This is a genomic window from Flexivirga caeni (assembly GCF_003724155.1).
Classification (GTDB): Bacteria; Actinomycetota; Actinomycetes; order Actinomycetales; family Dermatophilaceae; genus Flexivirga; species Flexivirga caeni.
Genome location: NZ_RJJQ01000012.1, coordinates 115,343 through 196,781, shown reverse-complemented (window position 1 = coordinate 196,781; position 81,439 = coordinate 115,343). Strand labels below are relative to the sequence as shown.

The 81,439-nt window shown below is 67.0% G+C and carries 74 protein-coding genes (1 of these 74 only partly in view); 46 read left to right on the top strand and 28 right to left on the bottom strand.

Features of this window, described 5'->3' with window-relative positions; translation table 11 throughout:
* Nucleotides 1-388 precede the first annotated feature (388 nt).
* On the top strand, nucleotides 389-550 hold the full coding sequence (locus tag EFY87_RS20340) for a hypothetical protein (protein ID WP_158607632.1): 162 nt from the start codon (nucleotides 389-391) through the stop codon (nucleotides 548-550).
* A 254-nt stretch (nucleotides 551-804) separates the two neighbouring features.
* On the opposite strand, the gene EFY87_RS13025 is transcribed toward EFY87_RS20340, so the two are convergent.
* Complete coding sequence (locus EFY87_RS13025) at nucleotides 805-2,358, bottom strand: hypothetical protein (protein ID WP_148043327.1); 1,554 nt, start codon at nucleotides 2,356-2,358, stop codon at nucleotides 805-807.
* 862 nt (nucleotides 2,359-3,220) lie between these two features.
* Between EFY87_RS13025 and EFY87_RS13020 the strand changes: the two genes are divergently transcribed.
* From EFY87_RS13020 to EFY87_RS20030, 10 genes are all read left to right on the top strand, one after another.
* Nucleotides 3,221-3,724 (top strand): holo-ACP synthase, encoded by a 504-nt coding sequence (locus EFY87_RS13020; RefSeq protein WP_123271907.1) that lies wholly within the window; start codon nucleotides 3,221-3,223, stop codon nucleotides 3,722-3,724.
* Between the two features lie 138 nt (nucleotides 3,725-3,862).
* Entirely contained in the window at nucleotides 3,863-4,117 is a 255-nt protein-coding gene (locus EFY87_RS13015; RefSeq protein ID WP_123271929.1) for an acyl carrier protein, read from the top strand.
* Nucleotides 4,118-4,130: 13 nt separating this feature from the next.
* A complete protein-coding gene (locus tag EFY87_RS13010) occupies nucleotides 4,131-5,309 on the top strand; it encodes an acyl-CoA dehydrogenase family protein (RefSeq protein ID WP_220093622.1) in 1,179 nt (392 codons plus the stop codon).
* Nucleotides 5,310-5,330: 21 nt separating this feature from the next.
* Nucleotides 5,331-6,248 (top strand): amino acid--[acyl-carrier-protein] ligase, encoded by a 918-nt coding sequence (locus EFY87_RS13005; protein ID WP_220093621.1) that lies wholly within the window; start codon nucleotides 5,331-5,333, stop codon nucleotides 6,246-6,248.
* Nucleotides 6,245-7,225, top strand: coding sequence for a DUF1839 family protein (locus EFY87_RS13000; RefSeq protein ID WP_123271905.1), 981 nt, complete (start codon nucleotides 6,245-6,247; stop codon nucleotides 7,223-7,225). The genes EFY87_RS13005 and EFY87_RS13000 overlap by 4 nt, the downstream gene beginning before the upstream one ends.
* Nucleotides 7,222-9,750, top strand: coding sequence for a glycosyl hydrolase 2 galactose-binding domain-containing protein (locus EFY87_RS12995; protein WP_123271904.1), 2,529 nt, complete (start codon nucleotides 7,222-7,224; stop codon nucleotides 9,748-9,750). Before EFY87_RS13000 ends, EFY87_RS12995 begins: the two co-directional genes overlap by 4 nt.
* Nucleotides 9,729-11,465 carry a WecB/TagA/CpsF family glycosyltransferase gene (locus EFY87_RS12990; RefSeq protein WP_123271903.1) on the top strand — a complete coding sequence of 579 codons (1,737 nt, stop codon included), beginning with the start codon at nucleotides 9,729-9,731 and terminating at the stop codon, nucleotides 11,463-11,465. Before EFY87_RS12995 ends, EFY87_RS12990 begins: the two co-directional genes overlap by 22 nt.
* Nucleotides 11,462-12,292 (top strand): glycosyltransferase family 2 protein, encoded by an 831-nt coding sequence (locus EFY87_RS12985; RefSeq protein WP_123271902.1) that lies wholly within the window; start codon nucleotides 11,462-11,464, stop codon nucleotides 12,290-12,292. Before EFY87_RS12990 ends, EFY87_RS12985 begins: the two co-directional genes overlap by 4 nt.
* A gap of 23 nt (nucleotides 12,293-12,315) precedes the next feature.
* The gene (locus tag EFY87_RS12980; protein ID WP_123271901.1) at nucleotides 12,316-13,665 is read left to right on the top strand and encodes a hypothetical protein; all 1,350 of its coding nucleotides are present in this window, start codon (nucleotides 12,316-12,318) and stop codon (nucleotides 13,663-13,665) included.
* Between the two features lie 462 nt (nucleotides 13,666-14,127).
* Entirely contained in the window at nucleotides 14,128-15,096 is a 969-nt protein-coding gene (locus tag EFY87_RS20030; RefSeq protein ID WP_148043326.1) for a rhamnosyltransferase WsaF family glycosyltransferase, read from the top strand.
* Nucleotides 15,097-15,108: 12 nt separating this feature from the next.
* Here EFY87_RS20030 and EFY87_RS12970 read toward each other — a convergent pair whose 3' ends face one another.
* The 4 genes from EFY87_RS12970 to EFY87_RS12955 form a co-directional block, all read right to left on the bottom strand.
* Complete coding sequence (locus tag EFY87_RS12970) at nucleotides 15,109-16,602, bottom strand: lipopolysaccharide biosynthesis protein (protein ID WP_123271899.1); 1,494 nt, start codon at nucleotides 16,600-16,602, stop codon at nucleotides 15,109-15,111.
* A 65-nt stretch (nucleotides 16,603-16,667) separates the two neighbouring features.
* Entirely contained in the window at nucleotides 16,668-18,254 is a 1,587-nt protein-coding gene (locus EFY87_RS12965) for an alpha/beta fold hydrolase (protein WP_148043325.1), read from the bottom strand.
* A 119-nt stretch (nucleotides 18,255-18,373) separates the two neighbouring features.
* Nucleotides 18,374-19,708, bottom strand: coding sequence for an O-antigen ligase family protein (locus EFY87_RS12960; RefSeq protein ID WP_123271897.1), 1,335 nt, complete (start codon nucleotides 19,706-19,708; stop codon nucleotides 18,374-18,376).
* Nucleotides 19,709-19,710: 2 nt separating this feature from the next.
* Nucleotides 19,711-20,283, bottom strand: coding sequence for a hypothetical protein (locus tag EFY87_RS12955; protein WP_158607630.1), 573 nt, complete (start codon nucleotides 20,281-20,283; stop codon nucleotides 19,711-19,713).
* Between the two features lie 386 nt (nucleotides 20,284-20,669).
* Here EFY87_RS12955 and EFY87_RS12950 point away from each other — a divergent pair, with 386 nt between their 5' ends.
* From EFY87_RS12950 to EFY87_RS12935, 4 genes are all read left to right on the top strand, one after another.
* Nucleotides 20,670-21,341, top strand: a complete 672-nt coding sequence (locus EFY87_RS12950) for a hypothetical protein (RefSeq protein ID WP_123271895.1) — start codon at nucleotides 20,670-20,672, stop codon at nucleotides 21,339-21,341.
* Nucleotides 21,341-22,228, top strand: coding sequence for a glycosyltransferase (locus EFY87_RS12945; RefSeq protein ID WP_245988628.1), 888 nt, complete (start codon nucleotides 21,341-21,343; stop codon nucleotides 22,226-22,228). The genes EFY87_RS12950 and EFY87_RS12945 overlap by 1 nt, the downstream gene beginning before the upstream one ends.
* Nucleotides 22,229-22,328: 100 nt before the next feature.
* Complete coding sequence (locus EFY87_RS12940) at nucleotides 22,329-23,318, top strand: endonuclease/exonuclease/phosphatase family protein (protein WP_158607629.1); 990 nt, start codon at nucleotides 22,329-22,331, stop codon at nucleotides 23,316-23,318.
* A gap of 54 nt (nucleotides 23,319-23,372) precedes the next feature.
* Complete coding sequence (locus tag EFY87_RS12935) at nucleotides 23,373-24,023, top strand: flavin reductase family protein (RefSeq protein ID WP_245988627.1); 651 nt, start codon at nucleotides 23,373-23,375, stop codon at nucleotides 24,021-24,023.
* 38 nt (nucleotides 24,024-24,061) lie between these two features.
* Here the strand turns inward: EFY87_RS12935 and EFY87_RS12930 are convergent, their stop codons facing one another.
* On the bottom strand, nucleotides 24,062-25,585 hold the full coding sequence (locus EFY87_RS12930) for a sugar transferase (protein WP_245988625.1): 1,524 nt from the start codon (nucleotides 25,583-25,585) through the stop codon (nucleotides 24,062-24,064).
* 280 nt (nucleotides 25,586-25,865) lie between these two features.
* On the opposite strand from EFY87_RS12930, the gene rfbA reads away from it, so the two are divergent.
* Both rfbA and EFY87_RS12920 read left to right on the top strand, forming a co-directional pair.
* Entirely contained in the window at nucleotides 25,866-26,738 is an 873-nt protein-coding gene (gene rfbA, locus EFY87_RS12925) for a glucose-1-phosphate thymidylyltransferase RfbA (protein WP_123271924.1), read from the top strand.
* A complete protein-coding gene (locus EFY87_RS12920; RefSeq protein WP_123271893.1) occupies nucleotides 26,738-27,331 on the top strand; it encodes a dTDP-4-dehydrorhamnose 3,5-epimerase family protein in 594 nt (197 codons plus the stop codon). Before rfbA ends, EFY87_RS12920 begins: the two co-directional genes overlap by 1 nt.
* Nucleotides 27,332-27,469: 138 nt before the next feature.
* Here the strand turns inward: EFY87_RS12920 and EFY87_RS12915 are convergent, their stop codons facing one another.
* Nucleotides 27,470-28,330 (bottom strand): class I SAM-dependent methyltransferase, encoded by an 861-nt coding sequence (locus tag EFY87_RS12915; RefSeq protein ID WP_123271892.1) that lies wholly within the window; start codon nucleotides 28,328-28,330, stop codon nucleotides 27,470-27,472.
* The gene (locus tag EFY87_RS12910; protein ID WP_158607628.1) at nucleotides 28,317-29,519 is read right to left on the bottom strand and encodes an alpha/beta hydrolase; all 1,203 of its coding nucleotides are present in this window, start codon (nucleotides 29,517-29,519) and stop codon (nucleotides 28,317-28,319) included. The genes EFY87_RS12915 and EFY87_RS12910 overlap by 14 nt, the downstream gene beginning before the upstream one ends.
* Before the next feature lie 516 nt (nucleotides 29,520-30,035).
* On the opposite strand from EFY87_RS12910, the gene EFY87_RS12905 reads away from it, so the two are divergent.
* Nucleotides 30,036-30,350 (top strand): S24 family peptidase, encoded by a 315-nt coding sequence (locus EFY87_RS12905; protein WP_220093618.1) that lies wholly within the window; start codon nucleotides 30,036-30,038, stop codon nucleotides 30,348-30,350.
* Nucleotides 30,351-30,515: 165 nt separating this feature from the next.
* Here the strand turns inward: EFY87_RS12905 and EFY87_RS12900 are convergent, their stop codons facing one another.
* Genes EFY87_RS12900 through EFY87_RS12890 form a run of 3 tightly spaced genes read right to left on the bottom strand, consistent with a single transcriptional unit; the run spans nucleotide 30,516 to nucleotide 33,270 of the window.
* Nucleotides 30,516-30,767 carry a type II toxin-antitoxin system VapC family toxin gene (locus EFY87_RS12900; protein ID WP_123271890.1) on the bottom strand — a complete coding sequence of 84 codons (252 nt, stop codon included), beginning with the start codon at nucleotides 30,765-30,767 and terminating at the stop codon, nucleotides 30,516-30,518.
* Complete coding sequence (locus tag EFY87_RS12895) at nucleotides 30,764-30,982, bottom strand: antitoxin (protein WP_123271889.1); 219 nt, start codon at nucleotides 30,980-30,982, stop codon at nucleotides 30,764-30,766. The genes EFY87_RS12900 and EFY87_RS12895 overlap by 4 nt, the downstream gene beginning before the upstream one ends.
* A gap of 32 nt (nucleotides 30,983-31,014) precedes the next feature.
* A complete protein-coding gene (locus EFY87_RS12890) occupies nucleotides 31,015-33,270 on the bottom strand; it encodes an acyltransferase family protein (RefSeq protein WP_158607627.1) in 2,256 nt (751 codons plus the stop codon).
* A 325-nt stretch (nucleotides 33,271-33,595) separates the two neighbouring features.
* Between EFY87_RS12890 and sodN the strand changes: the two genes are divergently transcribed.
* The 3 genes from sodN to mctP all read left to right on the top strand — a co-directional run bounded on the left by sodN (nucleotide 33,596) and on the right by mctP (nucleotide 36,308).
* Nucleotides 33,596-34,000: a superoxide dismutase, Ni gene (gene sodN / locus EFY87_RS12885; RefSeq protein ID WP_123271887.1), complete on the top strand. Its 405-nt coding sequence runs from the start codon at nucleotides 33,596-33,598 to the stop codon at nucleotides 33,998-34,000.
* A 305-nt stretch (nucleotides 34,001-34,305) separates the two neighbouring features.
* Complete coding sequence (locus EFY87_RS12880; RefSeq protein ID WP_123271886.1) at nucleotides 34,306-34,584, top strand: DUF3311 domain-containing protein; 279 nt, start codon at nucleotides 34,306-34,308, stop codon at nucleotides 34,582-34,584.
* Nucleotides 34,581-36,308: a monocarboxylate uptake permease MctP gene (gene mctP / locus EFY87_RS12875; protein ID WP_425459362.1), complete on the top strand. Its 1,728-nt coding sequence runs from the start codon at nucleotides 34,581-34,583 to the stop codon at nucleotides 36,306-36,308. Before EFY87_RS12880 ends, mctP begins: the two co-directional genes overlap by 4 nt.
* A gap of 58 nt (nucleotides 36,309-36,366) precedes the next feature.
* Here mctP and EFY87_RS12870 read toward each other — a convergent pair whose 3' ends face one another.
* Together EFY87_RS12870 and EFY87_RS21175 are read right to left on the bottom strand one after the other, a co-directional pair.
* Entirely contained in the window at nucleotides 36,367-37,686 is a 1,320-nt protein-coding gene (locus EFY87_RS12870; protein WP_123271884.1) for an HD-GYP domain-containing protein, read from the bottom strand.
* Nucleotides 37,687-37,721: 35 nt separating this feature from the next.
* Nucleotides 37,722-38,552, bottom strand: coding sequence for an HD-GYP domain-containing protein (locus EFY87_RS21175; protein WP_158607626.1), 831 nt, complete (start codon nucleotides 38,550-38,552; stop codon nucleotides 37,722-37,724).
* Between the two features lie 223 nt (nucleotides 38,553-38,775).
* Between EFY87_RS21175 and EFY87_RS20330 the strand changes: the two genes are divergently transcribed.
* Nucleotides 38,776-39,087, top strand: a complete 312-nt coding sequence (locus EFY87_RS20330) for a hypothetical protein (RefSeq protein WP_158607625.1) — start codon at nucleotides 38,776-38,778, stop codon at nucleotides 39,085-39,087.
* A 457-nt stretch (nucleotides 39,088-39,544) separates the two neighbouring features.
* Nucleotides 39,545-39,619 carry a 50S ribosomal protein bL37 gene (locus EFY87_RS21355; RefSeq protein ID WP_370670776.1) on the top strand — a complete coding sequence of 25 codons (75 nt, stop codon included), beginning with the start codon at nucleotides 39,545-39,547 and terminating at the stop codon, nucleotides 39,617-39,619.
* A 171-nt stretch (nucleotides 39,620-39,790) separates the two neighbouring features.
* Here EFY87_RS21355 and rsrA read toward each other — a convergent pair whose 3' ends face one another.
* Together rsrA and EFY87_RS12855 are read right to left on the bottom strand one after the other, a co-directional pair.
* The gene (gene rsrA / locus EFY87_RS12860) at nucleotides 39,791-40,051 is read right to left on the bottom strand and encodes a mycothiol system anti-sigma-R factor (protein WP_123271882.1); all 261 of its coding nucleotides are present in this window, start codon (nucleotides 40,049-40,051) and stop codon (nucleotides 39,791-39,793) included.
* Nucleotides 40,051-40,695 (bottom strand): sigma-70 family RNA polymerase sigma factor, encoded by a 645-nt coding sequence (locus EFY87_RS12855; protein ID WP_123271881.1) that lies wholly within the window; start codon nucleotides 40,693-40,695, stop codon nucleotides 40,051-40,053. Before EFY87_RS12855 ends, rsrA begins: the two co-directional genes overlap by 1 nt.
* A 376-nt stretch (nucleotides 40,696-41,071) precedes the next feature.
* Here EFY87_RS12855 and EFY87_RS12850 point away from each other — a divergent pair, with 376 nt between their 5' ends.
* A complete protein-coding gene (locus EFY87_RS12850) occupies nucleotides 41,072-41,254 on the top strand; it encodes a hypothetical protein (protein ID WP_148043324.1) in 183 nt (60 codons plus the stop codon).
* A gap of 12 nt (nucleotides 41,255-41,266) precedes the next feature.
* Here the strand turns inward: EFY87_RS12850 and fgd are convergent, their stop codons facing one another.
* From fgd to EFY87_RS12835, 3 genes are read right to left on the bottom strand one after another with little or no spacing between them, the layout of a single operon-like run.
* A complete protein-coding gene (fgd, locus tag EFY87_RS12845) occupies nucleotides 41,267-42,271 on the bottom strand; it encodes a glucose-6-phosphate dehydrogenase (coenzyme-F420) (RefSeq protein WP_123271879.1) in 1,005 nt (334 codons plus the stop codon).
* Nucleotides 42,272-42,281: 10 nt separating this feature from the next.
* Entirely contained in the window at nucleotides 42,282-42,923 is a 642-nt protein-coding gene (locus EFY87_RS12840) for an alpha/beta hydrolase family protein (RefSeq protein WP_123271878.1), read from the bottom strand.
* On the bottom strand, nucleotides 42,923-43,765 hold the full coding sequence (locus EFY87_RS12835) for an SOS response-associated peptidase (protein WP_123271877.1): 843 nt from the start codon (nucleotides 43,763-43,765) through the stop codon (nucleotides 42,923-42,925). The genes EFY87_RS12840 and EFY87_RS12835 overlap by 1 nt, the downstream gene beginning before the upstream one ends.
* 130 nt (nucleotides 43,766-43,895) lie before the next feature.
* Here EFY87_RS12835 and EFY87_RS12830 point away from each other — a divergent pair, with 130 nt between their 5' ends.
* From EFY87_RS12830 to gabT, 9 genes are all read left to right on the top strand, one after another.
* Entirely contained in the window at nucleotides 43,896-44,879 is a 984-nt protein-coding gene (locus tag EFY87_RS12830) for an ABC transporter substrate-binding protein (RefSeq protein WP_123271876.1), read from the top strand.
* A 55-nt stretch (nucleotides 44,880-44,934) separates the two neighbouring features.
* On the top strand, nucleotides 44,935-46,242 hold the full coding sequence (aroA, locus tag EFY87_RS12825) for a 3-phosphoshikimate 1-carboxyvinyltransferase (RefSeq protein ID WP_123271875.1): 1,308 nt from the start codon (nucleotides 44,935-44,937) through the stop codon (nucleotides 46,240-46,242).
* Nucleotides 46,243-46,365: 123 nt separating this feature from the next.
* Nucleotides 46,366-47,277 carry a ribosome small subunit-dependent GTPase A gene (rsgA, locus tag EFY87_RS12820; RefSeq protein ID WP_342769123.1) on the top strand — a complete coding sequence of 304 codons (912 nt, stop codon included), beginning with the start codon at nucleotides 46,366-46,368 and terminating at the stop codon, nucleotides 47,275-47,277.
* Between the two features lie 6 nt (nucleotides 47,278-47,283).
* Entirely contained in the window at nucleotides 47,284-49,023 is a 1,740-nt protein-coding gene (locus EFY87_RS12815) for an FUSC family protein (RefSeq protein WP_123271873.1), read from the top strand.
* Between the two features lie 50 nt (nucleotides 49,024-49,073).
* On the top strand, nucleotides 49,074-50,303 hold the full coding sequence (locus EFY87_RS12810; protein WP_123271872.1) for an inorganic phosphate transporter: 1,230 nt from the start codon (nucleotides 49,074-49,076) through the stop codon (nucleotides 50,301-50,303).
* Between the two features lie 31 nt (nucleotides 50,304-50,334).
* Nucleotides 50,335-50,613, top strand: coding sequence for a hypothetical protein (locus EFY87_RS12805; RefSeq protein WP_123271871.1), 279 nt, complete (start codon nucleotides 50,335-50,337; stop codon nucleotides 50,611-50,613).
* Complete coding sequence (locus EFY87_RS20680) at nucleotides 50,613-51,245, top strand: DUF3349 domain-containing protein (protein ID WP_220093617.1); 633 nt, start codon at nucleotides 50,613-50,615, stop codon at nucleotides 51,243-51,245. Before EFY87_RS12805 ends, EFY87_RS20680 begins: the two co-directional genes overlap by 1 nt.
* A gap of 230 nt (nucleotides 51,246-51,475) precedes the next feature.
* Nucleotides 51,476-52,276: an inositol monophosphatase family protein gene (locus tag EFY87_RS12795; RefSeq protein WP_123271869.1), complete on the top strand. Its 801-nt coding sequence runs from the start codon at nucleotides 51,476-51,478 to the stop codon at nucleotides 52,274-52,276.
* Between the two features lie 179 nt (nucleotides 52,277-52,455).
* On the top strand, nucleotides 52,456-53,796 hold the full coding sequence (gabT, locus tag EFY87_RS12790; RefSeq protein ID WP_123271868.1) for a 4-aminobutyrate--2-oxoglutarate transaminase: 1,341 nt from the start codon (nucleotides 52,456-52,458) through the stop codon (nucleotides 53,794-53,796).
* Nucleotides 53,797-53,830: 34 nt separating this feature from the next.
* Here the strand turns inward: gabT and EFY87_RS12785 are convergent, their stop codons facing one another.
* The 3 genes from EFY87_RS12785 to EFY87_RS12775 form a co-directional block, all read right to left on the bottom strand.
* Nucleotides 53,831-55,099 (bottom strand): MFS transporter, encoded by a 1,269-nt coding sequence (locus EFY87_RS12785; RefSeq protein ID WP_123271867.1) that lies wholly within the window; start codon nucleotides 55,097-55,099, stop codon nucleotides 53,831-53,833.
* Nucleotides 55,100-55,163: 64 nt separating this feature from the next.
* Nucleotides 55,164-55,787: an ArsR/SmtB family transcription factor gene (locus EFY87_RS12780; protein WP_123271866.1), complete on the bottom strand. Its 624-nt coding sequence runs from the start codon at nucleotides 55,785-55,787 to the stop codon at nucleotides 55,164-55,166.
* 53 nt (nucleotides 55,788-55,840) lie between these two features.
* Nucleotides 55,841-56,257: a MarR family winged helix-turn-helix transcriptional regulator gene (locus tag EFY87_RS12775; RefSeq protein ID WP_123271865.1), complete on the bottom strand. Its 417-nt coding sequence runs from the start codon at nucleotides 56,255-56,257 to the stop codon at nucleotides 55,841-55,843.
* Nucleotides 56,258-56,359: 102 nt separating this feature from the next.
* On the opposite strand from EFY87_RS12775, the gene EFY87_RS12770 reads away from it, so the two are divergent.
* Nucleotides 56,360-58,204: a chloride channel protein gene (locus EFY87_RS12770; RefSeq protein WP_220093616.1), complete on the top strand. Its 1,845-nt coding sequence runs from the start codon at nucleotides 56,360-56,362 to the stop codon at nucleotides 58,202-58,204.
* Nucleotides 58,205-58,330: 126 nt separating this feature from the next.
* Here EFY87_RS12770 and EFY87_RS12765 read toward each other — a convergent pair whose 3' ends face one another.
* From EFY87_RS12765 to EFY87_RS12755, 3 genes are read right to left on the bottom strand one after another with little or no spacing between them, the layout of a single operon-like run.
* Nucleotides 58,331-59,677, bottom strand: a complete 1,347-nt coding sequence (locus EFY87_RS12765; RefSeq protein ID WP_123271863.1) for a M16 family metallopeptidase — start codon at nucleotides 59,675-59,677, stop codon at nucleotides 58,331-58,333.
* Complete coding sequence (locus tag EFY87_RS12760) at nucleotides 59,677-60,951, bottom strand: M16 family metallopeptidase (protein WP_123271862.1); 1,275 nt, start codon at nucleotides 60,949-60,951, stop codon at nucleotides 59,677-59,679. The genes EFY87_RS12765 and EFY87_RS12760 overlap by 1 nt, the downstream gene beginning before the upstream one ends.
* A 49-nt stretch (nucleotides 60,952-61,000) precedes the next feature.
* A complete protein-coding gene (locus tag EFY87_RS12755; RefSeq protein WP_123271861.1) occupies nucleotides 61,001-62,473 on the bottom strand; it encodes an NAD(P)/FAD-dependent oxidoreductase in 1,473 nt (490 codons plus the stop codon).
* 205 nt (nucleotides 62,474-62,678) lie between these two features.
* Here EFY87_RS12755 and EFY87_RS12750 point away from each other — a divergent pair, with 205 nt between their 5' ends.
* The 5 genes from EFY87_RS12750 (at nucleotide 62,679) to EFY87_RS12730 (ending at nucleotide 70,740) form a co-directional block, all read left to right on the top strand.
* Nucleotides 62,679-63,593, top strand: a complete 915-nt coding sequence (locus EFY87_RS12750; protein WP_148043323.1) for an FHA domain-containing protein — start codon at nucleotides 62,679-62,681, stop codon at nucleotides 63,591-63,593.
* Between the two features lie 82 nt (nucleotides 63,594-63,675).
* Entirely contained in the window at nucleotides 63,676-66,258 is a 2,583-nt protein-coding gene (locus EFY87_RS12745) for an FHA domain-containing protein (RefSeq protein ID WP_123271859.1), read from the top strand.
* 52 nt (nucleotides 66,259-66,310) lie between these two features.
* Nucleotides 66,311-67,144, top strand: a complete 834-nt coding sequence (locus EFY87_RS12740; RefSeq protein ID WP_123271858.1) for an LURP-one-related family protein — start codon at nucleotides 66,311-66,313, stop codon at nucleotides 67,142-67,144.
* Nucleotides 67,145-67,385: 241 nt separating this feature from the next.
* Nucleotides 67,386-69,440, top strand: coding sequence for an iron uptake transporter permease EfeU (efeU, locus tag EFY87_RS12735; RefSeq protein ID WP_123271857.1), 2,055 nt, complete (start codon nucleotides 67,386-67,388; stop codon nucleotides 69,438-69,440).
* Between the two features lie 106 nt (nucleotides 69,441-69,546).
* Nucleotides 69,547-70,740, top strand: coding sequence for a Dyp-type peroxidase (locus tag EFY87_RS12730; protein ID WP_245988624.1), 1,194 nt, complete (start codon nucleotides 69,547-69,549; stop codon nucleotides 70,738-70,740).
* Nucleotides 70,741-71,113: 373 nt separating this feature from the next.
* On the opposite strand, the gene EFY87_RS12725 is transcribed toward EFY87_RS12730, so the two are convergent.
* Genes EFY87_RS12725 through smpB form a run of 4 tightly spaced genes read right to left on the bottom strand, consistent with a single transcriptional unit; the run spans nucleotide 71,114 to nucleotide 74,550 of the window.
* A complete protein-coding gene (locus tag EFY87_RS12725) occupies nucleotides 71,114-71,926 on the bottom strand; it encodes an ABC transporter permease (RefSeq protein ID WP_123271855.1) in 813 nt (270 codons plus the stop codon).
* A complete protein-coding gene (locus EFY87_RS12720; protein ID WP_123271854.1) occupies nucleotides 71,923-72,909 on the bottom strand; it encodes an ABC transporter ATP-binding protein in 987 nt (328 codons plus the stop codon). Before EFY87_RS12720 ends, EFY87_RS12725 begins: the two co-directional genes overlap by 4 nt.
* On the bottom strand, nucleotides 72,887-74,020 hold the full coding sequence (locus tag EFY87_RS12715) for a LolA family protein (protein ID WP_148043322.1): 1,134 nt from the start codon (nucleotides 74,018-74,020) through the stop codon (nucleotides 72,887-72,889). Before EFY87_RS12715 ends, EFY87_RS12720 begins: the two co-directional genes overlap by 23 nt.
* 23 nt (nucleotides 74,021-74,043) lie before the next feature.
* Nucleotides 74,044-74,550, bottom strand: a complete 507-nt coding sequence (gene smpB, locus EFY87_RS12710) for an SsrA-binding protein SmpB (protein ID WP_123271852.1) — start codon at nucleotides 74,548-74,550, stop codon at nucleotides 74,044-74,046.
* A gap of 192 nt (nucleotides 74,551-74,742) precedes the next feature.
* On the opposite strand from smpB, the gene EFY87_RS12705 reads away from it, so the two are divergent.
* The 7 genes from EFY87_RS12705 to EFY87_RS12675 form a co-directional block, all read left to right on the top strand.
* Complete coding sequence (locus EFY87_RS12705) at nucleotides 74,743-76,167, top strand: MFS transporter (protein ID WP_220093615.1); 1,425 nt, start codon at nucleotides 74,743-74,745, stop codon at nucleotides 76,165-76,167.
* Nucleotides 76,164-76,583 carry a universal stress protein gene (locus tag EFY87_RS12700; protein WP_123271850.1) on the top strand — a complete coding sequence of 140 codons (420 nt, stop codon included), beginning with the start codon at nucleotides 76,164-76,166 and terminating at the stop codon, nucleotides 76,581-76,583. The genes EFY87_RS12705 and EFY87_RS12700 overlap by 4 nt, the downstream gene beginning before the upstream one ends.
* Before the next feature lie 316 nt (nucleotides 76,584-76,899).
* The gene (locus tag EFY87_RS20930; protein ID WP_245988623.1) at nucleotides 76,900-77,436 is read left to right on the top strand and encodes an IS110 family transposase; all 537 of its coding nucleotides are present in this window, start codon (nucleotides 76,900-76,902) and stop codon (nucleotides 77,434-77,436) included.
* The gene (locus EFY87_RS12690) at nucleotides 77,366-79,684 is read left to right on the top strand and encodes a sensor histidine kinase (RefSeq protein ID WP_148043321.1); all 2,319 of its coding nucleotides are present in this window, start codon (nucleotides 77,366-77,368) and stop codon (nucleotides 79,682-79,684) included. Before EFY87_RS20930 ends, EFY87_RS12690 begins: the two co-directional genes overlap by 71 nt.
* 9 nt (nucleotides 79,685-79,693) lie before the next feature.
* Nucleotides 79,694-80,341, top strand: coding sequence for a helix-turn-helix domain-containing protein (locus tag EFY87_RS12685; protein WP_123271848.1), 648 nt, complete (start codon nucleotides 79,694-79,696; stop codon nucleotides 80,339-80,341).
* A 74-nt stretch (nucleotides 80,342-80,415) separates the two neighbouring features.
* Nucleotides 80,416-80,706 carry a transcription antitermination protein NusB gene (gene nusB, locus EFY87_RS12680; protein WP_158607624.1) on the top strand — a complete coding sequence of 97 codons (291 nt, stop codon included), beginning with the start codon at nucleotides 80,416-80,418 and terminating at the stop codon, nucleotides 80,704-80,706.
* A 186-nt stretch (nucleotides 80,707-80,892) separates the two neighbouring features.
* Nucleotides 80,893-81,439: the 5' portion of a winged helix-turn-helix domain-containing protein gene (locus EFY87_RS12675; protein ID WP_123271846.1), read on the top strand. The gene runs 443 nt beyond the window's last position; 547 of the gene's 990 nt are visible here — the first part of the coding sequence; the start codon lies at nucleotides 80,893-80,895; its stop codon lies off the right edge, out of view.

Genomic DNA, 81,439 nt, shown 5'->3' with positions numbered 1-81,439 from the left:
GCACCTGCTTCCAGGAACTGTTGCGACCACGTATTCTCATCACCGACAGGGTGCCTTCCCGCTCGGATACCTCGAACTCTCGACAAGCTCGATTCTCCTTGCAGGACAGGCACTCTCGTCACATCACACGCCGACGAGCCCCAACAAACCCGCCGCTACCCGCGGATCTGGGTCAGAAGCGGATCGGAGCCGCACAAGGCGAGGGAGCGACAGGAATTGGGCAGCATCCATGGATGCCTGCCATGAAGAGGGAGAGCAAATGCCACGCCGCCGCAGAGGGAAAGTCCAGCTGATCTGCGTCCGCGACGGGGTTGTCAAATATTGGCCCGCACAATCACTACGGGCATGTCAGGAAATTGTTGCCGAGTGGGCCTATACGGAAATGCGCATGTCGCTCGCAGAGTCATCGCTTCTCGCCATGTCGGTCGTGCCGGGGGTGCACGTGTGGCGAGAGGGCATAGTATGGCTTGTCGGCTGCCCGGGCAGTTCTTCGCTCGCTGCTGAAGCGGAGAAGTGGCGCGACGAGCAACTGCGCCAAACCAGTGACTGACGTGTGACCTGTGCAGCTGCCGCGTGATGCGCCAACGTGGGCGCACGCGGCATTGGCGACGTTCCGGCACTTGCCAACTGCCGTAGCTGTCTCAGACTGACCGAGATCTCCATGCTCCAGCGCGCTCAGCAGGTGTTCATGGCCCATCGGGCCGTCGGCTGCGCATCAGCGGCCGCCGTCCGAACTCCGCGCGCAACGCCCTCTCGCCGGAGGCGCGGACTGTTTCGTCGAGAACGTCGTGACAGGGACGCTCGTCAGCCTGCCACCGTGTGCAGCACATCGGCACCAACCTCCTGCGAAAAGTCCGTGACGGCCGGCCCCATCCGGCGCCACCACTGCGCCGTCCGCTGCAGCTCACTGCCAGCAAGCTCCGCATCGACCGCGAACACTCTCAGTGCCGGGTGGTCGCTCATGCCAGCGGCATAGACGACGTCCCGCGACTGTTCCGGGTTGCCAACCATCGCCACCAGGTCGACCGTCATCGGCACGCCGCCGCAACGGGTCAGCGCGACCAGCAGCGACGCACGGTGCTGCGGCACCGTCGCGAGCATCCCGACGAGATCATGACGTTGCTCCCGGCCCGCCACATAGGTCAGCAGATGAGCAGCAGACTCGCGGACGTAGGGCTCGGCGCTACTGGCCAGCATCCGCACGGCGGCGTTCGCCAGAGCATTCCGATAAGGACTGGCTGCCAGCAACAGCGACGAGTGATGCCGTCGTTCGACGAAGTCCGGCGACAACGCCTCGCGCAGCAACCGGTCCACCATCGGATCGTCCAGACCGGACACGTGCAACGCCGCGGACCGATATGCGCTCAGGCCGGCCGGGCTCTGCACCCGGGCGCCGGAGACCACCGGAGCCGGGTAGCAACCGAGCCGAGCGACCACTTGCTGGGTCAAATCCGCCGAAAGCCGCTGCGCCACCATGAATGCCGGGCGACCGCGGTCGAGGCCCTCGGCAGCTGCATTCAGCACGCCCCGGGAGATCCCGGGGACCCTCTCGATCGGCAGGGTGCCCCGGCAGATCTGGCTGAGCAAACCGTGCGCCGCACCCCACTGCACCTCGCCCGTGGACCGCTCGAAACGATCGATCAGCCAGTCGAGCACAGCCGTGTCCGGGCTGCTCCCCAGCAGGGCGATGACCTTGGTCACGGACTGTGCACCCGGCTCGGCGACCGCCTCCTCGATGATGTCCAGGACAATGCGGCTGATGCCGGGTTCACCCAGCAGAAGACCGAGAGCATGAGCACGCATCGTGTAGGCATCGTTCACCGAGCGCAGGGTCTCGGCGACCAGCTGCCCCAACCAGCTGCGCACGACCGACGGTGGCAGGACCAGTCCGCTCGGCTGACTAAGCACTTCCGCCATCCGGACCCAGTCCGCGCCACGCATCGAGCCCCCTGCGACGCGTGCCTCCCACCCCGCCAACGACTCGACCAGCATGGCGCGCGACATCCCTTCCGGACTGGTCTCCGATGCGAGGCCGGATCCGAACATGCGATCGACTCCGGCGCAGACGCCGAGCAACTGCCCCTCGGGCAGGCCGAGCGCGAGCTCGTAGGCACACACGACCGAGGCAGGCACTGGCTCCGCACCGGTCTCGTAGCGACACAGGGTGCTCGCCCCGATGACGCATCCGTGCGAGACCAGCTTGTGGACGAAGCCCACCGCCGGCCCCGGAGCCATCGCGAGCCGACTGAGCCGCAACAACCAGGCGACTCGGCGACGCGCGTCGACATGCCGTCCACGCAACGGAGTGGCGTCACGCGGTATGGCAACCGGCCTCCCCCGACCTGGCACCCAATTCATCGTTGCCTTCTCCCTACATACGGATGGGTGATTTCACGAAATGTTTCGACGCCCTCTGCCGGGGCGCTGCCGGCGGGCCCGCGGACCAGGACTTCCACCGGTCCGGTCTGCCCCAGCTCGAGCAGCCGCCGGTCGAGCAACTCCTGAGCGAGACGGCGTCCGAAAGGCGCACCCACACCGCGCGCACGCAGCACACCGACCGTGCGTGCTGGCTGCGAGGCCCGAAGGAATCTCCGAGGCAACCCGTCGCTGACTGTTGGCATGCATCCCCGCCTGTCGTCTCCCACGTCCCACGAAAGGATCAGCCTGCGCCCCCCAAGGACTCTGGGCGGACAGGTAGACATCGTCACGTTGCACCAGTGCAACGCCACGGACGCGCTGGCCCGGACCGGAGATAGCTAGGCCCGGGACGCACTCCCGAATCTCGGGAGCCCGATGACGAAAGTAGCCCTTGACTGTTCACAGATCAAGTCTTTAACAAAAATTTACAGTTTCTTGGTGTTGCCCTTGCCTCTCAACCCACCCCAGGCATGCCACGACTGCAGCGCCGTGACCTGGGAGCCGAAGCAGTGATCGGACCCGGGCCTCGACGCGAGTCCGAGCGCGGACACGGGGGCGCGGGTGATTTATTGCAGCACGGGCCAGCATTTGCAATAACTCTTGCGGTCGGCGTGGCCAAGCTCAAAATCCGCGCATCGGCGCGGTTTCCGCCCCGATGCCACCGAGCAGGGCATGCACCGTCAACCAGGACACGCGTGCAGGATGCCCAGCAGTTCCTTGCCAAGGCATTACCTCTGCCTTACCGTTCCTTTACCTTCGGGATACCGGCCGCACCGGTGGAATCACCGTGCAGTGAGCAAAGTTGGAGAGTGCACTCTTGATAGCGGGAACAGTCCCACCACCCGGTTCGTCCGACCTCGACTCGGCGGCCAGCATATTGCGGTTCAGACTGCGAGTCGGCACTGATGTGCAAACCGTCGACGTCATCGAAGCATCCATACTGCGGCACGGTCGACGCTATCTCGACAGGGTCTTCACCGCGCAAGAGGTGCGGGCCTGTGGTGGATACGACGCCGAGCCTCACCTGCTCGCACCCGGTCTTGCCGCACGTTTCAGCGCGAAGGAAGCCCTGCTGAAGGCACTGCGACCGACCACCATCATGCCCGAGTGGCGCGACGTCGAGCTGGTGAGCATGCCGGGCGGATGGCTTGAGTTGAGTCTCAGCGGCGCCGCCAAGGCGGTCGCCGAAGAACACAACCTGACCGATCTCCAGGTGTCCGTCTCCCATGACGGTCCGGTGGCGGTGGCGACGGTTGTCGGGATCGAGCGTCCGTCACCGGAGCGCCTCGAAGGACGGAAGGAGTAGAGCACCACACGGCTGGCTGCCACAGCGCGTGTTTCGCCGGATTCCGACTCGGTGAAGTTGCAGCACACCGCGCGATCCATCTCAACGCACACCGCGCGCAACTCAGCACGAAAATTCGACCTCAGGGAGGACCTGACCATGGAAGAACGGATCAAGACAGTGTTGGCGACGTACGGGCGGCTGCCCGACCCGGTGGAAAGCCTCGGGCGCGGTGACGATCTATACCGAGCGGGCCTGACCTCGCACGCAAGTGTCAACGTCATGCTCGGACTGGAGGACGAGTTCGACATCGAGTTCCCGGACTCGCTGCTGCGCAAGAGCACCTTCGAGTCCATCGGTTCGATCGAGGACGCCGTGCGCTCACTCACCGCTTCGTCACCGTTGTCGGCCTGATCGCAGACCGGCGATGAGCACACTGGAGGCCGTCCTGGCGGACGGTATGACGAACGACATGCCGTCGCAACTCGCGGCGCACATCGCGACGACCGTTGCCGCGCCCGCGGCCGAGTCCGTCGATCAGGATTCCCGTTTCCCGACCGAAGCGATTGCGGCCATCCGCGACGCCGGCATGCTCGGAGCCCTGGTTCCGACCGAGGACGGGGGGCTGGGCTGGGCTATCGAGGAGGTCGCCCGCTCGGTCACCGAGCTGGCCAAGGGATGCTCCTCGGCCGCCATGGTCTATGCGATGCACCAGATCCAGGTGGCCTGCCTGGTCCGGCACGGAACGGGCGGCTCGTTGCGCGAGTTCACCCGCAGGGTCGCCCGGGAAGGTCTGCTGCTGGCGTCTGCCACGACGGAGGCCGGCATCGGTGGCAACGTGCGCAACAGCAGTTGCGCGGTCGAACTGGACGGCGATCGGTTCTGCCTGACCAAGCAGGCGCCGGTGATTTCCTACGGTCAGCACGCCGACGCCGTGCTAGCCACGGCGCGCCGCACACCGAGCAGCCCGCCAAACGATCAGGTACTGGTCCTGTGCCGCGGTGAAAACCTCGATCTGGAGCCTACGTCGGAGTGGGATGCGCTCGGGTTCCGAGGCACGTGCAGTCGCGGGTTTCTCCTGCGGGCCGGTGGCGCCGTCGACGACATACTTCCTACTTCGTATGGCGACATCTCCTCGCAGACGATGCTCCCGGTCTCACACATCCTGTGGTCGTCCCTGTGGTTCGGCATCGCAAGCGCCGCCGCCGACAAAGCGCGACGTTTTGTGCAGGCAGCGGCTCGTAAGAACCCCGAGGTCACCCCGCCGAGCGCCATGCGCCTCGCCGAGCTGACCAACGTGTTGCAGCAGTTCCAGGATCTGGTCCTTGCCGCACAAGAACGCTATACGGAAATGTGGCACGACCACGGACAGACCACCTCGATCAGCTTCGCGATCGCGATGAACTCGCTGAAGGTTTCTGCCTCGACCCTGGTCGTCGATGTCGTGCAACGGGCCATGTTGATCTGCGGGATGGCCGGCTATGCCAACCGCAGCCCGTTCACTCTGGGCCGCTTGCTGCGCGACGCCTACGGCGCACAGCTGATGGTCAACAACGACCGGATCAACACCAACAATGCTCAACTACTGCTTGTTTCCAGGGGATGAATCATGACCATTACCAGCACAATGACAGATGACCGAGTCGCGGCGCAGGAGGAGTTCCGCAACGAGTTGGTCGATGCCCGCATCCTGGTCAGGACATCCGTGGACGGCCTCTACCAGCGGTCTGCGACCTTCGAGTCCATCGTCCGCGGCATCGAGCGGCTGGTCGGGATCGCCGGAAACGGCGGCTACGAGCCGCTGCTGTTCTTCCCGCCGGTGCTGCCCCGCGAGGAGTTCATCCGCAGCGACTACCTGCGGTCGTTCCCGGACCTGACCGGATCGATCGACACCTTCGTGGGCAACGATCGTGATCACGTAAACTTGCTGCGAGCGCTCGAGAATGGCGAGGACTGGACCCGTTTCCTCGCCCCCGCCGAGGTCATGCTCTGCTCGGCGGCCTGCCACCCGCTCTATGCGAGTCTCACCGGTACCTTGCCCGAGGGCGGGCGGCGAGTTGAGTTGCAGGGCTTCTGCTTCCGGCACGAGCCGAGCGTCGACCCTGCCCGCATGCAGATGTTCCGGCAGCACGAGTTCGTCGCTGTCGGCACACCCGGCGAATGCATAGCGCACCGCGACAAGTGGCTGGATACCGCCCTGTCGCTGCTACGCGGGCTGGGACTCCCGGTCCGCAAGGTGGTGGCCAACGACCCGTTCTTCGGCCGCGCCGGACGGATCCTCGCGGCGAACCAGCGCGACACCGCACTGAAGTTCGAGATCGTCTGTCCGATCACGTCCACGGAGTCGCCGACGGCCATCGCCTCCGGCAACTACCACCTGGACCACTTCGGCGGGCCGTTCAACATCCTCGCTTCCGACGGTCACATCGCCCACTCAGCCTGCATCGGCTTCGGCCTAGAACGGATCACTTTGGCATTGCTGAAGACTCACGGGATTGATCCCCGGGCTTGGCCGGACGACGTCCGATCTCAGCTGGGCCAATGACCACCAGGGTGCTGGCGATCGCCGGCGACGACTATCGCGCACATCCGCTGCACTCGACCGGGCGGATCTGGACCGAGACCAACTGCTACGCGGACGTATGGCTGGAAGTGCTGCACAGCCTCGGTCTGGACCCGATGGTCGCGGGCGCGTTTGCGGTGAGCGCGGATTTCGAGGGAGATCAATGGACCTTCTTCAAGTATCCCGAGGCGGACCTGCGGCGTGCCTACGGCATCGACGTGCACGAGATGAATCCGTGGCGTGGGGTACTGCAGCACGTTGTGGAGCAACTCGAGCTCGGCCGGCTGATGACCGTGGAGGCGGACTCCTTCTATCTGCCGGACACGCGCGGCGTCTCCTACCAGCTCGAACACGTCAAGTCGACGATCGTGCCCAACGAGGTAGACGTGAATGGCCGGCGCCTCGGTTACTTCCACAACGCCGGCTACTTCGAGCTCAGTGGTGGCGACTTCGACGGTGTCTTCCGGCTCGGCGATCACGCCGAGCCGGGGGCGCTGCCGCCATACACCGAGATCATCCGGCTGGAGTCGATGCACCGGCTCCCCGATGACGCTGCTCTCGACGTGGCTCGCACGCTGCTCGCCGAACATGTCACTCGGCGCCCTGGCGCCAACCCGGTGATCAGGATGGCGAATCGGATGGCACCCGACGTGGATTGGCTGCGGAACCAGCCGCCGCAGATGTTCCACCTGTGGGCATTTGGCACGGTGCGCCAGTGCGGCGCCTGCGCCGAGCTCGCTGGGGCGTTCCTCATCTGGTTCGCCGACCACAGCAGTAATCCGCTGGCCAAGGAGGCAGCCCAGCACTGGATGAACCTGGCCGAGCACGCCAAGTCGCTGCAGTTCTCCGTCGCGCGCGCGGCCCGCGGACGGCAGATCGACCTGGAGCCGCTCACCGCGCAGATGGCTGCGGAGTGGGACAGTGCGCAGGACCTGACCGGAAAGCTGGTCGGGTCATGACCGCGAACGACGTGCTCGCCGGGGTCACCTGGCAGTGCGCGGCAGCCGTGGTCGGCTCGACCAGCGAGCCGGAGACCGGCTGGGTGGCGGCACCGGTGCCCGGCACGGCGGCCTCGGCACTGCGCGCTGCCGGCGATCCGGGTGCGTCGAGCCGCGACTACGATGCCGAAGACTGGTGGTGGCGTTGCGAATTCGCGGTCGACGCGAGTGGCCGGCACACCCTCGTGCTGAGCGGGGTTGCGACGTCATACGAAGTGTTGCTGGACGGCGCCCCGATCCTCGATGACTGCAACATGTTCGTCTCGCACGAGGTCTCACTCGAGCTGGCCGCGGGCAACCACACGCTCCTCGTCCACTGCCGCTCGCTACAGCAGATCCTCGCCCGGCGTCGGCCACGACCCCGCTGGAAGAGTCCCGACCTGGTGCATCAGAACCTCCGCTGGATCCGCACTTCGCTGCTCGGCCACCAGATCGGTGGTGTGCAATCACCCGCTCCTGTCGGACCGTGGCGGCCGATCTCGCTGCGACCGGCCACCGTTTCGCATATCCGGATACGGCACCTGACCACTGCGTGCGTCCCGGACGGCTCGGGCACGGTGCAGCTGACTGTCGAGCTGCCCGGCGCCGAGCCATCGGCCATCGTGCAGGCCGAGGTCGGTGGCACCTCGGTGACCCTCGACGTCGTCGAGCAGGCAGGCGTGGTCGTAGCGTCCGGGCGGCTTGTGGTGCGGGACATCGCACGCTGGTGGCCGCACACGCACGGCACGCAGCCATTATATGACGTGGTGGTGACCGTCGGCGTCACCCGCGTCCGCGTCGGCCGGGTCGGCTTCCGGACGATCTCGGTGGACCGCACCGACGGCGCATTCACGTTGTCCGTCAACGAGATTCCCATCTTCGCCCGCGGTGTCTGCTGGTCGCCGACGGATCCGATGTCGCTGCAGGAGGACAACCTGCGCGAGCAACTGGAGACGTTGCGCGACGGAAACCACAACATCGTGCGGGTCACCGGCACCGGGGTCTACCCCGACACCGAATTCCTCGACCTGTGCGACGAGCTCGGTCTGCTGGTCTGGCAGGACTGCATGTTCGCGTTCTTCGACGCACCCGACGACGTGGACTTCGACGCGACGCTGCGCGAGGAGCTGGTTCAGCTGCTCCGCGGATTCGGCGGCCGGCCCTGCCTGGCTGTCGTGTGTGGCAGCAGCGACGCGGAGGAACAGGCCGCATACCTCGGCCTGCCTCCGGAGGCGTGGGCGGCTCCGGTCGCGTGCGCACTGATCCCCCGACTGGTCGAGGAGCTCGTGCCCGGCACGCCATACGTGCGCAGTTCGCCGGGCGAGAGCCCGCTGCCGAGCATGGTCAGCTCGGGCCCGTCCCACTACTACGGTGTGGGCGCCTACCTGCAACCGACGACGGATGCCCGACGCGCCGGAGTCCGGTTCGCCTCGGAGTGTCTCTGTATGGCGTGCCCGGCCGAGCCCGAGGACAGCCTCGACGGAGTGATCGCACTGCGACGGCTCGGGCATCATCCCGAGTGGAAAGCGTTGATCCACCGGGATGCTCAGTCCTCCTGGGATCTGGAGGACATCCGCGACTGGTACACCAGGCACCTCTTCGGCCTGGACCCGATCGAACTGCGCCGGACCGACGGGCTGCGCGCCTCGGCGGTGGCCCGCGCGACCGTCGCCACCGTCTTCGACGACGTGCTGTCCGAGTGGCGCCGCCCCTGCTCGCCCTGCGCAGGAGCCATCGTCTTCGAGGGCCATGACGTCGGCTTCGGTGGCGGCATCGGCATCGTCGGCGGCCACGGACGGCCCAAGGCGCCGTGGTACGTCATGCGGCGGCTGATGCAGCCGATCGCGGTGATGATCACCAACGAAGGCGTCAATGGCCTCGGTGTGCACATCGCGAACGATGGTCCGCAGTCCTGGGCCGGACGGGCCCGGGTCGACCTGGTGAGCGAGGGCGAGCGCATCGGCGAGTCCTTGGAGTTTCCGGTGGACGTCCCGGCGCCCGGTGTCACCGTCGACCTGATGACCGCGCTCGGTGGCTTCCGCGACATCAGCTACATCCATCGCTTCGGTCCCCCGGCCTACGACGTGGTGGCCGTCACCCTGGTGGCCGACGACGGCACCGAAGTCTCCCAGGCCAGCTTCCTCGCCGGTCCGCGACTGCGGCCGGCGGATCCGCACCTGGGCCTCGAGGCGATCGCGCGGCAGATCGAGTCGGACAGCTGGGTGCTCGACGTCTCCACCAACCGTTTCGCGCAATGGGTGCAGGTCGAAGTCGACGGGTGGCAGCCGGAGGACAGCTGGTTTCACCTGCTGCCCGGCGCGACCCGGTCCCTGCGCCTACGCCCCCGACCGGACGTCTTGCCCGGTCCACCCCGGGGAGAGATCACGGCGCTCAACGCGATGCACCCGACCAGGGTCGCAGTGGTGCCCTACTCCCCCGCCGCGGTCCCCACACGTGACCAGCACCAGGAAGAAGGCGAACTCGTATGCCGATCGACACACGTATAAGTCTGGGCGGCTGCCCGGTGGATCTGTGCGACGAACAGTCCACGCTGGCGGAAGTGCACCGTTCCCTGTCGGATCCTGCTGAGCCCTGCCTGGCGATTGCCTCGGCAAATCTGGATCACCTCTACCACTTCGGACCGCACGGAGCGTCCCGCGACAAGCTTCCGCAGGACCGCGACCGGTTGCGGTGGCGCACTCTGCTCGACGGGGCACCGCTGGTGCACCGGGTGCGCCGGTCGACCGGCACCGAGTTTCCGCGGCTGACCGGAGCCGACCTCATCGTGCCGATGCTGCGTGTGGCGGAGTCCGTGGGCGCCCGGGTCGGCTTCCTCGGTGGCAGTTCCGACATGCACAAGGCACTCGGCCCACGCCTCAGCAAGCAGTTCCCGGCCTTGCAGGTCGCCGGGATGTGGGCGCCGGAGCGTGCCGAGATCTTCGACGACGCGGCCAACCAGCAGATCATCGACGAGTTGCGGGCTTCGGGGGTCGACGTGCTTGTCGTGGGCCTGGGCAAGCCGCGTCAGGAGCTGTGGATCCAGAAGTATGGCGAGGCGTCCGGCGCGCGCGTCATCGTTGCCTTCGGTGCGGCGGCCGACTTCCTGGCCGGTCAGGTGCCGCGCGCACCACAGTGGGCGCAGGACCACAGCCTGGAATGGGCGTACCGGTTGATGCGCGAACCGCGCCGGCTCGCCAAGCGCTACCTTCTCCAGGGTCCGGTCGCACTGGCAGACCTCGTGCTGACCCCGGTGGAGGCTGCGGACACGCTGCCCGCCCCTCGCGTTGCCCGGGCCCGGGTGCAGCATGTCGCGGTGCTGACCGTGACCTACAACAGCCGTGAAACCATTGACGCGTTCCTGGACTCGGTGCGCGGCCAGCGTTCGGACGACCTGCAGGTGACGATCGTCGTCGCGGACAACGGCTCGACCGACGGGTGTGCCGAATACCTGCGGCTGCAGCCCGACGTAACCCTCGTGAGCGGGCATGGCAACGTCGGATACGCGGGCGGGATCAACCGTGCGCGTGCTCTGGTGCCGGACGACGCGGATGCTGTTGCGATCCTGAACCCCGATCTCACGCTTGCGCCTGGGTGTCTCGATGCGCTGGCCGCCGGGCTGACCGACCCGTTCGTCGGAGTCACCGTCCCGCAGATCCGCGACTCCGACGGCCAGTTGTTCCACTCGTTGCGCCGGGACGCCACTCTCACCACGGCGTTGGGTGACGCGGTCCTCGGCGGGCACCTGCCCAGGCGTCCGCGCGGGCTGTCGGACATCCTGCTCAACGACGCCGACTACGCCGAGCGGCGGGATGTCGACTGGGCCAGTGGCGCTGCCTGGATGATGGCTCGCGACTGTGAGGCGTCGGTCGGGGATTGGCACGAGGACTACTTCATGTATTCCGAGGAAGCACACACCGCACGGCAGGTCCGACGTGCGGGTTACAGCCTCCGTTACCTTCCGCAGGCACAGGTGACGCACGTGGGCGGTGCCAGTGGCCAGTCCACCCAGCTCGAAGCACTGATGTCGATCAACCGCGAGCGTGACTTCGCCAAGGATCACTCCACACTCGCATCCGGTTGCTACCGTGCCGTCAATCTTCTGCACCATGCGCTGCGGTCCTACCAGCCGAGCGAGCGCAAGGTGCTGATGACCTTGGTCTCGCGCGACCAGCGCGCCCGCGTGGTCGATTCCGTGACAGCCGGCACGGGCCGGAGCCAATGACGTCAACCGGCAGCATCATCATCCCGGCGCACGACGAAGAGCGTGTGCTAGGCCGATTGCTCACTCTGCTCACTGCAGGACGCGACGCGACTGCGCTGCACATCGTGGTCGTGGCCAACGGGTGCACGGACAAGACCGCGGACGTCGCTCGTAGTTTCACCGGGGTGCGGGTGATTGAGCTGGCCCAAGGCGGTAAGGCAGGCGCGCTCAACGCGGGTGACCTGATCGCCGACGTCTTCCCGCGACTGTATGTCGATGCCGATGTCGAGCTCGGCACCGATGCCGCGATCGCGACCATCCAGTGTTTGGGGCAACCGGGGGTCCTGGCTGCCCGGCCGCCGTTGCGCTATTCGACCGACCAGTGTGCCCCTGCCGTGCAGCGCTTTTACCGGGCGCGTTCGCGCACGACTTCACTCATGTCCGCCCTGTGGGGCGCCGGGATCTATGGCGTCTCACAGACTGGGCGCACTCGCTGGGAATCCTTCCCGGCCGACCGGGCCGATGACCTGTTCATCGACGAGCTCTTCGATCCGGATGATGTCCGCATCGTGGAGACCGACCCGGTGCTCGTGCACGTTCCACGCACGACGAGTGCTCTCCGGCACACTTTGCAGCGGGTCTATCGGGCCGCCGCCGAGCCTGGCGAGGCCCTGCCAGAATCCCGGAATGGTGCGGCGTCGTCGCTGATCGACCTGGTTCGGGCCAATCGTGAGCCGAGCCAGTGGGCCGACCTGGCGACCTACGTGGCGATCGCCGCGTCCGCTCGCTCGCGTCGACGTCGTGGGAACGGTCCGTTACCGTGGGAGCGCGACGACACCAGCCGCTAACTCCTGAAAGGGCGCCGTTCCCTATGACTTCATCTCGTCGGCGATACTCCTTCATCTTCGGCATCGCATGCGCCGTCACGCTGGCCACCACCGCCGCGGCCGCCACTACGGTCAGCAGCCACAGATCACACGATGCGATCCGACGGGCGGGCGCCCTGACGGCACTACACGGCACAGTCCCCGGGATCAACACGTTGAACCTGCCACGAGTGCCATGGGCCGGTGGCAGCGCCTACTACCGCAAGTTCTCCGCACCGAGGAATTTCGGCTGGACATCTCCGAAGTTCTTCCCGATCGGCATCTGGTGGGATGTTGCCTCCAACTCCACCGAAATCAAGTACGATAAGTCGCTGGGGATCAACACCTACGTCATCACCAATCCGGCGATGTCCTACAAACTCTTCGACAAGAATCACGTGAGTTATATCGGCACCCGGCTCAATGGCCAACCCCGCAATGACCCAGCATGGGTCGGCGACTTCCTGGGCGACGAGATCGACGGAACCTCCAGCAGCCCCGCGCAGGGTGAAGCCAAACTGCAAGCGGCGGTCAATGCACTGCCGGACCACCACAAGATTCGCTACGCCAATTTCACCGGAATGGTGGTCTCATGGCTGAGGGGCAATCCCACCTGGGCGGCTGCAGCCAAAAAATATGTCAACGATTACACTGATGTGGTCTCGATGGACGCCTACTGGTTTTCGACGAAACAGTGTCTGAGCAGAAACCCAGAGGGTGGCGGCTTCATGATCCCGTGGAAGCCCAACCAGTGCCGGACGCCGCAAAACTATGGCCGCAATGTGGCGCAAATGATCAGGCAGGACGCGACTGATCACAAGCGTCAGCCGGTGTGGGGTTTCATTGAGGATGCCGAGGGACAGCCGGGAATCTCGCCGATGACGCCTGCGGAGCAGAAGGCTGCCGTGATCAGTATGCTGATCAACGGCGCCAGCGGCATCATATGGTTCAACAACACGTTTGGCGGCGCTTGCCCGACAAGCGGTGGTGTCGTGCGCACCGTCGAATACGACCCCTCCTACCCGTGCGCCCGAAACATCAAGGCGATGGGCCAGATCAACCGCCTTATCGGGTCACTTGCACCCGTCCTCAATTCGCAGTCCTACAGGTGGACGTTCGGACCTGGACTGGAGACAATGCTGAAGACCTATAATCATTCGGCATATATCTTCGCGATGCCGACGGATGACGGCGCGAAGCCGCTTGGCACCCGCTCCTTCAAGCTTCCCGCACAACTGCGCGGCAGGACAATCACCGTGCTCGGAGAAAACCGCAAGATCATCCCTCTCGCAAATGGGACCTTCACCGACAAATTCTCAGCACTGACGACGTATCACATTTATAAGATTTCATGACCGGCCCGCCCTGAGCGGATATTTTCGATGTCACTTGAATTTCATCGTGCCCGATCGTTCAGGAGCGCGCTCGTCCGGGACCAGCAGGACGGTGCCAGCACGCTGGGCTCACCATGTGCGCACAGTCACATGGATGCGGGACAAGAGTAAGGACCCAGGAAGTTGCAACGGAGCTTTGTCGAAATCGTCGCGCGAACCCGGCAGGCACGGCGCCTATTGGAGAAGGAGGGTCTGTCCGGGCTCGCATGGCGGGGTCGGCGGCGACTGTCGGCAAAGCTCACCCCACTGGGCTCCGTCGGCCTTGAGGTCACCGACGAGTCATTCGCGAGTGCAGCAGAGTGCGCTGCCACTGGCTGGAGATTTCCCGACGCGTTGCCCTGGGACGGGCAAGAGCCTCTCCGCATCGCGTGGGTCTGTTACCCGCCAACGCCGGGCTCTGGCGGTCACACCACGCTCTTCCGGATGGTGCAGGCTGCGATCGACGCGGGCCATGCCTGCACCGTGTATTTGCTCGACCATCACGAAGGTGAGCTATCTCGCCATATCGCGAAAATTCGCCTTGGATGGCCTTCCTTGAAGGTGACGATCCGCGATTTTCGGGACGGCATCGAGGACTCACACGCCATCATTGCCAGTAGCTGGCAGAGCGCCTGGGCAATACTCGGGCAAGGTTCCAGGGGGGTCCGATGCTATTTGGTGCAAGATTTCGAGCCATCTTTCTATCCTGCCGGAAGCGAATACGCGCTTGCTGAGGCGACCTACAGGTTCGGATTCAAAGGGATCACCGCTGGACCGTGGATCGCGTCCATACTACGCAACAACTATGGAATGACTGCAACATCCTTCGACTTCGGTTGCGACCTTGCCCACTACCAGGCTTTTGCACATGCTGCTGACCGCTCAGGGATCTGCTATTACTGTCGGCCGAGCACCCCTAGAAGAATGCACGAACTTTCGATGGCCGCGATCCAACTCTTTCACGCCGAGGAGCCGTCTATTCCGATTCACTTCTACGGAGAATTGGTTCCAGATCCTGGATTTCCCATCATCCAGCATGGAATGCTCGACCCTGCGGGCCTCAATGAACTATACAACTCCTGTGTCGCCGGGCTGGTTCTCTCTGCGACAAACGTCTCGTTGGTCCCGTATGAGATGCTCGCGTCCGGCTGCATCCCCGTGGTGAATGATGCCGACCATAATCGCATGGTGCTGGCCAATGAATTTGTCGAATACGCAGGTCAGACCCCCCATGAATTAGTCATGGCATTAAGGGGATTAGTCGGCCGGAGTGATGATGCTAAGCAGGCAATGATCGGGTCTGCCTCGGCAAGCGTTGCTACGAAGTCCTGGGCTAGCGTGGGACACCAAGTAGTCGACTGCATCGAGAATTTGGTCCGCGAAGCGTCAGTCGATCAAGTCGCTGGTGCGTAGCAGTAAAGTCCGTCACGAGCGGGTGTATCGGTCCCGGATCGTCGAGGCCTGCGCACGCAGCCAGCGCCAGCACACCAGCACATACACCACGACACCGGCCGCGCCACCGACAAACAAAGTCAGCAATGCTCCAGACAGTACGCGTGACACCCCCTCAGCCGCCAGGAATGCGGCGGCGGCACCCACCGTCGGCGCCAGCAGTAGACGGGAGAACCACCCAGCTGAGATACCAGACCTGCGCCGAACAGCAAACAGCAGGGCCGGACCGACGACGAGCAGCGCGACGGTCACGTGCGCGAGTCCCGCTCCCCTGATCCCGCCAAGCTCCACCCCACCGATCATGACCGGGACGAGCGCTCCAAGCCAGACAATCTGGACCCACAGGACACTGGCTGTGTGCCCGAGCGCCACCAGCAAGTCAGTGAGAACCAGCTGGACCACCCGCACTGCGGTCAGGACCGACAAGATGGTCAGCACGGGTGCGGCCGACAACCATCGAGCGCCGTAGACCACGTGAATCAGATCAGGTGACAGGGCAGCGAGAACGGCACAGATCGGGAAGGCCAGGCCGACTGCCGTCGATACCGCTGCTGACACATGCTCTCGGAGCTGGCCAAGATCCTGCTGGGCTCGTGCGAAGGTCGTGACCGTGATGGTTGCGAGGACGGAGGTGAAGATGCCGAGCGGCCAGGCCGCGACCGTGTACGCCAGGTTGTAGTGGCCGAGCGAGTTGGCTCCGAGCACGCGCGCGATCACTATTGAGTCGACATCCCCGATCGCAACGGTCAAGACGCCCGCACCAGCAAGTGGCAATCCGAAGCGAAACAGGCGAGCCGCCTCAGTCCGATTAAAGCCATAGCCGTAGCGCTCGCGATTGACCAGATTCAGCACGATCGCGGACGCAGCCATCCCGAGGCATCGCGACCAGGCGAGTGCCATGGCACCGTCACCGTGGAGAGCCAGTAAGACCAGTGAGCCGGACGAGACGATGAAGTTTGACAGGTCCGACATGAATCGCTGACGCTGCCGGTAGTCTCTGGTTAAGATCTGCGCCGGAACCGACCCTAGCGCCGCGAGCACCAGGGTTAGCGAGAGCACCTGAAGCGCGGGGGTAGCCGACGGTTCGTTCAACAGGCTGGCCAGCGGATGTGCGCACAGCGCCAGAATCCCCGCCATTACCACTGCGAAGCCTAGGTTGATGGTGTTGACAGTCGGTGCGATCAGGCGGGTCCGATGGACCTCGCGGACCAGCGCTTGGGTGACCCCCATATCGCTGAGCGTGAGCATGACACTGTAAATGGTCAGCGCGACCGCAAATACGCCGAACTGGCTCGGAGCCACTATCCGCGCTGCCAGGACACCGGTCAAGAATTGGCTCGCGCGTAGAACGATGGCACTAATCGTGGTCCAGCGAACCCCTTGAGCGACTCCCGAGGTATCGGCGTCGATGACCGCGTCCTCGGGACCAATGACCGGCTCATGCCCGGGCGGGATCGCTGCACTCATGAACAAATTTCTCCGGACGTTGATGCGCCATGCCCCGGTGAAAACCCAGGATCGGCCGATACTGCTTACTCCGGGCCCTGGAGGATCATCCGGATAATCCTGCGGAGGGCCGACTGTCGCCCCGCCTCATTGAACAGGGAATGGTCCAGCCAAGGATCCACGACTACCTCAAGGTCGATTCCGGCGCGCCTCATCCGGCGCTCTGCGCATGCTCCGCGTTGCCCCAGCCACGAGCGCTCGTCTCGCCCGGACAGGAGCACCCGTATGCGAGTGCCGCACGCTCCGACCCGACGAAGCAGCGGCTCGGGTGCGTTCGCCTTGTTCCGGCGAGCGAGCACCAGCCAGACCATATACGGGGCGCGCTCCTTGAGTAGTTGCTTAACCCCACTCGCCTCCAACTCTTTGGGAGTACCCGAATCGGCGACATTCTCCTGGCGCGAAATCCATGCCGGCAGGCTCGTCAGATTGTTGAACCAGACCACCTGATTGACCAGGACGAGCAACGGCGTTCGACGCCGTTGAGCTAGGTGTGCCGCCACCCAGGCGCCGACGCACAATCCGACAAGGCATGGCCCGCGCCCGAAACGCTGCACCAGCCAATCGAATCCCGCCTCGGCGTCATCAATGTGGGAAGCCAAATGTCCCTCTGGTGGTTCCTTGACCGTCACGTACGTGACGGATTCGCCATGGCTGGTCAGGTCCAGGCGTAGAGTCGCGACACCGCTCGGCGCGAGTTGCCGGGCCAACGTCATCCATAATCCGCCAGGACCGTCGTCCGGTTCCAAACCTCCGGGAAAGGTCATCGCGGTGCGCTCGACCGGCACGTTGGACGTGGTGAGGACGCCGTACTTACCGTCGATCTCGACAATCGCCTCGGTCACCGGACGTGAGACCCCGTCGACGTCGAGATGAGCGACCACGGCCTCGTCAACCGGCAAAAAATCGGCAAGCGGATGGCTGACCGCGCGGTCGAGACTGTCCCGAATCAACTCGATCGTTGCCCACGGAGTCTGCGCCAGCGCCGGCGACTGGTCGATGAAGTTCTCCTGCCCGCTGACTTCGATCACCTCGACGTTGGCCGGGCGCATACCGGAGCCCGCGCGGCGGGCACCTGGGCGCACCAACACTTGAGTCCGCACGCTCGTATCGGGATACAGTGGTGCATACCGCAACTCGGCCAGCTCGCCAGCCTCGGCGGCCCCAAAAAGGCGACCCGGAGTCTGAAACCCTCCAGCTGGCGGATCAATGACTTTGAGCGGGTCTGTGCTTTCGGTGGTCAGGCGATACATGGTCGATGCACCCCGCAACCACTGCCTGCCACTGGCAGGCGGGTCCCAGAGGATCTGACGGTCGACGCCGCCGGCGCGGGAGCGTGTCCATGCCTCGGTGACCAATGCGCCGAGCCGCAGTCCGACAATGTCCACGGGTGCGTCCGGCGACAACCCGTGTGCGAAGTCGGCGACGGCGTCGAGAGCCGCGAAAAGCTCCTGGACCAGCTTGCCACCCGGCTCCCGATCTCCACTGCCGGCCTCCCCCGGCCATCCGAAGCGGACGACTGCATGACCTGCGTCGGCGAGGGCGAAGGCCAGGATCTGCAGAGTTCGCGTCGCGACCACGTGTTCTCTCGCCAGGCTATTTGCGATGACCACCACGCTGGTGGCAGTACCGCTCGCAGGCAGATATACATGCGCCAGCAACGGAGTGCTTCCCCCCGTTATCCATGTGTGACGGACTGCTGCCATTCCCGGACTATCGCACAGCGTGTGCGCAGTCATGAACCCGACTCCCCCCGACTTCCATGCCAGCCGTCGGCAAGTCGTGGAGCCGATGATCTCGCGGCAAGGCGAACTGCCGCTCCGCTCAAGCCGATTGCCAGATAGAGACATCCGGCCGACTGAGGAAACGAAAACCCGTCAAAGAAGGCCAAGGACAGACCGCCGGAGACAACCGAGGCAACCAGCGCCTTCGCGAGCATTGCGTCCTCCTGATCGGCGAACATCCGGGAGGCGCGGTAGGCTGATCGCGCACCACAGTACAGCAGGCACAACAAGGCCGCCAGACCAACCAGCCCCGTCTCGATGGCGAACGTCAGGTAGAGGTTGTCCAGGATCCAGTATTGAGGTAGGAAGGTGCCGTAGCCCCGGCCCAGCAGCACGTGATGCCCAATAAATCGGAACGCGACTCCATAGCTGTTGGTCCTCGATTCCACGCTTGTGTTGCCCGAGAGATCCGTGAACAAGCCCCTGACGGTTCCAACCAGACCTGGCACGGCAACCCAGCCAATCGCAATGAGGATGATTCCCCCGATTGCGGCGTTCCGGCGGGCTGTGCGTGGCCACGAGGGCACCACGATCAGCAGACTCAACGCGCCACAGATGAGAGCAGTACGCGACAATGTGACCCCGACCACGCAGACCATCACGGTGAGCTGGATCCATCGCCACGTCTTGCGTTTCGTCGCGGTGATCGCGAGATTGGCGCTGAGCGGGATGAGCATCCCGATCACCGCGCCGTATTCGATCGGGTGGGTAGACGTCCCTGAAGGCCGCAGGAAGGCCCCCCGAGTGATCGCCTGGGCTGCGGAGGAGACCGATAGACCAGGCACACTGATCTTGTCCACCAGCAGCTGGCCCGTGGCGAATTGGAGCAAGCCCAGAATGCCGACCAGTGAACCACCCAAAGCCATCCGCTCGAGCAGTCGTCGCCAGTCCGAGACCGAGTCGATGCCATCACACGCTGTGAGGATCAGCCCGCACATCGCCAGGATCTTCAACATGCCGCTGTCGGCCGGGCTGATTTCAGGACCGGGCAGCGGAAGCGTCATGGCATGTGCGTAGACCAGCAGCATCACCAAAAGGAAGGCGAGGGTGATACGCCGCAACCAGGTGCCGGCGGCACGACGACTGCGGTGAGCCTGGTCCCAGACCCACCAGGCGAAGAGCACCGTTGAGAGTAGGGTGGCCGGGGCACCCATGGAGCCTAGGGAACCGATAATCAGGCGCGCGGGTAGCACCATCAGGAAGGCAAAGTACGCGGACAGCACCGATGACGCAGGCAGCGTGGAATGACGCGCGGGAGCGACGTCGGTTTCCGCCGTGCTGGCCATACTCAGGGTTGGGTGTCGGACGCAGCATCCGAACTGTCGGATTGACCGGAACGGCTCGTGCGGTGGGTGGCCGAATCAACGATGGCGATGACGATCAGCAACACGACCAGGATGCCGACGCCCCCGATCCCTGCATCTTGGATCGCCTTCTTCTTCACCGGCTTCGCCTTATCATCGGCTGAGATCACCATGGAGGTGATCCGTGAGCTAGCCTCAACCGAGAGATTGCCCTGAACCGCGGTCAGAGTGCCCGGCACTTGAGCATCCGCAGCCTTCAGGCCGGCGAGCGCTTGTGTTGAGCTCTTGGCGGTTACCGTGATGTCGATCAACGGCGCACTCGAGACCGCGTCTGCGGCAGCCTCGAATTGGGCACTCGGCGCGGCCTTTTGGACGGCCTGGCTCACCTCGCTGGAGCCGAGGGCACCGACCAGGACATCTCGAGCCTGGGTCAGACTGCCGAGGTAGAGCAGTGGATTGGCTGGCGCGTACTGCGCACCAGACTTCTGCTGAGAGGTGACGGTGCTGTCCGGCGGAATGAGTGTGACGATCGATGACGCCGAGTAGTTGGGTCCCACGACGACGTACAGCCCGCCCCCGCAAATCACCGCAACCACGGCGGCGAAACATGAGATCAGCCAGCGCCGTCGGATGGTCGCCATGAAATCCCGAAGGTTCACGGTCCTCTTCGCCCCCCCTGCTTAGCCCTCGATCGAAACGTCGCCACAGTGTGTCATATGATTCTTTTCGCCGGTCACGGGACTGCGGCAGGTGGCCGTTGCACCCGTAGCACCAGTGAGCATGCGTCAGGGCGTGCGGCGGTCGTCTCAGCTGATCACGCCTGGAACGCCGCGACGTTCAAGGGGAGAGGACAACACGCAGCGTGGTCCTACAGGAGATTCTTGGTCGGGTTCGCCGGCAGTGGCTGGCCGCGCTGATTGGCCTCGCGTTGACGGTGGCAGGTATGGGCTACGTGCTCAAGGAAAGTGTGACGGTTTATTGGGGCGCCTTCAGCGCGACACTGGTCACGCCCGCCGCCGTGTACGAGCAAGCCACGGCAGACAGCCGGAAGAGCGGCGACGAATCATCCTCGTCCTCAGGTAGCGACCGCTCGGGTGGCACGTCCACGAGCAACGGACTGGCTGCGGGCAGCGCGGACCCAATTGCAACCGCGGCCGCTCTGGCCATTCTCGCGAATCGCGGGCAACCCGTCGTCCGTGCTGCCTCACCGGACGCGACTCTCTACGGTGACGGCGAGACGTCAGCGGTCCAGGCGCAGGTTCGCAACGTGGGCGGGCAATGGGTAACTTCGGTACCAGCTCCGATCATTGACGTTCAAGTTGTAGAGCCGACCGCAGCCCGTGCTCAGGCCGACCTGAAGGCCGAGATGGCCAAGCTCAATGCTTCCTTGACCGAACTGCAGGACCGCTTCCGGGTCCGACCGTCGAACCGGATGACACTCACATTTGCACCAAGCGCGCCCACTGCCGAGATCCAGTTGCCGTACAAGACCAGAGCGCTCGCAGCGAGTGCCCTGGCCGGCCTGATGGGAACCGTGACATTGGTCTACTGGGTCGACGTATGGCGGCGAGGTCCACGGAAGACGGATAGACACGGGCAGGCAGTGGCAGCGTGATGTCGTCCCCGAAGCTCGGTATCGCTTGCGTGCTGCTGACCCGATTCAACTTGCCCAGCAAAGGCGCGGAGAGCGTGATCCGTGCCAGCAACGGCTGGCTGGAAGAACGGATCAAACTCTTCGAGCGTTACACAGTGCCCAGCGTCCGGACACAGGTTGATCCCGCCGACGCCTGGCTTGTATATCTCGATCCAGAAAGCCCGCGGTGGCTGCTGGACATCATGAGCCGCTACGCCCAGGAAGGCCTGCTCACCCCGATCCTGCGGGAGCAGGTGTTCGCAGATCCCGAGGTTCTTCGTGACGCTCAGCAAGCGATCGGCGCGACGTTCGAGTCAATGCTGACTGCCAACCTGGATAACGACGACGCGCTGGCACCTGACTTCATCTCACGTTTGCGGGACGCGGCCAAGACACCTGGCCGCCGTGCCATTTATGTGGCAAATGGCTTGATCGTTTCCAACGGCCGGGTCCATCTACGACACGATCCGGTCAATGCATTCTGCGCCGTGCGAGAACCGATCGAGGGCTCTGTCACGTGCTGGGCGGACTGGCACAATCGCCTGGGCGAGCACATGCCTGTGCAGCTGTTGGCCGGGCGTCCGGGCTGGGTGCAGGTGGTGCACGGCCGCAATGTGAGCAATAGGGTGCGTGGACAACTGGTCGACCCGGCGTCGTATCGCGAGGAACTCCGAGCGCTCGACGAACGATTCGTGACACCGAGCCGGACCGAACTCTTCACCGACAGGATTCTGAGCCGCCCGCTGCGGGAGGCACGCGACGCTGCGCGTGGGGGTGTGCGAGCCGCCATAGTCCGAGCGGCGGGCAAGGACGGTCTCGACCGGCTGAAGGCGGCCCGTCAGATGGTCTCGAGTCGGACCAAAGCGTGACGAGCCGCGCCTGATATCCCGGGCTGAACCGCACGGTAGCGTCTTCGGATGGTGGAATCGCAGGATGGTGAAGCCGCAGACGAGACGTAGGCCGGCAACCATGGCACGTGCACTCGCGTGGGTGGTGGTCGCCTGCTGCGGCCTGGTCGCCTTTGCGCTGACTCCCCTGCATTGGATCGACGTCTCGTCACCCCGACTGGTGGAGCTGGCCACCTTCACCCCATGGGGTACCCCCTTTGCATTCGTGGCGGTGGTCGCCTGCCTCGCCCTCCTCGTCACGCACCGAAGCCGACGACGCGAGGCGATCGCCTTCGGCACGGCGAGTGCACTGCTGCTCGCTCTTCACGTCTGGTGGCTCGCACCACTATATGTCGGGCCACGTCCCGGGACCGCCGGGAAACCACTGGTGATTCTCAGCCAGAACTTCGAGTATGGCGACCCCGCGCGGCTGACCGAGCTGGTGCGCGCCGAGCACGTCGACGTGCTCGTGCTGACGGATGTCACCAACTCACGAGTGAAGGAGCTCGAGGCGGCCGGCGTAGCCCTGACTCTGCCGAATTCCGCTGGTGCCGCGACCAATCAGATAATGCCGTCCGTCGTCTTCAGTCGCTTCCCGATCGAGGAGGTGCGCGACGGGCCGCACTCGTCACGGGCAGATCTCATCCGACTGCGCACCCCGTCGCTCGGCATCATCAACCTCATCGCCGTCCACCCGCAGCCGCCATACACCAGCCAGTGGCGCACGGACTACCGCGCGCTCACCGCATACCTTCGTCACGCCGTACCGCAACCGAAGCTACAGGCGACGATCATCGCGGGCGACTTCAATGCGACTACCGACAATGTGCCGTTCCGCGGCATACTCCAGCTGGGCTTCGCTGATGCACTTATCCAGACCCGCGGTGGATTCCATCCCACCTGGCCGGACTCGTCGGCACGGCGCTACTTCGGCGTCCCAGTCCCACGAGTGGTGACGATTGACCACATACTGGTCTCCACGCAATTGGCCGTTTCGCGACTCAGCACCGTGCACATCCCCGGCTCCGACCACAGCGGCATCCTCGCTGACGTCGCGCGACGAGCGAAGTGATCGCCCTGGCACAACCCACCTTTCGGCTGGGAATAGCATGCACTGGTGACCTCGATGAGCCGACGGACGGTGACGGAGGGCTGGCCGTCCGAGCCGTCCCCCTCCGACGACTATGCCGAGGACGCTGCCGCCGACTATGTCGATGCCGCGACGGTGGCCCTTCGCCTCGCATCGACCGAGGTCGACCTCACCGATGCTCCGCCGCCGCGACAGGGCGAGCGCATCACCCCTGCGTCGTTGCGCGACGCCATGGGATGCCTCGCCACCGGTGTCTGCGTCATCACCACGGTCGCCGGCGATGACGACCTTGCCATGACGGCAAACTCAGTGACGTCGGTCTCCCTCCAGCCGCCCCTGATCCTGGTGTGTGTCGCGAAGACCGCCCGCTTCCACGATGCGTTGCTTGAGTCCGGACGCTGGGGCGTCAGCATTCTCGACGCCGAATCCCACGAGCTGTCAACACAATTCGCGACTCCGGGGCGCGACCACGCGGGACAGCTGGAGCGGGTGCAGTTCAGCCGGGGCCCCGCGACCGGAGTTGCTTTGCTCACCAGCTCGGTCGCCCAGCTCGAATGCGCCACGACCGCCGTGCATCCTGCAGGCGACCACGACGTCATCATCGGCGAAGTAAAATACCTCTCACAGGCCGGGGCCGGCAGGCATCCCCTGCTGTTCCACCGCGGGCGTTACCGCTGGCTCCTCTGACCGAGCAGACGCCAGGTGAGACCAAACGGGCCTCAGGATCAGTAGGCCCCTGTTCCGTGTGTGACGGCACGCGCTGTCCGCCACAAGATCTGCAGATCGAGAAACATCGACCAGTTGTCGACGTACCGCAGGTCTAGGCGAATGGACTCGTCCCACGGCAGATCGCTGCGACCGCTGACCTGCCAGAGTCCGGTCAGCCCGGGTTTCACTCGAAGGCGACGAACCGCATCGGAGCCGTATTCGTCGACCTCGGAGCGCAGCGGCGGACGTGGCCCCACGATCGACATGTCGCCGCGGACCACGTTGATCAATTGCGGCAACTCGTCGAGCGAGTACCGTCGGAGCACACGGCCGACTGGGGTCACCCGCGGGTCGTCGCGACGCTTGAAAAGGACGCCGTTTCCATCGTCTGCACTTTCCCTCACGTCGGCAAGCCGAGCCTCGGCATCCGGCACCATCGAGCGGAACTTGAGCATGGTGAAGTCCCGGCCGTCGATGCCCACCCGCGACTGACGGAAGAGGACCGCGCCACCATCCCGGAGCTTGATGAGCAGCGCCACGACCAGGAACACCGGCGAGAGCAGCAGCAACAGAATGCTTGCGACAACCCGGTCGAAGACCGTTTTCGTGACGGCCTTCATTCCCCGAAGCGCCGGGCGTTCAATGTGCAGCAGGGACAGATTTGCGGCCGGCCGGACCGACATCCGTGGCCCGGTCACCTCCACGACACCGGGCGACACGATCAGCTCGATGCCCAGGTCATCCAGCTCCCATGACAGCCGGCGCAACTCGATGCCGTCCAGGCCCGACGGGCTGGCCACGACGACGACGTCGGCGTCGTATCGGCTGGCAACACCGACCGCGTCCCGCACGGAGCCAGCGCACGGGACCCCATCTGCGTCGTCCGGAGCGTCGGTGCAGGTTGCGACCGGCATCAGACCGTGGACGGCTTCGCGACGGAGATCCATGATCAGCCCGCTCACCGCATAGCCCTTGCCGACGACAACCGCACGGTGGCAGGCAATTCCACGCCACCTGACATGGTGCAGTCGCTTGCGCACCAGAAACCGAGCGCCCAGTGAGGCGCACAACAGGGTCGGGAAGTAGACCAGTACGAAGAAGCGAGACAAGTATGGCCGGTCGACGTAGATCGCATAGGACACGAAAGTCGACGCCGCAAGCAGCCTGACTGATGCCGCCACGAGTGCCCGGTATTCCTCCGTGCCAACGCCGAGGTAGCGACGTTCATAACCGTGGCACGCTCCGATAGCCCCCACCCAGACGAGCGGGCTGAGGATGAGAATCGCGACGTACGGCGCGGGCAACGGATCGCGGTGCGGAATCGCTCCGGAGACCACCACAGCGACGAATCCACACAGCGCCGCACACATTGCATCGGTGCTCACGGCGGCGAGGAGGTATTGCCGGGTCCAGCTTCCGGTGCGTGCCCGGGTGGGCATCCCGGCGCCGGCTGCTCTCGGATCGACCGGCCGCCACTGGTCGCTCGATGCATCGACATCGACGAGAGCGGGCACGAGACCCGCATCAACGTTGCCGGCCATGAATCTCCCACCCTCAGGTTGACACCCATCTTGCAGACCGCACCTTCAAGGTTTGGTCAAGTTCCCCAGGAGCATTCCACGAACGTGCCATGTCTACGTCATCTGCTGCTATCATGCTGAGCCCCGCGCAAAATGTCGCGATTGGGTCGGATATGTGCGCAAGGTGTGGTTTAATTCCCAACTTGCCCACGTACGGATCTGGCGAAGGTAGGGCGGTCGCCGGCAAGCTGTTTGACGCCGGATGCGACTCGCCCGCGATCAGTCCACTAGTGTCAGCCGGGTGAAGGGGATCATTCTGGCCGGCGGGTCGGGCACGCGCCTGCACCCGATCACGCGCGGCATCAGCAAACAGCTCATGCCGGTCTACGACAAGCCGATGATCTACTACCCGCTGTCGACGCTGCTCATGTCGGGCATCCGCGAGGTGCTGATCATCACCACCCCGCACGACGCCGAGCAGTTCCACCGGCTGCTGGGCGACGGGAGCCAGTGGGGGGTCAGCATCGACTACGCGGTGCAGCCGTCACCCGACGGTCTCGCGCAGGCATTCGTGATCGGTGCCGACTTCATCGGCCAGGACACTGTCGCGCTGGTCCTCGGCGACAACATCTTCTACGGCACCGGGCTCGGCACCGACCTGCGCCGGCTCACCGGCGATCTGACCGGCGGGCACGTCTTCGCCTATCACGTGACCAACCCCTCGGCATACGGCGTGGTGGAGTTCGACGGCACCGGACGCGTCGTCTCCATCGAGGAGAAACCCGCCCAGCCGAAGTCGCGGTATGCCGTGCCCGGCCTCTACTTCTACGACAACGACGTCATTCAGATCGCCCGCGACCTCACCCCGAGCGCACGCGGCGAACTGGAGATCACCGGCGTCAACGACGCCTACCTGGAGCGTGGCGACCTCACGGTCACCGTCCTGCCCCGCGGCACCGCGTGGTTCGACACCGGCACCTTCGAGGGGCTGATGGGCGCCGCGCAGTTCGTCCAGGTCATCGAGGAGCGGCAGGGCTTCAAGATCGGCTGCGTCGAAGAGATCGTCTGGCGCGCCGGCTGGCTCGATGACGCCGGGCTCGAAGAGCACGCCGTCGCCCTCGCCAAAAGCGGGTATGGCGGCTACTTGCACCGACTGCTGGAGGAGTCCCGCTGATGGAGATCGAAACCCTGCCCATCGAAGGCGCCTGGGTCATCACGCCGCGCCAGTTCCCCGACGACCGAGGGGTCTTCATGGAGGGCTTCCGCGGCGACACCCTGGCCGGGCACATCGGGCACCGGCTGGACGTCATCCAGACCAACGTCTCGGTGTCGATCAAGGGTGCGGTGCGCGGCATCCACTACGCCGACGTGCCGCCCAGCCAGGCGAAATACGTCACCGCCGTGGCCGGGTCGTTCGTCGACTACATCGTCGACATCCGGGTCGGGTCACCGACCTTCGGCCAGTGGACCAGCGTTGACCTCGACACCGACACCCGGCGCGCCGTCTACCTCTCCGAGGGACTGGGGCACTGCCTCGTCGCCCGGGAGGACGGCACCGCGGTCTACCTGTGCTCGGCCACCTACAACCCCGGCCACGAGCACGGCATCAATCCCCTCGACCCGGACATCGCCCTGACCTTCCCCGACGGTCTCGAGCCGGTCTTGTCTCCGAAAGACACTGCGGCGCCGACACTTTCGGCTGCGCTCAAGGCGGGGTTGCTCCCGTCATACGACGCCTGCCGGAAGTTCGCTTCCAGCCTGCGCTGACGTACGACAGGCCTCCAGGACAGCCGGTCTGTACGCCCCCGTCCCGTGGACCACGGCACGGGGGTGCGCCAGAGAATCTACAGGTCGAGTGTGATCGACCTGTCGTCGACGTACCGCCCAGCACCCGCCCGACCGGTGTCATGCGGGGATCGTCGCGACTCGTGCGACCACGTGGAAATACAGAGCGTTGGTCGACGCGCCCACCAGCGGATGTGCGTCGTCACACTGATAGATCTTCTCCAAGACGAAGCCCCTCTCCGCAAGTTCTCGCCGCGCCCCGGAGAGAGTGATGAAATGGACTAGCAGGGAGAACTCGTGCGCAGCGAAAGGGCCAATCGCCCATTCGCCATGGTCCTGGGTTCTACTGCGAAGCCGGCGCCAGTTACGCACGGCCCGTATCCAAGGGAGGTCATCATCATCGCTCGCCTGCTGTTGTTCGATGCTCGTGGAGCGTGGCCTCAGCGATCCGGGCACCCATGGCGTGTCAGGCGCGTCTGCAGGGGTTGCTCCGAAGAACGCACCATCCCGGTTGAGTGTCGAGAAAGCAAACACCCCTCCCGGTCGGAGGACTCGATGAACGGAGTTGAGAACCTCTTGCCTATCCTCGTGGCCAACAGCATCAATGCCGTTCGCGCTGAACATCACGAGCTCGATTGAGTCGTCAGGAACGGTGGACAGGGTTCGCGCATCGTCATGACGAACGTCCACGTCCGGATAGCGATCTGCGCACAACTGGACCATCTCCGCGGTATAGTCAAGCGCGATATAATCCCTCGTCATCAGCCGGATCAGCGGCACAGTCCGACCTGCACCAACACCGATATCCAAAATTGAGCGGCCACGGAACTCGTCAGACAAATCGAGCAGCATCGCGAGCTCGCCACGGTCCGCCCATCCCTCGGTCACGAACTCAAGAACGGTGCGTGCCCAGGTTGCTCGGTTCAGGCCGTCCTGACTGCTTTCAGCAGATGCGGGCGCTGACACTTCATCCCCTTCCATCCGGTTGCTGAACCTTCGTCCGCCGGAGTGCGGAAGTGATCGCGCTGATCATTTGTGAGCGTAGCCAGACCCGATGCATGCCGTGGTCGATCCCCGGCACCTCCCCGACAATGACCCTCCCACTGCTGATAGCTGCAGCGAGCCGCCGACCCAGCCGGTCACGCAAATACTCCAGCCCGTCGTCGCCTTCGCTAAAGATGAGCGAGATTTTCGAGCCCCCAGCGGCAAGATCATCCAGCCACTGCGCTGCCGGCGGTCGATCCCCAGCGGCGTCTTGCATATCCCAGACGCCGCGCGCCGCAGCCGACTTGATACGTGCGATCTCCGGCTCACGACGTTGCCGGGTGGTGGACATCAGTGCTTCGACCGGATCGCCGGGCTGCCAATACATCTGCGGGTTCAGCGCGACGACACCGTCCAGCGCGCCGGACCGAGCGGCCTCGAGTGCGATCCAAGCACCGGCGCAGAGACCCCCGACGGAAATCGTCCGCCAACCGTCTGCACGCAAAGCCCGCACGAGGCGGGCGACGTCGCCGACGGCGTGCTGGTCGTATGGCCGTCCAGGCGGTGTCTCGTTGTCGGGGCTGTCACCCCAGCCGCGCAGGTCTACCCGCAACACACCGAACCCGCTTGGTGCCACCTGTCGTGCGTAATCGACCCATGCGCGTCCTGGGCCGGTGTGCGGATCGGATCCACTATTCAGCAACACGAGAAGGTCTTCAGGCTCTTTGTCTACCGGACTCGTGAGCACGGCGGTCAGCTCGTCGGGGCCAACGGTGCAGAAGGACTCGCGCACTTCACCGGGCTCCGCCGGGATGGTTGCGTCGGTCACGACATAGTGCCGTGTCGACGACGCTGCCTGTGGCACCAGCCCACGCAGAATCGGCCCTGCCAGAGCCTCCACAAGAGCAGGCGCCACCACAGCCTCCTCTGCCGGCCTATCCAGCACGTCGGTCAACTGCCGGCACACCACGGACTCGACCTCTGCCGGGGATTCTGCCGAAAATCTGTAACCGAACGGCGCACTAGCTTCGCGGTCGACGACCGCTACTCGGATCGTGGGCGCGGGCAACTGCGTCAGATCCACCATTCCGAAGGACTCCAGGGTCCGGCTGGTGAAGAGGGTCCCAGCCATTGAGATGTCGTCAGTGTTCGGCACCACTTGCGAAAGCATCCGCTGCTCCCGCACGAATCTTCTGCCGGAGACCACCGGCGCAACCGCGACCACCAAGTCGAGACCCACCTCCTCTGCCACGCCCAGCAACACCGACGCTGTGAACTCGCAACCGACTCCACCAATCGTTGTGTCGCCCTGCCTGCGCAAGAAGTCGTACGCCGCTCGGAGTGCTTCCGCCACATCCTCAGCGCCAGCGAATTGCCCATTCATGCCTGGGCTGTCGCCAGTGCCGTACGGGTCGATCCGCAAAACCCGAACTCCATTGCTCGCCAAGCACTCTGCGAGCAGCCGCCACAACCGGAAGGTTGCCGAGTGTCGGTATCCGACCGGCGGAATGATCACCACTCCTCGCCCATCCGGCTGCGACGGACCAGTCAGTCGACCAGCCAGAGGGACTTCGCGACCATCCACGGGTACCCACAGGCTCACAGACTGCATACAGAAGAGGTTACTGGGGACAGCTCCGCGTGACCCGATATTTTCGGGGGACGCCGCGAGGTGATTGATATCGGTGTACGGTCCCGGCCTGTGAGGGTCGGAGTGGTGGTGGTGCGGGGCCGGTCGATGGAGCCGACGTATGTCGACGGAGACCGGCTGCTCGTGCTCTACGGCGTGCACCCGCGAGTGGGACGGGCTCACGTCATACGACTTCCCGATGGCCCGGACGGGCCGAGACCCGTTGCGATCAAACGGATTACGCGTGCAGAGGGTGACGGCTGGTGGGCTGAGCGCGACAACCCTGCCGAAGGCGTCGACTCCTGGCTGGTGGGCGCCATACCCACGGCCGACGTGCTGGGCGTCGTGCTGACTCGGCTCCGGCGCGCGCGTCGTCGGACGCGCTGAGGTCAGGGCAGGACTGCGCGGCCGAGGCTGCGAGCGCTCGCGGCGAGCCGTTCGTCGAAGGTGAGAATCGGCGTGCCGTCCGACGGCGTCCCGGCCGCCAGGATGACGGCACAGTCCGGGGTCGGCAGCCGGGTCGACGCGCGAAGCAGAGCTCCAGGGGGTCCGTCATCCGTCCGGCCCGCCGGATGCCCATCTGCACCATGCTCGCCCAGACCCGCTCCCCAGCCCGGCGGTCGGCCAGGCTGGGCCGGCAAGCACCTCTGCGACGGTGATCTCGTGCATGACGAACGGCTCGCCCTCGAACCGCCCCAGCAGTTTCACCGCCCTGGCGTGCTGCGCGTTCGTGGCATCGAGGAAACCGATGACGACGTTCGCGTCGAGGAAACCGATGACGACGTTCGCGTCGAGGACGATCATTCGTCCCATTCCGCGTCGAGCACGTCGAGAACACCGTCCGGGAACAACCCGGTGGCACTGCCGGCGACCGACGCCAGCGGAATCGACGTGCGGGCCACGTCCTCGTGGATCAGCCGCCGGAGGTATTCGGTCTGCGACACACCCGCCCGAGCTGCCTTCGCGGCAATGAGGAGGTCGTCCTCCTCGGGAACCGCACGTACCAGCCGATCAGCCATGCAGCCATACAGTGATATCGATCGAGCCGTGGTTAGGGGGCGATCACCTTGGCTGCGGTGAGCAGGTAGCGCAAGTCGGGGCCGAGTTGCTGCTCGTAGGCATAGGTGATGTGCAGGTAGTCGATCTTGATCTCGGTCGCGCGCCCGCCGAGGGTGGTGACCATCGGGCAGGATCCGTCGACGCAATACCACCGGGTCAGGTCGAGGAAGGTGACGCCGCGCACCTTCGCCTCGGCGTCGCGGGCCAGTTTCCAGAACGGTGGGATGCCGACGACGCACTGGCTCGGCGCACCGCCGGGCCGGTAGCAGTCGGCGGGCCCGACGCCCGAGATGGACGGGGTGACGATCACGATGTGCTTGACGTACGGGCGGATGGTGTCGACGAAACGCTGGTCGGCCGCCTGCCACTCGGCCGCAGCCCGCGCACCCTGCGACCCGTCCTTGAGCTTGAGGATCCAGGTGTACGTCTCCACCATGATCAGCACCTGCGGCCGCGCCTGCTTCACGTAGCGGATCACGGCCTCGCGGTGGTTCACGCACGGGATCGCCCAAGCATCCTCGCCGAAATTCGCGTTCACTCCGTTGACCGCGCACGCAAGCTTGATCAGCCCGCGCACCTTGTAGGTCGAGCCGAGCCCGGCGACCGCTGCGCCGAGCAGATTGTCGCCCATCGAGTCGCCGTAGACGTCGATCTCCGGGCCGTGCGGATTGCCGAACGTGCAGGCGTGCGGATCGGCGACGTCGGTCGCCGCGCAGCCGGCGGAGCCGGGCATACCGGCCGAAAGCGCTTGCTGGTCAGCAGGATTCGGCGTCACCCCGGACCAGCTTGCCAGCTGCAGACCGCCGCGCAGGCCCGCCTGGATGGCGCGGCCAAGCGGCCCGAGGGCGGGCTGCGGGGTCGGGCCCTGCCGTGTCGGTGAAGCGGTTGGTGGGCGCAGCGTCGCCGTCGGTATGACGGGAGGGGTGCTCGGGGGCGGAGGTGCGACCGCATCGCCCGGCAGCGCGCCGGACAGGTGGCGTGGAGCGGCAAACGTGGCGGGACGCGCCCACCCGAGCGTGCAGACCGAGCCGAGCAAGAGCGCTGTCGCCATACCCGCGCCGGCCAGGGCACGGCGGTGAACGGCCCACCACACACGCCACCCAGTGCGTCCAGCCGGCCAATCGATGATCGGTCGCTCGAGCAGGAAGTGACTGACGACCGCGAGCACGACGGCACCCGCCGTGACGACCAGCCGGGTCCGGAACGCGCCGGGCACCAGAAACACGTCGCACGAGACAAGCAGCGGGTAATGCCACAGATAGAGCCCGTAAGAGATGTCCCCGATGCCGGTCATCAGCCGGTTGCTCAGCAGTGGCTGCCGCGCAGGCGCGGCAATGCCCGCCGCGATGACCAGAGCACTGCCGACGACCGGCAGGATCGCGCCGGGCACCGGCATCCCGGTGCCGCTGGAAACCACGCCGAACGACGCGACGATCACCGCCAGTCCGGCCCAGGACACGACGGCGCGCGGGACCGCTCTCAACCGGAACCAGCTGGTGGGCAGGCAGGCAAGCAGCGCACCGGCACCGAGCTCCCACGCGCGGGTCAGCGTCGAGTAGTAGGCGGTCGTCGCGTTCGTGTCGCCTTGCCGGGCCGCCCAGCACCACGAGACGACGACCACGATCGCGGCGGCAACAGCCACCGCGGGCCGGCCCGCCGTGTGGACCGATCGGGTGCGGCGATGGCGGGATCGGGCCTCGCGGGCGGTCCGGGTGGCGGGACGTGCACGGCATACCTGCAGAACGCCCAGGACCAGCAGCGGCCAGACCAGATAGAACTGCTCCTCGACGGCGAGCGACCAGTAGTGCTCCACCGGCGACGGCGCGGCGCCGAGATGGAAGTAGTCATTGTCCAGGGCCGCAAAGTGCCAGTTGGCGAGGAAGATCGCCGCCCACCTGGTGTCGCTGCGCACCTGAGCGGCCAGCACCGGGCCGTCCTGCAGCCTGCTGACCACCAGCACCGCGACCAGCACGAGCAGGGCAAGCGGCAGGATGCGGCGGGCCCGGCGCAGGTAGAACCAGCCCAGCACGGCGGCCGGTGACTGGTGACGACGACGCAGCAGCAGCGAGGTGATCAGGTAGCCGGAGATGACGAAGAAGACGTCGACCCCGAGGAAGCCGCCACGCGGCCACTGCCACACGTGCGCGCCGATGACGGCCGCCACCGCGAGCGCGCGCAAGCCCTGGATGTCGGCCCTGCGGCGGGCCGTGCCGCGGGACCCCCTCCCCCTCGATCCGCCGGCCTGCATGACTGCCAGTTTCCGGAGGGCGCCGCCGGGCTGCGCGTACTTCACGGATTCGCGAAGTTGCCGCGCCGGCGCACCGGAGTCAATATCGCAGCACCGCAGCCGCGCCCACCTGCGACCGCCTCGCAAGTCGGTGGGCGGCTTCGATCGGCCGGGCCCACCCGAGTAGGTTCGTGACAAGGAGTGGAAGCCAGGTCGCGGCAGGCACCGTGCGGTTTGCAGCAGATGTCTCGCGGGTATGCCGTCGGCGTGGATTCAGTTGACCTCAAGCGTGCTTGAGGTGACAGGCTCCCGTCATACGTCCGATGCAACCGACGGAAGGACAATCATGCTTCGCCGAATCTTCGCCCGCACCATCGAGGTCCGTGCCCACTGCGACCTGCCCTGTGGTGTCTACGACCCGGCCCAGGCCCGCATCGAGGCCGAGTCGGTCAAGGCGATCTGCCAGAAGGTCGCCGACAAGCCCGACGACATCGACTTCAAGATCCGTGCAGCGATCATCAAGGAGCAGCGCTCCGAGCTGGTCAAGCACCACCTGTGGGTGCTGTGGACCGACTACTTCAAGCCGCCGCACTTCGAGAAGTACCCGCAGCTGCACACCCTCGTCAACGAAGCCACCAAGCTGGCCGGCGCCGGTGGCACCAAGGCCTCGTGGGAGGTCTCGACCGCGGACGAGCTGCTCGCCAAGATCGACGAGATCGCCAAGATCTTCTGGGAGACCAAGCAGGCCTGAGCTCCTCGCTGCACCTCGAAAGGCGCCGGACCCCCTTGGGGCCCGGCGCTTTTCGTTGTGCACAGCGCGGCGCCGCGCGCTCTGCTTCTGATCGAGAGGCCCCCATCCGGATTGAGAGGACCCCATCCGCGCGCCGATTTTGGGGTCCGCTCGTGCGGTTTGGGGTCCTCTCGATCACCGAGGTATGACGGCACCCGCTCACCCGGCCACGAACCGGGGGCGCGGAGCGCAAAATCGCACCAGCGGCGGCCGTACGGCGATAACGTCTTCGTGTAACTCCCGTCACACACGCGCGAGGTATTCGGATGACTCAACATCGACAACCAGATATGGCCCCACCGGCGGATCGTCGCCTACTCGTGATCGCCGGGATCGTGCTCGCGATCCCGATGCTGGCGCTCGTGCCGGTCGGCTGGTATTCGAAGTATTCGCCGCGTCTCAACGGCTTCACCTTCTTCATCTGGTATCAGATGGCGCTGGTCGTCCTGTGCGCGATCTGCACGTCGATCGCCTACGTGCTGGTCAAGAAGGCACGCCCGCACGTGCCGTTCCAGCCGGCCAACGACTCCAAGGAGGGAGCATGAGTATGCCGAGCCTCCTGCACACCGCGGCAAACCCGTCGCACCCCGATAGTGGGGTGCGTGGCGTCGCTCTGACCGTCCTCATCGTCGTATTCGTAGCCGTCGCCGTCCTGGGCTTCCTGGCTTCCCGGTGGCGCAAGGCCGACTCGCTCGAATCGCTCGACGAGTGGGGCCTGGGTGGCCGCAGCTTCGGGACCTGGATCACCTGGTTCCTGCTGGGTGGAGACCTCTACACGGCATACACGTTCGTGGCCGTGCCGGCGGCGATGTTCGCGGCCGGTGCCGCCGCCGGATTCTTCGCGGTGCCCTACACGATCATCGTCTACCCGATGATCTTCTTCTTCATGTCGCGGCTCTGGTCGGTCAGTCACCGCCACGGATATGTCACCGCCGGCGACTTCATCCGTGGCCGCTACGGCTCGCGCGAACTGTCGCTCGCGATGTCCATCACCGGTTTCGTGGCGACGTTGCCCTACATTGCGTTGCAACTGGTGGGCATTCAGGCTGTGCTCGAAGTCGCCGGCGTCGGCGGCAAGGGAAACTGGTTCGCCAACGACGCACCGCTCTTCGTGGCGTTCGTCGTCCTCGCGGCATACACCTACACCAGCGGGCTGCGTGCGCCGGCGATCATCGCGTTCGTCAAGGACATCCTGATCTACCTGGTGATCATCGTCGCCGTCATCTACCTGCCGAGCAAGGTCGGCGGGTGGGACCACATCTTCAACGCCGCGCACGCCAAGACTGAGGTGGCTCCCAAGGTGACGAAACCCCCGAGTGCGCCCTTCGCCGACCTGGTCGGCCCGAAGGCCCAATGGGCATACGTCACACTGGCGTTCGGCTCCGCGATGGCGCTGTTCATGTACCCCCACTCGATCACCGCGGTCCTGTCGTCCAAGAGCCGCAACACGATCCGCAAGAACGCGTCGATCCTGCCGGCATACTCCTTCGTGCTCGCGCTGCTCGCGCTGCTCGGCTGGGTCGCGATCGCGGCCGGCACCAAGCCGATCGGACTCGACGGCAAACCCAACCCGCAACTGGTCGTGCCACAGCTCTTCGCCGACCAGTTCCCGGGGTGGTTCGCGGGAATCGCGTTCGCAGCCATAGCGATCGGCGCGCTCGTGCCCGCGGCGATCATGTCGATCGCGGCGGCGAACACCTTCACCCGCAACATCTACAAGGAGTGGATCCGCCCGAACGCGTCGGTGCAGGAGGAGGCAAAGGTCTCCAAGCTCGCCTCGCTCGTCGTGAAGATCTTCGCGCTGATCTTCGTGCTCAGCATGGACAAGCAGAACGCCATCAATCTGCAACTCCTCGGCGGCATCTGGATCCTGCAGACGTTCCCGGCGATCGTCATCGGGCTCTACACCCGCTGGCTGCACAAGTGGGCGCTGCTGATCGGCTGGGCTGTCGCGATGATCTACGGCACCTGGAAGGCGTATGGCGTCGCCAGTCCCGCAACCCACCACTTCGGCGGGTCGAACGCGAACATCCCGGTCATCGGCCACCTGGGCTACATCGGCTTCACCGCCGTGGTCCTGAACGCCGTGATCTCCGTGGTGCTGACGCTCATCCTGCGCGCGCTCAAGGTGCCGGCCGGGAAGGATGAGACCGTCGTCGCCGACTACTTCGTGGAGTCCGATGACCCGCGGGTCGACCGCCACTACGACCCGACGGACCTCGACACCGGCGAGCCCGGCGCGAGCAAGGCACAGCCCGGTCCCGCCTGACGCGGCCGGGCTCCACCGAGTGACGGCTTCCTCACCGAACGACGGCGTCATAAGACCGTCATTCGGCGAGGGAGCCGTCACTCGCGGTATGGGGGCGCGCCTGGGCATCGCGTTGAGGAGGTACGGCGGGGGGCTGCGCACCGGGCGCAGTGATCTTGATCAGCAGATCCAGCACCATCGGGTCATATTCGTAGCCGATGCCCAGCGTGAGCCTCTCGATCGCCCCGCCCCGCAGTGCCGAGTTTCCCCGGGTCAAGTCCTCGAAGGCGTTGCAGACCTTGATGATCCGTGCGCTCATCGGTATCGCCTCGCCGTGCTCCTGCACTTCCCGGAACTGCACGACCTGCGCCTCGATGATGTCGGCCACTCCATTGAGCACCTCGGTGCGCCGTACGATCCTCGCACCCTCGTCGGCGATGCCCCGCTGGTCGACGGGTGCGATGTCGATCGTCGCGCCCCCGGGAATCGGGGATATCAAGGACACCTGCCCGATATCGTGCAATCGCGCTGCGTCCTCGAGCTCGTCGAGATCCCGGTCGGTCATGTGCAGTTCAGCGCCGATCCGCCGGCATAACGCGGCTACGCGTGTGGAGTGGCCGGCCGGGGTGTAACCTGCGATGTCGGTCAGCTGTGCGAGCGCCGCGATCGTCTGCCGCCGGGTGTCGACCACCGCAGCCTGCTGCTGCAGCGCGAAACGTAGCAACACCAACGGCGCCGACATCAACGGTATGGCAAGCACACCCAGCACGGACATCCCGAGGGCGATCGCGATAGCCGTCGAGACGACCGCAGCGTTTACCGCGGCCTGAATCCGGGCGACCTCGGCGAACTCGGCACGAAACGACCGGCCGCCACGGTGCACGTGAACCGACACGACGATCATCAGCGCACCCGCGACCACGCCCGCCACAGCCATCGCGGTCGCGGAGCACCATCGCTCCCGGCCCCAGTGACCGTACATGTCCATGGCGGACACCCCGGCGAAGAACGGCACATCGCGGTAGAGCACCGCAGCAACGGCGACGGCGAGTAACGACCCAGTCCGCGTCAGCGGGGCCGTTCGATCGCCGAAGAATCGTCGGCACAGGAACACGCCCACGCCTCGCCCGAGGGCCACGGTGATGAGCACCTGCCACGTCGAGTCGGGTACCCGTCCGGCAGCGGCCACGGGCTGCGGGCCGGCAAAGGCCAGGCCGAGCCCGATCGCAGTCGCCACCGCTGCGCTCACCCGGCCACCGAGCAGAGACAGCCGCAGTAACGACGCGAGAGCTATGGCGAACACGGAACAGCCGAGCACCAGGGGCGTCGAATCGCGGGGGAACCCCTCTTGCAGGCCGGCGGCACCCACGAAGACCACGCCGAGGGCCGCCAAGCTCACAGCGACCGGTATCAGACCGCCGAATCGAGGACGGCTCACAGGAGGAGGCCGTCTTCCGCGGCGAGCAGGTCGGAAACCTCGGGGAGGTCGTGGTCCAGCAAGCCGCCTTCCGGGATCCCCGAGCTCGCGAACTCGTCCGCCAGGCCGTCATCGAGGACGGCGACAGACTCCGCCGACCCCGCGACATGCTCGAGCGCCGTGACGCAGTCGGGGTCGAACTGCACGCAGGAACGCTGCCGCACCGCCTCCACAGCGGCATCGACCCCGACGCGGGGTACCAGCGCGCAGAAGGCGTCGGCGACCGCGAGCACCCGCGCCAGCTGCGGGATACGCGGCCCGGCCAGGCCGTCCGGGTAGCCGCGGCCGTCCCAGCGCTCATGATGATGCCGGATGGCGGTGATCGAGTGGCCGAGGAACCCGATCGAGCGCAGCATCTCCACCCCGCGCGCCGGGTGCTGGCGGATCCGGTCGAGGTCGGCCCGCCGCACGTCGGGGTCCGCGGCCCGGCTATCGACCGGCGCCACCATGCCGACGTCGTGTAGCAGGGCCGCGAAGTGCAGCGCGTCCGCCTCGGTCGGCGACAGGCGCAGCTCGTTGCCGACCAGCTCGCTGATCTTGGCCACCCGCTCACTGCGACCGCGCATCACCGGGTCGCGGGCCTCGACGGCCGCCATCATGCTGGCGACCGTCCGCTCGTGCGCGACCGACTCGGCGTGCTGCTGGGCGTAGGACCACTGGGCGAGCAGCAATGGCGCCAGCATCACCAGCACGGTTGCCGGCCCGAGGCCAGCCGCATCCCAGAGCACCGCGAAGAGGAAGCCAATCACGCCATAGCCGAGGTAGGTACGGCTGACCTGACGGACCATTCGACGCCATGTCAGAAGTAGCGGTGCCCCCCCAGTGACTGCGATCATCACGCTCACACAGCCTGTGTTAGAGAGCAGCATCGCCGTGGTCGCAACTGCGAGCGGCAACCCCTGATGCCACAGGAGACCAAAGGGTGACGCCGCTCCACTCATCCAGACACGGCCGCCCAGACCGAGGTACACGAGACCGCCCAGCGTGCCTACCAGCCCTACCGTCGCCACATTGAAGATGCGCGCCACTGCAGGATCTCGGTGGGTCGGACGTAGTTCGGAAACCATCCCGACGATTGCCGACCCGATCGGGCCGGTCAGCGGGATGGACGCGCCGAGCAGAATCGAGGTCAATGAGACGCTGGCGCTCCCAGATGCCAGCGCCGTCGACCGGATCGTGGTAGCCAACATCGCCAGCAGAGCTAGGATCACCACCGCGGATACCGAGAAATGCCGAGCCGGAGTGACGGCGAACGCGCCAAGGCAGCCGACGACGAGCACCCCGACGACACTGAGGGTCACAACCCAGGACCGCGACATGTGATTTCCCCTGCAGACGAATGTTATGCCCCCGGTGGACTCACCGGGGGCATAACATTGCGTGCGAGTGATTCAGGGCCTCCACGCGACACACTGCGTCGTGACAATGCCGCCCGACAAAAACGATGCGAACAAAGCCTGCAGAGCTGTCTGATCCATGACAAGATCCTTTCCAGAGGATGTAATGAGAGGTATTCCAGGGGCAAGACGCAAGTTCAAATTTTTCGAAGTTCCCACCGAAGTGCCCTTCGAACGAGTATTATTTTGCCACGAGTTGACCCTTCTTGGCCACCTCTCTACTGCTTTGCGCCCAAATTTTGCCAAATCTTGAAGTATTTTACTGTTTCTTTGCCTTGACTTGTCATCCCTTTACTAAAGTCGGGTCCCAGGCAACCGGTGTGAGACACTGATCGTGGCCGCGAAACGCGGCTCATCAGCATCCGACACGCATAGGAGCCAGCATGAGCAAGCGCGCACGCAAGCGCCGCAGCCGCAAGGGCAAGGCCGCTAACCACGGAAAGAAGCCCAACGCCTGATCAGCTACCCGCAGGCGAAACCGGCCCGGCCACTCACGGGAACGTGAGTGGCCGGGCCGGTTCATCTGTGCGTGGCGATGCGGAACCCCCTGACGCTCAAGACCGCCGGTGACGCCGCTGCTGCACCGTCACCGGCCGTTCCGGCCGTGAACCGCTGCGGCCCGGCCGGGATCAGCCTTCGCTGGGCCGGAACTCGGTGACGCGCACCGTCATGATGCGCTGCATGATCTGCACGCGCAGGGTGTCCGGGGCCTGCTCACACGCGCAGGACCGTTGCACGAGCGCCTTCAGCAGCTTGTCCAGCTGGTATTCGTCAAGGCACGGCGGGCACTCGTCCAGATGCGCCTGCAGCTTCGTGCGGGCGGCCTCGTCGAGCTCGCCATCCAGCAGTTCGTAGATCCGCGACAGGTAGTCGCCGCATTCGGCGCCCATCAGGACGACGCCCCTTCCTTGATGAAGCCTCGCTCCACGGCATAGTCGGTGAGCAGCTCACGCAGCTGACGCCGGCCGCGATGCAACCGCGACATCACCGTGCCGATCGGCGTATCCATGATCTCGGCGATCTCCTTGTAGGAGAAGCCTTCGACGTCCGCCAGGTAGACGGCCATCCGGAAGTCCTCGGGCACTTCCTGCAAGGCGCGCTTCACGTCGCTGTCCGGTAGGTGGTCGAGTGCCTCGGTCTCCGCCGAGCGCAGCCCGCGCGAGGTGTGCGCCTCGGCCCGGGCGAGCTGGTAGTCCTCGATGTCGGCGGCGTCCGACTGCTGCGGTTGGCGCTGCTTCTTGCGGTAGGAGTTGATGTAGCTGTTGGTCAGGATCCGGTAGAGCCACGCCTTCAGGTTCGTGCCCGGCTTGTACTGATGGAAGGCGGAGAACGCCTTCGCGAACGTCTCCTGCACCAGGTCCTCGGCGTCGGCGGGGTTGCGGGTCGTGCGCAGCGCCGCGCTGTAGAGCTGGTCCAGGTAGGGCATGGCGTCGCGCTCGAAGCGGGCCAGCCGGTCGGCCTCCGACTCGGCGGCAACGTCGAGGTCGGGGTCTTCTGCCGACACCGGCTGCACATCACTGTTCTGGGTCGTCATCGACGACAAGCCTAGACCTCCTCCTCGCGACGCGGCACCGACGATCGCCGACCCACCTGCGGACCTCGTCTGCTCCGACAACGTCAACGGCGCGTACAACAAACTGCACTCCTCACTGGACCTTGCAAACCCGACTGCAGCGTGCAACGACGACCGGCCGCTCGGCATTCCCGTGGGCGCCGCACACCTCCCGGGCCGGAAGGTAAAGCGCTGCTAAAGGACCGCAAAAGCGTTGGCATAGCTACGATTCCTGCAATCGGCGACCGGGACACCCGTCCAGCCCGCGTCGGGACGCCAACATCGTTGCGATGGCGGGGAACTTGCAAGTTTCGTGAACCGATTGACGCACCCCGGAATCGCCGGTACGTTGCCGACCGTGGCAATTTTCCTGACGGTCGTCGTGGCGGCATACGTCATCTCGATCGCCTTTGTGTGCGTGCTCTTTTCCCGCACGCTGCTGCGTGAGCGGTCCACTCAGGCAGTCGACACCGTGGCGCTCGCGCCGACGCACCCCGAGCCGTCGGACACCGAACTCAGCGCCGTCGGCAAAACCGCCTGAGGCGGAGCGCCGTCAGAACTCCGCGCGCAGCGCGGGCAGCACGTCCTGGCTGAACTGAGTCAGGAAACGGCGCTGGTCGCCGCCCGGGGCGTGCACTACCAGGTGGGTGAAGCCCAGGTCGACATACGGCCGCACACCGTCGATGACCGTCTGCGCGTCGGAGGCGACGATCCAGCGTGACGCGATCTGCTCGATCGGCAGCGCGTCGGCGGCATGCTCCATCTCGATCGGGTCGTCGATGCTGTGCTTCTGCTCCGGGGTGAGCGCCAGCGGCGCCCAGAAACGCGTGTTCTCCAGCGCTTGCTGCGGGTCGCGGTCGTAGGAGATCTTGACCTCCAGCAACTGCTCGACCGCTCCGGGCGTGCGCTTGCCGAGCTCCTCGCCCTCGCGCATCGCCGGGACCAGCTTGTCGGCATACAGATCCATGCCCTTGCCGGACGTGACGATCATGCCGTCGCCCATCCGGCCGGCATACTTCGCGACGGTCGGGCCGCCGGCAGCGACGTAGACCGGGATCGGCCGGTCGGGACGGTCGTAGATGGTCGCCTCGACCGTGCGGTAGTAGTCGCCGTCGAACGTGACGCGCTCCGTGGTCCACAGCTGCCGCATCAGCCGCACCGCCTCCCGCAGCCGCGCGAAGCGCTCCTTGAAATCCGGCCAGCCCTGCTGCCCGACCGCGATCTCGTTGAGCGCCTCCCCCGTGCCGACGCCCAGGATGACCCGGTCCGGGTAGAGGCAGCCGAGAGTCGCGAACGTCTGCGCGAGCACCGCCGGGTTGTAGCGGAAAGTCGGCGTGAGCACCGACGTGCCGAGCACGATGCGTTCGGTGCGCGCACCGGCTGCAGCCAGCCAGGTGAGCGCGTGCGGTGCGTGGCCGCCGTCGTGCCGCCACGGCTGGAAGTGGTCGGAGGCGAACGCGCTGTCCAGCCCGGCCCGCTCGGCCTCCACCGCGAGATCCACCAGCTCGCGCGGCGCGAACTGCTCTGCGGACGCTTTGTACCCGATCCGGATGCTCATGGTCCTTAACTTACGCGGGCAACCCCCCGAGCCACTTGCGGGCGGCCACCAGCACCTGCGCCGCGCCGCGCGCGAGACTGTGATCGCCGGGCACTGCGGTCACAGTGGGCACCGGGCCGAGCGCGGCGCGGACCTCCTCCGGTCCGCCGAACAGGTCCCTCTCCCCCTGTATGACGGCCAGAGGCAGCCCGGCGTCGAGCGCCAGCTGCGCCTCGGATGCCCGTGATCGCTCCGGGTTGCCCGGCGGATGCAGCGGGAAGGACAGTGCGAGCACCGCGTCAGCAGCAACCTCGGCCGAGGTCCGGCACGCGACCCTCGCGCCCGCGGACCGGCCACCGACCACCAGCGGCCGAGGCAGTGCCCAGCGCCCTCGCATCAGCGTCGCAAGCAGCGGAATCCAGGCCGCATCAAGGGTTTTCGGTGGTGTTGCGACCTTCTTGCCGGCCACTCGCCACGGCTGCTCGACCCGCACGTAGGTCCATCCGTCGGCCACGAGTGCTCGCAGCGCAACCAGGTCCGCCGCGTCGATCCCGCCGCCGGCTCCGTGGCTGACGACCACACTGCCGCGGGTCGTCGCGCCGGACGGCCGCTCGACATGCACACGCGCCGGTCCGGGCGGAGTGTCGATGAGCCGGATCCGCTCGCCGACCATCAGTAGACCTCGCCAGTCATCGGGTCGACCACACCCGCCAGCTCCGCGCGCGGGGCGGGCTCCAGCAACCCCGGACCATTGGCGCGGCTCGAGCCGACTGCCCGGCCGACCGGCCACGCCTCGAACCGGCCCGGCTCGGCGGGCTCCAGCAGCGCACGGACCTCGTCCGGGTCGGTCAGCGACGGGTCGAGCCAGTCGTGCCAGTGGTCCCGATCGAGCACCACCGGCTGCCGGTCGTGAATGCGGTCGAGCCCCGGCTCGGCCACCGTCGTCACGATGGCGAAGCTGACCACCCAGGCGGCCGGGTCGTCCACAGCGGCCGAGCGATCCTTCCAGAACTCGTACACCCCTGCGAATGCTGCAGTTTCACCGTCAGCGCGGTGGATGAAGAACGGCTGCTTGCGCGGCTTCGGGGTCCGCCCGGACCCGGACGCGGCACTGTCCACCGGACTCACCTGCCACTCGTACCAGCCGTCGGCGGGCACCAGGCACCGGCGGCTGACGGCCGCCTTGGCGTAGGCGCCCTTCTCCAGCAGCGTCTCGGCGCGCGCATTGATCATCGAGAAGCCGACCTTGGTGTCCTTCGCCCAGCTCGGCACCAGGCCCCAGGTCAGCAGCCGCAACTGCCGGACCGGGCCGGCGTCCGGTGCGTCGCGCGACCGTCGGGTGAGCACGACCGGCGCCTGCTTGGACGGCGCCATGTTCCAGTCGGGCGCCCCCGCGGGCGGGTCCTGCGGATTCTTCAGCACCGAACGGCCCGGCTCGTCGCTGCCGTCCTGCTCGATCGCGAAGTCCTCGATGAGGTCGTCGGGCGAGAAACTCGCGGCATATCGGCCACACATTTGCTCAGCGTATGACGCCCCGGTCGGAGGTCCGCACGGCGAGACGGCGAGCGGCACGTCGCCCGCATCGCGCGATCCATGAGTAAGGTTTGGCTAACCTAAACTTCGTGCCACGAAAGGCTCCCTCCAGATGAAGGTCACCCCTGCACGTCGCGCCGTCCTGTTCGCCACCGTCGTCACGCTGCCGCTCGCCGCGTGCGGGTCCGGCAGTTCGGGCGGCGCCGCGAAAGGCTCACCGTCCGGAGCTGGAACGTCCGCCAGCACCGCCACAGGCACGTCCGGCGCCGCGTTCCCGCGCACGGTCAAGACGTCGTACGGGTCGGTGCGCATCCCCTCGGCGCCACGCCGGATCGTCGTGCTCGGCGCGCAGTCGGCAGAGGCCGTCCTCGCTCTCGGCGGAAAGCCGGTGGCGATCGACACCGGGGGCTCGGCATACACCCCGTGGCTGCAGGACAAGGTCGGTGACGCCGCCCACCAGACACTGAGCGACAGCAAGTCGGTCAAGGTCGAAGCCATCGCGGCCGACCGGCCGGACCTCATCGTCGTGGCCAACTGGATCATGCAGCTGCCCGGTGTCGCGAGCCGGTTGCGCGCGCTGGCCCCGACCGTCGACGTGCCCGAGAACAGCGTCAACCCCGACTGGGACAAGGTCATCGAGTCGACCGCCGACGCACTCGGGAAACCGGCCGCCGGCACTGCACTGGTTTCCTCGCTGAAGAGCCGGATGGCGAGCGCCGGCAAGGGAATTGCGCCGAACACGACCTACAACTGGGTGCGCTTCGACGCCCAGGGATGGGGCATGGGCAACGGGTCGCTGCTGGACTCCTTCGGCCTCAAACCGGCGCATAGCCAGAACAACTCCAACACTGAAGTGCTGTCGGCCGAACGCACGAATGAGCTCACCGGCGACGCGCTCTTCGTGTGGGCGTACGGCAAGACCGCAGCCGATGTCCGCGCGGCACCGGGTGCCGCGCAACTGCCGTCGGTGAAGAAGGGCACGCTGCAGATCGTCGACCTGAACTTCGCGCTCGCCCTGAACTCTCCCGGTGCCTACGGCATCCCGTGGCTGATCGACCAGATCCGCCCGACGCTGGCGAAACTGAAGTCTCAGTAGCCTGCCTGGCGGACGACGCCCGGCAGCGGCCGACTTCTCGGTAATCTTGGCGCCGATGAGTTCCGAACCTCCGCATCCGACCCACACCGCCACGCTCGCGACGGGTGACTGGCTCGCGCCGGTCGCCGGGCACCCGGTGCACGCCGTGGTGCCGGTGCCCGGCAGCAAGTCGCTGACCAACCGCTTCCTGGTGCTCGCGGCGCTCGCACAGGGCAGCTCCCGGCTGTCCCGGCCGCTGCGCTCCCGGGACAGCACGCTGATGTGCGAGGCGCTGCAGGCGCTCGGCACCGGCATCGAGAGCCGCAGCGACGACACCGAGTGGCTGATCGAACCGCAGCCGCTGCACGGGCCGGCCGCCATCGACTGCGGCCTGGCCGGCACCGTCATGCGCTTCCTGCCCCCGGTCGCCGCCCTCGCCGACGGGACGATCCGCTTCGACGGCGACGAGGCCGCGCGGCGACGACCACTCGGTCCCGTGCTGGAGGCGCTGAGCTCGCTCGGCGTCAGCGTGCGCGGCACCGGCCTGCCCTTCGAACTCACTAGTTCGGGAAGGGTTTCCGGCGGCACCGTGCACATCGACGCGTCCGGGTCGTCGCAGTTCGTGAGCGCGCTGCTGCTCGCCGGGGCGCGGTATGACGACGGCATCACGGTCGTGCACGAAGGCAAGCCGGTGCCGTCCCTCCCCCACATCGCGATGACCGTCGAGGTGCTGCGCGACGCAGGGGTGCTGGTCGACGACAGCGAAGCCAACCGGTGGCGGGTCGAGCCCTCCCAGATCCACGCGCTCGACGTCGAGGTCGAGCCGGACCTGTCGAACGCGTTCCCGTTTCTTGCCGCCGCGCTGCTGACCGGTGGCGAGGTGACCGTGCCCGGCTGGCCGCATTTCACCACCCAGGCCGGCGACCACGCTCGCGACATCCTGCAACAGTTCGGCGCCGATGTCGCCCTGGGCCGCGACGGCCTCACCGTCCGCGGCACCGGACGGGTCGAGGCGATCGACATCGACCTGCACGAGGCGAGCGAGCTGTCACCCGTGGTCGCCGCCATCGCGGCCTTCGCCGACGGCCCGAGTCACCTGCGCGGCATCGGCCACATCCGCTTTCACGAGACGGACCGGCTCGCGGCCCTGGCCACCGAGCTGACTGCGCTCGGGACAGAGGTCGCCGAGACCGAGGACGGCCTCGCCATACGACCAAAACCGTTGCATGGCAATGTTTTCCAGACGTATGGCGACCACCGGATGGTGATGGCGGGCGCGGTGCTCGGCCTGCGCGTGCCCGATCTTGTCGTGCATGACGCCGGCACGGTCGCCAAGACGATGCCGGACTTCACGGCGCGCTGGGCCCACATGATCGGGGACTGAAAAATTACCCCGCCCTTCAGCCGCGACTACGACGAGTCCGACGTCCGGGTGCGCCCGAGCCGCCGCGGGAGCCGGCCGCGCACCAAGGACCGGCCCGCTCACGACGACGCCCGCATCGGTCAGGTGACGACCGTCGACCGCGGGCGCTGGACCTGCCTGGTCGACGGCCACGAGGTCGTCGCCATGCGCGCCCGCGAACTCGGCCGCACCAGCACCGTCGTCGGCGATCGCGTCGCGCTGGTCGGCGACACCTCGGGCGCACCCGGCACGCTCGCCCGGATCGTGCGGGTCGAGCCCCGCACCAGTGTGCTGCGCCGTACGGCCGACGACACCGACCCCTACGAACGCGTCGTCGTCGCCAACGCCGACCAACTCGCGATCGTCACCGCCCTCGCCGACCCCGAACCTCGGGCACGCATGGTCGACCGGTGCCTGGTCGCCGCATACGACGCCGGTATGACGCCCCTGCTCGTCCTAACCAAGGCAGATCTCGCCGACCCGGCGGAGTTCCTCGCGAACTACGCAGGACTCGACATCGCACACATCGTCACGCGCCGGACGCCGGGCGGCATCGACGGGTTGGACGAACTGCATGCCGCCCTGCACGACCGGATGACCGTGCTCGTCGGGCATTCCGGTGTCGGCAAGTCCACCCTCGTCAACGCCCTCGTGCCCGGCGTCGACCGCGCCACCGGGCACGTCAACGCGGTCACCGGGCGCGGGCGGCACACCTCGACGTCGGCGATCGCCCTGGCACTGCCGGGCGGCGGCTGGGTCATCGACACACCCGGCGTGCGCTCCTTCGGACTCGCGCACATCGACCCCGACCACATCATCGACGCCTTCCCCGACCTGGCCGAGGGCACCGCGGACTGCCCGCGCGGCTGCTCCCACGACGAGCCGGAATGCGCGCTCGACGCGTGGGTCGCGGGCGGTCACGCCGGGCCGTCGGGCACGGTCCGGCTCGCCTCGCTGCGACGCCTGCTGCGCAACCGCGGCGGCAGCGACGACACCGAGCCGCGAGAGCCGGAGTAGGCCGGGATGCGCCTCGCAGCCGAGACCATCAACCGGCAGCTGCTCGCCTTCGCGGAGATCAAGCCGGCACCCGGGCGGTGGAAGTTCGCACTGCACGTCCTGGCGATCGTGATCGTTGCCATCACCCTGGTCGGCGTGCTGCTCGGCCCGAGCATGGCGCTGATCGGCATCATCGGTGCGTTCATCGGCTTCATAGCGCAGTCCCGGCCCATCCGGTCCCGCATCGTCATCCTCGCCGGGCTCGACATCACCTACATCGTCTGCGTCGCCGTCGGCGCACTCGTCGGCAGCAACCCGGTGCTGCTGACGCTGGTGCTGACCCTGATCGCCCTGGCGACCGTGCTCGGCTACAACAGCCTGGTTGGGGAACCGCCAGGGGCGATGTTCCTCATCATCGGACCGGCCATTGCGTCATACCTGCCGACTGTGGGGGTGCCGGCCGGCAAGGTCATCCTCGTCGGCGCGATCAGCAGCATCAGCGCATCGGCCACCTCACTCCTGCTGCAGGCCGTGACGCAGCACCGGCACGCCGAGCAGGACGCGCTGGACGCCGCCGAGACCGCAGTGCGTGCCTACCTCGACGCGGACCGGAGAATCACACCTCGCCACCAGCTGGCGCGGCTGCGCGACCAGGCGTACGGCGGCGTCTTCGCGGCGTCCATGATCCTGGAGGACGCCGTGGGGCGCGAGCCGCGGCGGCGCGAGTGGCGCCGGATGAACGCCGAACTGCGGCGCATGCACCTCGCGCTCGTGCAGCAGGTCGTCACGGTGCACCTGCCCGGTCGCGAGGTCGTCGTCAGCGGGGTCGATCAGCGGCGCTACCTGGGACGGCCCGATGCGTCATACCTGCTGCGGTGGGGGCTGTCGCGCTCCTCGCTGCCATGGCTGGCGGCCCGGCGGATGGCCGCGGCCGTGCTGCTGGCGTGCGTCGTGTCCTACGGCTTGCACGTCGGCCACCCCTACTGGGCGACGATGACGACCGCGCTGGTCATGTCGGTCACCGCCGACCGGCTTGCACTGACCCACCGGGCGTTGCACCGCGTCGTCGGGACCATCGTCGGCATCGGGCTGTTCTTCGCGATCCACGCCACGCACCCGACGGGACTGGTGGTGCTGCTGATCGCGCTCGTGCTGATCTTCTTCATCCAGCTGCTCTCGGTCCGCAACTACGCGCTGTCGGTGCTGTTCGTGACGCCCATGGCGCTGCTGATCAGCACCGCCGGCAGCCCCTACCGCCCGGTCGGCACGATCGCCGGCGAGCGCCTGCTGGAGACGGTGATCGGCGCGGCGTGTTCCGTTCTGGTGATCTGGCTGGCCGGCCGACGGGCGCCAATTGCGTTGGTACGACGTCAGTTCCGCAGGTCGCTGCGCTGCCTCGAACGCCTGCTGCTGCTCATCGCCGACGGCCAGCAGGGCACCGAGCAGGGGTATGCCGCCCGCCGTGATCTCGCCTTCGAACAGTTGCAGTGCAGCCGCATCCTGCAGCTGGCGCAGACCGATCTGCCCAAGGACCTGGCCGACTGGGACCTGCTGGAGACGTCGCTGAACGAGGCGTCATACGTCGTGCTCGCGGCGTGCTGGACCGCGGACCCGCCGCACGCGATCGACGCCGAGCAGATGGCCGGCATCCTGGCCCGGATGATCGCCGCGCTGCCGCCGGTCGGGACCCAGGCGGTCGACGCCCGGCTCATCGCCGGTGGCCTGCAGCGGATGCTGGCAGCCGGAAAGAACCTGAACAGTTCTTGAACTATCGCCGACTTGCCAGGAGCGGGTCCCCGGCCGTCATACTCATCAGCGTGAGCGCCGAACTCTTCATTTTGATCCTCCTGGTGATCACTGCCGTGGGATTCGACTTCACCAACGGGTTCCACGACACCGGCAACGCCATGGCGACCTCGATCGCCACGGGCGCTCTGAAGCCCAAGACCGCTGTCGCACTTTCGGCGATCCTGAACCTTGTCGGCGGCTTCCTCTCGGTCGAGGTCGCGGTCACGGTCACGACTTCGGTGCTGAAGATCCAGCAGAAGACCGGCGGGCTGGTCTCCGGCATCGATGCCGAGAAGGCAATGTTCATTATCTTCGCGGGGCTCATCGGCGGCATTCTGTGGAACCTGCTGACCTGGCTGTTCGGGCTGCCCAGCAGTTCGTCGCATGCGCTCTTCGGCGGCCTGATCGGCGCCGGCCTGGCAGCCATCGGGACCAGCGGCATCAACTGGGACGGCCTGGTCGTCAAGGTGATCATCCCGGCCGTGCTGTCGCCGTTCATCGCCGGCGCCGTCGCATCCCTCGGCACTTGGGGCATTTACGCGCTCACCAAGAAACAGAGCGAGAGCCGCAAGAAGAAGGACGGATTCCGCTGGGGTCAGGTGGCGACCGCGTCGCTTGTCTCGCTTGCCCATGGCACCGGCGATGCCCAGAAGACGATGGGCGTGATCGCCCTCGCGCTGATCGCGCACGGCAGCCTCACCGACGCACAGATCGAGGCACACGGCCTGCCGGTCTGGATCATCGTCCTGTGCGCGGGCGCCATCGCGCTCGGCACCTACATCGGCGGCTGGCGGGTGATCCGCACCCTCGGCAAGGGTCTGGTCGAGATCGAGGCACCGCAGGGTATGGCGGCGCAGGCGTCGGCGGCAGCGATCATCCTGACCTCCAGCAACCTGGGTATGGCGCTGTCCACCACCCACGTGACCACCGGATCGATCATCGGCAGCGGCGTCGGCAAGCCCGGCGCAGCCGTCCGCTGGTCGGTCGCCGGGCGGATGGCGACCGGCTGGATCGTCACCCTGCCGTGCGCGGCGATCGGCGGTGCAGTGACCTACTTCATCGGCCACCTCATCGGCGGCGCGGCCGGAGCCGTCGTGATCTTCCTGATCCTGGTCGCGCTCTCGGCATACATCTACTACCGCGCGCAGCAGCAGAAGGTCGGCGCCGACAACGTCAACGCCGACTGGGACGAGAGCTCCAACAGCGTCGTCCCTGCAGCGGCCCACGCCGGTTCGGCAACGAAGGAGCCGGTCGCCTGACGGCGGCCGCAGCGAAGGGGAGCTGAAGACAATGAACATCGACTGGTCGAGTATCGGCGACGGCACCGTGAAGGTGATCGTGGCTGGCCTGATCTTCGGCGCAGGGCTGCCGCTGCTCTATACGGCGGGCATCCGGCTCTGGGACACCGGCGACTCGGAGAGCCCTGACGGCACCGTCACTGCGGGCCAGCACGCGTCGCGCCTGCTCGCCTACGCGATCTTCGCGATCGTCGTGGCGGCAGTGATCATCGGCGTGCTCTACATCACCCAGAAGAGCATCGACCACTACCTCGGGATCAAGCTGTTCTGATGACTATGGCCACCAATCTGATGACGTCCGCCGTCGACTGGCTGCGGAAGGGCTACCCCGAAGGCATCCCGCCGAAGGACTTCCCGCCGCTGCTGGCGCTACTGCAACGCTCGCTCAGCCCGCAGGAGGCGCAGGCTGTCTGCGCGCAGCTCATCTCCAGCAATCCCGACGGCGACATTGCCCGGGAGGCGGTCGCCCACGCGGTCAAGCAGATCAAGGAAGCGCCACCGACCGACGACGAGATCAACGAGATCGCCGGGCGGCTCGCGGCGGTCGGCTGGCCGCTGGCCGGATCCGACGTCGACGAGGACGCCGAGGACGAGAGCCCCGAGCGCGTCGGCGTCTTCCAGCGCATCCTGGACTGGCTGCGTGCCGGCTACCCCGAGGGTGTCCCGCCGACCGACTTCGTGCCGCTCTTCGCGCTGCTACAGCGCCGGCTGACCAAGAAGGAGATCAAGCAGGTCGCCAAGGAGTTGATCGCCTCCAATCACGTGCCCGGAGAGCCCAAGACGCCGATCTCGGAAGAGGAGGCTCAGGAGCTCATGCAACACATCGCCGGCGTCGTGCCGATCGACGCCGACATCGACCGGGTGCGCGAGCGCCTCGCCAAGAAGGGCTGGCCGCTGGTCTGAGCGGTGGGGAGCGTGCGGTTCTCGCAACCGTTGCCACTTCCGTACGCAAACCCGGCAACTCCGCGCGCCCTACCAGCAACCGTTGTCACTTCCGCGCACACCCGTCCCGAAAGCTCGACCGTCGCGACTTCGGGACACCCTCAGCGCGGTTTCGCGTCCCGGACTCTCGACCGTCGCGACTTCGGGACACTCCGGGGTGGCATACCGGCACCGGCCGCTAGATTCGGGTCATGCCGACGTATGACGACGACCTGCGCCTCGCGCATGTGCTGGCCGATGCCGTGGAGCCGACGAGCACGTCACGCTTCCGGGCCGGCGACCTGCAGGTGAGCACGAAGCCGGACCTCACCCCGGTGACCGATGCCGACCTGGCCGTCGAGGACATCATCCGTGCGCAACTGAAGCGGGCGCGACCCCGCGACTCTGTGCAGGGTGAGGAGCACGGCACCGACGGCAGTGGTCCCCGCCGCTGGATCGTCGACCCGATCGACGGCACCAAGAACTTCGTGCGCGGCGTGCCGGTGTGGGCAACGCTCATCGCGCTCGTCGATGACGGCGTGCCGGTCGTCGGGCTGGTCGCGGCACCGGCGCTGGGCCGCCGATGGTGGGCCGGCGTGGGCACCGGCGCGTGGAGCGGTCGATCCCTGTCGGGCGCGAAACGCATTGCGGTGTCGGGTGTTTCCAAGATCTCCGACGCGTCGATGTCGGCTGCGGGGTGGCGCACCTGGGCAGAGCTCGGCAAGCGGGACGCAATCGTGGAGCTGATGGACGAGGTATGGCGGGTCCGCAGTTACGGCGACTTCTGGGCGCACATGCTGGTTGCCGAGGGCGCCATCGACATCGCGCCCGAGCCCGAGCTGGCGGTCCACGACATGGCCGCGCTCGTTCCGATCGTGACCGAGGCAGGCGGACGCTTCACCGGACTCGACGGCAGGGACGGTCCGTGGAGCGGTAACGCCCTGTCCAGCAACGCGCTGCTGCACGACGAGGTGCTCGCGCGCCTCGGCATACCGACCCCCTCGGCCGACTGACGCAATCCCCGCCGAGTGACGCAAGTGCACCTGCGTCACTTGGTGTTTGCTGCGTCACTCGGGGGCGATGGCGGTCCCCGAGACCGGCCTCGCCACACTCTTTCGATTTCGAAGGTCGGCTCGTGGCAGACTGAGAGCACGCCGCACCGGCGATCAGCGTTCGCAAGGCAGGAGCCCTCATGACAGTCACCGCATCCGACGTCGTCCAGCGCCGGGAGTTGAAGACCCCCATCCCCGGTCCGCGCTCGCAGGCGCTCGCCGAGCGGCGCGCGTCGGTCGTCGCGGCCGGCGTCTCGTCCACCATGCCCGTGTATGCCGCCCGCGCCCACGGCGGCGTGATCGAGGACGTGGACGGCAACACGCTGATCGACCTAGGCTCCGGCATCGCGGTCACGACGGTCGGCAGCTCCGACCCGCGCGTGGTCGAGCACGTCCAGCAGCAGGTCGCGGACATCACGCACACCTGCTTCATGATCAGTCCCTACGAGGGGTACGTCGCGGTCGCCGAGAAGCTCGCCGAGCTCACCCCCGGCGACCACGCCAAGAAGTCCGCGCTCTTCAACTCGGGCGCGGAAGCCGTCGAGAATGCCGTCAAGATCGCCCGCTACGCCACGGGGCGGCAGGCCGTCGTTGCGGTCGACCACGCCTACCACGGGCGCACCAACCTCACGATGGCGCTGACCGCGAAGGCGATGCCCTACAAGAAGGGCTTCGGCCCGTTCGCGTCCGACGTCTACCGCGTGCCCACGTCATACCCCTTCCGGGACCCAGCGGGTATGACGGGCGAGGAAGCCGCTCAGCGCGCAATCACCATGGCAGAGAAGGCCGTTGGCGCCGATCAGATCGCCGCGTTCATCGTCGAACCGATCCAGGGAGAGGGCGGCTTCATTGTGCCGGCGCCGGGCTTCCTGCGCACGATCGCCGACTGGTGCACCGCGAACGGCATCGTGTTCGTCGCGGACGAAGTGCAGAGCGGATTCGCCCGCACCGGCGAATGGTTCGCGGTCGACCACGAGGGCGTCGTGCCTGACCTGGTCACCACGGCCAAGGGCATCGCGGGCGGCCTGCCGCTGTCGGCGGTCACCGGCCGCGCGGAGATCATGGACGCGGTGCACGCCGGCGGCCTCGGCGGCACGTATGGCGGCAACCCGGTCGCGTGCGCCGCGGCGCTCGGCGCGATCGAGACCATGGAGCAGGACGGTCTGCTCGGCCGGGCCAAGCACATCGAAGAGATCGCGACCGCGAAGCTGCGCGAGATTTCCGCGAAAACCCCTGCCATTGGCGATGTTCGGGGCCGCGGCGGCATGCTTGCCATCGAGATCGTCAAGCCCGGCACCACCGAGCCGGATGCCGCGCTCACCGGCGCGGTCGCGAAGCGGTGCCACGAGCAGGGCGTCGTCATCCTCACCTGTGGCACGTTCGGCAACGTCATCCGGCTGCTCCCGCCGCTGGTGATCAGCGACGACCTGCTGCTCGAAGGCCTCGGCGTCCTCGCCGACGCGTTCGCCGAACTCGCCTGACGCGGGCCCAATTGCTTGGAGTATGCCCAGCGCGCTAGGCCGCGCGCTGGGCATACTGCTGCCCGGGCGTGCGGTCACTCGCGGGGTGCTTGTCGAATTCGCGGAAGCTCTTGCGCACCAACGGCATCAGAGTGACCAGGAAGTAGGCGATGCCGACCGCGATGGTCGAGGTGCGCAGCCCGGAGGAGGCGACCAGCACACCGCCGAGCAGGCCGCCGAAGGGGATCAGCGCCCAGCACAACGAGCTGTTCAACGCACTCACCCGGCCGACCAGAGCGGCTGGAATGCGTTCGAAGACAACGGCACCCAGGATCGGGTTGCAGAAGCCGGACAGAAACCCGACGACCACGAGCACCACGCCCATCAACCAGACCGGCGCGTCGAACGCGAACACCGCGAAGCGGGGCAGGCCGGCGGCGAGGAAGCCCACGACATACACGGGCAGCCGGGGCAGTCGCTCGCCCAGGGCCGCCGCGATCAGCGCACCAGCGATCGACGGGCCGGACAGTGCCGCCAGGACGAGTCCGACCGCACCGGCTCCCCTGCCGGTGTCGTGCGCCCACACCGGCAGCAGCACCGCCGTCCACGCCTGGTCGAGCAGGTTGGTCATCCCGACCATCGTGGTGATGCCGACCAGCACTGCGTCGGAACGCAGGAAGCGCCAGCCCTCCCGCAGCCGGAGTCCGTATGACGTCTCCGGCTCCGCAGGCGAAGCCGGCTCAACCCGCGAGATGCCTTGCGGCACAGCCACTCCGATGCACACAGCCGCCATCAGGAACGTCGCGGCGTTGACCAGCAGTGCCTGTGGCGCACCCAGCACGGCAACGACTGCCCCGGCGAGCGCCGCACCGATGGTGCCGCCGAGCCGCTCGATCGCTCCGCACACGCCGGTGACCCGCTCGAGCGGCAGGCCGGCGGCGTCGGCGACCCCGGGAACGAGGGTCTGCTTCGCACCGTCGGACGGGCCGCGCACCAAACCCATCAGCACAGCGATCGGGAACAGCACCGCCAGGTGCAGAGCGTCCAGCCAGTGCAGCACCGGGATCAGGCCGACGATCAGCACACTCGTTGAATCAGCAGCAACCGCAACACGTTTCGCACCGACGCGGTCGACGAGCGGGCCACCGAGGGCCTTGGCGACGACATACGGGAGCATTTCGGCGAAGCCGACGATGCCGGTCCAGGTGGCCGATCCGGTCGTGGTCAGCACCAACCACGGTATGGCGATCTGCGCCAGCCTTGTGCCGGTGATCGAGAACGCCTCGGCGACTGCCAGGCCCACGAACGGCCTGCGCTCGGTCATGGCAATCCCTCCTTCGTCGGGGTCGCCATTCACCCTGTGCCCTTTAGTCGGTCGCTGCGCTCGCTCATGATTCGGCGTCCCCATCGTGTAAGTGGGTAAGCGCGCCCGGCCGCGGGAAGGTGTGGAACTGGAATACGACCGGTGCCGCACCGGCCGGGGCACTCTCCGGATCGCGTGCGGTTTCGGCGATCTCGGCGAGCACCGCGTAGACGGCATCCTTCACCCGCGTGACCTGCTCCGGCGTCAGATAGACGTTGTAGTCGCTCGCACCCACGAGATCCGCCCATTCGCGCGGTAGTTCGGGCACCTCCGCGGCTGCTTGCTCGATCTGCAGGGCGGCCTGGTGGGCGACAACCGCGTGATAGGCACCCAGCACGGCACGTTCCTCAGCGCCGTCGATCTCGGCCGGATCGGTGAGGGTCGACTCGTGTGCCGCTTTCCACCACCTGTCGCGCTTGTTGCCACGCTCCGAATCTTCAACGATGAGACCGCAGTCCGCGAGCTGACGCAGGTGATAACTGGTCGCACCGGAGTTGAGGCCTAGCTGCGCAGCCAGTGACGAGGCCGTCGCCGGCCCCTCCGTGCGCAGCTTGCCCAGCATGGTCAGGCGCACCTGGTGGCTCAGCGCCTTGAGCTGATCCAGGTCCGGGCGGACCCGGCCGACGGCACGCCGCTGTTCTTTCGCCATACGACAAAAGTACACTGCAAAGATCTATTTGCAAATACCTCTTTGCGAATACCCTAGGTGCGCAACGCGTCGAACAACTCCTCCACCACCGTCGCCAGCCGGGCGAGTTCCTCCAGGTGCTCGGCGGACAGCTCGTTGAGCCGCTTGCGCCCCTCACTGGTCAGCGCGAGCCGGACCACCCGCTGATCCGCGCCGTCCCGGATCCGCTCGACCAGCCCGAGTTCCTGCGTGCGATTGACGAGTTCCACAGCGGTGTTGTGCCGCACCAGCAAGTATTCGGCGACCTCGCCGATGGTCGGTCCCTCGGCGCCGCCGTGCCCTCGTATGGCGAGCAGCAGCTGGTGCTGGCTGGCGGTCAGTCCACGGGCCGCCGCCTGCTCCGCGCTCCAGCGCTCGAACTGGCGCAGCCGCGTGCGCAGGCGCAGCAGGCGCGCGTAATCCGCGTCGGTGACACGCTGATGACCCGCCACGGCGAGAGTCCCTCCTGTTGCACTGCTCCCATCCTATATTGTGTCGTACTACGATTTAGTCGTATTACGACATATTCGCGAGCTACAACGGGTGAATCTCCTGTGCCTACAACCAAACTGGTCGCGCCACACGAACTACCGCGCGACGTCCACCACCTCGGGGACTTCCGCGCGACACCGCGCCTGCTGCTCATCGCCGCGCTCGCGGTCCCGGTCGGTGCAGTCGCTGCCCTCGTCGCCTGGGCGTTGCTGCGGCTCATCGGGATCATCACCAACGCTGTCTTCTACCAGCGCTTCGACACCAGACTTGTCGCACCGGACGGCGGGCACGCCCCGTGGTATGTCGTGCTGCTCGCGCCGGTTCTCGGCGGCCTCGTCATCGGTGTCATGGCGCGTTACGGCTCCGAGAAGATCCGCGGGCACGGCATGCCCGAGGCGATCGAGGCGATCCTGCTCGGCGGGGGCAAGGTGCAGCCGCGCGTCGCCGTGCTGAAGCCGGTGTCGTCGGCGATCGCGATCGGCACCGGCGGGCCGTTCGGTGCCGAAGGCCCGATCATCATGACCGGCGGCGCGATCGGATCGCTCTTCGCGCAGTTCCTGCGCCTGACCGCGGACGAACGCAAGACCTTGCTGGTCGCCGGCTCCGCGGCCGGAATGGCCGCGACCTTCAACACTCCGTTCGCAGCGGTGATGCTGGCTGTCGAGCTGCTGCTCTTCGAATGGCGACCGCGCAGCTATGTGCCGGTGGCCACCGCGGTGTGCGTCGCCACCGTCATACGCCACCCGATGCTCGGCGACGGCGTGCTCTTCCCGGTGCACGGCGCCCTGCACGTGACACCGGCGGCCGACCTGCTGTGCGTCGTGACCGGCGTCGTCGCCGCGCTCCTCGCCATCGTCGCCACCATGCTGGTCTATGCCGCCGAGGACGGCTTCCGGCGGCTGCCGGTGCACTGGATGTGGTGGCCGGCGATCGGCGGCATCATCATCGGCATCGGCGGCCTGGTCGTGCCGCAAGCGCTGGGTGTCGGCTACAACATCATCGGCGCCGAGCTGGACGGCACCATTTCGCTCGGCCTGGTCGTCGGCATCCTGATCGTCAAGACGCTGATCTGGTCGCTGTCCCTCGGGTCCGGGACCTCCGGCGGGATCCTCGCGCCGATGTTCATGATCGGTGGCGCACTCGGCGCCCTGGAGGCGCACATCTTCCCCAGTGTCGGCCCCGGCTTCTGGGCGCTGGTCGCGCTGGCCGGCGTGCTCGGTGGCGTCATGCGCTCGCCGTTCACCGGAGTCATCTTCGCGCTGGAGCTGACCGGCCGGTTCGACGCGGTCCTGCCGATGCTGATCGGTGCGTCGACCGCATTCGCGATCTCCGCCCTCCTACTGAAGCGCTCGGTGCTCACCGAGAAGATCGCCCGGCGCGGTTATCACCTGACGCGCGAGTATGACGTCGACCCGCTGGAGATCTACTTCGTCGGCGAGGTGATGTCGCGTGACATCCTCACCTACCGGAGCGACCTACCGGTGTCCCGCGCTCTGGAGCTCATCTCCGGAACCGAGCCGGACCGGGTCGAGTCGCGCCGGCAGATGCTCTACCCGGTCGTCGAGGACACCGACCGGCTGGTCGGCGTCATCACCCGCACCCGGCTGGAGACCACCGTCCACGAGAGAGAGGGCGACCGGCTGGTGCGGGAGTTGTGCATCACCACACCCGTCGTCACCCATGCCGATCAGACGTTGCGCGAGACCGCGAACGCCATGGCCACCCACGCCATCGACAGGATGCCCGTCGTCGACCGCGCGGATTCATCCCGGCTGATCGGACTGGTGTCGCTCACCATGCTGCTCGAAGGCCGGGTCCGGGACGTGCGCGAAGAACGCGCGCTGGAGCGGGTGCTGCACTTGCGGGTGCGGGCCCGGGTGCGGGAGCCCCACTCACCCGCCGAGTGACGGCGAGTCCGCCGAGCGACGGCGCAATCTCACCGTCGCTCGGCGAGGAAGCCGTCATTCGCGGGGATGGGCCCGCGGGGATGGGCCGGGCGCCGCCGGAGCGCGGCGGCTACCCCACCACCTCGACTACTCCACCACCTCGACGTCGCCGATGCCCAGCGCGCGGATCCCGTCCGCGTGCGCCTCGGCGTCGCCCACGAGCACGATGGCGCGCGGCTCGCCGGCCCACCGTGCCCAGGCTGCGTCCAGGTCGTGCGGGGTGAGCGTCGCCAGTTGCTCAAGGTATGACGAAACGAAATCCGTTCCCAGGTCTACGGACTCAAGCAGCGATGCCTCGTCGGCGACCGAGTCCGCCGTCGCATAGCGGGCCGGCGCGGTCTTGCCGATGTAGTCGGTCGCAGCCTGCGTCTCCTCGGCCGTGAAACCGTCACGCACCGCGTCGAGGATCTCCACCGTGAGCCGGGTCGCCTCGACCGTGACGTCGCCGCGCACCGACCCCGACACGACGAAGATGCCACCGACGTCACGCGGCCGGTAGCCGGCCCGGATGCCGTATGTATAACCCTTCTCCTCGCGCAGCACCGCGTCGAGCCGGGCGTTCGGCGAGCCGCCAACCGCGAAACCGACTGCGGGGTATGGCGCCCAGCCCCCCTCCACCCGGCGGTCCGGCCCGAAGAAGCCGAGCTGCAGCTCGGTCTGCACCGCGCCCGGCCGGTGCACGAAACGCACGCGCGTGGGCTCGTCGGCGACGATCGCAACAGGCGAATCATCCTGCGGCGCAACACCTTCCACGGACCAGGAGCCGAGTGTCGACTCCAGGTCGCGCAGCGCCTGCGCCTCGTCGAGCTCGCCTGCGACGACGACTGTGGCGCCCTCCGGTCGCACCCACCGGGAGTGGAACGCGGCGCAGTCCTCCGGCGTGATCCGGGCGACCGTCTCGGCGGTGCCGGCAGCCGCGCGAGCAGCGCGGGACCGGTCGTCGTAGAAAGTCGCGGCCCACTCCAGCGAGGCGCGCGTGTCCGGCGACGCCGACTCGTGCTCGATCTCGGCGAGCCGCTGCCGGACGTGCCGCAACACCTCCGCCTCCGGGAAGGCCGGCTCCTGGAGACACTCGGTCATCAGCGCCCATCCTTGAGCGGATTTGCTTGCCGTTGCTTCGGTTTCGAGAGTGAGGCCGCGCGCGCCATACCCTGCGCCATACGCGATGCCGCTCAGCTCGAAGAGCTCGGCCATCTCGTCGGCCGTGTGGCTGCCCGTGCCCTCGTCCATCGTGCGCGCGACCATCGTGGCGACTCCCTCGATCTCGCGGGGTTCGACCGCGAGCGGTGCCGGCACGAGCAGGCGCGTGGAGGTGATGTGCTGTCCGGGCAGGTTGTAGAGGAGCACGCGGATGCCGTTGCCGAGGCGGTGCTCGCGCGGCACCGGGAACGACCATGGCGCTGCCGGAGTCACCTGCGGACGTTGCTGCACCATCACTGTGCCTCCTTGCGGTAGACCACGACGGCCGCCGACTGCGGGTCGAGATGCGCGGCCGCAGCGTCCGCAATGTCGTCGGCCGTCACCGCCGCGACCTCGTCGAGATAGGTGTTGAGGTGTTCGGGGTCGTCATACAGCAAGGTGCTGCCACTGATCTCGTCGGCGCGCTCCCCCGGCTGGGCCAGGCTCTGCAGCCACCAGCGCTCGACATCCGCTGTGACTGCTCCCATTTCGCTCGATGTCGGCGGCTCCGTGGCGAGGCGGCGCAGCTCCTCGCCGATCGCCTCCTCGACGCGCTCGACCGCCACGCCATCGGCAACGTCCGCGATGAACGCCCCCATCGACGTGCCTGCCACCCGGCCTCCGGCGTTGCGCGAGACATGCGTCACCAGCTGATCGCGCCGCACCAGCCGCCGGTAGAGACGCGAAGTGGCGAGCCCGGCCAGCACGTCGAAGCTCAGATCGGCGCGCACGAAGTCCGGCGTGCCCCCTGCGGGCAGCCGGAAACCCAGATAGAGCCGGTTCGCGGGCACCGCGTCCGCCCGCTCGAACCGGCCGGGCTCCGTCAGGGGTGGCAGCGGCGGCGGAAGCTCGGCGCGCAGCGGCTCATCCGGATTGGTCAGTTCGCCGAAATATTTTGCGGCAAGGCCGAATCCGGCCTCACCGTCGATGTCGCCGACAAGCGTCAGCACGGTGTTGTCGGGCCGGTAATGACGGCTGTAGAACTCGCGCACATCGGACAGCGACGCGGCGTCCAGATCGTCCATCGAGCCGATCGTCGTGTGGTGGTAGGGGTGGCCGTCCGGGAAGACGAGCGCGGTGAGCTCGGCATATGCCGTGCCGTAGGGCACGTTGTCGTAGCGCTGCCGCTTCTCCTCTTTCACCACGTCGCGCTGGTTGTCGAGGTTGTCCTGGGTGAGAGCGGGCAGCAGCCGGCCGTGCCGGTCCGCTTCCAGCCAGAGCGCCAGCTCGAGCGCCCCCGTCGGCACCACCTCGAAGTAGTTGGTGCGATCGACCCAGGTGGTCGCGTTCAGCTGTGCGCCCTGGGCGAGCAGCGCCGCGAAGTGCTCACCCTCCGCGACGTGCTCCGACCCCTGGAACATCAGGTGCTCGAAGAGATGGGCCAGTCCGGTGCGCCCGGGCTGCTCGTGGCGGGAGCCGACGCCCACCCAGAGATTGACTGCGACGGTCGGCACCGCGTGGTCGGCGGAGACGACGACGCGCAGTCCGTTGTCGAGGCGACGGGTCGCGATCGGGTAGTGGGGCCGCATGGCCGCTCACCCTACGACGCGAGTGGCGCAGCCGCTGCGCGGGATTCCCTCACGACCTGTCGTCCGCCGCCGGCGCAGCGTCTCCCCCGTGGTCCGGCACCTCGGAGCGTCCGGTGCCCAGTAAGACCCTGGGCGGGTACGACGAGCCGAGTCTCTCCAGCGCGCCGCGCGCGAAGATCTGCTGCTGTGTCGCCGTACGTTCGCCCCGCGAACTCCCGAGGAAGGACACCGCCCAGTGGAAGAACGTGGTGACCTGACTCTTGAATCCGATGATGTACCAAAGGTGTACGGCCAGCCACATGACCCAGGCCGGGAAGCCGGACACGCGCAGCTTCCCGACACTGGCCACGGCGCTGAACCGTGAGATGGTGGCCATCGAGCCCTTGTCGACGTAACGGAACCTCGGCCCGGCCGGCTCTCCCTTCAGCTGCCGCATGATCTGTTCGGCGGCATACTTCCCGCCCTGTATGGCGACCTGCGCCACCCCCGGGAGGTTGTCCAACGAGATCATGTCGCCGACGACATACACCTCGGGATGGCCGGGCAGGGTCAGGTCGGGGTTGACCTTGATCCGGCCGGAGCGGTCGAGCTCGGCCCCGGTCTGCTCGCTCAGCGTCGCGCCGAGACTGCTCGCCTGGACCCCGGCGGCCCACACCTTCGTGAGCGCCGGCACGCGCTCGGTCGTGCCGTCGGAGCGGCGGTATTCGACGCCCTGAGCGTCGACGCCGACGACCATCGCTCCGAGGCGCACGTCGACGCCCATCTTCTGCAGCCGCTGCTGCGCCTTCGTGCCCAGGTGCGAGCCGAAGCTGGCCAGCACCTGGTCGGCGCCGTCGAGCAGGATGATGCGGGCGTCCTCGGACGCGATGTGGCGGAAGTCGCGCGGCAAGGTGCGGGCGGACAGTTCCGCGATCTGGCCGGCCATCTCGACACCGGTCGGTCCGGCGCCCACCACGACGAAGGTCATCAGCGCGGGCACGTCCTTGCTGCGGCCGGAAGCGGCTGCCAACTCGGCAAGTTCGAAAGCGCCGAAGATGCGGGCGCGCAACTCCAGTGCGTCGTCGATGCTCTTCATGCCGGGCGCGAACTCACCGAATTCGTCGTGCCCGAAGTAGGACTGTCCCGCCCCGGCCGCGACGATCAGCGAGTCGTAGCCGTAGGTCGTCTCGACGCCGAGCGTCGTCGAGGTGACGGTCCGCGCCGTCAGGTCGATCTCGGTGACCGTGCCGAACGCGACTTCGACGTTCTGCTGCTTGGCCAGCACTTCGCGGGTGGCCGGCGCGATCAGCCCTTCGGACAGGATGCCGGTAGCAACCTGGTAGAGCAGCGGCTGGAACAGGTGATAGGCGGTCGACGAAATCAGCGTCACGTCGACGTCCGCTCCGTCGAACGTGCGCGCGGCGAAGAGACCGCCGAAGCCGGACCCGATGATGACCACCCGTGGTCGTCCGGTCTGCCCGTGATCACGGGCGGGTGGCTGCGCGACTGCGGGCGGCGTGCTGGTCGTGATGGGCTGGCTCATCGGGACCTTCTTCCGGTCGACGGGTTCGACGGCGCTGCGTCCAGGCTAGTCAGCGCCACCGGCCTCGGCGTACGCAACCTTCGACCGTCGAGGGTTACGTCGCGTATGACGCCCCGCGCCATACGCGAGCCTTCGACCGTCGAGGGATACGCCGGGCGCAGGTTAGGCTGATGACCGGCGTGTGTCGATTCCGTTGGAGGCCCTGATGAGCTACCCCCAAGACCCCTCGCAGAACCAGCAGCAGTGGGGTCGGCCGGCATACCCCGGGCAGCAGGGCCAGGGGTATGACGCAGGATCCCCGCAATCCGCGCCGGCAGGCGAGCCGCAGCAGTGGAACCAGCAGCAGTGGGGCGCGCCCGCGCAGGCCGGCGGCTCGTGGAATGACGGCCCGGCTGCGCCGCAGCAACCTGCCGCCCCGCAGCAGCCCGCACCGGCGCGTCCGCAACCCGCCGCCCCGGCCCAGATCGATTGGCAGTCCGGACCACCGCAGCCGTCCCAGGCGCCCTGGCGCGGCCCAGACCCGTGGGCCCAGCCGGCGCACCCGGCACCATCGAGTGAACAGTGGGTCGCCGCCGGCACCGCACAGACGGCCCAGGAAGTCGCCGAGCAGTGGCGTTCGGCCCAGCCCGCCACCCCGGTCGCCGAACCTCAGTCGGCACCTGTCGACGAACCGCGGCATACCGCCCCCGCGCCCGAGCCTGAGGCGAACCCCGTCATGGACCTGCAGCCGCCGGCCCCGCAGCCGCAGGCCCCCGAACCCAGCCAGCAGCAGTGGCCCTCCTACGACGCGCCGGCGCAGCACGCGCCAGTGAACGAAGCCGCGACGGTCACGACGCCGGCGGTCGCCGAGCCGCCCGCCGGACAGCAGGACGAGCCCGAGGCGCTGACCATCGGCCGCGGCCGCGACAACTCGATCGTGCTGGACGACATGCTGGTCTCGCGCCAGCACGTGCGGATCACCGCCGACCCGGCCGGGCTGGTGTTGGAAGATCTGGGCAGCCGCAATGGAACCTATGTCAACGGGCGACGCGTCGAACGCACGCATCTGTCGGAGGGCGACCGCATCGGCGTCGGCGCGGCCACCTTCGAAGTCCGCGACGGCTGGCTGCTCAACGTCTGAACCGCCCGCCTTCGCTAAGGTGCGCAACGGGAAGGGCCAGCACTGACGCTGCGCCGCATCGAAACAGCAAGGGGCAGCAGCCATCGCTACCAACTTCGCCGTCAACGTCTCGTGCGAGGGGCGCGCGATTCCGCTCGAATCCGGCCGCACCATCGTGGTCGGGCGCGGACTCGACTGTGACCTGGTGATCACCGACGCCCTCGCGTCCCGCCGGCACGCCGAGCTGCGCCTGGACGGCACCCAGCTCACCATCACCGACCTGGGCAGCTCGAACGGCACCTTCCTGGACGGGAGCCGGATCAGCGCGCCCATGGCCGTCGGCCCGGGCAGCAGCGTGCGAATCGGCGGCGCGGCCGGTCCGCAGTTGCGCTTCGAGGCAGCACCGCGCGGCGCGGCGGTCCGCACACCACCGGTCACCGGTGGTCAGCGCCAGCTGCCCGGCTCGGCCGGTGCCGCGGCATCCCTCCCGGCCCACGCGGGCGCAGCCCCGTCACAGGCAAGTGCTGCTCGTATGCCGACCGCCCCGACGACGCAGCGGCCGCCCGTCCGCAAGCAGCGGGTGGCGCTGCCGAGCACTCCCAGCAACACCGGCGTGGTGTTCGACCGCTTCCAGTTGCCCAGCGGACCGATCGAGCAACGCGCACCCGTCTCGGCGTCCGGCCACGCCACGGTGACCGGCTCCGTGCCGCAAGTGATGCCGGTCGAGCCCGCTCCCAGCGGTGGGCGTGGCGGTGCGATCACCATCGGCCGGGGCCTGGAGAACCAGATCGTCCTGGACGACCTGCTCGCATCGCGGCAGCACGCCCGGCTGGTTCCGTCGCACGGCGGATTCGACGTGCAGGACCTCGGCAGCCGCAACGGCACCTACGTCAACGGTCAACGGGTCAACGCCGGGCACCTCGGCGAAGGAGACCTGCTCGCCGTCGGCCACTCGCGCTTCACGGTGCGCCAGGGCCAGCTCGTCGCGAGCGTCGACGAAGGCGACGTCAACTTCGTCGCGAACCACCTGACCTTCACGCTGCCGGACGGCAAGAAGCTGCTGGACGACGTGTCGTTCGCACTCGAAGGCTCGAGCCTGCTGGCGATCATCGGGCCCTCGGGCGCGGGCAAGTCGACCATGCTCAAGGCATTGATCGGCTCGCAGCCGGCCACCGAGGGCGAGGTCTACTACGACGGCCGAGACCTCTACCAGAACTTCCAGGACCTGCGGCACCGCATCGGCGTCGTCCCGCAGGACGACGTCGTCCACCGGCAGCTGACCGTCCAGCAGGCACTGCGCTTCGCGGCCGAGCTGCGTTTCCCCGACGACTTGCCCGCCGAGCTGCGCAACCAGCGGGTCGACGAGGTGATGGCCGAGCTCGGTCTCACCGAGCACGCGCAGACCCGGGTCGACAAGCTGTCCGGCGGCCAGCGCAAACGCACCTCGGTCGCGCTGGAGTTGCTGACCCAGCCGTCACTGCTCTTCCTGGACGAGCCGACGTCCGGCCTCGACCCAGGCCTGGACAAGCAGGTCATGCAGACCCTGCGCCAGCTGGCCGACGGAGGACGCACGGTCGGCGTGATCACGCACAGCGTCGCCAACCTCAACGTGTGCGACAAGGTGCTGCTGCTCGCGCCGGGCGGCAAGGTCGCCTATTTCGGGCCGCCGAACGAGCTGCTCTCCTTCTTCGGCGCGGACGACTTCGCCGACGTGTTCACCTCGGTGAGCACCGACCCGAACGGCGCGCAGCAGCGCTTCAAGGACTCCCCGCTGGAGTCCGAACAGGTCGAAGGCCCGCTGAGCGCGCCGCGCCGGGAGCCGCCGCCGCTGGAGAAGCCGCCGCGGCAGCAGAGCATCCCGTCCCAGTTGTCGACGCTGGCGCGGCGACACGTGCGCGTCATACTCGCCGACCGTGGGTATTCGATCTTCATGCTCGTGCTGCCCATCGCGCTCGCGCTCGTCGCGATGCTGGTGCCCGGCAGCTACGGCCTGAAACAACAGCCGCCGATCGGGCGCGACCCCGGCGATGTGCACTACCACACCACCGAACCGTTGCAGTTGCTGGTCTTCCTGATCATCGGGGCGGTCTTCATGGGCACTGCGGCGACGATCCGCGAACTGGTCGGCGAACGCGCGATCTACAACCGCGAGCGCGCGGTCGGTCTCTCGCCACAGGCCTACCTGGCGGGCAAGCTGACCATCTTCGGGGTGCTCACCCTGCTGCAGTCCATTCTGATGGTGGCGCTGGTCAGCATCCGCAAACCGATGCCGGACAGCGCAATTCTGCTGGGCTCCCCGATGGTGGAGATCATTCTGATGTGCTGGCTTACCGCGTTTGCCGCGGCGTCACTCGGGTTGCTGCTCTCGAGTGTGGTGAAGACCTCCGAGCAGGCCATGCCGGCCCTGGTCATCTCGATCATGGCGCAGCTGGCGCTGTGTGGCGGGCTCTTCCCGGTCAACGGCCGGGTCGGCCTGGAGCAGCTGTCCTGGCTGACGCCCGCCCGATGGGGTTTCGCCGGCACCGCAGCAACGACGGACGTCACCAAGATCCTTGCCTCCCAGACGGATTCGCTGTGGAAGCATTCGGCCGGCGTGTTCGTCCTGGAGATCGTGATGCTCCTGGTGCTGACTGCTGTGTATGCCGTGTTCACCCAGTGGCGGCTGACCCGCAAGGCGACCGACTGACTCCGTCCGCACCACCCCGTCCCCGCTTCACCCCGTCACCCGAGGAAGCACCATGACCGCACAGCCCCCGAACTCCACGCCACCCGGCTGGTATGCCGACCCGCGCGACAACCGCATGGTCCGCTGGTGGGACGGCACCCAGTGGACCGATCACCAGCAGCCGGCCCAGCAACCCGCCCAACCGAATCAGCCCGCACAGCAAGTGCATTCGCCGGGTTTCGCGCAGGGGTATGGCGACCAGACGTTCGGCGGCCACGCCACCGGGCAGGTCGGCGGGACGGTCAGCGACGGCAGCCGCAACGTCTTCACCGAAGGTGTCATCATCGTCAGCCAGAAGCGCAAGCTGATCGAGCTGACCAACGAATACTTCGTCTACGGTCAGGACGGCGCGCAGATCGGTGCGGTGGCCGAGATCGGTCAGAGCACCGCGCGCAAGGCGTTGCGCTTCGTGAGCAACCTCGACCAGTTCCTCACCCATCGCCTGGAGGTTCGCGACACCACCGGCCACCCGCTGCTGGTGCTCACCCGGCCTGGGAAGGTCTTCAAGTCGACGGTCATCGTGTCCGCTCCGAATGGGTCCGAGATCGGCCGGCTGGTGCAGCAGAACGTCTTCGGCAAGATCCGCTTCGGGCTGCAGGCCGGTGGCAAGGACGTCGGCACCCTCAACGCCGAGAACTGGCGCGCCTGGAACTTCGCCCTGCTCGACGCGCAGGGCGCCGAGGTCGGCCGGATCACCAAGACCTGGGAGGGCCTGCTCACGACGATGTTCACGACGGCCGACAATTACGTCGTGCACATCCGGCCGGACCTCCCGGACCCGTTGCGGTCCCTCGCAGTGGCGGCCGCGCTGACCGTGGACACCGCGCTGAAACAGGACTCCAACTGACGAACTCCGCGGTATGCCGGCACGCTCCCCGACATACCGCCTCCTACCGTGAATGACGGCTTCTTCGCCGAGAGACGGCGAGATCACACCGTCGCTCGCCGAGGAAGCCGTCACTCACCGGGCGGGCAACACCCGGTGAGTGACGTGGCCCACGTTGATTCAGCGGTTTTACAGGTAACTTACAGCAGATTCACACCGCAGTTGGTCAGGCGCAGGGTTAGGTTCGGTTTACCTTAGTTTAGTGAACTGGGCAGACGCCATACCCAACCTGTTGATCGGTCTCCGGGAGGGGCTTGAGGCCGGACTCGTCGTCAGCATCCTACTCGCCGCGGTGCAGAAGGCACCTGCGGCGGCCGACGGTACGACCGTACGCACGCGGCCGGTGTGGCTGGGCGTGCTGGGCGCCGTCTGCACGGCGATCTGCTTCGCCGCAGTGCTGACCTACTCGACCGAAGTGCTGTCCAGCAGCGCGCAGGAGGCGGTCGGCGGCCTGCTCAGCGTCCTCGCGGTGGTGCTCATCACCTCGATGATCTTCTGGATGAAGCGCACCGCGCGCACCCTGTCCGGGAAGCTGAAGGGCGAGGTCAGCCGAGCCCTCGCGATCGGCGCCGGCGCCCTCACTCTGACGGCCTTCCTCGCCGTCGGCCGCGAGGGTCTGGAGACCACACTCTTCATCTGGACCGCGGCGAAGGCGTCCGGCTCGACCGTCGCCCCGCTACTCGGCGCCCTCGTCGGACTGGCGATCGCCGTGCTGTTGTGCTGGCTGCTCTGTCGCCGGGCAGTGAAGATCAACCTCGGAGTCTTCTTCAACCGCACCGCGATTGCGCTCATCGTCATCGCCGCGGGCGTCCTCGCCTACGGGCTCGGCGACCTGCAGGACGCGGGCTGGCTGCCCGGCGCCCGGTGGATCGCCTTCGACCTGTCTGCGCACATCGACCCGACCAGCTGGTGGGTGACGCTGATCAGTGGTGTCACCGAACTGACCCCGCGAATGACGGTCCTGCAGGTCGTCTGCTGGGTGGTCTACCTCGCCGTCGTCCTGCCCGCCTTCCTGCTCTTCACCGGGACGGCCGCCGCGCCCGCCGACGACGCGAGCGAGGAACCCGGCCGGTGGGAGCGCCTGGTCGGAACCCATGTCTGGTCCGTGGCGACCGCGTTGATCGTGACGCCCATCGTGGTCGCGGCGGCCGTCATCGCGGTGATCCCCCGCGCCGCCGCCAGCACCACGACCTCCGTCCGTGTCGACAAGACACACTGCGGAGCGGACTGGACGTCCGGCCACTCCGGGACGCAGACCTTCCAGGTCACCAACTCCACCAGCCACGCCGGCGAGATCAACCTGGACAACTCCTCGGGAGCCGTGGTCGCCGAGATCGAGACTCTCGGCCCCGCCACCACCGCCGCGATGAGTGCGAGCCTGACGCCGGGCACCTACCAGTTCGTGTGCCTGATGGCCGGCGGCGCCCTGCGCGGCCCGCAGGTGCAGGTCACCGGGAAATCGAGCGAGTCGGCCACCCTTGCCTTCAAACCGGTCACGCTCGCGGACATCACCGCGCCAAACAAGGAGTACCAGGTGTATGCCGCGGGCGTGCTCCGGCAGCTGCGCACCGACGCCGGCACCCTGCGATCGGACTTGGCGGCCGGGAACACCGCCGCCGCGAAGCGTGCCTGGCTCACAGCGCAACTGGACTGGGAGCGGGTCGGGGCGTCATACGACAGCTTCGGCGACGAAGGCCTTGCCGTGGATGGGCTGCCGGACGGATACGTGCACGGCGTGAACGACCCCCAGTTCACCGGCCTGCACCGCATCGAATACTGGCTCTACCACGGCGCGTCACCGAAATCACTGGTGCCTGTGGCTGATCGGCTGCTCACGGACATCGGCACCGTGCAGCACAAGCTGACCACGGACGACGAGGCGGGCAATCCCACCAACCTGCCGCTGCGCGTGCACGAGATCATCGAGGACGCGCTGCGTGATCACCTTTCGGGGCTCGACGACCCGGGCGCGCACGCGGCATACGCGATGACCTACGCCGACACCCAGGTCGACGAGGTGGTGCTGACCGAGGTCGCGCCGCTGGTGCAGGAGCGCGACCCGGGGCTCGTGAGCACGGCCCGCAGCGAGCTGGCCACCTTGCAGCACGCGCTCGACGCCGCCAAGGTGAACGGCCACTGGGCGAGCCTGACAGGCACGCCCCTGGCCAAACGGCAGGCCGTGAATGGCGCGATCGGGCAGCTGCTGGAGACGCTGTCCGTCGAGCCGAACCTGCTCGAGGTTCCACCGGCGCATTGACCGAAACACGCTCCGCAACAACATTATTCGACGAGCACGACCAGATGGGACAGAGAGAGCAATGGCTGTTAGCAGGCGCGGGTTCTTAAGCGGGGGCGCGGCAGGTGTGGCGGGGACTGCCCTCGCTGGCGGACTCCTGATCGGCGGCTCGCGTGCCGATGCCCGGGCGGCCGGCACGCAGGGCCCGAAGACGCACGCGACCTATCCGTTCCACGGCGAGCACCAGTCGGGGATCCTGACGCCGGGACCGAGCGACAAGCAGGACTTCACCGGCGTCGTGGCGTATGACGTCGTCAGCGGCACTTCGCGCGCGGGGCTCCAGGACCTGCTCAAGACGCTGACCACGCGCGGCCGCATGCTGACGGCCGGGGGTGCTTTTCCGGACCTCGGACCGAGTCAAACCCCTGCGGACAGTGACGTCCTGGGACCGAACGTGCCTGCCGACGGGCTGACCGTAGCGGTTGGCTTCGGCGCGACGCTCTTCGACGACCGCTTCGGCCTCGCTGGCCGGAAGCCGTTGAAACTGAAGGAGATGCCGCCCTTCCCCAATGACTCGCTCGACCCGGCGTGGTTGCACGGCGACCTGCTCGTGCAGTTCTGCGCGAACCACCCCGACGCGGTGCATCACGCGATGCGGGACGTGGCCCGCCATACCCGTGGGGCGATCCAGCCACGCTGGAAGATCGAGGGCTACAGCTCGCCCCCGAGGCCGAGCGGGACCAGCCGGAACCTGTTGGGGTTCAAGGACGGCACCGCGAACCCAACCGGTTCGCTCGCGCCGGACCTGGTGTGGGTCTACGACCCGAAAGAGCCGGCGTGGGCACAAGGCGGCACCTACCAGGTGGTGCGGCTGATCCGGATGCTGGTGGAATTCTGGGACCGGGTGTCGATCAACGAGCAGGAAACGATGTTCGGCCGGCGCCGCGACTCCGGCGCCCCACTGGACGGGACCTCCGAGTTCGACGCTCCCAACTACAAGAAGGACCCCGACGGCAATGTGATCCCACTGAATTCGCACATCCGGCTGGCCAACCCCCGGACGCACGCCACCGCCGACCAGCGGATGATCCGGCGCTCATACAACTACGACCTCGGCATCGACCTCAACGGCAACATGCAGGCCGGGCACATCTTCATCGCCTACCAGCAGGACCTGGAGCGGCAGTTCGAAACCGTGCAGCGTCGGCTGATCAACGAGCCCCTGATCGACTACGTGCAGCCGTTCGGCGGCGGCTACTTCTTCGTCCCGCCCGCCGCCCGCGACGCTTCCGACCACCTCGGGAGTGGGTTGTTCGTCTGAGGGTGGTCGCGCGTGGGGCCGCGGCGCCCAGAACTGCGACGGCTGTCCCGAGTGGTCAGTCACTCGCGAGTTCGCCCGGTCGTACTCGCAAGTAACTGACCACTCGGGTCTCAAATTTATGACGCGGGCAGCTAGGGCGGGCAGTTGCGGACCCGAAAGCCCGGTTCGCGTGCACAAGTGGCAACGGTCGCCGGTTGAACACGCGGATCCGCGCTGAGAGTGTCCCCAAGGCGCGACGGTCGCGAGTCCGGGACGCAAATCCGGAGTGAGAGTGTCCCCAAAGCGCGACGGTCGCGAGTCCGGGACAGGAACGGCGCCGATTCCCGTCCCCAGCCTCCGACGGTCGAGGTCTACGTATGACGCGGCGGTGCGCTCAGGTGGTGATGTCCTTGCCGTCGAAGCGGGCCCAGGCGGCGAGGAGGCACACCACGGCATACCCGAGGTCGACCGACAGCCCGCGCCATACCCCGCCCCAGTCGGCGGGGTCACGCATCAGGTCGGCGAAGGCGGCCCAATGGTCGACAAGCAGCCAGGGATGCAGCCAGCCGAGTTGCGGCACCGCGTCGAGCACCCACATGGCCGCGGTCAGCACCATCGTCGCGACGGTCGCGGCGATCGGCTGCGTGGTGAGCGTCGACACGAAGAGCCCGAGCGCCGCGAGGGAGCTCATGCCGAGCGCGACATACACCGTGCTCACGAACAGCCGCAGCAACCCGGCGCCGAGGGAGATCTGAGTGCCGGACAGGGTGGTCAGCGATCCGGTGCCGAAAATCGCCATACCGACGAGAGCGCCGACGACCGCGACAGTGAAGACGGCCACGAACGCACCGAAGACCAGCCCGAAGTACTTCACCGCCAGCACCCGGCTGCGGCCGGCCGGCACGGTGAGCAGGTAGCGCAGCGTGCCGGTGTGCGCCTCCCCCGCGATCGCGTCACCGCTGACCATCGAGATCGCCAGCGGCAGGAAGAGTGTCAACTGCAACGTCAGTGCCGCGAACGCGACGAAGACGCCGTTGCCGACGATGTCGTCGATGAAGCTCGGCGGACCGCCACCGCGCGGGTTGGACTCGGTGAGACGTACAGCGATCGCGAGCAGGATCGGCACCGCGGCGAGCACCGCGAGACCGGCCTGGTTGCGCCGGCGCCCGGCGATCAGCCGCATTTCGGAGCGAGCGAAGCGCATCATGAACGCACCTCGAAGCCCTCGCCAGTGAGTGAGACGTAGAGGTCCTCCAGGCTCGGCCGGTCGACGGTGAAGCGCCGCACCGGCACATCGGCGGCGACGAGAGCGCGCACCAGATCCTCGGGCGCCAGGTCCTCGGAGGGTATGCCGGAGACAGTCTCATCGCCCGAAACCAGCTGGGAAACCGGCAGTTTCGCGAGTACAGCCGCCGCCCGGGCCGGGTCGGGGGTGCCGAGGTGCAGCCGCGCGGTCCGGGTCGCGCGCAAGTCGTCGATGCTGCCCTGCGCGACCAGCTTCCCGGCGCTCATCACGCCGATGTGCGTGCAGATCTGCTGGATCTCGGCGAGCAGGTGACTGGAGACCAGCACCGAGATGCCGTCGGATGCGAGCTCCGAGACCAGGTGCCGCACCTCGCGGGTGCCCTGCGGGTCGAGTCCGTTCGTCGGCTCGTCGAGCACCAGCAGATCGCGCGGTGCGAGCAGTGCGGCCGCGATCGCGAGCCGTTGCTTCATGCCCAGCGAATAGGCACCGAATCGCTTGTTCGCGGCCGGGGTGAGCCCGACCCGGTCCAGCGCCGCATCGATCCGGGACGCCGCGGTGCGGGCATCCGACCGCGCATCCGCAGCGTCGAGACGCCGCAGGTTGGCCCGGCCGGACAGGTGCGGGTGGAATGCGGGACCTTCGATGAGCGAGCCCACGCGGTGCAACGCCGCGGTGAGTTCCTCCGGCATGGGGTGGCCCAGGATGTCGTGGTCACCGCTGGTCGGCCGGACCAGTCCCAGCAGCATCCGGATCGTGGTCGTCTTGCCCGAACCGTTGGGCCCGAGGAAGCCATAGACGCCGCCGCTCGGCACACGTAGGTCGATGCCGTCGACCGCTCGTTGGGACCCGAAAATCTTTGTCAGACCACGGGTTTCGACTGCGTAGCCCGAGACCGCCGACGCCGGCGCGTCGGGTGCGGGGTCAGCCTCGACCGAGGGCGGCATACAGGCTGGCAGCGGGGACGGCGCCGATCGCGTAGCGGCCGTCGTCGGTGAGCACCACGTTGACCAGCGACGTGCTCAGCAGATGCCCGCTCCCCCACGAACCGGACACGGAGGGCAGCATGCGCAAGACGTCACGTTCCTTCGCGGCGCCGGACGTCGCGTGCGCAGGCAGTTTGCCGACGAGCACACTCGCCCAGTCCTTGCCGACCAGCTGCGGTGCGCTGAACCCCGAGGGTCGCGTGTGCCCGGCCTTCGTCGACGGATTGACGGTCTTCACGCTCGCGCCTGCAGGGGGCCTGAACGCGAAGACGCTCGCGGACGGACGCTGATAGCTGATCGACGAGAACCCCACGTTGACAGCCGGTTTCGCGGCTCCCTTGGCGAAGATCTCGGTGCGCAGCGGCGTGAAGTTGGCGGCGTCGAAGGCGATGCGGATCGAGCCGATGGTGGTGCCGCTCGTCTTCGGCGTGAGCACGAGCTGATAAGCCGCCCGCCCCGCGATGCGTTCGTTGCTGTCGGTGGTCACCTGGGTGCTCGGGTCGAGCATGCGCAACGCGAACGCTGCGACACCCTCCGGGGTGGACAACTGCTGCGCCATACCTGGTGTGATCGCCTGCCGTGAGCCGGGCTCGGCGTGCACCGGACCCGTGCGGCGCGGCGGTGTCGAGGTGAGCGAGCCGCCCGGCACGTGCAGCACCGATTTGTCCGAGCTCTGCCACAGCCACAGCCCCGAGGAATTGGCCACCAGGTCGGTCTCGGCGGAGTCGCCGAGCAGGGCGATGCGGCCGGAGGTCTTGCCGTCATACCAGACCTTGGCGGTGTGGGTGCCGCTCAGCAGGCCGAGCGGCGAGGCGCTGTCGTCGGCTCCCGTCATACCTTCCGGCAGCTGCGGCAGGCCGAGCGAAGCAGTTGCCTTGACGGTGCCACTGAGCGCGTGCGGCGTTGCCCCTTGCAGATCGACCAGCAGTTGCTGTGCGGTCTTGGGTGGCAGCGAGACGGCGGCGTTGGCCGGCCAATGTGCAGCGAGCTGACTGCCGGCGATGATCACCGCCAAGGCGGCGCCGGGCGCCACCCAGCGAAGGACGGGACGACGAGCAAGAATCGCGCTCATCTGTCCAGTGTAAGTCGCAGTGGCTATTGCCGATGGGCGCGGCGTACGGCGTGCGACATCGCCCGCTCCGCCTCGCGGTTGTCCTGCCGTTCGCGCAACGCCTGCCGCTTGTCGTACTGCCGCTTGCCCTTCGCGAGCGCGATCTCGACCTTCACCCGGCCGTTCACGAAGTAGAGCGACAACGGGATGAGCGTGTGCCCCGCCTCCTGCGACTTGCCGATCAGCTTGTCGATCTCGTGCCGGTGCATGAGCAGTTTGCGGCGCCGACGAGTGGCGTGGTTGGTCCAGTTGCCATTGATGTATTCGGGGATGTGAACGTTCTCCAGCCAGAGTTCGCCGTGCCGCGCGTCGGCATACCCGTCGACGAGCGAGGCGCGTCCCATGCGCAGGCTTTTCACTTCGGTGCCGGTCAGCACCAGGCCGGCCTCGATGGTGTCCTCGATCAGGTAGTCGTGCCGCGCCTTGCGGTTGCTCGCCACGACCTTCTTGGCCGGCTCGTCCTTGGCGGACTTCTTCGCTTTCGTGGCCATTCGTCCATTCTACGGAGGGCTGGCAACGGATTTTGTATGGCGCCCGGCGGCGATCTGCCGGATGGGCGTAGCCCGGTCCAGGAGGCGCTGTGGCCCTGCCAGGCGGGATGTCTTCCATTGTTCATGTGCAGTGCATGACGATGTTGCTGTTTGTGGAGGATGGTTCCAGGGTCCGTCGACAGCCTGCACGACGTGTCTACTTCATTGAGTGATGTGCCCGGGCTCGCCGCGCTGGACAGCTCTCGGCCTACGCGGTTCCAGTTCAAGATCATGTTCGTGTCGGGTATGGGGTTTTTCACCGACGCCTATGACTTGTTCGTGATCGGTGTGGTGGTCAGCCTGCTGAAAACGCAGTGGCATCTGTCCACCAACCAGGTGTCCTTGCTGAATTCCGCCACCCTGGTCGCCTCGGCGGCGGGTGCGATCATCTTCGGCCGGATCGCCGACGTGCTCGGCCGGAAGCGGATCTACGGTTACGAGGTGCTCGTCCTGGCCGCGGGCGCCATCGCGTCCGCGCTCGCGCCCGGGTATGTCGCCCTGCTGATCTTCCGGATCGTCCTGGGCATCGGCGTGGGAGGTGACTACCCGGTGTCAGCGACCATCATGAGCGAATACTCCGGCAAGGCCAGCCGCGGCAGAATGGTCGGCTTGGTCTTCGCGATGCAAGGCGCCGGGCTGGTGTTCGGGCCGCTGCTGGCCTCGGCGTTGCTGGCCTCTGGCCTGTCGCACGAGTTGATCTGGCGACTGCTGCTGGGGTTCGGCGCCATCCCGGGGCTGGCGGTGTTCTACCTGCGCCGCCAGATCCAGGAGACACCACGATTCGCGCTGGCCGGCGGGGTGGCGCAGGAAGCCGAAGCCGCAATCGCGGCAGCCACCGGCCAGTCATCGGACGCACCAGCCCCTGCTGAGTCGACGGCGCGGGTGCACGAGGGTGCCCTGACGGGTGCGCTGATGCTCTTCTCCAGTACGCGGCTGGTCAAGTGGCTGATCGGCACCGCGCTGGGCTGGGCGCTGCTGGACTTTGCCTACTACGGCAACTCCATCTCCAGCCCCGCGGTCCTGAAGCTGCTCAGCCCGCACGCGAGCCTGCTGCAGAACACGCTGCTGCAACTGGCGATCTTCGCGGTTTTCGCGTTGCCGGGCTACGCGCTGGCGATTTGGCTCATGGACCGGATCGGTCGCCGCACCATCCAACTGCTCGGCTTCGCGATGATGGCGGTGGCGTTCTTTCTCATCGCCGCGGTGCCGTCGGTCGTGCAGACCGCCGCCACCTTCCTGCTGCTGTACGGGATCAGCTATCTGTTCAGCGAGTTCGGTCCCAACACCACGACCTTCGTCTACCCAGCAGAGATCTTCCCGGTCCAGGTTCGCACCACCGGCCACGGCATTTCCGCGGCTGCAGGCAAGATCGGGGCATGCGTCGGGGCCTACCTGTTCCCGCAGATGCTCGCGTCGTCAATGGGCATCCGCGGCGCCGAACTGGTCGCCGGGTTCGTGTCCCTCGCTGGGTTGGTCGTGACCGCCATCTGTCTGCCGGAGCCGAAGGGCCGTACCTTGGAAGAACTGACCGAGCTGAGCATGGCCAAGCACCACGAGTCACAGGCGGTGGCAGCATGAGCAACCAGCGGATCGTTGTGGGCGTCGATGGGTCCCAGCACTCGCTCGCCGCTCTGGCCTGGTCGTTGCAGCACGCGCACCTGCTCGGGTGGCCGGTGCGGGCCGTGTATGCGTGGCAGATGCCGATGATCGCCGTACCCGGCGCCTTCGATCCGGGCCAGATGCAGGATGCAGCGGCCGCGGAGCTGGTGCGCAACGTCTCCCGCATCGCTCCGACACCGAGTGTCCCGATCGAGTTGTCCACTGCGCAAGGTGACCCCACGGAGAGTCTGATCGCGGCCTGCGCCGACGCACAACTGCTCGTGGTCGGGACCCGGGGACGGTCGCCATTCCGGGGGCTGCTGCTCGGATCGGTGAGCCAGGGCTGCGCCGCAGGTGCGCCGTGCCCGGTGGTCACGGTCCGAGACGACGGCTGACCACGGCTGGCAGGGTTCACGCGGCGCTGGTGATTTCGTGACGCGGGTCCGGCGGTGATGCGCGGGGGTCACGGGGTAGCTGTCGGCCGACGGGACGACGCTGGCGGCCGGCCGGTTGGTGCCAATGGACACTGTGCTGGCAAAGAGGGAGGAACCATGGCCAGCGACTTCTCGCCGGCCGTCGGGCCAATGATTCGTCGAAGGGATTGGTCTCCTGCCGCCCCTGGCGGGGTGGCCCGTTCCAGGCTGAAATTGGGGTGTAGCTGCCCGCAGACGTCGTATCTCCCTGGTCCCTTGGTGGCCATGGATTAGTCGGATGCTGGGAGCTGCGCTTGTGGGCATCACGCGGGTCGCCGCGCTGGACATCGGCAAGGCCGAACTGGTGTGCTGCGTGCGAGTCCCCGATCCGAAGGGATCGACCCGGCGGGTGCGGAAAGTGCAGACCTACTCCACAATGACCCGCTCGCTACAGGTGATGGCCGAGCGGTTAATGCACCTGGGCGTAACCCGGGTGGTGATGGAGGCAACGTCCGATTACTGGAAGCCGCCGTTCTACTGGTTGGAAGCACACGGGTTCGAGGTGTGGCTGGTCACCTCCTATTTCTCGCTAGAGTCGCCGCCCCGCTGCTGCCAGGTTCCGATGGTCGCTCTAGCCTGGTACTGGCACCGGCCAGGTGGCGGACGTCGCGGGCAGTCAGCAGCACTCGCCGGACATCGCGGGGCATTCTTGTCAGGTTCTACGGCAGCAGGAGACCGATGGTGTCGCGTAGGAGAGCCCACAGATGACGTCGCCTGCAATTGCTGGAGGGCGATGGAGCCCTCTTGGGCTGGACCCGACCGACAGCGTCGATGACGTCAACTACCGCCCCGGCTGGCTCGCGAGCGCGTTGATCCAGTCGATTCGGCAGGCGCTGCTGATTGGCGGCGTGGCCTGGCAGGTGGTCGTGGCCGGCGCACTCTTGGTGTCCGGCGGCAGGATCCCGAGGTCCGTCCTGCTCATCTGCCTGCTCGTCGCCGTGCTTGCTCTCGCCGGCAGTTTCGATGTCCTGCCTGGCTGGGTCGCACTGCTCGCGGTGTACTCGTCGCTGTACGCCTACTACTACGTTGCGGTTGAACTGAATTCACCGTTTCTGTTCGCGGTGCTCTGGCTGCAGAACCTCTGGTGGGTACTGCCCGCGTTCGTGCTGCGCGGCTGGGCGAGCATCGCAACGTCTGCGGTCCTGCTGCCTGCACTCTGCCTCGCCGAATTGTGGATGCATCCCGGTTGGGCGGCCGACGTCCCACGCTCGGCGACCGTCACCGGCGTCGGTATGACGATTGCCAGCCTGATCGCCCGCCGCAGCCTGGTCCGCTACGCGACCTTCGTCGAGAAGTCTGCTGCAGACGCGGTCCGGGCGCGGCACCGGTTGGCGGCGTTGCGCAAAGCCGCACTGGAAAGCGCAGAGGATAGACGAATCCTGCACGACACTGTCATCAACACGCTCGGTTCCGTGGCCGCCGGTCGGGGAGCGGTCAGCGCACGCGACCTGGTCCGGGAGCGTTGTCGTTCCGACGTCGCACGCGTGGAGTCCCGGTGGGCGCAGCGCCCCACGCACGCGCCAGTGTTGAACGTCGACAAGTGGAGCGTTCGGTACGGGGTGCAGGTTCACTACTCCGGCACACCGCCCGAAGTGTTGGTCACCGTGCTGCCGGAAGCGGCGCTGCAGGCGCTAGACGGCGCCGTCGGGGAGCTCGTCCAGAACGCCGCGAAGCATTCTGGGATGACCGACGTCGGCGTCGACGCGCACGTCGACGAAAAACAAGTGACGGTCACCGTCCACGACGGCGGCGTTGGCTTCGACGGCAACATCGAACCGGGCCGAGGACTTGCCACGTCCGTACTGGCCAGGGCACGTGACGCCGGCATCGACGCGTCCATCATGACCGCTCCCGGTCAGGGTGTCGATGCGAGGCTGCGCTGGCAGCGGCCCGAACACGCCGAGCTTGACCCTCCAGAAACCGCCACGTCGCTGGCGGATGCCGTGGAAGAACGCCTCGGTTGGGTATGGACGGCAGCGGTGACAGCAGTCGGAGTCCTGATCGAGTCGGCCAACCATCCTGGCCGGCTCACCCTCGCCTATCCGGCGCTCGCACTGGTCGCGGTCGGCGCAGGTTTGGCCTGGAGCGCCAGGCTGTGGCCGGGGTGGGCGCGAGCACTCGTGGTCGTCTACCTGGTTCTTGCAGCACCAGCGTGTTTTGTACTGGCATTCGGCGGCGTCGACTTCGGGCAGTCGTCTGTCATCCCGTGGCAGGCGATCGCGGTGACCCCGACCCTGATCCTGTTACGTAGCAACCTGCACTCCCGCGCGGGCTTCTGGTGGGCGGCCGCGGCGGTCACGACTGCGGTCGTCGTCACCACCGTGGTCCTTCAGTACCATGCGCAGCCGGCTGCTCCGGTGGTGGTCGTCGGGGCAATGCCACCCCTATTCGTGGTGACCTTCTGGTACGTCGTGATAGGCGTTGTTCGGTCGCTCGCGGATCGTGGGCAGGAGGCCGCGCGTGCAGCAACGCAGGCCCGCGCCGAGTCGGAGGCCGAGATGGCCATCGCTCGGGGCCGGCGCGAACTGATCGACGGAGGCCTCGCGAAGGCACTGGAACTGCTGCGCTCGATCGCCGACGGAAGCCGAGACCCCCACGCCAGTAGAGTGCAGCAAGAGTGCAGCGCACACGAGAGCTATCTGCGCCATACCACCCTTCTCGACGCACGAATGCTCTGGCTCGGCCCGTGGGTGATTCGCGCCTTCGCCGAAGCGCGCGCCCGTGGTATACAGCTGGTCTTCCGCGGCGGTGAAGGCGTCGACGCCGAGAGTGCGGATTCTGCCGCCGCCCTCGGGGCGCTGGTACTGGGCGCGATCGCAGCGACCCCTCCCGGCAAGTCACTGTCAGTCAGCCTGTACGGTGGTCCGAAGACAGATCAGCTGATCATCGTGGGTGACGGGGTCCGCGAAGCCGACCTGTCGCACCTGCCGACTGGCGATGGTTGGAGCCACGGGATGCAGCGCCTGTCCGAGCAGATCCTGATCGAGGTGGCATGGCCATGTGTCGATGCGCACCCACAGTGAGGTGGCCTGATGGAGGATCGCCGTGCACTGCTCGTCGTGGTCGAGGACCACGTGCTGCAGCGCCGCCGCACGGTGGAGTTGATCGAGCAGGACCCCCGTCTTCAGCTGCTGTCGGCGCACGAGACCCTCGATGATTTCTTTGCGACCCAACGGCAACCCGACGCCGATCGACCCGATCTGGTCCTGCTTGATCTGATGGTCGACCGCGGCCCGAGCGTGGATCCGCAAGCGGTCGCCCGAATGGTCGACGAAGGCATCCTCGTGCTGGTCTTCTCGGCGATGGCCTCTGCACCCTTGCTACGTGCGGTCCTGCACACTGGTGTTGCGGGCGTCGTCGGCAAGCGTGATTCAGAGGAGGACCTGCTGGTGGCCATACACACAGCACTGCGACACGCGACGTGGATGTCACCGGAGGCGGCCGAAATCATCGCCGGTGACCGAGCCCGGCCGCGCTTCAGCGGGCAGGAGGAACGTGCCCTGATCCTCTACGCGTCCGGGCTCACGCTCGACGCCGTCGCCGCTGAGCTGGGAGTCGCGCGCGAGACCGCCAAGACCTACTTGGAGCGTGTGAAGGCGAAGTATGCCGCCAGCGGTCGCATCGCACGCACGAAGACCGAGCTGCGCTCCGAAGCCGCGCGCGATCAGTTGATCGACTGATAACGGCCGCGGCGGCTCACGCACAACCCGGGACCCGGGCGCGGCCCGTTCACGTCAGCCGTTCGCCGGCACAGTTGCCGGACTACACCGTGCAGATCGTCCGCGGCGTCGTCGAGCACTGGGCGGCGATCAACGACGCGTTGCAGACCTACGGCAGCAGCGACTGGCCGCCCGAGCGGATGCCGGCCGTCGATCGCGCGCTGTTGCGGTCCGCGACCTGGGAACTGGTCTGGGGCGACGTCGACAGCCCGGTCGTGATCACCGAGGCCGTGCGGCTGGCACAGGAGTTGTCGACCGACAGCTCGCCGAAGTTCGTCAACGGCCCGCTCGACAAGATCGCCGGAGTCAAACAGTCGCTGGTATGACTCTTCGGGCTGTCCGGCCCGCCGGTGATCGGTGTGAGCTTCCTAACGTTGTCGGCATTTGCATATCGCCTTCGCGCGGGAGTGGAGACGATTATTATCCAAACCAAATGGTGTTGCGGGGGGTCGTCGTAATGCCGGTGGTTTCGCGCGTCCTGGGGCTCCCCGATCAAGGTGTAAAGGCCCCGGATGTTTGTCGACCTCGATCTGCGGAACCTCGATGAAGTGGAGTTCGTCTTCACCCGCCGACCGTTTACGTCGGCGCTATTGCACGTCGCCGGCACGGCCGGCGCCATGCCGGTCGGCATGCCAGGCGTATGGCGGCAGGAACTGCACCGATTGATCCGTCCGCACGTTCCGCATTTGCAGCTGCTGCGCTACGTGGTCCCGGGGCCGCTTTCCGAGGACATCTACCTCGAGCCGTTGTCGATCGACGAAAAGCTGCGGCAGATCGCCGATGCGCCGGAGGACCCGAACCTGCTCGATGCCGCGCACCACTTCGCCGAGAAGCTTCCGCTCGGGGTACGGCAGATGATCGACAACCAGCCGAGATTCCACCAGGCCGCGGCACGGAGCATCCGGGACGCGTCCTCGGTCACCCGGGAGTTCTGGCCGCGCGCTGCCGCGCTGCTGGACCACGAGGAGCGACGCGTCGACCTGATGCGCACGGCATCGGACCGCGCCGCAATACTCGCCGGGCTGGTGCCCTCCACGCGGCTGGAAGGAGACTGGTTGC

Coding starts and splice junctions, on each gene's coding strand:
- EFY87_RS12835 (WP_123271877.1), bottom strand. CDS start 43,765: ATGTGTGGCCGATATGCCGCGAGTTTCTCGCCCGACGACCTCATCGAG.
- EFY87_RS12840 (WP_123271878.1), bottom strand. CDS start 42,923: ATGGTCGGCGAGCGGATCCGGCTCATCGACACTCCGCCCGGACCGGCG.
- EFY87_RS12995 (WP_123271904.1), top strand. CDS start 7,222: ATGACCGCGAACGACGTGCTCGCCGGGGTCACCTGGCAGTGCGCGGCA.
- EFY87_RS13025 (WP_148043327.1), bottom strand. CDS start 2,358: ATGAATTGGGTGCCAGGTCGGGGGAGGCCGGTTGCCATACCGCGTGAC.
- EFY87_RS12945 (WP_245988628.1), top strand. CDS start 21,341: ATGTCGTCCCCGAAGCTCGGTATCGCTTGCGTGCTGCTGACCCGATTC.
- rsrA (WP_123271882.1), bottom strand. CDS start 40,051: ATGGGCGCCGAATGCGGCGACTACCTGTCGCGGATCTACGAACTGCTG.
- EFY87_RS12700 (WP_123271850.1), top strand. CDS start 76,164: ATGAGCAACCAGCGGATCGTTGTGGGCGTCGATGGGTCCCAGCACTCG.
- EFY87_RS13010 (WP_220093622.1), top strand. CDS start 4,131: ATGAGCACACTGGAGGCCGTCCTGGCGGACGGTATGACGAACGACATG.
- EFY87_RS20340 (WP_158607632.1), top strand. CDS start 389: ATGTCGCTCGCAGAGTCATCGCTTCTCGCCATGTCGGTCGTGCCGGGG.
- EFY87_RS12940 (WP_158607629.1), top strand. CDS start 22,329: ATGGCACGTGCACTCGCGTGGGTGGTGGTCGCCTGCTGCGGCCTGGTC.
- EFY87_RS12805 (WP_123271871.1), top strand. CDS start 50,335: ATGAACATCGACTGGTCGAGTATCGGCGACGGCACCGTGAAGGTGATC.
- EFY87_RS12765 (WP_123271863.1), bottom strand. CDS start 59,677: ATGGTGCAGCAACGTCCGCAGGTGACTCCGGCAGCGCCATGGTCGTTC.
- EFY87_RS12950 (WP_123271895.1), top strand. CDS start 20,670: ATGGGCTACGTGCTCAAGGAAAGTGTGACGGTTTATTGGGGCGCCTTC.
- EFY87_RS12895 (WP_123271889.1), bottom strand. CDS start 30,982: ATGGCTGATCGGCTGGTACGTGCGGTTCCCGAGGAGGACGACCTCCTC.
- EFY87_RS12970 (WP_123271899.1), bottom strand. CDS start 16,602: ATGAGTGCAGCGATCCCGCCCGGGCATGAGCCGGTCATTGGTCCCGAG.
- EFY87_RS12740 (WP_123271858.1), top strand. CDS start 66,311: ATGACCGCACAGCCCCCGAACTCCACGCCACCCGGCTGGTATGCCGAC.
- EFY87_RS12780 (WP_123271866.1), bottom strand. CDS start 55,787: ATGGCGAAAGAACAGCGGCGTGCCGTCGGCCGGGTCCGCCCGGACCTG.
- EFY87_RS20030 (WP_148043326.1), top strand. CDS start 14,128: ATGGTGCAGGCTGCGATCGACGCGGGCCATGCCTGCACCGTGTATTTG.
- EFY87_RS13015 (WP_123271929.1), top strand. CDS start 3,863: ATGGAAGAACGGATCAAGACAGTGTTGGCGACGTACGGGCGGCTGCCC.
- EFY87_RS12985 (WP_123271902.1), top strand. CDS start 11,462: ATGACGTCAACCGGCAGCATCATCATCCCGGCGCACGACGAAGAGCGT.
- EFY87_RS12980 (WP_123271901.1), top strand. CDS start 12,316: ATGACTTCATCTCGTCGGCGATACTCCTTCATCTTCGGCATCGCATGC.
- EFY87_RS12890 (WP_158607627.1), bottom strand. CDS start 33,270: ATGCAGGCCGGCGGATCGAGGGGGAGGGGGTCCCGCGGCACGGCCCGC.
- EFY87_RS12990 (WP_123271903.1), top strand. CDS start 9,729: ATGCCGATCGACACACGTATAAGTCTGGGCGGCTGCCCGGTGGATCTG.
- EFY87_RS12855 (WP_123271881.1), bottom strand. CDS start 40,695: ATGACGACCCAGAACAGTGATGTGCAGCCGGTGTCGGCAGAAGACCCC.
- EFY87_RS12880 (WP_123271886.1), top strand. CDS start 34,306: ATGACTCAACATCGACAACCAGATATGGCCCCACCGGCGGATCGTCGC.
- EFY87_RS12785 (WP_123271867.1), bottom strand. CDS start 55,099: ATGACCGAGCGCAGGCCGTTCGTGGGCCTGGCAGTCGCCGAGGCGTTC.
- aroA (WP_123271875.1), top strand. CDS start 44,935: ATGAGTTCCGAACCTCCGCATCCGACCCACACCGCCACGCTCGCGACG.
- EFY87_RS12750 (WP_148043323.1), top strand. CDS start 62,679: ATGAGCTACCCCCAAGACCCCTCGCAGAACCAGCAGCAGTGGGGTCGG.
- EFY87_RS21175 (WP_158607626.1), bottom strand. CDS start 38,552: ATGGTCCGTCAGGTCAGCCGTACCTACCTCGGCTATGGCGTGATTGGC.
- EFY87_RS12755 (WP_123271861.1), bottom strand. CDS start 62,473: ATGAGCCAGCCCATCACGACCAGCACGCCGCCCGCAGTCGCGCAGCCA.
- EFY87_RS12960 (WP_123271897.1), bottom strand. CDS start 19,708: ATGGCCAGCACGGCGGAAACCGACGTCGCTCCCGCGCGTCATTCCACG.
- EFY87_RS20680 (WP_220093617.1), top strand. CDS start 50,613: ATGACTATGGCCACCAATCTGATGACGTCCGCCGTCGACTGGCTGCGG.
- EFY87_RS13005 (WP_220093621.1), top strand. CDS start 5,331: ATGACAGATGACCGAGTCGCGGCGCAGGAGGAGTTCCGCAACGAGTTG.
- EFY87_RS12920 (WP_123271893.1), top strand. CDS start 26,738: ATGGAGATCGAAACCCTGCCCATCGAAGGCGCCTGGGTCATCACGCCG.
- EFY87_RS12935 (WP_245988627.1), top strand. CDS start 23,373: ATGAGCCGACGGACGGTGACGGAGGGCTGGCCGTCCGAGCCGTCCCCC.
- EFY87_RS13000 (WP_123271905.1), top strand. CDS start 6,245: ATGACCACCAGGGTGCTGGCGATCGCCGGCGACGACTATCGCGCACAT.
- EFY87_RS12795 (WP_123271869.1), top strand. CDS start 51,476: ATGCCGACGTATGACGACGACCTGCGCCTCGCGCATGTGCTGGCCGAT.
- EFY87_RS12900 (WP_123271890.1), bottom strand. CDS start 30,767: ATGATCGTCCTCGACGCGAACGTCGTCATCGGTTTCCTCGACGCGAAC.
- EFY87_RS12830 (WP_123271876.1), top strand. CDS start 43,896: ATGAAGGTCACCCCTGCACGTCGCGCCGTCCTGTTCGCCACCGTCGTC.
- EFY87_RS12930 (WP_245988625.1), bottom strand. CDS start 25,585: ATGGCCGGCAACGTTGATGCGGGTCTCGTGCCCGCTCTCGTCGATGTC.
- EFY87_RS12815 (WP_123271873.1), top strand. CDS start 47,284: ATGCGCCTCGCAGCCGAGACCATCAACCGGCAGCTGCTCGCCTTCGCG.
- EFY87_RS12720 (WP_123271854.1), bottom strand. CDS start 72,909: ATGCCGCCCTCGGTCGAGGCTGACCCCGCACCCGACGCGCCGGCGTCG.
- mctP (WP_425459362.1), top strand. CDS start 34,581: ATGAGTATGCCGAGCCTCCTGCACACCGCGGCAAACCCGTCGCACCCC.
- EFY87_RS12725 (WP_123271855.1), bottom strand. CDS start 71,926: ATGATGCGCTTCGCTCGCTCCGAAATGCGGCTGATCGCCGGGCGCCGG.
- EFY87_RS12715 (WP_148043322.1), bottom strand. CDS start 74,020: ATGAGCGCGATTCTTGCTCGTCGTCCCGTCCTTCGCTGGGTGGCGCCC.
- EFY87_RS12685 (WP_123271848.1), top strand. CDS start 79,694: ATGGAGGATCGCCGTGCACTGCTCGTCGTGGTCGAGGACCACGTGCTG.
- fgd (WP_123271879.1), bottom strand. CDS start 42,271: ATGAGCATCCGGATCGGGTACAAAGCGTCCGCAGAGCAGTTCGCGCCG.
- EFY87_RS12690 (WP_148043321.1), top strand. CDS start 77,366: ATGACGTCGCCTGCAATTGCTGGAGGGCGATGGAGCCCTCTTGGGCTG.
- EFY87_RS12760 (WP_123271862.1), bottom strand. CDS start 60,951: ATGCGGCCCCACTACCCGATCGCGACCCGTCGCCTCGACAACGGACTG.
- gabT (WP_123271868.1), top strand. CDS start 52,456: ATGACAGTCACCGCATCCGACGTCGTCCAGCGCCGGGAGTTGAAGACC.
- EFY87_RS20930 (WP_245988623.1), top strand. CDS start 76,900: ATGCTGGGAGCTGCGCTTGTGGGCATCACGCGGGTCGCCGCGCTGGAC.
- sodN (WP_123271887.1), top strand. CDS start 33,596: ATGCTTCGCCGAATCTTCGCCCGCACCATCGAGGTCCGTGCCCACTGC.
- smpB (WP_123271852.1), bottom strand. CDS start 74,550: ATGGCCACGAAAGCGAAGAAGTCCGCCAAGGACGAGCCGGCCAAGAAG.
- EFY87_RS12915 (WP_123271892.1), bottom strand. CDS start 28,330: ATGGAAGGGGATGAAGTGTCAGCGCCCGCATCTGCTGAAAGCAGTCAG.